This window comes from Pseudoduganella sp. GCM10020061 (assembly GCF_042683405.1).
GTDB lineage: Bacteria > Pseudomonadota > Gammaproteobacteria > Burkholderiales > Burkholderiaceae_D > Telluria.
In genome coordinates this window covers 168,221-278,644 of sequence record NZ_JBHUJS010000014.1, presented here as the reverse complement: position 1 = coordinate 278,644, position 110,424 = coordinate 168,221, and the positions used below count along the sequence as shown (strand labels likewise).

The 110,424-nt window shown below is 64.9% G+C and carries 107 protein-coding genes, 8 tRNA genes and 1 riboswitch (1 of these 116 running past the window's edge); of the genes, 42 read left to right on the top strand and 73 right to left on the bottom strand.

Going from position 1 to position 110,424, the window contains the following annotated elements:
• Nucleotides 1-265: 265 nt before the first annotated feature.
• Nucleotides 266-589, top strand: a complete 324-nt coding sequence (locus ACFSQR_RS17805) for a hypothetical protein (protein ID WP_377731359.1) — start codon at nucleotides 266-268, stop codon at nucleotides 587-589.
• 345 nt (nucleotides 590-934) lie between these two features.
• Here ACFSQR_RS17805 and ACFSQR_RS17800 read toward each other — a convergent pair whose 3' ends face one another.
• From ACFSQR_RS17800 to ACFSQR_RS17655, 30 genes are all read right to left on the bottom strand, one after another.
• Nucleotides 935-1,558 carry a GNAT family N-acetyltransferase gene (locus tag ACFSQR_RS17800; protein WP_377731358.1) on the bottom strand — a complete coding sequence of 208 codons (624 nt, stop codon included), beginning with the start codon at nucleotides 1,556-1,558 and terminating at the stop codon, nucleotides 935-937.
• 30 nt (nucleotides 1,559-1,588) lie between these two features.
• Nucleotides 1,589-1,662, bottom strand: a tRNA-Cys gene (locus tag ACFSQR_RS17795).
• A 49-nt stretch (nucleotides 1,663-1,711) separates the two neighbouring features.
• Nucleotides 1,712-1,787, bottom strand: a tRNA-Gly gene (locus ACFSQR_RS17790).
• A gap of 28 nt (nucleotides 1,788-1,815) precedes the next feature.
• Nucleotides 1,816-1,891: transfer RNA gene (locus ACFSQR_RS17785), tRNA-Gly, on the bottom strand.
• A gap of 33 nt (nucleotides 1,892-1,924) precedes the next feature.
• Nucleotides 1,925-2,000 (bottom strand) — tRNA-Gly (locus ACFSQR_RS17780).
• A gap of 43 nt (nucleotides 2,001-2,043) precedes the next feature.
• On the bottom strand, nucleotides 2,044-2,625 hold the full coding sequence (pgsA, locus tag ACFSQR_RS17775) for a CDP-diacylglycerol--glycerol-3-phosphate 3-phosphatidyltransferase (protein WP_377731357.1): 582 nt from the start codon (nucleotides 2,623-2,625) through the stop codon (nucleotides 2,044-2,046).
• 467 nt (nucleotides 2,626-3,092) lie between these two features.
• Nucleotides 3,093-4,952 carry an excinuclease ABC subunit UvrC gene (gene uvrC / locus ACFSQR_RS17770; RefSeq protein WP_377731356.1) on the bottom strand — a complete coding sequence of 620 codons (1,860 nt, stop codon included), beginning with the start codon at nucleotides 4,950-4,952 and terminating at the stop codon, nucleotides 3,093-3,095.
• Nucleotides 4,949-5,341 (bottom strand): holo-ACP synthase, encoded by a 393-nt coding sequence (gene acpS, locus ACFSQR_RS17765; protein ID WP_377731355.1) that lies wholly within the window; start codon nucleotides 5,339-5,341, stop codon nucleotides 4,949-4,951. Before acpS ends, uvrC begins: the two co-directional genes overlap by 4 nt.
• On the bottom strand, nucleotides 5,338-6,096 hold the full coding sequence (gene pdxJ / locus ACFSQR_RS17760) for a pyridoxine 5'-phosphate synthase (protein ID WP_377731354.1): 759 nt from the start codon (nucleotides 6,094-6,096) through the stop codon (nucleotides 5,338-5,340). Before pdxJ ends, acpS begins: the two co-directional genes overlap by 4 nt.
• 4 nt (nucleotides 6,097-6,100) lie before the next feature.
• Complete coding sequence (recO, locus tag ACFSQR_RS17755; RefSeq protein WP_377731353.1) at nucleotides 6,101-6,889, bottom strand: DNA repair protein RecO; 789 nt, start codon at nucleotides 6,887-6,889, stop codon at nucleotides 6,101-6,103.
• Nucleotide 6,890: 1 nt separating this feature from the next.
• Nucleotides 6,891-7,793: a GTPase Era gene (gene era, locus ACFSQR_RS17750; RefSeq protein ID WP_377731352.1), complete on the bottom strand. Its 903-nt coding sequence runs from the start codon at nucleotides 7,791-7,793 to the stop codon at nucleotides 6,891-6,893.
• Nucleotides 7,790-8,695 carry a ribonuclease III gene (rnc, locus tag ACFSQR_RS17745; protein ID WP_377731351.1) on the bottom strand — a complete coding sequence of 302 codons (906 nt, stop codon included), beginning with the start codon at nucleotides 8,693-8,695 and terminating at the stop codon, nucleotides 7,790-7,792. The genes era and rnc overlap by 4 nt, the downstream gene beginning before the upstream one ends.
• A gap of 18 nt (nucleotides 8,696-8,713) precedes the next feature.
• The gene (locus ACFSQR_RS17740; protein WP_377731349.1) at nucleotides 8,714-9,103 is read right to left on the bottom strand and encodes a DUF4845 domain-containing protein; all 390 of its coding nucleotides are present in this window, start codon (nucleotides 9,101-9,103) and stop codon (nucleotides 8,714-8,716) included.
• A 17-nt stretch (nucleotides 9,104-9,120) separates the two neighbouring features.
• Entirely contained in the window at nucleotides 9,121-9,978 is an 858-nt protein-coding gene (lepB, locus tag ACFSQR_RS17735; RefSeq protein ID WP_377731411.1) for a signal peptidase I, read from the bottom strand.
• Nucleotides 9,979-10,024: 46 nt separating this feature from the next.
• Nucleotides 10,025-11,818 carry a translation elongation factor 4 gene (gene lepA, locus ACFSQR_RS17730; RefSeq protein WP_377731347.1) on the bottom strand — a complete coding sequence of 598 codons (1,794 nt, stop codon included), beginning with the start codon at nucleotides 11,816-11,818 and terminating at the stop codon, nucleotides 10,025-10,027.
• A gap of 306 nt (nucleotides 11,819-12,124) precedes the next feature.
• A complete protein-coding gene (locus ACFSQR_RS17725; protein WP_377731410.1) occupies nucleotides 12,125-13,384 on the bottom strand; it encodes a PQQ-dependent sugar dehydrogenase in 1,260 nt (419 codons plus the stop codon).
• Nucleotides 13,385-13,413: 29 nt separating this feature from the next.
• Nucleotides 13,414-13,845: a DUF2231 domain-containing protein gene (locus ACFSQR_RS17720; RefSeq protein ID WP_377731346.1), complete on the bottom strand. Its 432-nt coding sequence runs from the start codon at nucleotides 13,843-13,845 to the stop codon at nucleotides 13,414-13,416.
• A gap of 97 nt (nucleotides 13,846-13,942) precedes the next feature.
• Nucleotides 13,943-14,218 carry a glutaredoxin family protein gene (locus tag ACFSQR_RS17715; RefSeq protein WP_377731345.1) on the bottom strand — a complete coding sequence of 92 codons (276 nt, stop codon included), beginning with the start codon at nucleotides 14,216-14,218 and terminating at the stop codon, nucleotides 13,943-13,945.
• Nucleotides 14,219-14,314: 96 nt separating this feature from the next.
• A complete protein-coding gene (locus tag ACFSQR_RS17710) occupies nucleotides 14,315-15,748 on the bottom strand; it encodes a DegQ family serine endoprotease (RefSeq protein ID WP_377731344.1) in 1,434 nt (477 codons plus the stop codon).
• Between the two features lie 108 nt (nucleotides 15,749-15,856).
• Nucleotides 15,857-16,150 (bottom strand): RseA family anti-sigma factor, encoded by a 294-nt coding sequence (locus tag ACFSQR_RS17705; RefSeq protein WP_377731343.1) that lies wholly within the window; start codon nucleotides 16,148-16,150, stop codon nucleotides 15,857-15,859.
• 36 nt (nucleotides 16,151-16,186) lie between these two features.
• Nucleotides 16,187-16,789, bottom strand: a complete 603-nt coding sequence (gene rpoE / locus ACFSQR_RS17700) for an RNA polymerase sigma factor RpoE (RefSeq protein WP_377731342.1) — start codon at nucleotides 16,787-16,789, stop codon at nucleotides 16,187-16,189.
• 27 nt (nucleotides 16,790-16,816) lie between these two features.
• Nucleotides 16,817-17,332 carry a protein YgfX gene (locus tag ACFSQR_RS17695; protein ID WP_377731341.1) on the bottom strand — a complete coding sequence of 172 codons (516 nt, stop codon included), beginning with the start codon at nucleotides 17,330-17,332 and terminating at the stop codon, nucleotides 16,817-16,819.
• 132 nt (nucleotides 17,333-17,464) lie between these two features.
• Nucleotides 17,465-18,712, bottom strand: coding sequence for a beta-ketoacyl-ACP synthase II (gene fabF, locus ACFSQR_RS17690; RefSeq protein ID WP_377731340.1), 1,248 nt, complete (start codon nucleotides 18,710-18,712; stop codon nucleotides 17,465-17,467).
• An 18-nt stretch (nucleotides 18,713-18,730) separates the two neighbouring features.
• Complete coding sequence (acpP, locus tag ACFSQR_RS17685; protein ID WP_020653257.1) at nucleotides 18,731-18,970, bottom strand: acyl carrier protein; 240 nt, start codon at nucleotides 18,968-18,970, stop codon at nucleotides 18,731-18,733.
• A 146-nt stretch (nucleotides 18,971-19,116) separates the two neighbouring features.
• Nucleotides 19,117-19,851, bottom strand: a complete 735-nt coding sequence (fabG, locus tag ACFSQR_RS17680; protein WP_377731339.1) for a 3-oxoacyl-ACP reductase FabG — start codon at nucleotides 19,849-19,851, stop codon at nucleotides 19,117-19,119.
• 11 nt (nucleotides 19,852-19,862) lie between these two features.
• Nucleotides 19,863-20,807, bottom strand: coding sequence for an ACP S-malonyltransferase (gene fabD, locus ACFSQR_RS17675; RefSeq protein ID WP_377731338.1), 945 nt, complete (start codon nucleotides 20,805-20,807; stop codon nucleotides 19,863-19,865).
• Nucleotides 20,808-20,926: 119 nt separating this feature from the next.
• A complete protein-coding gene (locus ACFSQR_RS17670; protein WP_377731337.1) occupies nucleotides 20,927-21,913 on the bottom strand; it encodes a beta-ketoacyl-ACP synthase III in 987 nt (328 codons plus the stop codon).
• 14 nt (nucleotides 21,914-21,927) lie between these two features.
• On the bottom strand, nucleotides 21,928-22,995 hold the full coding sequence (gene plsX, locus ACFSQR_RS17665; RefSeq protein WP_377731336.1) for a phosphate acyltransferase PlsX: 1,068 nt from the start codon (nucleotides 22,993-22,995) through the stop codon (nucleotides 21,928-21,930).
• Between the two features lie 136 nt (nucleotides 22,996-23,131).
• The gene (gene rpmF / locus ACFSQR_RS17660) at nucleotides 23,132-23,314 is read right to left on the bottom strand and encodes a 50S ribosomal protein L32 (protein ID WP_377731335.1); all 183 of its coding nucleotides are present in this window, start codon (nucleotides 23,312-23,314) and stop codon (nucleotides 23,132-23,134) included.
• A 168-nt stretch (nucleotides 23,315-23,482) separates the two neighbouring features.
• Entirely contained in the window at nucleotides 23,483-23,980 is a 498-nt protein-coding gene (locus ACFSQR_RS17655; protein WP_377731334.1) for a YceD family protein, read from the bottom strand.
• A gap of 116 nt (nucleotides 23,981-24,096) precedes the next feature.
• Here ACFSQR_RS17655 and ACFSQR_RS17650 point away from each other — a divergent pair, with 116 nt between their 5' ends.
• The gene (locus ACFSQR_RS17650; RefSeq protein WP_377731333.1) at nucleotides 24,097-24,690 is read left to right on the top strand and encodes a Maf-like protein; all 594 of its coding nucleotides are present in this window, start codon (nucleotides 24,097-24,099) and stop codon (nucleotides 24,688-24,690) included.
• Between the two features lie 9 nt (nucleotides 24,691-24,699).
• Nucleotides 24,700-25,437, top strand: coding sequence for an SAM-dependent methyltransferase (locus ACFSQR_RS17645; RefSeq protein WP_377731332.1), 738 nt, complete (start codon nucleotides 24,700-24,702; stop codon nucleotides 25,435-25,437).
• Nucleotides 25,438-25,614: 177 nt separating this feature from the next.
• Here the strand turns inward: ACFSQR_RS17645 and ACFSQR_RS17640 are convergent, their stop codons facing one another.
• From ACFSQR_RS17640 to aceA, 3 genes are all read right to left on the bottom strand, one after another.
• A complete protein-coding gene (locus ACFSQR_RS17640) occupies nucleotides 25,615-26,874 on the bottom strand; it encodes an EAL and HDOD domain-containing protein (RefSeq protein WP_377731331.1) in 1,260 nt (419 codons plus the stop codon).
• A gap of 83 nt (nucleotides 26,875-26,957) precedes the next feature.
• Nucleotides 26,958-28,148, bottom strand: coding sequence for a 23S rRNA (adenine(2030)-N(6))-methyltransferase RlmJ (rlmJ, locus tag ACFSQR_RS17635; protein ID WP_377731330.1), 1,191 nt, complete (start codon nucleotides 28,146-28,148; stop codon nucleotides 26,958-26,960).
• Between the two features lie 163 nt (nucleotides 28,149-28,311).
• Nucleotides 28,312-29,607, bottom strand: a complete 1,296-nt coding sequence (aceA, locus tag ACFSQR_RS17630; RefSeq protein ID WP_377731329.1) for an isocitrate lyase — start codon at nucleotides 29,605-29,607, stop codon at nucleotides 28,312-28,314.
• Between the two features lie 394 nt (nucleotides 29,608-30,001).
• Between aceA and ACFSQR_RS17625 the strand changes: the two genes are divergently transcribed.
• From ACFSQR_RS17625 to ACFSQR_RS17615, 3 genes are all read left to right on the top strand, one after another.
• Nucleotides 30,002-30,580 (top strand): PEP-CTERM sorting domain-containing protein, encoded by a 579-nt coding sequence (locus tag ACFSQR_RS17625; protein WP_377731328.1) that lies wholly within the window; start codon nucleotides 30,002-30,004, stop codon nucleotides 30,578-30,580.
• 318 nt (nucleotides 30,581-30,898) lie between these two features.
• Nucleotides 30,899-31,474, top strand: coding sequence for a PEP-CTERM sorting domain-containing protein (locus ACFSQR_RS17620; protein WP_377731327.1), 576 nt, complete (start codon nucleotides 30,899-30,901; stop codon nucleotides 31,472-31,474).
• Nucleotides 31,475-32,350: 876 nt separating this feature from the next.
• Nucleotides 32,351-32,926, top strand: a complete 576-nt coding sequence (locus ACFSQR_RS17615; RefSeq protein WP_377731326.1) for a PEP-CTERM sorting domain-containing protein — start codon at nucleotides 32,351-32,353, stop codon at nucleotides 32,924-32,926.
• On the opposite strand, the gene rraA is transcribed toward ACFSQR_RS17615, so the two are convergent.
• The 6 genes from rraA to ACFSQR_RS17585 form a co-directional block, all read right to left on the bottom strand.
• Nucleotides 32,927-33,421 (bottom strand): ribonuclease E activity regulator RraA, encoded by a 495-nt coding sequence (gene rraA / locus ACFSQR_RS17610; protein ID WP_377731325.1) that lies wholly within the window; start codon nucleotides 33,419-33,421, stop codon nucleotides 32,927-32,929. It abuts the gene before it with no gap.
• 134 nt (nucleotides 33,422-33,555) lie between these two features.
• Complete coding sequence (gene clpB, locus ACFSQR_RS17605; protein WP_377731324.1) at nucleotides 33,556-36,168, bottom strand: ATP-dependent chaperone ClpB; 2,613 nt, start codon at nucleotides 36,166-36,168, stop codon at nucleotides 33,556-33,558.
• A gap of 215 nt (nucleotides 36,169-36,383) precedes the next feature.
• The gene (gene crcB / locus ACFSQR_RS17600; protein WP_377731322.1) at nucleotides 36,384-36,794 is read right to left on the bottom strand and encodes a fluoride efflux transporter CrcB; all 411 of its coding nucleotides are present in this window, start codon (nucleotides 36,792-36,794) and stop codon (nucleotides 36,384-36,386) included.
• A complete protein-coding gene (locus tag ACFSQR_RS17595; RefSeq protein WP_377731321.1) occupies nucleotides 36,794-37,276 on the bottom strand; it encodes a molybdenum cofactor biosynthesis protein MoaE in 483 nt (160 codons plus the stop codon). Before ACFSQR_RS17595 ends, crcB begins: the two co-directional genes overlap by 1 nt.
• Complete coding sequence (locus tag ACFSQR_RS17590; protein ID WP_377731319.1) at nucleotides 37,273-39,744, bottom strand: DUF349 domain-containing protein; 2,472 nt, start codon at nucleotides 39,742-39,744, stop codon at nucleotides 37,273-37,275. The genes ACFSQR_RS17595 and ACFSQR_RS17590 overlap by 4 nt, the downstream gene beginning before the upstream one ends.
• 65 nt (nucleotides 39,745-39,809) lie before the next feature.
• Nucleotides 39,810-40,412 (bottom strand): hypothetical protein, encoded by a 603-nt coding sequence (locus ACFSQR_RS17585; protein WP_377731317.1) that lies wholly within the window; start codon nucleotides 40,410-40,412, stop codon nucleotides 39,810-39,812.
• A gap of 174 nt (nucleotides 40,413-40,586) precedes the next feature.
• Between ACFSQR_RS17585 and ACFSQR_RS17580 the strand changes: the two genes are divergently transcribed.
• Genes ACFSQR_RS17580 through ACFSQR_RS17570 form a run of 3 tightly spaced genes read left to right on the top strand, consistent with a single transcriptional unit; the run spans nucleotide 40,587 to nucleotide 43,643 of the window.
• Nucleotides 40,587-41,558: an HlyD family secretion protein gene (locus tag ACFSQR_RS17580; protein ID WP_377731316.1), complete on the top strand. Its 972-nt coding sequence runs from the start codon at nucleotides 40,587-40,589 to the stop codon at nucleotides 41,556-41,558.
• A complete protein-coding gene (locus ACFSQR_RS17575; RefSeq protein ID WP_377731315.1) occupies nucleotides 41,555-42,505 on the top strand; it encodes an ABC transporter ATP-binding protein in 951 nt (316 codons plus the stop codon). The genes ACFSQR_RS17580 and ACFSQR_RS17575 overlap by 4 nt, the downstream gene beginning before the upstream one ends.
• Before the next feature lies 1 nt (nucleotide 42,506).
• The gene (locus ACFSQR_RS17570; protein ID WP_377731313.1) at nucleotides 42,507-43,643 is read left to right on the top strand and encodes an ABC transporter permease; all 1,137 of its coding nucleotides are present in this window, start codon (nucleotides 42,507-42,509) and stop codon (nucleotides 43,641-43,643) included.
• 229 nt (nucleotides 43,644-43,872) lie between these two features.
• On the opposite strand, the gene ACFSQR_RS17565 is transcribed toward ACFSQR_RS17570, so the two are convergent.
• Nucleotides 43,873-45,078, bottom strand: coding sequence for a winged helix-turn-helix domain-containing protein (locus tag ACFSQR_RS17565; RefSeq protein WP_377731312.1), 1,206 nt, complete (start codon nucleotides 45,076-45,078; stop codon nucleotides 43,873-43,875).
• 108 nt (nucleotides 45,079-45,186) lie between these two features.
• Here ACFSQR_RS17565 and ACFSQR_RS17560 point away from each other — a divergent pair, with 108 nt between their 5' ends.
• From ACFSQR_RS17560 to dbpA, 7 genes are all read left to right on the top strand, one after another.
• A complete protein-coding gene (locus ACFSQR_RS17560; protein WP_377731311.1) occupies nucleotides 45,187-46,422 on the top strand; it encodes an exonuclease SbcCD subunit D C-terminal domain-containing protein in 1,236 nt (411 codons plus the stop codon).
• Complete coding sequence (locus ACFSQR_RS17555) at nucleotides 46,419-50,156, top strand: AAA family ATPase (RefSeq protein WP_377731310.1); 3,738 nt, start codon at nucleotides 46,419-46,421, stop codon at nucleotides 50,154-50,156. Before ACFSQR_RS17560 ends, ACFSQR_RS17555 begins: the two co-directional genes overlap by 4 nt.
• Before the next feature lie 54 nt (nucleotides 50,157-50,210).
• Nucleotides 50,211-50,426 (top strand): hypothetical protein, encoded by a 216-nt coding sequence (locus ACFSQR_RS17550; RefSeq protein WP_377731309.1) that lies wholly within the window; start codon nucleotides 50,211-50,213, stop codon nucleotides 50,424-50,426.
• A 13-nt stretch (nucleotides 50,427-50,439) separates the two neighbouring features.
• Entirely contained in the window at nucleotides 50,440-51,600 is a 1,161-nt protein-coding gene (locus ACFSQR_RS17545; RefSeq protein WP_377731308.1) for a methyltransferase, read from the top strand.
• A 56-nt stretch (nucleotides 51,601-51,656) separates the two neighbouring features.
• Nucleotides 51,657-51,733: transfer RNA gene (locus ACFSQR_RS17540), tRNA-Met, on the top strand.
• A 31-nt stretch (nucleotides 51,734-51,764) separates the two neighbouring features.
• The gene (locus ACFSQR_RS17535; protein ID WP_377731307.1) at nucleotides 51,765-51,998 is read left to right on the top strand and encodes a hypothetical protein; all 234 of its coding nucleotides are present in this window, start codon (nucleotides 51,765-51,767) and stop codon (nucleotides 51,996-51,998) included.
• A 70-nt stretch (nucleotides 51,999-52,068) separates the two neighbouring features.
• A complete protein-coding gene (gene dbpA / locus ACFSQR_RS17530) occupies nucleotides 52,069-53,481 on the top strand; it encodes an ATP-dependent RNA helicase DbpA (protein ID WP_377731305.1) in 1,413 nt (470 codons plus the stop codon).
• A 40-nt stretch (nucleotides 53,482-53,521) separates the two neighbouring features.
• On the opposite strand, the gene ACFSQR_RS17525 is transcribed toward dbpA, so the two are convergent.
• The 8 genes from ACFSQR_RS17525 to ACFSQR_RS17490 form a co-directional block, all read right to left on the bottom strand.
• Entirely contained in the window at nucleotides 53,522-55,108 is a 1,587-nt protein-coding gene (locus ACFSQR_RS17525) for an amidase (RefSeq protein ID WP_377731409.1), read from the bottom strand.
• Between the two features lie 183 nt (nucleotides 55,109-55,291).
• Nucleotides 55,292-55,867 carry an elongation factor P gene (locus ACFSQR_RS17520; RefSeq protein WP_377731304.1) on the bottom strand — a complete coding sequence of 192 codons (576 nt, stop codon included), beginning with the start codon at nucleotides 55,865-55,867 and terminating at the stop codon, nucleotides 55,292-55,294.
• A 69-nt stretch (nucleotides 55,868-55,936) separates the two neighbouring features.
• On the bottom strand, nucleotides 55,937-57,088 hold the full coding sequence (gene earP / locus ACFSQR_RS17515; protein WP_377731303.1) for an elongation factor P maturation arginine rhamnosyltransferase EarP: 1,152 nt from the start codon (nucleotides 57,086-57,088) through the stop codon (nucleotides 55,937-55,939).
• 131 nt (nucleotides 57,089-57,219) lie between these two features.
• Nucleotides 57,220-57,295 (bottom strand) — tRNA-Glu (locus tag ACFSQR_RS17510).
• Between the two features lie 59 nt (nucleotides 57,296-57,354).
• Nucleotides 57,355-57,430: transfer RNA gene (locus ACFSQR_RS17505), tRNA-Glu, on the bottom strand.
• 35 nt (nucleotides 57,431-57,465) lie between these two features.
• Nucleotides 57,466-57,541 (bottom strand) — tRNA-Ala (locus ACFSQR_RS17500).
• A 67-nt stretch (nucleotides 57,542-57,608) separates the two neighbouring features.
• Nucleotides 57,609-59,006, bottom strand: coding sequence for a glutamate--tRNA ligase (gltX, locus tag ACFSQR_RS17495; protein WP_377731302.1), 1,398 nt, complete (start codon nucleotides 59,004-59,006; stop codon nucleotides 57,609-57,611).
• 280 nt (nucleotides 59,007-59,286) lie between these two features.
• The gene (locus tag ACFSQR_RS17490) at nucleotides 59,287-60,168 is read right to left on the bottom strand and encodes a LysR family transcriptional regulator (RefSeq protein WP_377731301.1); all 882 of its coding nucleotides are present in this window, start codon (nucleotides 60,166-60,168) and stop codon (nucleotides 59,287-59,289) included.
• A gap of 91 nt (nucleotides 60,169-60,259) precedes the next feature.
• Here ACFSQR_RS17490 and ACFSQR_RS17485 point away from each other — a divergent pair, with 91 nt between their 5' ends.
• A complete protein-coding gene (locus ACFSQR_RS17485; protein WP_377731300.1) occupies nucleotides 60,260-61,204 on the top strand; it encodes a DMT family transporter in 945 nt (314 codons plus the stop codon).
• 44 nt (nucleotides 61,205-61,248) lie between these two features.
• On the opposite strand, the gene apbC is transcribed toward ACFSQR_RS17485, so the two are convergent.
• Nucleotides 61,249-62,334, bottom strand: a complete 1,086-nt coding sequence (gene apbC, locus ACFSQR_RS17480; RefSeq protein ID WP_377731299.1) for an iron-sulfur cluster carrier protein ApbC — start codon at nucleotides 62,332-62,334, stop codon at nucleotides 61,249-61,251.
• A 108-nt stretch (nucleotides 62,335-62,442) separates the two neighbouring features.
• Between apbC and metG the strand changes: the two genes are divergently transcribed.
• The 5 genes from metG (at nucleotide 62,443) to panC (ending at nucleotide 67,150) form a co-directional block, all read left to right on the top strand.
• Nucleotides 62,443-64,569 (top strand): methionine--tRNA ligase, encoded by a 2,127-nt coding sequence (metG, locus tag ACFSQR_RS17475; RefSeq protein WP_377731297.1) that lies wholly within the window; start codon nucleotides 62,443-62,445, stop codon nucleotides 64,567-64,569.
• A gap of 3 nt (nucleotides 64,570-64,572) precedes the next feature.
• Nucleotides 64,573-65,046, top strand: a complete 474-nt coding sequence (locus tag ACFSQR_RS17470) for a GNAT family N-acetyltransferase (RefSeq protein WP_377731296.1) — start codon at nucleotides 64,573-64,575, stop codon at nucleotides 65,044-65,046.
• Between the two features lie 114 nt (nucleotides 65,047-65,160).
• Nucleotides 65,161-65,370: a DUF3460 family protein gene (locus ACFSQR_RS17465; RefSeq protein ID WP_377731295.1), complete on the top strand. Its 210-nt coding sequence runs from the start codon at nucleotides 65,161-65,163 to the stop codon at nucleotides 65,368-65,370.
• Nucleotides 65,371-65,387: 17 nt separating this feature from the next.
• Nucleotides 65,388-66,269: a segregation and condensation protein A gene (locus ACFSQR_RS17460; protein WP_377731294.1), complete on the top strand. Its 882-nt coding sequence runs from the start codon at nucleotides 65,388-65,390 to the stop codon at nucleotides 66,267-66,269.
• Nucleotides 66,270-66,310: 41 nt separating this feature from the next.
• A complete protein-coding gene (panC, locus tag ACFSQR_RS17455) occupies nucleotides 66,311-67,150 on the top strand; it encodes a pantoate--beta-alanine ligase (protein ID WP_377731293.1) in 840 nt (279 codons plus the stop codon).
• Between the two features lie 90 nt (nucleotides 67,151-67,240).
• Here the strand turns inward: panC and ACFSQR_RS17450 are convergent, their stop codons facing one another.
• The 15 genes from ACFSQR_RS17450 to flhD form a co-directional block, all read right to left on the bottom strand.
• On the bottom strand, nucleotides 67,241-68,449 hold the full coding sequence (locus ACFSQR_RS17450) for an EAL and HDOD domain-containing protein (protein ID WP_377731292.1): 1,209 nt from the start codon (nucleotides 68,447-68,449) through the stop codon (nucleotides 67,241-67,243).
• A 24-nt stretch (nucleotides 68,450-68,473) separates the two neighbouring features.
• On the bottom strand, nucleotides 68,474-69,121 hold the full coding sequence (gene cheZ / locus ACFSQR_RS17445; protein ID WP_377731291.1) for a protein phosphatase CheZ: 648 nt from the start codon (nucleotides 69,119-69,121) through the stop codon (nucleotides 68,474-68,476).
• Nucleotides 69,121-69,513 (bottom strand): chemotaxis response regulator CheY, encoded by a 393-nt coding sequence (gene cheY, locus ACFSQR_RS17440; RefSeq protein WP_377731290.1) that lies wholly within the window; start codon nucleotides 69,511-69,513, stop codon nucleotides 69,121-69,123. The genes cheZ and cheY overlap by 1 nt, the downstream gene beginning before the upstream one ends.
• A 121-nt stretch (nucleotides 69,514-69,634) precedes the next feature.
• Nucleotides 69,635-70,699, bottom strand: coding sequence for a chemotaxis response regulator protein-glutamate methylesterase (locus ACFSQR_RS17435; RefSeq protein WP_377731288.1), 1,065 nt, complete (start codon nucleotides 70,697-70,699; stop codon nucleotides 69,635-69,637).
• A gap of 20 nt (nucleotides 70,700-70,719) precedes the next feature.
• Nucleotides 70,720-71,325, bottom strand: a complete 606-nt coding sequence (gene cheD, locus ACFSQR_RS17430) for a chemoreceptor glutamine deamidase CheD (protein WP_377731287.1) — start codon at nucleotides 71,323-71,325, stop codon at nucleotides 70,720-70,722.
• Entirely contained in the window at nucleotides 71,325-72,155 is an 831-nt protein-coding gene (locus tag ACFSQR_RS17425; RefSeq protein ID WP_377731286.1) for a CheR family methyltransferase, read from the bottom strand. The genes cheD and ACFSQR_RS17425 overlap by 1 nt, the downstream gene beginning before the upstream one ends.
• A gap of 110 nt (nucleotides 72,156-72,265) precedes the next feature.
• Nucleotides 72,266-72,760, bottom strand: a complete 495-nt coding sequence (locus ACFSQR_RS17420; RefSeq protein WP_377731285.1) for a chemotaxis protein CheW — start codon at nucleotides 72,758-72,760, stop codon at nucleotides 72,266-72,268.
• A 9-nt stretch (nucleotides 72,761-72,769) separates the two neighbouring features.
• Complete coding sequence (cheA, locus tag ACFSQR_RS17415; protein WP_377731284.1) at nucleotides 72,770-74,905, bottom strand: chemotaxis protein CheA; 2,136 nt, start codon at nucleotides 74,903-74,905, stop codon at nucleotides 72,770-72,772.
• Nucleotides 74,906-74,956: 51 nt separating this feature from the next.
• Entirely contained in the window at nucleotides 74,957-75,322 is a 366-nt protein-coding gene (locus ACFSQR_RS17410; RefSeq protein WP_377731283.1) for a response regulator, read from the bottom strand.
• A 57-nt stretch (nucleotides 75,323-75,379) separates the two neighbouring features.
• Nucleotides 75,380-75,931 (bottom strand): chemotaxis protein, encoded by a 552-nt coding sequence (locus tag ACFSQR_RS17405; protein ID WP_377731282.1) that lies wholly within the window; start codon nucleotides 75,929-75,931, stop codon nucleotides 75,380-75,382.
• Between the two features lie 26 nt (nucleotides 75,932-75,957).
• Nucleotides 75,958-76,908: a flagellar motor protein MotB gene (gene motB / locus ACFSQR_RS17400; RefSeq protein ID WP_377731281.1), complete on the bottom strand. Its 951-nt coding sequence runs from the start codon at nucleotides 76,906-76,908 to the stop codon at nucleotides 75,958-75,960.
• A gap of 45 nt (nucleotides 76,909-76,953) precedes the next feature.
• Entirely contained in the window at nucleotides 76,954-77,814 is an 861-nt protein-coding gene (motA, locus tag ACFSQR_RS17395; protein WP_377731280.1) for a flagellar motor stator protein MotA, read from the bottom strand.
• A 94-nt stretch (nucleotides 77,815-77,908) separates the two neighbouring features.
• Nucleotides 77,909-78,706 carry a class I SAM-dependent methyltransferase gene (locus ACFSQR_RS17390; protein WP_377731278.1) on the bottom strand — a complete coding sequence of 266 codons (798 nt, stop codon included), beginning with the start codon at nucleotides 78,704-78,706 and terminating at the stop codon, nucleotides 77,909-77,911.
• 96 nt (nucleotides 78,707-78,802) lie between these two features.
• Nucleotides 78,803-79,351, bottom strand: coding sequence for a flagellar transcriptional regulator FlhC (gene flhC / locus ACFSQR_RS17385; RefSeq protein WP_377731277.1), 549 nt, complete (start codon nucleotides 79,349-79,351; stop codon nucleotides 78,803-78,805).
• Between the two features lie 21 nt (nucleotides 79,352-79,372).
• Nucleotides 79,373-79,690 carry a flagellar transcriptional regulator FlhD gene (gene flhD / locus ACFSQR_RS17380; RefSeq protein ID WP_377731276.1) on the bottom strand — a complete coding sequence of 106 codons (318 nt, stop codon included), beginning with the start codon at nucleotides 79,688-79,690 and terminating at the stop codon, nucleotides 79,373-79,375.
• Between the two features lie 705 nt (nucleotides 79,691-80,395).
• On the opposite strand from flhD, the gene kynB reads away from it, so the two are divergent.
• From kynB to ACFSQR_RS17355, 5 genes are read left to right on the top strand one after another with little or no spacing between them, the layout of a single operon-like run.
• Nucleotides 80,396-81,034: an arylformamidase gene (gene kynB, locus ACFSQR_RS17375; protein ID WP_377731275.1), complete on the top strand. Its 639-nt coding sequence runs from the start codon at nucleotides 80,396-80,398 to the stop codon at nucleotides 81,032-81,034.
• Nucleotides 81,035-81,037: 3 nt separating this feature from the next.
• Nucleotides 81,038-82,273, top strand: coding sequence for a kynureninase (gene kynU, locus ACFSQR_RS17370; RefSeq protein ID WP_377731274.1), 1,236 nt, complete (start codon nucleotides 81,038-81,040; stop codon nucleotides 82,271-82,273).
• 16 nt (nucleotides 82,274-82,289) lie between these two features.
• Complete coding sequence (gene kynA, locus ACFSQR_RS17365; RefSeq protein ID WP_377731273.1) at nucleotides 82,290-83,132, top strand: tryptophan 2,3-dioxygenase; 843 nt, start codon at nucleotides 82,290-82,292, stop codon at nucleotides 83,130-83,132.
• A gap of 9 nt (nucleotides 83,133-83,141) precedes the next feature.
• A complete protein-coding gene (locus ACFSQR_RS17360; protein ID WP_377731272.1) occupies nucleotides 83,142-83,303 on the top strand; it encodes a hypothetical protein in 162 nt (53 codons plus the stop codon).
• A gap of 27 nt (nucleotides 83,304-83,330) precedes the next feature.
• The gene (locus ACFSQR_RS17355; protein WP_377731271.1) at nucleotides 83,331-83,981 is read left to right on the top strand and encodes a hypothetical protein; all 651 of its coding nucleotides are present in this window, start codon (nucleotides 83,331-83,333) and stop codon (nucleotides 83,979-83,981) included.
• A gap of 127 nt (nucleotides 83,982-84,108) precedes the next feature.
• On the opposite strand, the gene htpG is transcribed toward ACFSQR_RS17355, so the two are convergent.
• Entirely contained in the window at nucleotides 84,109-86,022 is a 1,914-nt protein-coding gene (gene htpG, locus ACFSQR_RS17350) for a molecular chaperone HtpG (protein WP_377731270.1), read from the bottom strand.
• Between the two features lie 67 nt (nucleotides 86,023-86,089).
• Nucleotides 86,090-87,526, bottom strand: coding sequence for a PLP-dependent aminotransferase family protein (locus ACFSQR_RS17345; RefSeq protein WP_377731269.1), 1,437 nt, complete (start codon nucleotides 87,524-87,526; stop codon nucleotides 86,090-86,092).
• A gap of 99 nt (nucleotides 87,527-87,625) precedes the next feature.
• Between ACFSQR_RS17345 and ACFSQR_RS17340 the strand changes: the two genes are divergently transcribed.
• From ACFSQR_RS17340 to ACFSQR_RS17330, 3 genes are all read left to right on the top strand, one after another.
• The gene (locus ACFSQR_RS17340; RefSeq protein WP_377731267.1) at nucleotides 87,626-88,588 is read left to right on the top strand and encodes a threonine dehydratase; all 963 of its coding nucleotides are present in this window, start codon (nucleotides 87,626-87,628) and stop codon (nucleotides 88,586-88,588) included.
• A 73-nt stretch (nucleotides 88,589-88,661) separates the two neighbouring features.
• Nucleotides 88,662-89,123 carry a RidA family protein gene (locus ACFSQR_RS17335; protein WP_377731266.1) on the top strand — a complete coding sequence of 154 codons (462 nt, stop codon included), beginning with the start codon at nucleotides 88,662-88,664 and terminating at the stop codon, nucleotides 89,121-89,123.
• Nucleotides 89,124-89,221: 98 nt separating this feature from the next.
• Nucleotides 89,222-90,415, top strand: coding sequence for a PLP-dependent aminotransferase family protein (locus ACFSQR_RS17330; protein WP_377731264.1), 1,194 nt, complete (start codon nucleotides 89,222-89,224; stop codon nucleotides 90,413-90,415).
• Between the two features lie 95 nt (nucleotides 90,416-90,510).
• On the opposite strand, the gene ACFSQR_RS17325 is transcribed toward ACFSQR_RS17330, so the two are convergent.
• Nucleotides 90,511-91,230, bottom strand: coding sequence for a hypothetical protein (locus tag ACFSQR_RS17325; RefSeq protein WP_377731262.1), 720 nt, complete (start codon nucleotides 91,228-91,230; stop codon nucleotides 90,511-90,513).
• Nucleotides 91,231-91,436: 206 nt separating this feature from the next.
• Between ACFSQR_RS17325 and dapC the strand changes: the two genes are divergently transcribed.
• The 3 genes from dapC to ACFSQR_RS17310 are packed head-to-tail and all read left to right on the top strand — an operon-like array spanning nucleotide 91,437 to nucleotide 94,652.
• The gene (gene dapC / locus ACFSQR_RS17320; protein ID WP_377731261.1) at nucleotides 91,437-92,648 is read left to right on the top strand and encodes a succinyldiaminopimelate transaminase; all 1,212 of its coding nucleotides are present in this window, start codon (nucleotides 91,437-91,439) and stop codon (nucleotides 92,646-92,648) included.
• A 6-nt stretch (nucleotides 92,649-92,654) separates the two neighbouring features.
• Nucleotides 92,655-93,482 carry a 2,3,4,5-tetrahydropyridine-2,6-dicarboxylate N-succinyltransferase gene (gene dapD / locus ACFSQR_RS17315; protein ID WP_377731260.1) on the top strand — a complete coding sequence of 276 codons (828 nt, stop codon included), beginning with the start codon at nucleotides 92,655-92,657 and terminating at the stop codon, nucleotides 93,480-93,482.
• A gap of 30 nt (nucleotides 93,483-93,512) precedes the next feature.
• Nucleotides 93,513-94,652 (top strand): PilT/PilU family type 4a pilus ATPase, encoded by a 1,140-nt coding sequence (locus tag ACFSQR_RS17310; protein WP_377731259.1) that lies wholly within the window; start codon nucleotides 93,513-93,515, stop codon nucleotides 94,650-94,652.
• Between the two features lie 195 nt (nucleotides 94,653-94,847).
• Here ACFSQR_RS17310 and ACFSQR_RS17305 read toward each other — a convergent pair whose 3' ends face one another.
• The 3 genes from ACFSQR_RS17305 to ACFSQR_RS17295 all read right to left on the bottom strand — a co-directional run bounded on the left by ACFSQR_RS17305 (nucleotide 94,848) and on the right by ACFSQR_RS17295 (nucleotide 97,450).
• Nucleotides 94,848-96,311 (bottom strand): S41 family peptidase, encoded by a 1,464-nt coding sequence (locus ACFSQR_RS17305; protein WP_377731258.1) that lies wholly within the window; start codon nucleotides 96,309-96,311, stop codon nucleotides 94,848-94,850.
• A gap of 65 nt (nucleotides 96,312-96,376) precedes the next feature.
• On the bottom strand, nucleotides 96,377-97,060 hold the full coding sequence (locus ACFSQR_RS17300) for a GNAT family N-acetyltransferase (RefSeq protein ID WP_377731256.1): 684 nt from the start codon (nucleotides 97,058-97,060) through the stop codon (nucleotides 96,377-96,379).
• 48 nt (nucleotides 97,061-97,108) lie between these two features.
• The gene (locus tag ACFSQR_RS17295; RefSeq protein WP_377731255.1) at nucleotides 97,109-97,450 is read right to left on the bottom strand and encodes a ribonuclease E inhibitor RraB; all 342 of its coding nucleotides are present in this window, start codon (nucleotides 97,448-97,450) and stop codon (nucleotides 97,109-97,111) included.
• 166 nt (nucleotides 97,451-97,616) lie between these two features.
• Here ACFSQR_RS17295 and ACFSQR_RS17290 point away from each other — a divergent pair, with 166 nt between their 5' ends.
• Genes ACFSQR_RS17290 through ACFSQR_RS17275 form a run of 4 tightly spaced genes read left to right on the top strand, consistent with a single transcriptional unit; the run spans nucleotide 97,617 to nucleotide 101,973 of the window.
• The gene (locus ACFSQR_RS17290) at nucleotides 97,617-97,967 is read left to right on the top strand and encodes an ArsC family reductase (protein ID WP_377731254.1); all 351 of its coding nucleotides are present in this window, start codon (nucleotides 97,617-97,619) and stop codon (nucleotides 97,965-97,967) included.
• Nucleotides 97,964-99,100 (top strand): succinyl-diaminopimelate desuccinylase, encoded by a 1,137-nt coding sequence (gene dapE / locus ACFSQR_RS17285; RefSeq protein WP_377731252.1) that lies wholly within the window; start codon nucleotides 97,964-97,966, stop codon nucleotides 99,098-99,100. The genes ACFSQR_RS17290 and dapE overlap by 4 nt, the downstream gene beginning before the upstream one ends.
• A 12-nt stretch (nucleotides 99,101-99,112) precedes the next feature.
• Nucleotides 99,113-100,003, top strand: coding sequence for a 50S ribosomal protein L3 N(5)-glutamine methyltransferase (prmB, locus tag ACFSQR_RS17280; protein WP_377731251.1), 891 nt, complete (start codon nucleotides 99,113-99,115; stop codon nucleotides 100,001-100,003).
• Complete coding sequence (locus ACFSQR_RS17275) at nucleotides 100,003-101,973, top strand: ATP-binding cassette domain-containing protein (protein ID WP_377731250.1); 1,971 nt, start codon at nucleotides 100,003-100,005, stop codon at nucleotides 101,971-101,973. Before prmB ends, ACFSQR_RS17275 begins: the two co-directional genes overlap by 1 nt.
• Here the strand turns inward: ACFSQR_RS17275 and ACFSQR_RS17270 are convergent.
• Nucleotides 101,970-102,455 carry a chemotaxis protein CheW gene (locus ACFSQR_RS17270; RefSeq protein WP_377731249.1) on the bottom strand — a complete coding sequence of 162 codons (486 nt, stop codon included), beginning with the start codon at nucleotides 102,453-102,455 and terminating at the stop codon, nucleotides 101,970-101,972. The two genes, ACFSQR_RS17275 and ACFSQR_RS17270, sit on opposite strands and share 4 nt — an antisense overlap.
• Nucleotides 102,456-102,603: 148 nt before the next feature.
• On the opposite strand from ACFSQR_RS17270, the gene ACFSQR_RS17265 reads away from it, so the two are divergent.
• Nucleotides 102,604-103,686 carry an HDOD domain-containing protein gene (locus ACFSQR_RS17265; protein ID WP_377731248.1) on the top strand — a complete coding sequence of 361 codons (1,083 nt, stop codon included), beginning with the start codon at nucleotides 102,604-102,606 and terminating at the stop codon, nucleotides 103,684-103,686.
• Nucleotides 103,687-103,819: 133 nt separating this feature from the next.
• On the opposite strand, the gene ACFSQR_RS17260 is transcribed toward ACFSQR_RS17265, so the two are convergent.
• Together ACFSQR_RS17260 and ACFSQR_RS17255 are read right to left on the bottom strand one after the other, a co-directional pair.
• A complete protein-coding gene (locus ACFSQR_RS17260; protein WP_377731408.1) occupies nucleotides 103,820-105,697 on the bottom strand; it encodes a flagellar assembly protein A in 1,878 nt (625 codons plus the stop codon).
• A 154-nt stretch (nucleotides 105,698-105,851) separates the two neighbouring features.
• Nucleotides 105,852-106,298, bottom strand: coding sequence for a hypothetical protein (locus ACFSQR_RS17255; protein WP_377731247.1), 447 nt, complete (start codon nucleotides 106,296-106,298; stop codon nucleotides 105,852-105,854).
• Between the two features lie 266 nt (nucleotides 106,299-106,564).
• On the opposite strand from ACFSQR_RS17255, the gene ompR reads away from it, so the two are divergent.
• From ompR to ACFSQR_RS17235, 4 genes are all read left to right on the top strand, one after another.
• Entirely contained in the window at nucleotides 106,565-107,266 is a 702-nt protein-coding gene (ompR, locus tag ACFSQR_RS17250) for a two-component system response regulator OmpR (protein ID WP_377731407.1), read from the top strand.
• Nucleotides 107,267-107,280: 14 nt separating this feature from the next.
• Nucleotides 107,281-108,627 carry an ATP-binding protein gene (locus ACFSQR_RS17245; RefSeq protein WP_377731246.1) on the top strand — a complete coding sequence of 449 codons (1,347 nt, stop codon included), beginning with the start codon at nucleotides 107,281-107,283 and terminating at the stop codon, nucleotides 108,625-108,627.
• Between the two features lie 19 nt (nucleotides 108,628-108,646).
• Nucleotides 108,647-109,603: a threo-3-hydroxy-L-aspartate ammonia-lyase gene (locus tag ACFSQR_RS17240; protein WP_377731245.1), complete on the top strand. Its 957-nt coding sequence runs from the start codon at nucleotides 108,647-108,649 to the stop codon at nucleotides 109,601-109,603.
• A gap of 159 nt (nucleotides 109,604-109,762) precedes the next feature.
• Nucleotides 109,763-110,302: an SRPBCC family protein gene (locus ACFSQR_RS17235; RefSeq protein ID WP_377731244.1), complete on the top strand. Its 540-nt coding sequence runs from the start codon at nucleotides 109,763-109,765 to the stop codon at nucleotides 110,300-110,302.
• Nucleotides 110,303-110,406: 104 nt separating this feature from the next.
• A riboswitch (TPP riboswitch) is annotated at nucleotides 110,407-110,424 on the top strand; it runs 82 nt beyond the window's last position.

Below are 110,424 nucleotides of genomic sequence, written 5' to 3'. Positions count from 1 at the left end.
TTCACCCTGATTTTTTACCCAGTTCATCCGCTCATCACCGGTACCGGGTTAAGTCCGACACCGCGACAACACACGCTCGCGCACACTGCCGACCAGCGTCGCGTGACCGTAGACCGGAAATGACGCGCGACATCGGCCGCGACTACGCGTAGTAGTGCCTGACACTACCCATGGTGCCAGGAGTCGAGCCCCCTCTGAATTTGATGTATCTAGCGAGTGTGACGTATTAGTCTGGAGCGGTGATACATCACTTTGGAGCGCTCAAATGAATATGCGGAACCTTAGCGGCATCAGCGTTTGCACAACCTACGTAATATGCATCGCAGCTTGGTGGGCGATTGTTATGCTCACACAGGTAGCGAGCACGTGTGATCTGGCTTTCTTGGTGATGTTGCCGTTTCTCATCCAGATCATCGTAGCGGACGTCATTGGTGTGTTTCCATGGGTGGACTCGCAAATTAGCGCAGGTAACGCTGCGGCAGTTTTCGGAACGATGCTCGCTGTCACCTTCTTCTTGCTCTACTGGATCGGCTGGTTTGTAGAAGCGTTGAATGAGACCCCTACAATTCCTGACCACGACGCTTGTTGAGGCCCCGCGCTCAAGCATTTGTGCCGGAAAATGGTCAACGAAAACCGAGATTCCCGATAAATCCGGCTAAACTGGGGCGACGCCGCAATTCATTCCTCAGGGTGCAACTGATGAAACCAAGACCTAAACTAAACAGCAAGATGAGACGGGGTCTCATCGCATTCTTTGTAGGATTGGGAGGCGGAGGTATAAATTTCTTAGGATGGGAGATCGGCTCCCGGAATACATCGATAGTGGGATTCGCGATCAGTGCAGTGGCAATTGCCTACGGGTTATATTGCGTTGCAACTACATTTACTGGAATTGTTACCCAACGATTGGATGAATGAGCGGTCAACGGCTTTGCTAAACCGCAGCCCATCCGCGTCTCATCACTAACGCGTCGATGGTAGCTCCATCGCTCCGAAAATATTGTCCGACTACCCCCACTTGGGCAAAACCGTTTGATCGATAGATCTGACGAGCGCCCTTCCAATCAGGGTGAACGATCAGGACTGCGCTGCACACCGCTGGAAACCGTTGTCGGATGTGCGCGAGCGATTCGGAAAAGAGGCGTTTCGCAAGGCCCATGCCTTGGCGTGCCGGATCGATCACCATGGACGAGATGTAGAGTTCCTGACCGTTCGGATCGTGCGTCGCGGACGCCGCGTGGTCGCGGGCGAAGCGCTCGCGCGGGACTTCCGTAGCATACGGCCAGAGTTCGGCGCAAAGATAGCCGGAGAGTTTGCCGGACGTATCGGCAAGGACCAGGCAGCCTTGCGGGAAGCTTGTGATACGGTCACGAAAAGTATCTTCCGTTTCCTGAATGGCGGCCGCAAAACCAGCGCGCTCGAGGCGCATGATTTCCGAGAGGTCGGCTATCGTGGCTGGGCGGAGGGTGAACTGTGTCATGAGGTAGCGACCGAGGCTGTGTTGACGTTCGGCTGGATCAAGATGCGACCGCGTGGGGACGTCGATGCTGGAAAACAAAAAGCCCGCATTTAGCGGGCTGACTTTGTTTGGAGGCGAGGGCCGGAATCGAACCGGCGTAAACGGCTTTGCAGGCCGCTGCATAACCATTTTGCTACCCCGCCGCGTGGGGAAGAATTCACGCTGCCACTGCTGCGTCAATTCTGCAATTCTTGGAGCGGGAGAAGAGTCTCGAACTCTCGACCTCAACCTTGGCAAGGTTGCGCTCTACCAACTGAGCTACTCCCGCATAGGAGTCTGTTCGTGCATTCTTAGAGTGGAGCGGGAGAAGAGTCTCGAACTCTCGACCTCAACCTTGGCAAGGTTGCGCTCTACCAACTGAGCTACTCCCGCACTGCAAAGAACGACGATTATAACATGCTGGACTGGAGCGGGAGAAGAGTCTCGAACTCTCGACCTCAACCTTGGCAAGGTTGCGCTCTACCAACTGAGCTACTCCCGCGTCGTCACAACAGGCAGGCATTATAGAGGTTCTAAATGATCTGTCAAGGAAACGAACCTGCTTTTTCTTTGATTAATGGCCATGCTTTTTTCAGGTAGTAGAACATCGACCACACGGTCAGCACGCCGGCAATCCAGATCAGTACTTCGCCCCATTCCTGCAGGTTGACGCCGAACAGCGGGTCATGGAACAGCAGCATCGGAATCGCGACCATTTGCGCGGCGGTCTTGATCTTGCCGATCTGGTGCACGGCCACCGATTTCGATGCGCCCAGCTGTGCCATCCATTCACGCAGCGCGGAAATGGTGATCTCGCGGCCGATGATGATGAAGGCGATGATGGCGTTGGCGCGGTCGAGTTGCACGAGCACCAGCAACGCGCCGGCGACCATCAGTTTGTCGGCGACGGGATCGAGGAAGGCGCCGAACGCGGAAGTCTCGTTCCAGCGGCGGGCCAGGAAGCCGTCCAGCCAGTCGGTGAGCGCGGCGATGATGAAGACGGCGGTGGCCGCAATGTTGCGGTCCTCCAGCGGCAGCCAGGCGGTGGGGAGGTAGAAGACGCCAACTACCAGGGGGATCAGGGCGACACGTAGCCAGGTCAGCAGAATCGGGATGTTGAGGGGCATGAAGCTGGGCTCTGTGGGTATCGTTTTTTTGTAGATGTCGTTCATGCAGGTGGTGCCGGCCAGGCGTTGCTCAGTATGGGGTCCTGCTCTCGCGGGAGTGACAGTTGTGCGGTATGCATGCTGTTGTTGCTAGTGTATCTCGACGGCAGGAAATAGACTAGCGATGTGGCAAAGGCGGAGCGGGGGTGGCTGCCGTTCTTGGTGGAGCGGGATAAAAAGCTGGGGACGGTCCCCGGGGGGGACAGTCCCCGTTCTTGGCGGAGCGAAGGAAGGCTGGGGACAGTCCCCGTTCTGGGCGGAGCGAAGGAAGGCTGGGGACAGTCCCGGAGGGACAGTCCCTGTTCTTGGCGGAGCGGGATAAAAAGCGGGGACGGTCCCCGGGGGGGACAGTCCCCATTCTTGGCGGAGCTGCGTAAAGATCGGGGGACGGTCCCCGGTGGGGACAGTCCCCTTCCACTTCTGGTGGCTTAGTGGAGCTGGCGGTAGATTTCTTCGGCCAGGGAGGTCGAGATGCCTTCCACCTGCATGAGGTCTTCGACGCTGGCGTTGATGACGCCGCGCAGGCCGCCAAAACGTGCCAACAGGCGCTGGCGGCGTTTGGCGCCGATGCCTTCGATTTCCTCCAGACGCGAGGCCTGGCGGGCCTTGGCGCGCTTGGCGCGCATGCCGGTGATGGCGAAACGGTGCGCTTCGTCGCGGATCAGGGCGACCAGCATCAGTGACGCGGATTCCTTGCCCAGCTCCAGCGGGGCGCGGCCGTCCGCGAAGATCAGGGTCTCGAGGCCAACGCGGCGCCCTTCCCCTTTCGCTACGCCGACGATGGTGCTGATGTCGAGGCCAAGCTCGGTGAACACCTGGCGCGCCATCTCCACCTGGCCCTTGCCGCCGTCGACAAGGACGATGTCAGGCATGATGCCGTCGCCGTTCGCGACCTTTTCGTAGCGGCGCGTGAGCACCTGACGCATGGCGGCGTAGTCGTCGCCCGGCGTGATGCCATTGATGTTGAAGCGGCGGTATTCGGAGTTCTGCATGGCGTGGTGATGGAACACCACGCACGATGCCTGCGTCGCTTCGCCCTGCGTGTGGCTGATGTCGAAGCATTCGATGCGCAGCTGGTCGATGTCTTCGATGTCCAGCCCCAGCGTTTCGACAAGCGCGCGCGTGCGCGACTGCTGCGAGCCCTGCTCGGACAACAGGCGCGCCAGCGAGATCTCGGCGCCCTTCTGCGCCAGCTCCAGCCACTGGCGGCGCTGGCCGCCCGGCTGGAACACGAGGTTGATGCGGTGGCCGCACTGTTCGGTCAGCGCGGCCATCAGCGCCGGCTGGTCGAAGTCGATATTCAGGATCAGGAAGTTCGGAATGAAGCTTTCGCTGTAGTGCTGCGCGAGGAACGCGGCCAGCACTTCCTCTTCGATCGAGCCCTCGGCTACGGTTTCCGCTTCCGCCACGTGGGTCGGGAAGTAGGCGCGGTCGCCCAGGTGGCGGCCGCCGCGCACCATGGCCAGGTTCACGCAGGCGCGGCCGCCCTGCACCACCACGGCGATGATGTCGAGGTCGGCGTCGTTGGTGCTCTCCATCGCCTGCTGGTGCAGGACCTTGGACAGGGACTGGATCTGGTTGCGCACCGCCGCTGCGCGTTCGAACTGGAGGTCGGCGGCGTAGGCGTGCATCTTCTGCTCCAGCTCCTGCAGCACTTCGGTCTGGCGGCCGCGCAGGAATTTTCCGGCGTTCGAGACGTCCAGCGCATAGGCTTCGTTCGTGATCAGGCCCACGCACGGCGCGCTGCAGCGGCCGATCTGGTGCAGCAGGCACGGGCGCGTGCGGTTGGCGTACACGCTGTCCTCGCAGGTGCGGATCATGAAGACCTTCTGCAGGATCTGGATCGATTCCTTGACCGCCCACGCGCTCGGGAACGGGCCGAAGAACTGGTTCTTCTTGTCGATCGATCCGCGGTAGTAGGCCATGCGCGGGAAGTCCTGGCCGGTGAGCTTGAGGTACGGGTAGGACTTATCGTCGCGGAACAGGATGTTGTAGCGCGGCTTGAGCTGCTTGATCAGGTTGTTCTCGAGGATCAGCGCTTCGGCCTCGCTGTTCGTCACGGTGGTCTCGAGCCGCGCGATGCGACTGACCATCATGGCGATGCGGGGGCTCGACAGGTTCTTCTGGAAGTAGCTGGAGACGCGCTTCTTGAGGTCGCGCGCCTTCCCGACATACAGGACGTTGTCGTTCTCGTCGAAATAGCGGTACACGCCTGGCAGGCCCGGGAGCTTGGCCACGGTGGCCAGCACCTGCGCGCGCAAATCAGGTTTTGTTACTTCTTCTGTCATGCTTCCTGGGTGACGATGACGAAGGAGACGCCGTAGTCGGCTTCGTCGGTGATCGATACTTGTGCGGAGAGTCTATTTTGCCGCATAAATTCATCGATTGCTCCGCTGCAGACGATTATTGGCTTACCGCTAACGTCATTCAGGATCTGGACGGAGCGCCAGGTCATCGGCATGCGCATGCCAAGGCCGACGGCCTTGGAAAATGCCTCCTTGGCCGAGAAGCGCGTGGCGAGAAAGCGCAGGCCGCGCAGCTCGTTCTTGGCGCGGCGGGCGCGGAATTTTTCCAGCTCCTGCGGGCCGAGGACCTTTTCGGCGAAGCGCTCGCTGCGGGCGAGCGCGGCTTCGACACGCGAGATCTGGACGATGTCGGTGCCGATCCCGTAAATCATTTTGCCCCCAGCCTCGCGGCGACCATGATGGCCTTCATTTCGCGCACGGCGTTTTCCCAGCCGGCGAAGATCGAATGCGCGACGATCGCGTGGCCGATGTTCAGCTCATGGATGTCGCGGATCGCGGCGATCGCCTGCACGTTCGTGTAATGCAGGCCGTGGCCCGCGTTGACCCGGAGGCCGCGCGCAGCGCCCACTGCCACGCCTTCGCGGATGCGCGCCAGCTCGCGCGCCTGGTCTTCGCCCTCCGCGTCCGCATAGCGACCGGTATGCAGCTCGATCACCGGCGCCCCCACGTCGGCGGCGGCGTTGATCTGCTGCGCATCGGCGTCGATGAACAGGCTCACGCGGATGCCTTCGCGCTGCAGCTGCTTGACCGCCGCTTCCACGTCCTTGTAGTGGCGCACCACATCGAGTCCACCTTCGGTGGTCACTTCCGCGCGCCTCTCGGGAACCAGGCACACGTCCTGCGGCTTGATGGAGCACGCAAAGTCGAGCATCTCCGGCGTGACGGCCGCTTCCAGGTTCATGCGCGTCACCAGCTGCGGGCGCAACGCAATCACGTCGGCGTCCCTGATGTGGCGGCGGTCTTCGCGCAGGTGCAGGGTGATGACGTCGGCGCCGGCCTGCTCGGCCAGCAGGGCCGCGCGGATCGGGTCGGGATAGGCGGTGCCGCGCGCATTGCGCAGCGTGGCCACGTGGTCGATGTTCACGCCCAGGTCGATCACCGGGCCGGCAGGCTGGAGGAAGCTCATGTTCTTATAGTTGCATCAGGTCGATCAAAATCTGGCGCGTGTTCAGCGGCGCGCCGCCCAGGTGGTAGGACAGCAAAAAACGCATCAGCTGCTTGCTCTGCTGCTGCGTGGTGCCATCGCTGTAATCTTCGTTTTCCATGTCGATCAGCGTCCTGCCCGCCACCGCCGGCCAGGTGTCGTCGGCGTGCGCGAGGCGCGGGCCGCGCTCGGGGTCCACCACGTACAGCTCGTCCGGTGTCACCGGTTCGCGCGTCACGGTATCCACGGTCAGCGGCGCGGCGACGCCGGTCTCCTTCAGCAGGGCCATCTCGAACTTGCGCAGGACGATCTGCGCCGGCTCGTGGTGCCCCAGCTCGTTGAGCGCGGCAACGTAGCGGTCGAACAGCGCCGGATGCGCGTCGTCGCGCGCCAGCAGCTTGACCAGCAGTTCGTTGAGGTAGAAGCCGCACAGCAGCGCGGTCTTTTCCAGCGGGAGCATGCCCCCTACCCACTCCGCGCTGATCATGGTGCGCAGCTCGGACTTGCCGCTCCAGCTGGTGGACAGCGGCTGGAAGGTCTGGAGCACCGCGCGCAGCGCGGAATGCGGGCGCTTGGCGCCTTTCGCCACCAGCGCCACGCGGCCGTACTCGCGCGTGAACACGTCGACGATCAGGCTGGTTTCCTTGTAGGGGTAGCTGTGCAGGACAAAGCCGGGCTGGCCGAGCACACGCGTCTCGCGGCTGGAGGAGCGCGGTCGCTTCGGAGCGGCCGCTGATGGCTGGAAGGCTACCGGGTCCGCGACGAAGGTGGCCACGCTATTCGTATCCGTACGCCCGCAGACCCACTTCGTTGTCGGCCCAGCCGGACTTCACCTTGACCCAGATTTCCAGGTACACGGGGCCGCCGAACAGCTTTTCCATGTCCAGGCGCGCCTGGGTGGAGACTTCCTTCAGGCGGGCGCCCTTGTTGCCGATGACCATGGACTTCTGCGTGTCCCGCTCGACCAGGATGGCGGCGAACACGCGGCGCAGGTTGCCCTCCTGCTCGAACTTCTCGATCAGGACGGTGCTGGTGTAAGGCAGCTCGTCGCCGACCAGGCGGAACAGCTTCTCGCGTACGATCTCGGCGGCCAGGAACTTCTCGCTGCGGTCGGTGATGTCGTCTTCGCCGAATACCGGCGGGTTCTCGGGCAGGAACTTCTTGATCTCGCCTTCCAGCGCATCGAGCTGGAAGCGCAGCTTGGCCGATACCGGCACGATCGCGGCAAAGTTGAACTTGCCGGCCACGTTCTGCGCGAACGGCATGAGCGTCGCCTTATCCTTGGCGCGGTCCGATTTATTGATGACCAGGACCACCGGCACGTTGGTCGGCAGCAGGTCCAGCACCTGCTGGTCCGCAGGGCCGAAGGTGCCCGCCTCCACGATGAACAGCACCACATCGGCGGCGGTCAGCGTGTTGGTGACGGTCTTGTTGAGCGTCTTGTTCAGCGCGTTCGAGTGGCGGGTCTGGAAGCCCGGGGTATCGACGTAGACGAACTGCGCGTCCTCGCGCGTCTGGATGCCGGTGATGCGGTGGCGCGTAGTCTGCGCCTTGCGCGAGGTGATCGACACCTTGGCGCCGATCAGCTGGTTCATCAGCGTGGATTTGCCCACGTTGGGGCGGCCGACGATGGCGATGTAGCCACAACGGAATGCTTCGGTTTGGGTTGTGGTGCTCATGCTAACTTCGTTTCAGCCTGCTTTGATTTGTCGGTGGCGGCGGCCGCTTTGTCGGCCTTCTCGCCCTTGTCGGCCTTGTCGGCCCTGTCAGCCTTATCCGCCTTGGCGGGCTTGTCGCCTGCGCCATTGGCGGTTGTCGCCTCGTCCGGCGACTGTACGGTGGCGATGCCCGCGAGCTTGAGCTGCGCGGCCCGTGGCCTTGATTTGCGGGACGAACCCGGGGATTTCAATAGCGACTGTTCCGCCACGTCGAGCGCCAGCTTGGCGGCGGCCTGTTCGCCGGCGCGGCGGCTGCCGCCGCGGCCGTACACCTGGATGCCGAGCTTGGGCACCAGGCATTCGATTTCGAATTCCTGGCTGTGCGCGGCGCCATGGGTGGCCACCACGTTGTAGGTCGGCAGCGAGATCTTTTTGCTTTGCAGGAATTCCTGCAGCAGGGTCTTGGCGTCCTTGCCCAGCGTGCGCGGGTCGACCGAGTCGAGGATCGGAATGTAGAACGCGCGGATGACGTCGCGCGCGGTGTCGAAGCCGGCGTCGAGGTAGATCGCGCCCAGCAGCGCTTCCAGGGTGTCGGCCAGGATCGATGGACGGCGGAAGCCGCCCGATTTCAGTTCGCCTTCGCCCAGGCGCAGGAACTGCGACAGTTCCAGCTTTTGCGCGATCTCGAACAGGGACTGCTGCTTGACCAGGTTGGCGCGCAGGCGCGACAGGTCGCCCTCGTCGATTTCCTTGAAGCGTTCGTACAGCACCGAGGCGACCACGCAGTTGAGGATCGAGTCGCCCAGGAATTCGAGCCGTTCGTTATGCAGGGCGCTGTGGCTGCGGTGCGTCAGGGCTTGCTGCAGCAGGGCAGCGTCCCGGAACGTGTAGCCTAAGCGCGTCTGCAATAACTGTAGATTCATTGTGGGTGTGTGCCCTTTTTACCGGGTCGCGGCGCTGTCCGGTACCACGCCGTCGGCGGCCGTGGTGCCCTGGAACTCCAGCAGCAGGCTGGCGTTGCCGACCAGCGGAATGACCTTGTCGTAGGCGAAGCTGATCTCGGTATCGCCAGTTTCCTTCGAAATCACGAGATCGGTCGCGCGGACGGCGGTAATGTCGTTGATTTCGCGCGCCTTGGAATAGGTGCGGTGCATTTCCGTGATCGAACCGCCCGCTTCCTTGGTGTCCGCGATCGCCTTCTTGATGTTGCTGTATTCCATGTAGGCGGGCAGGATCTTGGCCGCCAGGATGCCGGCGAAGCCAAGGATGGCCAGCACGACGATCAGGCCGACCAGCGAAATGCCGCGCTGCGAACGGAAGGAAGCTTGCATGTTATCCCTTTCAGACATTACTCGATACCGCCAATGCGGCGTGGATTGCTCAGGTTCATCCACACGACGACGGCCTTGCCGACAATGTTCTTGTCAGGGACGAAACCCCAGTAGCGGCTGTCCAGGCTGTTGTCGCGATTATCGCCCATCATAAAGTAATTGCCCTCAGGAACGATACAAGTAATTTTATCGTATGAGTATGTACAGTTCTGCTTGTTCGGGAACTCGTCGACCGGGGACTGCAGGCCGTTGGAGGCATGGTTCAGGATGCGGTGCGGCTTGCCGGCCAGGTGTTCCATGTACTGCTTGTGGTAGACGGACTGCTCGTCGTCCAGGTAGTCTTCCAGCGGCTCGTAGCGGATTTCCTTGCCGTTCACGGTCAAGCGCTTGTTTTCATAAGTAATTTTATCACCCGGCACACCGATGACCCGCTTGATGTAGTCCTGGCTCATGTCCTTCGGGTACTTGAACACCATCACGTCGCCGCGCTGAGGGCTGTTCAGCTCGATCACCTTCTTGTTGATGATCGGCAGGCGGATACCGTAGGTGAACTTGTTTACCAGGATGAAGTCGCCCACCAGCAGGGTCGGCACCATCGAGCTGGACGGGATCTTGAACGGCTCGAACAGGAAAGAGCGCAACACGAACACCAGCGCGATCACCGGGAAGAAGGAACCGGAGTACTCGATCCAGGTCGGCTGGCGCAGCATCGACGCTTCGATCGCGGCGCGGCTGGTATTGTCCACCTTGATGCCATCGGCTGCCATTTTGGCATTGCGGGCATCGAAAGCGGCCAGCGCCACATCGGCGGCCTTGCGGCGCTGTTTGGCCAGGTAGAACACGTCCACGCACCAGATCAGGCCCGTCACCACCATGGCGACGAACAGGATCAGCGCGAAATTCGTCAGGATTGTCTGCACGTTATTTTTCGTCCACTTGTAGGATTGCCAGGAATGCTTCCTGCGGGATCTCGACCGAGCCCACCTGCTTCATGCGCTTCTTGCCGGCCTTCTGCTTTTCCAGCAGCTTCTTCTTACGCGAGATGTCGCCGCCATAGCACTTGGCCAGGACGTTCTTGCGCAGCGCCTTGACGTTCTCGCGCGAGATGATGTTGGAGCCGATCGCGGCCTGGATCGCCACGTCGAACATCTGGCGCGGGATCAGCTCGCGCATCTTGGCCGCCACGGCACGGCCGCGGTACGGCGCGTTGGCGCGGTGGACGATGATCGCCAGCGCATCGACCTTCTCGCTGTTGATCAGCATGTCGACCTTGACCACGTCGGCCGCGCGGTACTCCTTGAACTCGTAGTCCATCGAGGCGTAGCCGCGCGAGGTGGACTTGAGCTTGTCGAAGAAGTCCAGCACGATCTCGGCCATCGGCATCTCGTACTGCAGCTTGACCTGGCGGCCGTGGTAGCTCATGTCCAGCTGGATGCCGCGCTTGGCGATACACAGCGTGATGACCGAGCCCACGTACTCCTGCGGCATGTACAGGTTCAGGTGCACGATCGGCTCGCGCACTTCCTCGATCTTGGACGGATCCGGCATCTTGGACGGGTTGTCCACGTTGATCACGGTGCCGTCGCGCATGGCCACCTCGTACACCACGGTCGGCGCGGTGGTGATCAGGTCCATGTCGAATTCGCGCTCCAGGCGCTCCTGCACGATTTCCATGTGCAGCAGGCCAAGGAAGCCGCAGCGGAAGCCGAAGCCCAGCGCCTGCGACACTTCCGGCTCGTACATCAGGGCCGCGTCGTTCAGCTTGAGCTTTTCCAGCGAGTCGCGCAGCGCGTCGTACTGGTTCGCTTCGACCGGGAACAGGCCGGCGAACACCTGCGGCTGCACTTCCTTGAAGCCGGGCAGCGGCGCAGCCGCGCCGTTCACCGCGCTGGTGATGGTGTCGCCCACCTTGGCGGCCTTCAGTTCCTTGATGCCGGCAATGACAAAGCCCACCTGGCCTGCCGACAGCTGCGGCAGCGATACCGAACGCGGGCTGAACACGCCCACGCTCTCGACCAGCTGCACCGAGTCGGTTGCCATCAGGCGGATTTTTTCCTTCTGCTTGAGGGTGCCGTTCACCACGCGCACCAGCATCACCACGCCCACGTAGTTGTCGAACCACGAGTCGATGATCAGGGCCTGCAGCGGCGCGTCCGGGTCGCCCTTCGGCGGCGGCACCTTGGCGATGATCGCCTCGAGCACGTCTTCCACGCCCATGCCGGTCTTGGCCGAGCAGTGCACGGCGTCGCCCGCTTCGATGCCGATCACGTCCTCGATCTCGGCGATCGCGTTGGGAGGATCGGCGTTCGGCAGGTCGATCTTGTTCAGGACCGGCACCACTTCCACGCCCAGGTCGAGCGCGGTGTAGCAGTTGGCCACGGTCTGCGCTTCCACGCCTTGCGACGCGTCGACCACCAGCAGCGCGCCTTCGCACGCCGACAGGGAGCGCGAGACTTCGTAGCTGAAGTCGACGTGGCCCGGGGTGTCGATCAGGTTCAGGTTATACGTTTCGCCATCGCGCGCCTTGTACTGCAGGGCCGCCGTCTGCGCCTTGATCGTGATGCCGCGCTCGCGTTCCAGGTCCATCGAATCGAGCACCTGCGCTTCCATCTCGCGGTCGGACAGGCCGCCGCACAGCTGGATGATACGGTCGGCCAGCGTCGATTTGCCGTGGTCGATGTGCGCGATGATGGAGAAATTGCGTATGTTCTTCATTAATTCAAAAGCCAAAATGGGATGGAGCGGCGCTCATTGCGCCGAGGTCGCCCGCGCGCGGCACCCAATAGAAAAAAAGCGCCCATGCGAGCGCCTTCAGCCAAGCGGGTACGACAATTGGTCTCGGACCTTCTCCGACCCCGGCATTTTACCGGATTTCAGGTCAGAAAGCCCGTCTGAGGAGCCTTGCCCCAGTGAAAACGCGGCATTTTAACAAAAAACCAAGCCCCGGCAGCCCCGGGATGGCCGCGGCGCCGCCCGGGGCATGGGGTTTGGAGGCGCCAGCGGCGGGGCGACAGCGCCAACTCAGCGGTTCGGCGTCACCCTCCACACGGTGTTGGAGAGGTCGTCGGCCACGATCAGCGCGCCGCGCGGGTCGACCGTCACGCCGACCGGACGCCCCCGGGTCTTGCCGTCCGCATCGCGGAAGCCGGTGACGAAGTCGATCGGCTGCCCGCTGGGCCGTCCATCCTTGAACGGAACATAGATCACCTTGTAGCCGACCGGTTCGGTGCGGTTCCAGCTGCCGTGCTCGCCCACGAAGGCTCCCTGGGCGAACGCGGGACCCATGGCGGGAAGGGAGAAGTCCAGGCCGAGCGCCGCGACGTGCGACCCCAGGCTGTAATCGGGCTTGATCGCGGCGGCGACCTTGTCCGGGTTCTGCGGCTTGACCCGGGTGTCGACGTTCTGCCCCCAGTAGCTGTAGGGCCAGCCATAGAATCCGCCTTCGCGTACCGAGGTCAGGTAGTCCGGCACCAGGTCCGGCCCCAGCTCGTCGCGTTCATTGACCACCGTCCACAGCTGGCCCGTGTCGCGATGGAAGGCCAGCGCCGTCGGGTTGCGCAGTCCCGTCGCATAGGGCTTATGCAGGCCGGTCTCGGCGTCGATCTGCCATACCATGGCCCGGTCGACCTCCGCCTCCATGCCGCGCTCGGTGATATTGCTGTTCGACCCGATGCCGACGTACAGGAAGCGCCCGTCCGGGCTGATGGCCAGCGCCTTGGTCCAGTGATGGTTGATGGCGGACGGCAGCTTGGCCACCGTGGCCGGCGCCCCGTTGGCTTTGGTCTGGCCGTCCTGGTAGTCGAAACGCACCAGCTCGTCCTGGTTCGCCACGTACAGCTTGTTGCCGGCGTACGCCAGGCCGTAGGGGGCGTTCAGGTTCTCGGCGAAGACCGTGGCCATTTCGTATTTGCCGTCGCCGTCGGCGTCGCGCAGCAGGGTCAGGCGGTTGCCGCCCTTGACCTTGGTATTGCCCTGCGCCTTGATGTAGCCAGCGATCACGTCCTTGGGCTTGAGCTTCGCGGCGCCGCCGCCGCGCCCTTCCGCCACCAGGATGTCGCCGTTGGGCAGGACCAGCGTTTGCCGCGGGATTTTCAGGCCGGTCGCGATCGCCGTGATCGTGTAACCCGCAGGCACGGTTGGTTTCTGGCTGCCCCACGGCGCCGGCTCGGCGATCGTCATGCTGGGCAGCACACCGCGTTGCGGTTCCGGCAGCGTGGGGTTCGGCCCCAGGGTTTGCGTGCCATTGCCCGCGTCGTCGCATGCGCTCAACACCAGCGCCATGCCCAGGACTGCCACAGTATTCCATCGTTTCATGGCGCCACCTCCCTGCGCGAACCCAGGCCGGCCCAGGCGCTGGCGATCGCCAGCACGGTCACGATCACGGAGAGGACCAGGCTGCTGGGCATGGAGGCCCATGCATCCCGCGCGTGCGCGAACGCGTTGAACAGTCCGAGCACCCAGGTTGCCACCAGCAGCAGCACATACATGACCGGGCGCCCTGCCTTGCGGTGGGCCCGGATGAGGTTGGCCAGCGCGAACAGCAGTGCAATTCCGCAGAACACCAGTGCGCCGGCGATCAGCCACGACGCGAAGTTGCTCCACTGGATCTGGTAGGTCTGGAAGTAGGCGATATCGCTCAGCAAGGCACCCAGGAACAGGGCGACGGCCCCGCCCATCATGACCGCGTGGAGCGGTCCGGGCGAATGGCGATAGATGGGACTGGCGGTGACGGGTGTGGACATGGCATGGCCCTGACGGTTGTTGTCTTGACCACATAGTATCGGTTCCATGCCGATGGTGACGCAGCGTTGGCATGGCCCCTGCCGGCCCTCCCGCGGGTTACGCCGCGTGGGGCGGCGGAATCCCTGCGCCGGCTTCCGCGAGATAGCGCGCCACCGCGTCGCGGTCGAGGAAATAGTGGCACAGCTCGGGCTGGTCGAGGCGTCCGTACAGCACGGGCACCAGCTCGTCGAAGCGCTCGACCAGGTTGTCGTCGGCATCCACGTCGATCACGTCGATGGTGAATTGCTGGCCGGGCGGCTGCATGGCGCGCAGGGCGTCGAGCATGTCGTCGCACAGGTGGCAGTAGCTGCGCGAGTAAAGCGTAAACTTCATAGATTCCTGGTTCTCGGCCGGCGTTATTGGCCGGCATGCTCAAGTCCGCGGACGGAACTGCCCGCTCAGCGGCCGCTGGGGACAGTCCCCTGTCGATCAGCGGGGTTTGATGACGACGTAGGTGGTGGTGTCGTCACGCCGCACCAGCAGGGCGACGTTCTTCTTGGGATCGAGCTTGCTGACCAGCGCATTGAACTGCTTCGCGCTGGTGACGGCGGTGCTGTTCACTTGCAGCACCACGTCGCCGCGGCGGATGCCCACCCGGGCCGCCGCGCCTTCGGCCGCGTTGACCAGCACCCCGCCCTCCACGCGCAGCTCCTTGTGCTGCTCGGCGGTGAGGTCGCTCACGTTCAGGCCCAGCTCGTTGGGCGCCTGCTTCGGCGCCGGCGCCTCGGGCGCGACCTTCGGCGCCTTGTCGTCCTGTAGCTCCACCACCGTCACGGGAATGTCCTGCTGCGCGCCCTTGCGCCATACCGTCACGATGGCCTTGCTGCCCACCGGCGTGTTGCCCACCTGGCGGCGCAGGTCGGACGAGCGCTCGATCGGGACGCCGTTGAACTTCAGGATGATGTCGCCCACCTTGATGCCCGCCTTGTCCGCGGGACCGTCCGGCTCCACCAGCGAGATCTCGACGCCGCGCGTGGTGCCCAGGCCGAGCGACTCGGCCACTTCCTTGCTCAGTTCACCCATCAGCACGCCGATGCGGCCGCGCGTGACCTTGCCGGTGGTGCGCAGCTGGTCGGCCACGCGCATCGCCTCGTCGATCGGCACGGCAAACGAGATGCCGTTGTAGCCGCCGGACAGCGTCGCGATCTGCGAGGTGATGCCGATGACGTCGCCGCGCAGGTTGATCAGCGGGCCGCCGGAGTTGCCCGGATTGACCGCCACGTCGCTCTGGATCATGGGCAGGTATTCGCCGGTTTCGCGCGACTTGGCCGAGATGATGCCGGCCGTGACCGTGTTATCGAGGTTGAACGGCGAGCCGATCGCGATCACCCATTCGCCCACGCGGATATTGCGCGAGTTGCCGACCTTCAGGCTGGGCAGGTCGCGGCCTTCCACCTTGAGCACGGCCACGTCCGAGCGCTCGTCCGCGCCCAGCACTTTGGCCTTGAACTCGCGGCGGTCGGTCATGGTGACGATCACGTCGTCCGCGCCGGCCACCACGTGCGCATTCGTCAGGATGTAGCCGTCGCTGGAGATGATGAAGCCGGAGCCGACGCCGCGGGCGATGTCTTCTTCCGGCCCGCGCCTTCCGCGCGGGACCTGGCCGCGCGGGACCGGTGCGCCGAAGAAGCGGCGCAGGAATTCCTGCATCTCTTCGTCGGTGTTGCCGGCCTGGCGCGCCTTCTCGGTGGTGCGGATGTTGACCACCGCCGGGCCGACCGCATCGATCAGGTCGGTGAAGTCCGGCAGGCCGGTGACGGCTGGCGGGTTCACGGGCGCCGCGGACAATGCCGCGGGCGAGGAAAGCGCGCCCGCACAAGCGAGGAGCGCTGCGATCAGGGTCTTGCAGCCAATCGTGTTCATAGGTCGTCGCAGAGAGTAGGAGCCGCCAAGGGGGACGTGTCGCAATGTTAAGCTAATTTGGCAAGCTTGTCGCGACACGGAGGACTTCCCTGCGGGGACCGCCCGCCCCTACGGACGCGGGAGCGCAGATGCGGGCGAAGGGGTTTGCGGTTCGGCGCTAAGGGAGGCGGGCGCGGCGCGGCCTTCGGCGTCGAGGCGCGCGGCCAGGCGTTCGCCGAACCCGCCGGACAGCGCCGCGCCGTCGGCCTGGCGCAGCGCGTCGCCGATCTGGTGGTACAGCGACCACGCCTGCTGGCCGTCGCGCCCCAGCAGCGCGGCGAACGCGAGCTCGAGGTCGGCGTCGGAAACCTCGCCGTCCACCAGCGCAGAGACCAGCTCCCTCATTTTTTTGTGTGTGTCCATTACTTCACTGCAGTATGTAACCGGAGGTTGCTTCAGCTATTTGCGCTTGTCAACCGTGCTTTCGACCAGCGGGCGCAATTTTTCGGCAATCGCCTCGCGCGCGCGGAAGATCCGGCTGCGCACGGTGCCGATCGGGCACGCCATGACTTCGGATATCTCTTCGTACGTCAGTCCTTCCAGTTCGCGCAGCACGATGGCGGTGCGCAGCTCCAGCGGCAGCGCGTCCATCGCCAGGTGCACGGTGATCGCTATCTGCTTGGACGCGAACATGGCCTCGGGAGTTTCAATGTCGCGCAGGCGTTCCGCTTCTTCCATCGCTTCCGCCTTGTCCACGTGCGGCCCGCCCGTGGCCGAGTTGCGGCGTCCCTGCGTGACCAGCATGTTCTTGGCGGTGTTGATGCCGATCCGGTACAGCCAGGTGTAGAACGCCGCGTCGCCCCGGAAATGGCGCAGCGCGCGATACGCCTTGATGAACGTTTCCTGCACCACGTCCTCGGCCTCGGCCTGGTCATGGATCAGCCGTGAAACCAGGCGCATCAGGCGACGCTGGTACTTGGCCACCAGCAGGTCGAATGCGGCGCGCTCGCCGTCCTGGGCCCGCCGCACGAGCAGCTGGTCGCCTTCGCGTTCTGTTGTCACTGCGTTCCCCACGCCGCGGCCGCGTGCTTACGGTCTTTGAGCTTGGCCGCCTGCAATAAGTTCAAAAGTTTTCGGTTCCCTCGCACCCGCGTCGCGCGCTGCAATTGCGCGCAGCGCCGCGGCAACACGGCGGAATTCTCCGCCGCGGATCGCATCCGGCAGGACGACGAGATGCCGGCGCCGCCCCTGCCCGTCCGCCAGCTCCAGCACCAGCAATCCCGGCAGGAAAGCGGAGCCGGACAGCAGGCGCACCGGGATCGGCTGTGGCGCGGAATCGTGCGTCTGCCATTGTTGTACCGTTACCGTGATGGCCCCGACTCCAGATACATCAATGCGCCGCGCCGTTGGACGCTGCGCTGCACCAACGAGGCACGCAATCGCGGCGCCCGCGTGAACGCACGGTAAGAATATGGGGAGATGAAAGGCGCCAAGCCAGGCCGTGGCGATGCCGGCGGCAAGCGCGGCATGCAGCGCGGCGAACGCGGCCAGTGCGGCGCGCACGGTGCGCGACGGGCCGAGTGTGACGGAGGTGGCGATGGACATGGCGAAGGTCCCGGCGGATCGATGTTGGACCTTGCGGGCGCGCCAAAGTTCAGCGGGACAGGACTGTCCTCTCCCGCCGGACATAAAAAAACCGGCCGCGAGGGCCGGTTATTTCTAGCGGAGCGACGGGGCTCAGACTTTGCCGAACACCAGCGTGCCGTTCGTTCCGCCGAAGCCGAACGAGTTCTTCACCGCGACGTCGATCTTCATTTCACGCGCCGTGTTGGCGCAGAAGTCCAGGTCGCAGTTCTCGTCCTGGTTGAAGATGTTGATCGTCGGTGGCGAAATCTGCTTGTGCACGGCGAGTACCGTGAACACCGATTCCAGGCCGCCGGCGCCACCCAGCAGGTGGCCGGTCATCGACTTGGTCGAGTTGACCACCAGCTTTTTGGCGTGGTCGCCAAACGTCTTCTTGATGCCCTGCACCTCGGCCACATCGCCCAGCGGCGTCGAGGTGCCGTGTGCGTTGATGTAGTCGACCTGGTCGGGATTGACGCCGGCGATATTCATTGCCGACACCATGCAACGGCTCGCGCCGCTGCCATCTTCCACCGGGGACGTCATGTGGTACGCGTCGCCGCTCATGCCGAAGCCGAGCACTTCCGCGTAGATCTTCGCGCCACGAGCCTTTGCGTGCTCGTATTCTTCGAGGATCATGACGCCGGCGCCCTCGCCCAGCACGAAGCCGTCGCGGTCGCGGTCCCATGGACGCGAAGCGGTTGCCGGATCGTCGTTGCGCGAGGACAGTGCGCGTGCAGAGGCGAAACCGCCCAGGCCCAACGGCGAAATGGTGGCTTCGGCGCCGCCGGCGACCATCACGTCCGCATCGCCGTACTCGATCAGGCGCGCTGCCGCGCCGATGCAATGCAGGCCGGTGGTGCAGGCGGTGACGATGGCCAGGTTAGGGCCGCGCATGCCGTACTTGATCGACAGGTTACCGGAGATCATGTTGATGATCGATGCCGGCACGAAGAACGGCGAGATACGGCGTGGGCCGCGCTTGTCGTAGTCTTCCTTGGTGTCTTCGATCAGCGGCAGGCCGCCGATGCCCGAACCGACGATCACGCCGATACGGTCGGCATTCTCTTCGGTGACTTCCAGGCCGGAATCCTGCACTGCCTGGATACCGGCGGCCATGCCGAAATGGATGAAGGTATCCATATGGCGGGCATCTTTACCCGGGATGTAGTCCTCGATGTTGAAGCCCTTGACCTCGCCCGCGAAACGGGTCGAGAAAGCGGATGCGTCAAACTTCGTGATGTTGGCAATGCCTGACGTGCCCGCCAGCGCCGCGCTCCACATGTCGGCAATGTTGTTGCCGATTGGCGAAACGCAGCCCAGGCCGGTAACGACGACACGGCGGTTGCGTGAACGGCTCAAGCGATTCTCCCGCAGACCTTAGGCCTTGACGTGCGCGGTCGCGTAGTCGATCGCCTGCTTCACGGTGGTGATCTTTTCCGCCTGCTCGTCAGGGATTTCCATTTCGAATTCGTCTTCCAGTGCCATCACCAGTTCAACGGTGTCCAGCGAATCTGCGCCGAGGTCGTCAACGAACGACGATTCGATTTTGATGTCTGCTTCTGCAACGCCCAGTTGCTCAGCGACGATTTTTTTAACGCGTTGTTCGATATCCGACATGTTAGGGCTCCATTATGTGTGTTACGGAAAGTGCGCGCATTTTATCAGGTTTGCGCGGAATAAAACTAATTTCGGCATTAGCGGCTAAGTGCGCCGAAAGCAATACTAATTTTCGACAACGTACTCTAATCGGTGCGATTCCACCGTTAGTTCATGTACATTCCGCCATTCACGTGCAGGGTCGTGCCGGTGATGTAGCCCGCATTCGGACCGGCCAGGAAGGCCACCGCATGCGCGATGTCGTCCGGGCTGCCCAGGCGCGCCAGCGGAATCTGCGTGAGCAGGCCGGCGTGCTGTTCTTCGGACAGCACCTTGGTCATGTCGGTGTCGATGAAGCCGGGCGCGACGCAGTTCACGGTGATGTTGCGGCTGCCGATCTCGCGTGCCAGCGCGCGGCTCATGCCCGCGACGCCCGCCTTGGCGGCTGCGTAGTTCATCTGGCCTGGGTTGCCCGACGAGCCCACCACCGACGTGATGTTAATGATACGCCCTTGTTTGGCCTTCATCATGCCGCGCAGGACGAGGCGGGACAGGCGGCCCACGGCGGTGAGGTTGGTCGCGATCACGCTGTCCCATTCCTCATCCTTCATGCGCATCGCCAGGTTGTCCTGGGTGATGCCCGCGTTGTTGACCAGGATCGACAGCGAACCGTAGGTCTTCTGCACGTCCGCGATCACCGCTTCGCACTGCGCAGGATCGGTCACGTTCAGCACGACGCCCTTGCCGGCATCGCCGAGGTATTCCGAGATCGCCGCAGCGCCCGCTTCGCTGGTCGCGGTGCCGACTACCTTGGCGCCCTGGCGTGCCAGTTCCTGCGCGATGGCCTTGCCGATGCCGCGCGACGCGCCAGTGACGAGCGCAACTTGATTGGTCAGGTTCATTCTGGTCCTTATTATTGGTTGAAGGTTGCGAGCACGCGCTCGAGCGAGGCCTGGTCGACCAGCGCTTCGCCCGCGAGGTTGCCGTCAATGCGCTTGGCCATGCCGATCAGCACCTTGCTTGGTGCGCATTCGATGACCTGGGTGACGCCTTCGGCGGCCATATTCTGCACCGTCTCGACCCAGCGCACCGAGCCGGCGGCCTGGCGCACCAGCGCATCCTTGATCGCGGCCGGATCGTTCAGGATAGCCACGTCGACGTTGTTGATCAAGGCGATCTGCGGTGCGGCGAACTCGATTTTGTCCATGTAGTCGCGCAGGCGGTCCGATGCCGGCTTGAGCAGCGAGGAGTGGAACGGCGCGGAGACGGCCAGCTTCATGGCGCGCTTGGCGCCCTTGGCCTTGGCGATCTCGCAGGCGCGGTCGATCGCGGCGGTGTGGCCGGCGATGACGGTCTGGGTCGGTTCGTTGAAGTTGACCGGCTCGATCACGGAGCCCGGCAGCTCGGCTGCGGTTTCGGCGCACACGGCGCGCACCTCGTCGGCGGAGATGCCCAGCACGACGGCCATGCCGCCCTGCCCGACCGGCACCGCTTCCTGCATCGCCTGGGCGCGGAAGCGCACCAGCGGCACCGCGTCCTTGAACGGGATCACGCCGGCCGCGACCAGCGCGGAGTATTCGCCGAGCGAGTGGCCTGCCACAAGGTCAGGCTGCTTGCCGCCGGCCGCGATCCAGGCGCGGTACACGGCCACGGCCGCGGTCAGCATCACGGGCTGGGTGTTGGTGGTGAGGTCGAGGTCTTCCTTCGGGCCTTCGGCGATCAGCTTGCCGATGTCGAAGCCGATGGCGTCGGAGGCTTCGGCCACGGTCTGCTCGACCACCGGGTTGCCGGCGAAGCCGTTCAGCATGCCGACGGCTTGCGAGCCCTGGCCAGGGAATACAAATGCGAATTTGCTCATATTTTTGGTGTCGGGGACTGTCCCTGCGGGACTATCCCCTGCCTTTGTTTTGAGGTGTTCGAAAAGAAGACTGGGGACTGTACTGCCGCCTTGGCGCGCAGGGACAGTCCCCAACGGCGCTACATGCGAGCCAGGACGGCGCCCCAGGTGAAGCCGCCGCCGACGCCTTCCATCATGACGTTCTGGCCCGGCTTGATGCGGCCGTCGCGCACGGCGGCGTCGAGCGCGAGCGGAATCGACGCGGCCGAGGTGTTGCCGTGCTGGTCGACGGTGACCACCATCTTCTCGGGCGGCAGCCCGAGCTTCTTGGCGGTGCTGTTCATGATGCGGATGTTGGCCTGGTGCGGGACCAGCCAGTCGATCTCCGACTTGTCCATGCGCGCGTGGTCGAGCGCTTCCATCGCGACCTGCTCGAGCACGGAAACGGCCAGCTTGAACACTGCCGGGCCGTCCATGTACAGGAAGCCGCTGCCCGCCACCGCGCCGCCGGCCAGGTTGCCCGGGATCGACAGGATGTCGGAGTGGCGGCCGTCCGCGTGCAGCTTGGTGGCCAGGATGCCCGGCTCTTCGGACGCGGTCAGCACGATCGCGCCGGCGCCGTCGCCGAACAGCACGCAGGTGGTGCGGTCTTCGAAATTGAGGATGCGCGAAAATACTTCGGCGCCGATCACCAGCACGTTGCGGTGCGCGCCCGACTTGATGAACGCATCCGCGACCGACACGGCGTACACGAAGCCGCTGCACACGGCCTGCACGTCGAAGGCCGCGCTGTTGTTGTGCATGCCGAGCTTGCGCTGGACGATGCAGGCGGTGCTCGGGAAGCTGCCGTGGAAGTCCGGGGTCGAGCTGGCCACGATGACCAGGTCGATTTCCTCCGCCGTGCGGCCGGCCATCTCGAGCGCCTTCCTGGCCGCTTCCACAGCGAGGTCGGACGAGTGCTGGTCGACGGCCGCGTAGTGGCGCGCGCTGATGCCGCTGCGCGAGACGATCCATTCGTCGGAGGTCTCGATGCCCTTGGCTGCCAGCTGCACTTCGAGGTCGTGGTTGGTGACACGCTGTGCAGGCAGATAGCTGCCGGTGCCGATAATCTTGCTGTACAGAGTCATGCTGGCCGTCCTGCTTAAGTTGTTGAGCCTGGCGTTTGGTTGCCCGGCGCCGAATCCGGGGCTGGCATCAGCTCAGCAATCATTGTTGCCAGCTGCGCCTGGACATTGTATTTGGCTGCATCAAATGAACGCTTGATCGCCCACTCATAGGCGAACGCGTCGGCCCCGCCATGGCTCTTGAACACCAGGCCACGCAGGCCCAGCAGGCCGGCGCCGTTGTAGCGCGAGGGATTGAGGCGGTTCGAAATGCGCTTGAGGGCGGATTTCGCGATCAGCGCACCGAGCATGGTCAGCGGATTGCGCTTGAGCTCGGTGGTCATCACATTCTTGACGAAGCGCGCCAGCCCTTCGACGGCTTTCAGGGTGACATTGCCGACAAATCCGTCGCAGACCACCAGGTCGGTGGTGCCCTTGAAGATGTCGTTGCCTTCCACGTTGCCGTAGAAATTCAGTTTACCCCGTGCGTGGTCTTCCTGCAGCAGTTTCGCGGTGGCCTTGACCACCTCGTTGCCCTTGATCTCTTCGGTGCCGACGTTGAGCAGGCCGATGGTCGGGCGTTCGATGCCTTCCATGGCCGAGACCATGACCGAGCCCATGATGGCGAACTGGTGCAGGTGGTGCGGTTCGCAGTCCACGTTGGCGCCCAGGTCGAGCATGTAGGTCGGGCCGTCCTTCTGGTTCGGCAGGATCGAGCAGATCGCCGGGCGGTCCACGCCGGCCATGGTCTTGAGCACATAGCGCGACACGGCCATCAGGGCGCCGGTGTTGCCGGCCGAGACGCAGGCGTCGGCGCGGCCGTCCTTGACCAGCTCGACCGCCACGCGCATCGAGGAGTCCTTCTTGCGGCGCAGGGCGACTTCGATCGGGTCGTCCATCTCCACCACTTCGGCCGCATGCACGACCGACAGCTGCGGATTCGACTCGGCCTTGCACTTGCGCAGCTCGGCGCGCACGTCGTCCTCGCGGCCAACCAGGATCAGCTCGGCGTCAGGATGGTGCTTGGCGAAGGAAATTGCAGCGGGAATGGTGACCGACGGGCCGTGATCTCCGCCCATGCAGTCGATTGAAATTTTGATTGTCATTTGATGATGCTAGCCACGCCGGAACCGGCAGGCAGGAGCCGCGCGTTTCACAAGCCGCGAACAAAGAAAAAGCGGCTCAACGCAAGGATCTTACGTTGTACCGCTTTCATCTTACCTTGGGAGGTCGGAACGTCGATTACTCGTCGTTCTTGGTCTTCAGGACCTTACGGCCACGGTAGAAACCGTTCGGGCTGATGTGGTGACGCAGGTGCGATTCGCCGGTGGTTGGCTCGACCGCGACGTTTGGCGCCACGAGGAAGTCGTGCGAACGGTGCATGCCGCGCTTGGATGGGGACTTCTTATTCTGCTGAACTGCCATGATGACTCCTAATACTTAAACTTAAGTTCTAAAATTCTAACACAATCGACTTGCAAATACATGCGCATCGAGTATCCCAGCGGCAAATAGTTTGCCGACATGTTTCACGCTGCCTTACCTATAACTACCTACTGTAATACTCGACACTACACGCGTTTGACACGTTCTTTACGGCTTGAGTCCCTTCAGGACATCAAACGGCGAGGGCTTCCCGGCTTTCAGCGCGTCCAGCGCGGCCGTATCGGGGCACACCTCGTGTTTCGGCGCCTGCGGCAGGGCCAGCAGGGCTTCATCTTCAATCAGGTCACGGATATCGCAGGTGCGGCTACCGACGATCACGTCGATGCTTTCGTCGTCAATGATCGATTCGATCTCGTCGGCTTCTGCGTCGTCCTTGCCGAGCATGAGCACGGTGGACGAATCAATCTTGTATTCAAACGGGGTCAGGCAGCGCTGGCATTCCAGCTGCACGGGACCGGCGACCAACAGGACGATCTGCGGAAAGCCGTGCGGCTTGCTCAGCGAACCTTCCAGCGACCAGGCGATCTCACCGCTCGCATCGGCACAATCGGCTGCGAGCCGCTTCATTTCTGCGACTGGCGTGACGCCTTCGCGGCGGCCGTTGGCTCGACAAAACTCGAAGGCGTCGATGACAAAAGCGCTCATTTGCAGAAACTTTCCCCGGAAAACCTGCGATAATAACAGGCTTATCGCTGTGAAGTCAAAGACTTAGCCGATATTTTAGAGTGTTTTTGCCGCGCCTGTTGCATTCGAACCGCCCCATGACAAACCCGCCACGCCTGATCCTCGCGTCCAGCTCCGCCTACCGGCGTGAACTGCTCTCGCGCCTGCAGTTGCCGTTCGACGCCATGGCGCCCGACATCGACGAGACGCCGCTGGCCGGCGAAGCGCCGGAGGCGACCGCGCTGCGCCTGTCGCTGGCCAAGGCGCAGGCCGTGGCGGCACTCGCGCCGGGCAGCCTGGTGATCGGGTCGGACCAGGTGGCGACGCTCGACGGGCAGCAGATTGGCAAGCCAGGCAACCACGAGAACGCGCTCGACCAGCTGCGCCTGATGCGCGGGCGGCGCGTGGTGTTCCATTCGGCGCTGTGCCTGTACGACGGGCGCCATTCTACCTACCAGCTGGAAAACGTGCAGACCTTCGTGACCTTCCGCGACCTGCCGGACGCGGAGCTGGACGCCTACCTGCGCATCGAGCAGCCCTACGACTGCGCGGGCAGCGCCAAGAACGAAGGGCTGGGGATTGCGATCCTGGAGCGCGTGGACAGCGTCGATCCCACCGCGCTGACCGGATTGCCCCTCATCGCACTGACCTCCATGCTGCGCCGCGCCGGCGTGGCATTTTTCAAAGAATAAGCACACCACATGAGCGGCACCCTTTTCCTGATTCCCAATACGCTCGGGCCGACCGAGATCCTCGCCAGCGTGATTCCTCCGCAGGTGCTGGAGATGACCGCGCGGCTCGACTACTTCGTCGCGGAGAACGCCAAGACGGCGCGCGCCTTCCTCAAGCAGGTGGCGCTGACGCATCCGCTGGCCAGGCCCCTGCAGCAGATCGAAATCGTGGAGCTGAACGTGAACACGCCGGCGCAGGCGCTGGCCGGCATGCTGGCGCCGCTGGAAGCGGGACGCGACGCAGGGCTGCTCTCGGAAGCGGGCGTGCCCGCGGTGGCCGATCCGGGCGCGGACCTGGTGCGGCTCGCGCACCAGCGCGGCGTGACCGTGCGGCCGCTGGTGGGGCCGTCGTCGCTGCTGCTGGCGGTCATGGCGAGCGGACTGAATGGCCAGAGCTTTGCGTTTAACGGCTACCTGCCGACCGATGCCACGCTGCGCACCAAGCGCATCCGCGAGCTCGAGCTGCGCTCCAGGCAGGAGAAGCAGACCCAGCTCCTGATCGAGACGCCGTACCGCAACGCCGCCATGCTGGAAGCGCTGGTGGCGGCATGCCAGCCGCAGACGCTGGTGTGCGTCGCCACCGACCTCTCGCTCGCCAGCGAATCCGTGCGCACCCAGCCGGCCGCCGCCTGGAAGAAGGAGCTCGCAGCCGGCAAGGCGCCCGACTTCCACAAGAAGCCCACCGTCTTCCTCTTCCTCGCCGCTTAGGTACCGGGGACTGTCCCTCGCAGGCGACTTCCCCCTGAAAATGGCGGAATCGGTCATGTTATGGCCGATTCCGCCACGTCGAGCGCGCGAGTCGGGCGGGATGGAATGGGGTGCGGGCTAAAAATCAGGGGGCGGTACCGCCCGCTCAGCGGCCGAAGGGACAGTCCCCGGCGGCGGCTAGGCGGCGAGCGCGAGCTCGTCACTCCAGGTGATGGCTTCGATTTCGATTTCGGTCAGGTCGGCCGGGGTCAGGCCCACCTTGCGCAGGAGCTGGCCAAATTCATCGGTGCGGAAATGGTCGATCTCGATGGTTTCGACGATGCGCAGCATGGTGCCGAGGTCGCCCTTGCGCTCGAGCAGCGCGTCGCGCACTTCGTCCGGCAGGTCGAGGTTGCCCAGCACTTCGGCAATCGACATCGAGAACATGGCATCCATCAGCGAGAGGATGCCGACCGTGAAGGCGGAAGCGATCGCAGCCTGGTCCTTCGGCCGCAGCCGCTCCATCATCAATTCCATGCGCTTGCCGCGCGCGGCCGCCGTCAACAACAGCGGCGAATGCAGGTCGACCGGCGCGCCCGGCTTGGAGTACAGCAGGATCTGCAGCCAGCGCCCCAGCTGGCGCGGGCCGAGCGTCTCGAGCGCCTGCGACAGCGATTCGATCTTGCCCCGGTGCTCCACCATCGGCGAATTCAGCAGCCGCAGCAGGTTGGCGCGGATCTGCGGCTCTTCGCCGGCCGAGGATTCGATTTCCTGCTTGTCCGCGTTCGATCCGATCAGTTCGATCAGGTGCAGCAGCGCCAGTTCGGACGGCGCGATCTTTTGCCCCGTCAGCACGGACGGCCGGGCGAAGTAGTAGCCCTGGAAGTAGTCAAAGCCGAGCCTCATGCACAGTTCGGCCTCTTCCGGCGTTTCCACTTTCTCGGCAAGGAGCTTCTGCCCTTCCCCGCGCAGCGACTTGACCAGCTGCGGCAGGCGTTCGCGGCCGGTCGCCTTGATGTCGACCTTGATCACATCGACCAGGCTCTTCAGCTGTCGCACGTCGCCCGCGTCGCACACCACGTCGTCGAGCGCGAAGCGGAAGCCGTTCTTCTTCAGTTCGACCACGCGATCGATCAGGCGCGGCGTGGCCTTGACCGTCTCCAGTATCTCGAGGATGACCTTGTCGGGCGGCAGGAAGCGGATGAAGTCGCTCATCAGGACAATTTCGTCCACGTTGAGGAACGCCAGCCGCCCGCCCAGCACATGCTGCATGCCGAGCTGCGAGGCGTGCGAAATCACCGCCGCCGTCGCCGCGGCCTGGTCGGTCACGTCGACGGCAGGCTCGTCCGCATGGCGAAACAGGAGCTCGTACGCGAACAGGTGCTGGTCGCGCCCCAGGATGGGCTGGCGCGCAAGGTAAAAGTGATCGGTGACACGCACGCTTGCGGTGTCAGCCAAGGCTAGTTCAGGGGGCATAGGTTCAGGCGTCTGCGTTTACGCCCTGACTATACTACAAAAAAGACATTGTTAATTTTCTTGCATCACTTGCGTGCTCGGCCTGCGCGCGGGGCCGGCGTGCCCTCTTTTGCTGCGCCGGCTGCCGCTGCGGGACGGGGCCGCTGGCTGCGCGCCGGGGCGCCGCCGGGACGGCCGGAACCGGCTTCGGCCGGACGTGCCGGCGCGCGGCCAGGACGGCCGGCAACGGTGTCGGCGCCGCGCGCGCGCGGTGCCGGCGCCGAGTCGGGCGCCTGGCCAGGGACGCGCAGGCTGCCCTTGCCGATCGGGTTGTTGCGGGGAGTGCGGACGGTCCCGTCAGGCATGATGCGGGCGCCGGCAGCGCCCGTGACCTGGGTGCCTTTTTCGATGACGAAGGTCGCGCCGGCATCGGTGCCGAGTACCTGCACCAGGTACGGCATCGTTTCGCGCAGGGTCGCCTCCAGCGTGTACGGCGGGTTCAGCACGAACATGCCGCTGCTGTGCAGGCCCACCCCGTCGGGGCCGGGCGTGCGCGTAGTCAGGGTCACGTTCAGCCATTCCTTGGCCGGCAGGCGCTTGAGCTTGTCGGCGAACTGGCGCGACTCCATGCGTTGCAGCAGCGGGTACCAGACGGCGTACACGCCTTGCGGGAAGCGGCCCAGCGCCAGCTCGAGCGCGTCCTTCACGTAGCGGTAGTCGTTCTTGTCTTCGTATGGCGGGTCGATCAGCACCAGGGCGCGGCGCGACGGCGGCGGCAGCAGCGGCTTAAGCGCCGCAAAGCCGTCGGAACGTTCGATCATCACGCGCTTGCCGCGCTGCGGCGGACGGATGCCCTGCTCGGCGGCGTGCGCCTGCAGCTTGCCGAAATTATCGGCAAGCAGGCGCACGTCGGCCGGGTGCATTTCGAACAGGCGCAGGCGGTCCTGGTCGCGGGCGACCTTGTCCGCGCAGAATGGGGAACCGGGGTAGTAGCGCATCTTGCCCGACGGGTTCATCGACTTGATCAGGTCGACGTATTCCTTGAGCGCCGGGGGCAGGTCCTTGCGGTCCCACAGCTTGCCGATGCCGGTGTCGTATTCGGCGGTCTTGGCCGCGAACTTGTCGTCCAGCGCGTAGACGCCGGCGCCGCTGTGCGTGTCGATGTAGGTGTAGGCGGCGTCCTTCTGATTCAGGTACTCGAGAAGCTGGATCAGCACGAAGTGCTTGAGGACGTCGGCGTGGTTACCAGCGTGGAAAGCGTGGCGGTAGCTGAACATGGGGTGGCCTATAAGTGCGAATAGCCGCCATTATAGGTTACGGGGGGCTGCCCCCAACGGCGACCGTCCCGAGCTTTTTGCGGGAGCAGCCTGATCGCACGCTGAAATGCAGGGGACGGTACTGCCCGCTCAGCGGCTTGCAGGTACAGTCCCCCTCCCCCGCTTACGCGACTTTTTTGTCGAAGAACTGCTCGTCTTCGGTGGAGCCGTGCAGCGCGGTCGTCGAGCTCTGGCCCTGCTGGATCGCCTGGGTCACGGAGTCGAAGTAGCCGGTGCCCACTTCGCGCTGGTGCTTGACCGCGGTGAAGCCTTTCTCGGCGGCGGCGAATTCGGCTTCCTGCAGCTCGACGAAGGCGGACATCTGGCGGCGCGCATAGCCATGCGCCAGGTTGAACATGCCGTAGTTGAGCGCGTGGAAGCCTGCGAGGGTAATGAACTGGAACTTGTAGCCCATGGCGCCCAGCTCCTTCTGGAAGCGGGCGATGGTGGCATCGTCCAGGTTCTTCTTCCAGTTGAACGACGGCGAGCAGTTATAAGCCAGCATTTTGCCGGGGAATTTGGCGTGCACCGCCTCGGCGAACGCCTTGGCGAAAGCGAGGTCGGGCTTGCCGGTCTCGCACCACACCAGGTCCGCATAGGGCGCATAGGCCAGCGCGCGCGAGATCGCCTGCTCCAGGCCCGGCTTGACGCGGTAGAAGCCTTCCACGGTGCGCTCGCCGGTTGCGAAGGCCTTGTCGTTCTCGTCCACATCGGAGGTGAGCAGGTCGGCCGCTTCGGCATCGGTGCGGGCGATCACCAGGGTCGGCGTGCCCATCACGTCGGCGGCCAGGCGCGCTGCGGTGAGCTTCTCGACCGCTTCGCGCGTGGGCACCAGCACCTTGCCGCCCATGTGGCCGCACTTCTTGACCGACGCGAGCTGGTCTTCGAAGTGCACGCCGGCGGCGCCCGCCTCGATCATCGCCTTCATCAGCTCGAAGGCGTTGAGGACGCCGCCAAAGCCCGCTTCCGCATCCGCCACGATTGGCGCGAAGTAATCGATGTCGTCCTTGCCTTCCGCCCACTGGATCTGGTCGGCGCGCTGGAAGGTGTTGTTGATACGGCGGACCACCAGCGGAACCGAGTTGGCCGGATACAGGGACTGGTCCGGATACATTTCGCCCGCGACGTTGGCGTCGCCGGCGACCTGCCAGCCGGACAGGTAGATGGCTTTCAGCCCTGCCTTCACCTGCTGCATGGCCTGGTTACCCGTGAGCGCGCCCAGCGCGTTGACAAAGGGTTCGTTGTTCAGCAGGTCCCACAGTTTTTCCGCGCCACGCTTCGCCAGCGTGTGCTCGATCTGGAGCGAGCCTCGCAGACGGACCACGTCCTCTGCCGAGTAATTGCGCACGACGCCTTTCCATCGCGGATTGTTTTCCCACTCCTGCTGCAGGGCTGCTACTTGCTGTTCACGGGTTGCCATGGTGCCTCTCCTGGTTGATCAAGTGATGTGAATTCCGTTAGCAAAATCATAGAACGAATTGTGCGCGGCACCATTGGTCTTATATAAGACACATGAGCAAAATATTATCCTTTAAAATCAACAGATTACCTTAATCATGCCATGATGTGAAATGATATATCTCAAAATGGAAGAGCGCGTCTGATTGCGCGAAGCCAAGATTTTGTAATGTGAGATATCAGTTCCGGATGGTGAAAGCGACCCTCCCTGGGCGCGAGGCTTGCGGCCGCGCAACCGTTTGTCAGGCTCGGCTATTGAGCCAAGCCCAAACATTGTTCCGGCGCGACTTTTCGTCCTCCGGCCGGTGCTACATTGGATGAGCAGTCTTATCAATCCATTAATACGGAGATCAGCCATGACTTCAAGCATCAAAAGGGCTTTAACGATGTGTGCCATTGCCGCCGCCAGCCTCGGCGCGTCATCCCTGGCACATGCGCAGTTGACCTATCAGGGAGTCACGTTCACTCCTTCGTTCTCGGGCAACGTGCTGACCATCGAGATCGATGCCGCGAATCCGACCGGCGACTGGTCGGATGCCACCGGGATCATCGCGCTGCAGGTCAAGGAAGTGGGAACGTGGACCAGCGTGACGTTCAGCGGGCCCGGGGCAGCATCGGGCTGGACCGTCCTCCCGAATGAACTCAACGCCAACGGATGCGATGGCGGTTCGTCCGGCATACAGCGCGCATGTGCCATCGGCGCCGAGGTCCCCCTCACCGACAACATGATCTTTACTTACACCTTTACGGGAGGCACCCAGGACTTCAGCAATCCGCACATTAAACTCATCTTCGTCGACGCCGAAGGGGAAAAGACCGGCAGCCTGCTGTCGATGAACGTGCCGGCGATCCCTGAGCCGAGCACCTACGCCATGCTGCTGGGCGGCCTGGGCCTCTTGGCAGGCGCACGCAGGTTCGCATCGAAGGCAGCCTGATAATGCGCCACGCCGGTTTCCCGTTACCGCATTCGTTAGTGGACGATGGGAAACGGGAAGCCGGATCGATAACTCAGCATTATCTCGGCAGGTATTGTTGAGATAATGTGGCGCTTGCATATATTCAACAACTCAGCAATACCTGCGATTGTTTCCTCATCTCGCGGTCGAATGAATTTTTATGGAACACTCGAGTCCGATAAAAATTTTAAGCGAGTCCTCATTTTCACGTAAATACAACATCTTCTCCGATATCGCGGTGCTAAATTTACTGCGCAGTCTGTCATTAAATTTATTACAAGGATTGGAGATCAAAACATGACTACAAATATGAATAGGGCAATCAAATGCGCAGTTGCAGCTGCCACCTTCGGTATTTCGGCGGCAGCAAGCGCCCAGCTCACCTACCAGGGCGTGACCTTCACCCCTTCATATTCAGGCAATGTCCTGACCATCGAGATTGATGCGGCAAATCCCACCGGCGACTGGGCGGATGCCACCGGCATGATCGCCCTGCAAGTCAAGGATATCGGAACCTGGACGAGTGTCTCGTTCAGCGGACCCGGTGCCGCGGCCGACTGGGACGTCGTCCCTAACGAACTGAACGCGAACGGCTGCGAAGGCGGAGACTCCGGCAACATGCGGGCTTGCGCAAGCGGAGACGTGGTCGCGCTCACGGACGACATGCTGTTTACCTATACCTTCACGGGAGGGACCCAGGACTTCAGCTATCCACAGCTCAAGGTGATCTTCGTGGATGCCCAGGGCGAAAAAACCGGCAGCCTGCTGTCGATGAACGTCCCGGCGATTCCTGAACCGAGCACCTACGCCATGTTGCTGGGCGGACTGGGTGTCCTTGCGCTGGCACGCCGGCACGCAAAGAAGACCAGCTGATCCCGAGGCCTGATCCACGTCCCGTGCCGCGCTGCCACAGCGCGGGATGAGGACAGGATGGGGAAACGAGGACAACGATGATTACAAGTTTCGATAGGGCAATCTCAACGTGCGCACAAGCAGCGGTCCGCCTGGTACCTCGCAGGTGGCCGGCGCACAGACCAAGGTTCCGGGCGTGGGGGGACACGCAGTCTTGTTCAGGCAAACTCCTGGGTCCGGAACTTCATGCGGCCAACTCGTCGGGAGACGGGTGAGCCGCAGACTATGCGGGCGCGCCACGATGCAGGCAGATCGCCATCGCCTCCGGCGCGCCTTCCGTTCGAAAGCGACATGGCGCTTTCATTTACTCAAACTGGGGGGACCCAGGAGTTCAGCACACCACATAACGGGGTGCATCGGGAGAGCGGGGATCGAAGGCAGCGCAGGCAGCCCGGGATTCCTGTCGGTACCGGAGCTTCATCAAGCACCTATGACATGCTACTGGACGGTCGTGGTCGCACGGCCACCGCCGGACCAGAACGTGAGGAAATCCTGACGCCGCGTCAGCCCAAGTGACCTTTTCCCCGAGCCAGGCTCCCGCAGACAACCGCGGCTCGGGGCTTCAGCCTTTGGCCACAATATTAATAATGAGCATTTAATTGCTCATCTTTATTCTTTTATTTTCCGAACCCCAATAAATCAATTTCCAAAACATAATAAATTACCGTTCGTTATCAATTAAATTTCCATACCGAATGTTTCTAAAATTATATTTTTAGTTTTTCGGTAATATTTGCATAAACGCGACATTTTTTCGATATTCCAGTGATAAATTTACTCAGCAGTTCCGGGTTAATTTCAATTACACAAGGAATGGAGAATAAAATGACTAACAGCATGAAAAGGGCTCTTTCGATCTGCGCACTCGCCGTGGCTTCCCTGGGCGCATCGTCCGCTGCAAATGCACAGGTGACTTTCCAGGGCGTGACCTTTACGCCATCCTGGTCGGGCAATGTACTGACGCTGGAGATCGATGCTGCGAACCCGACGGGAGACTGGTCGACCGCAGAGGCGTTAGGAGCTCTGCACATCAAGTCGATCGGCAGCTGGGATAGCGTCGTCATGTCCGGCCCCGGTTCGGCTGGCTCGTGGACCATCGTGAATAACGAATTGAACGCGAACGGATGCGTCGGCGGTGGCGGCGGCGGCAATCAAAGTGCCTGCGCATCGGGAAGCCTGATCCCGTTGACCGACGACATGGTGTTCCAGTTCACCTTTACCGGCGGCTCGCAGGATTTCAGCATGCCACACATCAAGGTGCAGATGTTCGAGATGGATGGCGAACGCAAGGTCGGCAGCCTGATGTCGCTCGACATTCCTGCCATTCCTGAGCCAAGCACCTACGCGATGCTGCTGGGCGGCCTGGGCCTGCTCGCCGTGGCACGCCGCAACGCAAAGAAAAACGCTGCCTGATCAGGCAATCTTGTGACGGGCGATCACTGTCCCGTCGCGGTCCGCATACAGCCAGTCACCGGGCTGTATGTGGAGGCCGGCGACGCACACGCGCGCGTTGCGCTCCCCTTCCCCCTTCTTTGAACTGCGCAGCGGGTGCGTCCCCAGCGCCAGCACGCCAACCTCGCGGGCGCCGATCTCCTCGCTGTCGCGCACGCAGCCGTACACCAGCACACCGGACCAGCCGTTATCCTGCGCCAGCGTGGCCAGGTTGCCGCCCACCAGCGCGCAGCGCATGCTGCCGCCGCCATCGACCACCAGCACGCTGCCATGGCCGGGCGCTTCCAGCGCCGAGCGCACGATGGCGTTGTCCTCGAAGACCTTGAGCGTCACGACGCGCCCGCAAAAGCGCGTACGTTTGCCGTAGTGGCGGAACACGGGTGGGAGGATGGCGAGCTCGCCGCTGGCCAGGAAGTGGGGGTGGTTGTCACAGAGATCGGCTGTGGCGAAGGGCATGGCGGGCTCCGGTGGGGGTTGCGGGACCGCCCCCGGAAGGACGGCCCCCTGGCGCTGCCGGGATGAGTGGGCAGCGTGACTGCTTCAGGCAAACAGCGGCGGACTGAACCCTCCGGGGACGGTCCGCTTTCCGCTTAAGCCTCGGCCGATGCCGGCTGCGCCGACTTGTCGAAGGCGATTTCGTTGCCGCGCACGTGTATGTGGATCGTGTCGCCCGGGCCGAAGCGGCCTTCGAGGATAGCGCGCGACAACGGGTTCTCGATCTGCTGCTGGATCGCGCGCTTGAGCGGCCGCGCGCCGTAGACAGGATCGTAGCCCGCTTCCGCGATCTTCTGCAGCGCCTCGTCGGAGATATCGAGCGCCATGTCCATGCGCGCCAGGCGCTCCTCCAGGTGGCGGATCTGGATCTTGGCGATCGCGCCGATGTTCCGCTCGTCCAGGCCGTGGAACACCACGATTTCGTCGATCCGGTTGATGAACTCGGGCCGGAAGTGTCCGCGCACCTCGGCCATCACGGCCAGCTTGACCACTGCCGGGTCGTCCGAATCCATCGACTGGATCTTGTGCGAACCGAGGTTGGAGGTCATCACGATCACCGTGTTCTTGAAGTCCACCGTGCGCCCCTGCCCGTCCGTCATGCGGCCGTCGTCGAGCACCTGCAGCAGCACGTTGAACACGTCCGGGTGCGCTTTTTCGATCTCGTCGAGCAGGATCACGCTGTACGGCTTGCGGCGCACCGCTTCGGTCAGGTAGCCGCCCTCGTCGTAGCCGACGTAGCCCGGCGGCGCGCCGATGAGGCGCGCGACGGAATGCTTCTCCATGAATTCGCTCATGTCGATGCGGATCAGCGACTCCTCGGTATCGAACAGGAATCCGGCCAGCGCCTTGCATAGCTCGGTCTTGCCCACGCCCGTCGGGCCCAGGAACATGAACGAGCCGTACGGCCGGTTCGGATCGGCCAGGCCGGCACGCGAGCGGCGGATCGCGTCGGACACGGCGACGATCGCCTCGTCCTGGCCGACCACCCGCTCGTGCAGCTTTTCCTCGATGTGCAGCAGCTTGTCGCGCTCGCCCTGCAGCATGCGCGAGACCGGGATGCCGGTCGCGCGCGACACCACTTCGGCGATTTCCTCCGAGCCGACCTGGGTGCGCAGCAGGTGCGGCCTGGCCGTTTCCTCTTCGCTTTCCGCATGGTGCTCGGCGGTCTTGAGCTGCGTCTCCAGCTCCGGCAGGCGGCCGTACTGGAGCTCGGAGACCTTCTGCCAGTTGGCCTGGCGCTTGGCTTCCTCGATCTCGAAGCGGATGCGCTCGATCTCTTCCTTGATGTGCGTGGTGCCCTGCACCTGCGCTTTCTCGGCCTTGAGGATCTCCTCGTAGTCGTTGTATTCGCGTTCGAGCTTGGCGATCTCCTCCTCGATCAGCTCGAGGCGCTTGCGCGACGCCTCGTCCTTCTCCTTGCGCACGGCCTCGCGCTCGATCTTGAGCTGGATAATGCGGCGCTCGAGCTTGTCCATGACTTCCGGCTTGGAATCGATCTCGATCTTGATCTTCGAGGCTGCCTCGTCGATCAGGTCGATCGCCTTGTCGGGCAGGAAGCGGTCGGTGATGTAGCGGTGCGACAGCTCGGCCGCGGCGATGATCGCGGCGTCGGTGATTTCCACCTTGTGGTGCAGCTCGTACTTGTCCTGCAGGCCGCGCAGGATCGCGATGGTCGCCTCCACCGAAGGCTCCTCCACCATGATCTTCTGGAAGCGGCGCTCGAGCGCAGCGTCCTTTTCGATGTATTTGCGGTACTCGTCGAGCGTGGTCGCGCCGATGCAGTGCAGCTCGCCGCGCGCCAGCGCCGGCTTGAGCATGTTCCCTGCGTCCATCGCGCCTTCGGCCTTGCCGGCGCCGACCATGGTGTGGATTTCGTCGATGAACACGATCGTCATGCCTTCGTCCAGCGCCAGTTCCTTCAGCACCGACTTGAGGCGCTCCTCGAACTCGCCGCGATACTTGGCGCCGGCCAGCAGGCCGGCCATGTCGAGCGACAGCACGCGCTTGCCCTTGAGCGAATCGGGCACCTCGCCATTAACAATGCGCTGGGCCAGGCCTTCCACGATCGCCGTCTTGCCCACGCCCGGCTCGCCGATCAGCACCGGGTTGTTCTTGGTGCGGCGCTGCAGGACCTGGATCGCGCGGCGGATCTCGTCGTCGCGGCCGATCACCGGGTCCAGCTTGCCCATGCGGGCGCGCTCGGTCAGGTCGAGCGTGTACTTCTTGAGGGCTTCGCGCTGGCCTTCCGCCTCGGGCGATGTGACCGGTTCGCCGCCGCGCACCGCGGTGATGGCCGCTTCGATCGACTTGCGCGACAGCCCGCTCTCGCGCGCCAGCCGGCCCGCCTCGGACTTGTCCTCGGTGAGCGCCAGCAGGATCATCTCGGTCGACACGAACTGGTCGCCGCGCTTTTGCGACTCGCGGTCCGCGAGGTTCAGCAGCGACATCAGGTCGCGGCTGACCTGGGTCTCGCCGCCGGTGCCGCCGACCTTGGGCAGCTTGTCCAGCGCGGTACGCAGCCCGTTGGCCAGGGCGCCTGCATTCACCCCGGCGCGCTGCAGCAGCGAACGCGCCGCGCCATCGTCCTGGTTCAGCATCGCCGTCAGCAGGTGCACCGGCTCGATGTACTGGTTTTCGTTTCCAACTGCCAGGCTCTGCGCGTCGGACAGCGCTTCCTGGAGCTTGGTCGTGAGTTTGTCTTGACGCATGGTGATGCCCCCTGGGATTTTAACTTGCCCTCTAGATATGGCTCCCGCCCGCGTTTTCAAGCCGGGAGACAGCAATTGTGCGCCCAACGATCACGCCATAGCGCCAGCTTGCCGCGTTGGGCCGCGGGCAATCTCATGAGGTCAGCCAATGCTGCTGGCGGGGCCGCCGGGCGTCCCGGGCTGTGCGTCCCGGGCTGTGCGGCGCGGCGCCGGGCTTAGCCCGACAAGGCGCGCCAGGTCGCGAATCCCGCCGCACATGCTGCCAGCGAGCCGAACAGGTGCAGGCCGACGTGCGCCAGCGCCCAGCCGTACTGGCCGCGCCCGAGCAGGAGCACCGATTCGCCGGAGAACGAGGAGAACGTGGTCAGCCCGCCCAGGAAGCCGGTGATGACCGCCAGGCGCCATGCCGGCGGCAACGCAGGGTGGTGGGCAAAGAATGCCAGCGCCAGCCCGGCCAGGTAACTGCCGGCCACGTTTGCCACCAGCGTGCCGGCCGGGATGTGCAAGTGCAGGCGCGCCAGCCACAGCGACAGGCCCCAGCGCAGCCAGGCGCCGATGGCAGCGCCCGCGCCTACCGCCAGCCAGTTGATGGCGCCCGCCGCACCCGCGCCCTGCCCTGCCGCCATCAGCCTGGCCTCCCGCCTGCCGCGCCGGTGGCGTCCCACTTGGCCAGCGCCGCATCGTCCGACACCCGGGCATCGACCCAGCGCGCGCCGGACGGAGTCTGTTCCTTTTTCCAGAATGGCGCTTCGGTCTTGAGATAGTCGATGATGAATTCGCAGGCGTCGAATGCTTCGCCGCGGTGGGCCGAGGCACATGCGACCAGTACGATCTGCTCGCACGGGCGCAGCGGCCCGACGCGGTGGATCACGAGCGCGGCGTACAGCGGCCAGCGTTCGCTGGCGCGCGCCGCGATGCTCTCGAGCGCCTGTTCGGTCATGCCAGGGTAGTGTTCCAGCTCCATCTCGCTCACGCTGGCGCCGTCGTTCATGTCGCGCACCGTGCCGATGAAGGTGACGATCGCGCCCACGCGCGGATTGCCTTCGCGCAGGCGCGCCAGTTCGGTGCCGGCGTCGAAGTCGGCTGCCTGCACCCGCACGTCGATCATTTGTGGTCCTTTACGATGCGTGGATACAGGTGTTCGATGCGCGCGGCGGTGCGCGCGTCGGACAGCGCGGGGAGCGCCAGCAGCGAGTGGAAGGACGCGCTGCCCGCGCCCGGCTTCTGCCCTGACTTCAGCGAGCTTTGCAGCACTTCTACCTGCAGGCGCAGGCGGTCGCGCGCGAACTCCGCGCCGCTGTCGATGCCCGCGCTGATTTCCAGCTTGAGCAGGTCGCGCAGCAGCGCGTCGCGGTTCGCCTGCAACTGGCGCGCGTAGGCTTCGCGGTCCGCGTCGAGCGCGCGGATGGCGGCGTCGAAGCGCGCGCCGAGGAGTCGTTCCAGGTCCTGGCGCAGCGGCGCCAGCGCAGCCCAGCGTTCCGTTAAACGGGCGGCATCGGCAGTACCGGCAACCAGCTGTTCTTCCAGCTCCTGCACCAGGCGCAGCTTGTCGCGCAGTGCGCCGGCCTGCGCAAGGGTGGCGGCGTGGCGCGCCACGTCCATCTTGTGCTGGAGCGCCGAGACGGCCGCGTGGTAGCGTTTTTCCAGGCGCTGCTCGACCGCGCGCGGCGCCGGGCCGGCCGCGTGCCAGTCGGCGGCGGCTTCGCGCAGCAGGCGGGCCGCGCCGTCGGCGTCGCTGGCCTGCTCCAGCCGTTCGCAGATCGCTTCTTTCGCGTGCTGGTGCGCGCGCCGTTCGACGTCGGCGGCATGGGCGCTTTCCTTGCGGCGTGCGAACACCTCGTCGCACGCGCCGCGGAATTTCTGCCACAGCGCCTGCTCCATCTTGCGTTCGAGCGGCAGCGCCCGTGCGGCCTGCTGCCACTGCTCCTGCGCCTGCTTCATCTTATCGAGCGCGTGGCGGTCCTGCGGGTTCAGTGCGCGCACCTGCTCGATCAGGCGTTCGCGCTGTTCGCGTTCCTGCTCGCGCCGTTCGGCCAGCGGCGCCGACAGCTGCTGCATCGCGCGCGAGAACTCCGCGTCCAGTCGCTTCTTGTCCTTGCGGTCGATCGGACCGAGATGGGACCACGCCAGTTCCAGCCGGTGCACCGTCGATGCGAGGTGCTTCCAGTCCGGCGCCTGCCCCTGCGCGAACGCTTCCGCTTCGCGCACCGCTTCGTCCAACAGCGCCTGGCCCTTGGCCGCGCTGGCGTGGCGCTCGTCCGCCAGGTGCTTGAAGTGGGCGGCGGCAGGCGCGTAGGCCGCGCTGCAGGCCGCATCGAAACGCTCCCACAGGCTGCGCGGCGCGGCGCCGGACACCGCATCCAGCTTCTTCCAGCTTTCGCGCAGGCCGCCGACCTTCTGGGCCAGCTCGCCCATTGGCAGTTTCTGCTGCTGCAGTTCTTCCGCGCTGCGCACCAGCTGCTCGCGCGAGACGTTGCCGCCCCAGCGCGCCCAGTCCGACAGGCGTTTCAGTTCCGAGCGCGCGTGCGCCAGCCGCTCGGCCTGCGCCGCGCTCAGCTTGATGCCGCGGGTTTCCTTCATTGCCTTATCGAGGTCGCTCGCGACATGCAGTGCGCCCGATGCCAGCGCCGCATCGAGCGCATCCATCTTGTCGAGGAACGCGCGGTCGGGCGGCGGCAGCGCGGGCTTGGCGGGCTTGTGCTTGCGGGCTTCCTGAGCGGGACCAGGCTGCGCGGCGGCTTCGGGCTGTGCCGGCTCCACAGGAGCGGCGGACAAATCGTGCGCCGCTTCGGCGCCGGCGGGTGCTGCGGGCGCCTCGGCAGGCGCCGCGGCCGTGGCGGCCGCCTGCGCTGGCGCGGCCGGAGCCGGAGTCGGTGCCGGCGCCGTGCGCGCCTGCTGGATCGCCGCCTGCGCTTCCGCCTGCAGCTGGCGTGGCAGCGCGGCCGACTCGCCGTCCGACAGCGCGGCATCGAGCGCATCGGCCGCTTGCGCCAGCTGGTCCGGGGCGGCGCGTTCCGCGGCCAGCTTGCGCAGCGCGGCCAGCTTGTCGATCACGCTGCGCTGCTGCGCCACTTGCGCCTCCAGGCGCCGGCCCAGCGTCGCGCGCACTTCGTCGAACTGCGGCGCAAGCGGTGGCGCGGAGATGACCGACCAGCGCCGGTCGAGTTCCGCGACCTGGTTGGGCGTGAGATTGTCGGCGCCGGCCAGCTGGCGCGCCAGCGTCAGGCATTCTTCGCCGCGCTGCATCTCGGCCTGGTGATGGCGGATCGTATCGAGCCGGAAGTGCATCAGCTTGGCCACCCGGCGGTCGCTGTTGCGGATCGCGTTATACACGCGCTCGAGGTGTTCGGGAGAGTAGACGCGCTCGGCAGCGGCCAGGCGCAGTTCGGAATAATCGCAGCGCAGGATGAAGTCGGCGATCGCGGCCTCGTCCGACCCCAGCGCGGCCAGCTCCGCAGCCATGGCGCCGCGCGCGGCATCGCCGGGCGACGCCATCGCGGGCTTCACGGCGGGATCCGGAACGGGCACAGGTGCACCTGCATTTTCGCCCGGGCGCTTGAACAGGAATTCGAACATGACGCGCTATCAATCATTCAAAGACACCATCATAGCAAGAATCGCACCGGTTCAATTCGACGCGCCTAGCTTGCCATGCCGCGCACCAGGTTGTTGTCGACGCGCATTGGAGGCGGGACTGGGGTGATGCTGCCGCGCGGACGCGTGCGCAGCGTGGCGCGGGGCTTGACCGACCTGGATTCGGCGGCGATCAGCTGGTGCGCGATATCGAACCAGGTTTCGACAGGGAGCGCCGTGCGCGCGACCGGGAACAGCTCGCGCTCCTCGCGTTCGAGGCGGGTCAACAGGGAGGAACAGAACTTGTCGGCCGTGTCGCAGAAGCTGGCGACGGCCGACTTGCCTTCGATGGCGCCGTCGCGGGCGCGGGCGAACAGCCAGTTCATGGCCTGGGCGGCAGTGCGGCGCAGCTGGTCGAGCTCGGCCAGCAGCCGGTCGGCCACATGGGTCAGCTTGCGTACCGCGGGAATCAGGACCAGCTCCACCTTGCGGTGGTCGAAGGCGTCATACAGGCGCTGCATGGCCAGGCAGGCGAAATCGACCTGGCCGCTGGAAAGGGAAGGTTCAGGAGCGAACGTGGAACGGATCAGGGTGTGGAACGCATTCAGGCTGGCGCGCACACTGGCGTGCTCAACCGACATCGCAACAAGTGAATAAGTAGCTGTAAGCATGCATTCTCCTGGGCAACAAACTAAGAGTCATAAGTAGTCCAGTGTAGAGTTCCCCATTCCCTGCACGTTTGATTTTCCTCAAATTCGTCCATATCGATGAACCGGATCGGGGAACCTTCCCCGGGGCCCGATTGTGCTAGGGTGAAGGCACATCGTCTCCCTTTCGCCACAGCGATGAAGGCACCGTTTGCCTGCCTCGCCCCGCTGCTGAGCGCCCTTGCGCTGGCCGGGTGCCGCGGCCCCCCGCCCGACTTCTTCCCCGGCTATGCGGAAGCCGATTACGTGCGCCTGTCCAGCCCGATCGGGGGCGTGCTGGCGCGCAGCCACGTCGAGCGCGGCGCGCTGGTCGCCGCGGGGGCGCCCCTGTTCGTGCTGGAACAGGACAACGAACGGGCTGCCAGGCTGGAAGCCGAAGCCCGGGTCGCGCGGGCGCGCGCCGTACTGGCCAACCTGGAAAAAGGAAGCCGCGCCGAAGAACTGGCCGTGCTCGACGCGCAGCTTGCGCAGGCCGAGAGCGCGCTGCGCCTGTCCGAGGCGGACCTGGCGCGCCAGTCCGCCCTCGTGGCGCGCCGGTTCATTTCCGCCGCCCAGTTGGACCAGGCGCGCAGCGCCGCCGCGCGCGACCGCGAACGCGTGCGCGAAATGCGCGCCCGCCGCAAGGTCGCCCGGCTCGGCGCCCGCAGCGACGAACTGGCTGCGGCGCGCCAGGAAGTGCAGGCAGCGCTGGCCCAGCTGCGCCAGTCCGAATGGCGGCTCGCCCAAAAGAGCGTGGCCTCCCCGCTCGCAGCGCGCGTGGCCGACGTGCTATACCGCGAGGGCGAGATGGTCGAACCGGGCGCCCCCGTAGTCAGCCTGCTCGCGCCGCAATACATGCGCGCGCGCTTCTTCGTCCCCCAGAGCGCGCTGGGCAGCCTGCGCATCGGCCAGCGCGTGCGGCTGCGCTGCGACGGCTGCCCGCGCGAAGTCCCAGCCGCCATCACTTATATAGCGGCGGAGGCCGAATACACGGCGCCGCTGATCTACAGCCAGGAAAACCGCAGCACCCTGGTCTTCATGGTCGAAGGGCGGCCGCTGTCGGCAGCGGACGCCGCCCTGCTGCATCCTGGGCAGCCGCTCGAAGTACGCGTCGCGGACGGCGCGCGATGAGCGCGCCGGTCGCCATCGACGTGCGGGGCCTGACCAAACGCTACGGCGCGCGCACGGTCGTGCGCTCGGTCGACCTGCAGGTCGCGCGCGGCGCCATCTACGGCTTCCTCGGCCCGAACGGGAGCGGCAAGACCACCACCATCCGCATGCTGTGCGGCCTGCTCACGCCGGACGAAGGCGAAGGGCACTGCCTCGGCTTCGACCTGCGCACGCAGGCGCGCCGGATCAAGCGGGAAGTCGGCTACATGCCGCAGCGCTTCGGCCTGTACGACGACCTCAGCATCGAAGAGAACCTCGACTTTGTCGCTGCCGTGTACCAGGTGCCCGGGCGACGCGACCGGGTCGACCGCGCACTCGCCCAGCTGGGACTGGCCCAGCGCCGTGGCCAGCTTGCCGGGACACTCTCGGGTGGCTGGAAGCAGCGGCTCGCGCTGGCCGCCTGCCTCCTGCACGACCCGCAGCTGCTGCTGCTGGACGAACCCACCGCCGGCGTCGACCCGTCCGCGCGGCGCATGTTCTGGGACCACCTGCACATCCTGGCTGCCCACGGCATGACGGTCCTTGTCTCGACTCACTACATGGACGAAGCGGAGCGCTGCCACGCCCTCGCCTTCATCTCGCAGGGCCGGCTGCTCGCGCGTGGCACGGCGGCTGAACTGGTGTCGCACGCGGGCCTGTCCGTGCGCGAAGCGGGCGGCTCGCCGCTGGCGCTGGCGGCGCTGGCCGAGGCCATCGGCAGCGCGCCCGGCCTGCGCGGCGTGGCGGCGTTTGGCGCGAACCTGCGCATCCTGGCGCAATCGGATGCCGAGCTCGATGCCGCGCTGGCCCCGGTGCAGGGCCTGATCGCGCGCGAAGGCATCCGCATCGCGCGCGCCGAGCCGGGCCTGGAAGACGCCTTCATCGCCCTGACCGACGACGGCGGGGGCGCGCCGCAGGACGGGAGCTGACATGCGCGCACGGGAATCCTGGGGACGCTTTGCCGCGATCCTGGTGAAGGAATTCCGCCAGGTGCGGCGCGACCGGCTCACATTCGCGATGATGATCGCCATCCCCATCATCCAGCTGGTGCTGTTCGGGTACGCGATCAACACCGACCCGCGCCGCCTGCCGCTCGCCGTCGTCGCCGCCGACCACAGCCCCTTCTCGCGCAGCCTGGTCGCGGGCATGGAGAACTCGCGCTACTTCAGCGTGACGCACCGGCCGGCCAGCGAGGGCGAAGGCGACCGGCTGCTGGACGAAGGGCGCGTCCAGTTCATGCTCGTGATCCCGGCGGACTTCAGCCGCCGGCTGGTGCGCGGAGAGCGGCCCTCCTTGCTGCTCGCCGCCGACGCGACCGATCCCTCCGCGGCCGGCAACGCCCTGGCCGCGGTGGCCGGCATCGCGCGCCAGGCGCTCGAGCGCAACGCCACCGGCACGCTGGCGCGGCTGCGCAGCGGCCCGCCCGCGTTCGACGTGCGGGTCCAGCGCCGCTACAACCCCGAGGGCCTGTCGCGCTACAACATCGTCCCCGGCCTGCTCGGCGTCATCCTGACCATGACCATGGTGATGATGACATCGCTGGCCGTCACCCGCGAATACGAACGCGGCACCATGGAGAACCTGCTTGCGACGCCGGTGCGGCCGATCGAAGTCATGGTGGGCAAGATCGTCCCGTACATCCTGATCGGCTACGTCCAGGTCAGCGTCATCCTGGTTGCCGCCCACTTCCTGTTTGCCGTACCGATGGTGGGCAGCTTCCTGCTGCTATCGCTCGTCCTGAGCGTCTTCATCGCCACCAACCTCGCGGTCGGCTTCATGTTCTCCACCGTCGCGCGCAACCAGATGCAGGCCATGCAGCTCACCTACTTCTACTTCCTGCCCTCGGTCCTCCTGTCCGGCTTCATGTTCCCGTTCCGCGGCATGCCCGGCTGGGCGCAATCGATCGGCGAACTACTCCCGCTGACCCACTTCCTGCGCGCCGTGCGCGGCATCCTCCTGAAGGGAAACACCCTGGTGCACATCGTCCCGCACCTCTGGCCCCTGCTCCTGTTCCTGCTCGTCGCTGGCGCCGTCGCCCTCAAGCGCTACCGCCAGACCCTGGACTAGCCCCCGATAAGAAAATGCCGACGCCCCGCTCCAACTTCCCACGGGGTCTGGCACCACTTCCCCTTGGGGTCAGGCACCGGTTTCGGAATGGACGGACAGCGCGTTCGGACTTTTCCTCATCATTTCACCGGGGTAGGACGATGCCGACACGAACCTTCAGCATATTGCTGCTAGCGCTTTTCCTAAGGTGGGTATCGGAATATTCGTCAAAAGGTGCCTGACCCCGGGCTCAGGGCAGTGCGGTGCGGAGGGGCGCGGCGAAGGGGTCGGTTGCGGTGATGTCGACGGCGGGACAGCCGTGCCAGGTGGCGAGCCGGCGCACTGCACCGCCGATGTCGTTCGCGAAGGCGTCGCTGATACGGACGCCAGGCTCCAGGACGACAGATTTGAGTTCGAAGCGTCCGTCGCGCCGGTGGGCCTTGGCGTCGATGCGGCCGACAAGGGCGCCGCGACGCAGGACTGGCAGTGTGAAATAGCCGTACTTGCGCTTGGCGGCCGGCGTGTAGCACTCGAGCCGGTAATCGAAGCCGAACAGCTCCTGTGCGCGCCGGCGGTCCCAGACAATCGGGTCGAATGGCGACAGGATGCTGGTCAGGGTCGGGGCGAGCCGGCCGTCGATTGCGTCTTGCAGCAGGCCGGCGTGGTCCGGGTGGACGTAGACGGGGTCGTCCCAGCCCGCGACGCGCGCGCGCAGCAGTGCGCCCGTTGCGACCAGCGCTTCGGGATTCACGCGCGGCGGCCTGGTGCGGTAGTAGTCGGGAATCCACGACGCCTTGCACACGCCCAGCGCTTTCACGGTCTGAAGTGCAAAGCGCCGCATGACTTCTTCCATCGGCAGGTCGGTTTCGTGCCGGCGCGGATGCACTCGGTCCGCCAGGTCGTACACGCGATGGAAGTTGTGGCGCCGCGCGATCATCAATTCCCCTGCGGTAAACAGGACTTCGAGCGAACGCTTCTCCGGCTTCCACTCCCACCATCCGCCCGCCTTGCCGTCGGTGCGCGCGAAATCGGAGGATCGCACCGGGCCGTTGGCGCGGATGTGGTCGAGCAGCGCACCGACTTCGGCGCTGCGCTCGCGCATCCAGGTGGCGGAGTACTTCCACCCCATCGCCTCCGGATCGCGCATGCGATGCCGGAACAGCGGGTAGTCTTCGATCGGGATAAAGCACGCCTCGTGCGCCCAGTACTCGAACAGGCTGCCGCCAGCCAGCAGCTGGTCGAGCCACTCCGTGTCATACGCGCCGAGCCGGCTCCACAACACGAGGTAGGGACTGCGCGCGACCACACTGATGGTGTCGATCTGCAGGACTCCCATGCGGCGGATGGCGTCCAGGACGTCGTCCCGGGTGGCGCTCTTGCGGCGCGGGTTGAGCATGCCTTGCGCGGCGAGGTGCAGCGCGCGCGCGGCAGCGGGCGTGAGTGTCGGTTCGGTCATCCCGCTATTGTAATTATGAAAAGCAGTGTGCGTGCGATGCCGACGGCGTCAATTCGCGACGGGGCGGCTCTGCTATAGTACCGCCTCACCGCATCTCAGTGGCTCCCCATGCGCATCCTGCACACCTCCGACTGGCACCTTGGCCAGGCCCTGCATCACTACGACCGCTCGTACGAACACCAGTGCTTCCTCGACTGGCTGGTCGACCAGGTGGTGGAGCAGGACGCGGATGCCCTGCTGGTCGCGGGAGACGTATTCGATAACGCCAATCCCCCCGCCTCCGCGCAAAAGCAGCTCTACCAGTTCCTGCAGCGCCTGCACACGCGCGCGCCCAGGCTCGACGTGGTCATCATCGCCGGCAACCACGATTCGCCGGCGCGGCTGGAGGCGCCCGGCCCGCTGCTGGAGCTGCACAACGCGCGCGTCGTCGGCGCCCCCGTGCGCACGGCCGGCGGCGAGATCGACATCGAACGCATGCTGGTGCCGCTGCACGACCGCACCGGCGCCGTGGCTGCATGGTGCATCGCGATCCCGTTCCTGCGTCCGGGCGATGTCCCGCGCGCCGACACCGGCGCGGAGGGCGATCCCTACCTGAACGGCATCGCCCTGCTCTACCGCCAGGCCTTCGATCTGGCGATGCAGCGCCGCACAAGCGGCCAGGCGATCGTGGCGATGGGCCACTGCCACATGCTGGAGGGCCAAAGCTCGGTGGACTCCGAGCGCCGCATCGTCATCGGCGGCACCGAGGCGCTGCCGGCGACCATCTTCGATCCGTGCGTGGCCTATGCGGCGCTCGGCCACCTGCACCTGGCGCAGCGCGTCGGGCGGCAGGAGCACCTGCGCTATTCCGGCAGTCCGCTGCCGATGTCGTTCTCCGAAGTGAACTACCAGCACCAGGTCCTGCGCGTGGACCTGGAGGGGCCAAAGGCGGTCGCGGTGGACGCGCTCCCCGTGCCGCGCTGCGTCCAGCTCCTGCGCGTGCCCGAGCATCCCGCTCCCGTGGAGGAAGCGCTCGCCGCGCTGGAAGCCTTGGCGCTGGATGACTGCGAGCCGCACCGCCAGCCCTACCTCGAAGTGCGCGTGCTGCTGGAGCGCCCCGAGCCCGGCCTGCGCGCGCGCATCGAGGCGGCCATCAAGGGCAAGCCGGTGCGCCTGGCGAAGATCGAACCGGTACGCAAGGCCACAGTTGCGGGCGCCGCCGGCCCCGCCATGTCGCTCGACGAGCTGGCGCAGCTGCAGCCGGACGATATCTTCCGCCGCCTGTACCAGGACCGCTTCGGGGAAGCCGCGCCCCCAGACCAGCTCTCGGCCTTCCACGAGTTGATGGGCGAGGCGGCGCCATGAAGATCCTGCGCATCGCGGGCGCCAACCTGGCGTCGCTGGGCGAACCCTTCGAGGTGAATTTCGAGAGCGAGCCGCTGGCCTCCGCCGGCGTGTTCGCGATCGGCGGGCCGACCGGCGCGGGCAAGAGCACCTTGCTCGATGCCCTCTGCCTGGCGCTCTACGATGCGACGCCGCGCCTGGCAAAAGCCGGACGCAGCGCCGGCACGCTGCCGGATGTGGGCGAGGAGACGGTCTCGCCCTACGATCCGCGCACGCTGCTGCGCCGCGGCGCCGCGGAGGGCCACGCCGAAGTGGATTTCGTCGGCAGCGACAATGCCCGCTACCGCGCACGCTGGAGCGTGCGCCGCGCGCGCACCAAGGCCACAGGAGCACTGCAAAAGTCGGCACTGTCGCTGCACCGGATGGCTGACGGGGTGGCGCTGGGCGGCACCAAGACCGAGGTGGCGCAGGAGATCGTGGCCCGCATCGGCCTGTCGTTCGAACAGTTCACGCGCGCGGTCCTGCTGGCGCAAAACGAATTCTCTGCGTTCCTCAAGACCGACGAGAGCGAACGCGGCGAGCTTCTGGAAACGCTGACCGGTACCGAGGTCTATACCGCGCTGTCGCGGCGCGCATTCGACCGCTACAAGGAAGAACAGGCCAGGCTGCAGCAGCTGTCCTCGCGCCTTGCCGATGGCATGCCGATGGACGCCGGCCAGCGCGCGCAGGTCGAGCAGGATGCGCTGGCTGCCGAAACCGCGCTGGAGTCCGCGCGCGCGGCGCGCGACGGGGCGGAAGCGGCATGGCGGTGGCAGCAGGACGACGCGCGCCTGGCTGCCGGCGTCACGCAGGCGGAGCAGGCGCTGGACGCCGCCCGTGCGGAACAGGCCGGGGCGGCCGCGCGCCGCCGCAAGCTCGCGACCATCGACGCGGCGCAGCCTGCGCGCCAGCTGGCGGCGGACGTGGCGCGCCTGCGCGACGAGAGCGCGGCGGTCGCCCAGGCCACCTTGGACGCCAGCGCGCAGCTCGAACGGTCGCAACTGGCGGCACGCGAGGCGCATGCCAGCGTGGAAACCGCGATGGGCGAGCTTGAAGCGGCCGAACACGCACAGCGGGAAGCAGCTGCGCACCTGATCGAGGCCAGGGCGCTCGATGCGCGCATCGGCGCGCTCACTCCGGGCCACGCCGCCGCGCGCCAGGCGGCGCAGGATGCGGGCGAATCGGCCATACGCGCGCAAGCGGCGCTGGACGCACTGGCTGCGGAGCGCGCCGCGCTCGCGGGGATCCGCGACAAGTCCGCCCAATGGCTGGACGGCCGGCGCGCCATCGAGCCGCTGGCCGCGCACTGGACACGCTGGCAAAAGATGTTGGCCGACGCCGCGCGCGCGTCCGGCCAGCTCGCGCAACTTTCCGGCGCGCGCGATGCAGCCGCGGCCCAGGCAGCGTCCGCGGAACTCGCGGCCCGGCAGGCCCGGGAAACACTGGACGCGGCCGCGCAGCGGGCGCTCGAAGTCGACGCAGCCCGTGCCGCCGCCATCGACGCGGCCGCAAGGTTCGACTTTGACGCCATGCGCAGCAAACGGCAGGAAATCGACCGCCAGCGCGCGGCCCTGGCGGCGGCGGAACATCGCTGGCGGCAGCTTGCCGCGGCCACGTCGTCGCTCGCCGACGCGCGCGAGCGGCGCCAGCAAGCGCTCGCGTCCAGGGACGCGGCGGCGGCGGCGCGCGCACAGGAAGAAGTGGCGGCGCCCGCGCTGCACGCGGCGCTCGCGCAGGCGGAAGCGTCCCATGCGGCCGCCAAGGCAGCCTGCGCAGACAGCGTGGAGCGCCTGCGCAGCACGCTGGAGGACGGCAAGCCCTGCCCGGTCTGCGGATCCGAAGCGCATCCGTGGCATCACCAGGATGACGTCCTCAAGGCGATGCTGCACAGTTTGGAAGCCCAGGTGACGCAATGCCGCGCCGCCGTGCGCGAGCATGTCGCGCGCGACGCGTCGCTTGCCTCCACCATCGCCCACTGCGCGGAACAGGTGGCAACGTTCGAGCGCCAGATCGCGGAGCTTGACGAAGCCCAAGCACTGGCAGCGCGGGCATGGACGGACGATCCGCACAGCGCGCACGGCGAGGTGGATGCGGGCTGGTTCGTGCAGCAGGCGGACGCGGCCCGGTCAGCAGCAGAGGAACTGGAACGTACCGAAGGCGCGGCCCGCGAAGCGCTGGCAGCACGCGAACGCGCGCAGCAGGCATGCGACGCCGCAGTGGCCGCACGCGGCGCGGCGCAGGAAGCGGCAAGCGCCGCACAGGCCGCGCATGACCGCGCAGCCGCGGCGCGCGACACCGCCGAGGAGCGCCATCGCCACGCCGCCGCCGCGCTGGACGCGCTGCTCGAAGACCTCGACCACGCATTCGAGCGGACCGAGTGGCGCGATGAATGGCATGCCGAGCCCGCGGCCTTCCTTCAATCTTGCGAGCAAGCGGTCGCGGGCTGGATGGAGCAGTCGCGCGCGCTGGCGGAGGCCCGCGACAAGCTCGCGGCACTCGAGGCCGGCCACGCGGCCGCCATCGAACGCCACAGCGCGGCCCATGCAGCACTGGAAGCTGCGCGCAGCGCGCTTGCGCAGGCGGACGCGCAGCTCGCACGCCTGCGCACCGATCGTGAAGCGCTGTTCGGAGGCCGCGCGGCGGACGAGGTCGAGCGCGGGCTGGCCGCCAGTGTGGCGCAGAGGCGCGAAGCACTGGCGGCGCGCCAGCTCGGCAGCCAGCAGGCGTCGCACGCGGAAGTGCGTGCCCGCGAAGCGCTCGAGCACGCGCGCGCTCGCGGCCAGTCAAATGCGGAAGCGCTGGGACAGGCAGTTGCGTGCCTGGACGCGTGGATCACGCAATTCGATGCTGCCGCGCGCGAGCTGGATCAGATCCCTGACGCCGAGGCGCTGCGCCTGCTGCTCGCCACCGATCCGGAGTGGATCGACGGCGAACGTGCCGCACTGGCGCGGCTGGACGCAGGCGCGGCCTCGGCGGCAACGGTCCTGGCCGAGCGCCGCGAGCAGCACGCACGCCACCGCGCTTCGCCGCTAGCGACGGACGCCGCCCCGGGATTGCTGGCAGACGCGCTGGCGCAGGCCCGTGCCCGCTGGGACGCCGCAAACCACACGCTGGTGTCGCTGCGCCTGCAGCTGACACAGGACGACGCGCGCCGCGAGAGCGCGCAGACCATCATGGGCCAGGTCGCGCAGCAGCAGGAAGTCGAGCGGCGCTGGGCGCGCATGAATGACCTGATCGGTTCGTCGGACGGCAAGAAGTTCCGCAACTACGCGCAGCAGTTCACGCTGGACGTGCTGCTCGGGTACGCGAACAGCCACCTGTCGCACCTCGCCAAGCGCTACCGCCTCGAGCGCGTGCCCACCGCCGGCGGGCCTTCGCTCGGCCTGCTGGTGCGCGACCAGGACATGGGCGGCGAAGTCCGCTCCGTCAATTCGCTGTCCGGCGGCGAGTCCTTCCTGGTCTCGCTCGCGCTCGCGCTAGGCCTGGCGTCGCTGTCGTCCAACCGCGTGCGGGTCGAGTCGCTGTTCATCGACGAGGGCTTCGGCAGCCTCGATAGCGAGACCTTGCGTGTAGCGATGGACGCCCTCGACAGCCTGCAGGCGATGGGCCGCAAGGTCGGCGTCATCTCGCATGTGCAGGAAATGGCCGAGCGGATTTCCGCGCGCATCCTCGTGCAGCCTGGCGGGGCCGGCCTCAGCACGGTGACGGTGCCGTAAGGGCGCCTTCCCCAAATGGTAGAATCCCCGCTTTTCCACGCATCCTCCAGCACCATGAACAAACCTGCCCGCTTCCTGACCTTCAAGTGCGAAAAGTGCGCCAAGCCAGTCAAGGTCCACCTGCAGAAGGTATCGGCCTGCTCGCACATCCAGCCCTACCAGGGCATGTGCAGCTGCGGTGAGCTCAAGCTGCACGCGACCGGCAGCCCGGATGCCGTCGCGTCCTACCTCGCCTCCGGCGGCGACAACTGGTCGCACCATCATCACTGATACCGGGACTGCCATGCATGCCACCGACACGAACGCCCCCGCCCTGATCCACTGGACCGAAGGCGGCGAAGCGCGCAGCGCGCGCTGGCGTTCCGAGAGCGGCATGCCGCCGCCCAAACGCGTGGTCATCGCGGACGACAAGACCCCGGCCGACACGGCCTACAGGCTGGCCTGCGAAGGCACTGCCCTGCTGTGGCGCGGCGACTTCCAGAATGCGCGCCAGCTGCTGCAGGCGCTCGCGCGCCGCGCCGACCACAAGGGCGGCCACGGCAAGCGCAAGCCAGCCAAGGTCCCGGCCAGCATCACCGAAGCGTTCCACCTGCACCGCCAGGCGCAGTCGCAGCGTGCCCGCACGCTGGCGATGCTGCTGATCCCTTTCGAGGGCGACTATTCCATCCCGCTGCGCCGCGCGCCCGACGTGGCCCAGGCATGCAACGAGGCCTACGGCCGCGGCGGCGAACCTTTCGTCGCGTCGCTGCGCGAGCTGCTCGGCGTGATCGGCGCGCACGAATGGCGCAAGAACGGCGTCGAGATCGCGGCGCTGGACGACCGCATCCACCCCTGGTACGGCGTGTTCTCGCCGATCCGCGGCGAGTACATCGACCTCGTGGCGCAGGCGCCCATCCCGCGCGGGACCCGCCGCGCGTTCGACATCGGCACCGGCACTGGCGTGTTGTCGGCAGTGCTGGCGCGGCGCGGCATCGAACATGTCGTCGGCACCGACCAGGACGATCGCGCCCTGTCCTGCGCCCGCGAGAACATCGCGCGCCTGGGCCTTACCGGCCGCGTCGAGATCGTGCGCGCGGACCTGTTCCCGGAAGGCCGCGCCCAGCTCATCGTGTGCAACCCGCCTTGGCTGCCGGGCCGCCCCAGCTCCGCGATCGAATACGCGATCTACGATCCGGACAGCCGCATGCTCAAGGGCTTCCTCAACGGCCTCGCCGCGCACCTGGAACCGGGCGGCGAAGGCTGGCTGATCCTCTCGGACTTCGCCGAACATCTCGGCCTGCGCACCCGCGCCGAGCTGACCGCCATGTTCGATGCGGCAGGCCTGGAAGTGGCGGGCCGCCACGACGTGCGTCCCGTGCATCCCCGTTCCAGCGACGCCACCGACCCGCTGCACGCCGCCCGTTCGGCCGAAATCACCTCGCTCTGGCGCCTCGTTCCACGTTAATTGTGCCGCGCGTATTGCGCATGCCACTTGCAATCGGTACAATGCGCCCACTCAGACGCGGGGTGGAGCAGTCTGGCAGCTCGTCGGGCTCATAACCCGAAGGTCACAGGTTCAAATCCTGTCCCCGCAACCAAATGCCATAAAACGCGCGACGCTTTCCGATCATGAAAGATAAAAAAGATAACGCGACGTTTGAGCTGCCCGGTCTCGGAGCAGCGTGGTTTGCTCCGCCCTCACCCAAGGATTCGGCCACCGAATCGCGCCCCCGCGTCCGCCGCCCTGCCCTCAAGCAGGAGCAATTGACACTGCTCGACGAGACCGACGCGACCGGACTGCCTGTGTGGCGCCGCGACGAAGGCCTCGACCTGACCGGCCTGCCCGTCTGGGCAAGCAACTGATTCCCGCTTTCGAGCACGATCCAGCCCGGCTTTGCTAGACTGGGCCCATTCCATTTTTTCGTTCGCCCCCATGACGCAGCCTGCCGCCTTCTCCACCCTTCCGCTCGACCGCGCCTTCCTCGACAACCTGGATTCGCTCGGTTACAAGGCGATGACCGATATCCAGGCCGCGTCCCTGCCGTCGGTGCTGGAGGGCCGCGACCTGATCGCGCAGGCCAAGACCGGCAGCGGCAAGACCGCGGCATTCGGCATCGGCCTGCTCAACCGGATCAAGCCGGCGTGGTTCGCGGTGCAGGGACTGGTGCTGTGCCCGACGCGCGAACTGGCCGACCAGGTCGCGAACGAACTGCGCCGCCTGGCCCGGTCCCAGCCCAACGTCAAGATCCTGACCCTGACCGGCGGCGTGGCGATGCGCCCGCAGATTGCATCGCTCGAGCATGGCGCCCATATCGTGGTCGGCACGCCGGGCCGCATCCGCGACCACCTGTTCCGCCAGACCCTGCGCCTCGATAACGTCCAGACGCTGGTGCTCGACGAGGCCGACCGCATGACGGACATGGGCTTCTACGACGACATCGCGCAGATCGCGCAGGACTGCCCGCGCCAGCGCCAGACCTTGCTGTTCTCGGCCACCTACCCGGACGACATCCGCCAGGCGACCGCGCCGTTCCTGCGCGACCCGGTCGAGGTGAAGGTCGAGGCGCAGCACGACAACACGCGCATCGACCAGCGCTTCTACGAGATCGGTTTCGACGAACGCGACGAGGCGGTGGTGCGGCTGCTCAAGCACTTCCGCCCCGTCTCTGCGCTGGCCTTCTGCAACACCAAGGTGCGCTGCCGCGAAGTGGCCGAGAACCTGCGCGCGCAAGGCATCTCCGCCCTGGCGCTGTATGGCGAACTGGAACAGCGCGAGCGCGACGAGATCCTGGTCCTGTTCGCCAACCGCAGCTGCTCGGTGCTGGTAGCGACCGACGTGGCGGCGCGCGGGCTGGACATCTCCAGCCTGGACGCGGTCATCAACGTCGACATCTCCAAGGACACTGAAGTGCACATCCACCGCATCGGCCGCACCGGCCGCGCCGGCGGCACCGGCCTGGCGCTGTCGCTGGCGGCGCCGAACGAAAAGAAGTGGGTCAAGCTGATCGAGGAATACCAGAACGCGCCGGTCGAATGGCACGACCTGAAGGAACTGGACGAAGGCGACCCGCATGTGGAGCCGGCGCCAATGGTCACCATCTGCATCATGGGCGGCAAGCGGCACAAGCTGCGTCCGGGCGACGTGCTGGGCGCACTGACGGGCGACGCGGGCCTCACCAAGGAGCAGGTCGGCAAGATCAACGTGATGGAGTTCGCGACCTATGTCGCGATCGACCGGCATGTGGCTGACCAGGCGTTCGCGCGGCTGGCGAAGGGCAACCCGATGGGGCCGGACTTCGGCGCCATCAAGGGCCGCAACTTCAAGATGAAATTCGTCGAGGTCTGAGCCTCCGGGACTATCCCCGGAGGCGACCGACCCCTGATCCTTAAGCGGGTTTGACCGACGGCAGGAACTGCGGCGCCCTGCGATGCAGGGTCGCCTGCTCATACGCGTACGCCATCCCGATCAGCGCGGCCTCGCTGTAAGCGCCACCCACGAACGAAATCCCCACCGGCAGACCATGCACATAGCCCGCCGGTACCGTCACGTGCGGATACCCGGCCACCGCCGCCGGCGACGAGAAGCTGCCGCCGTAATGGTCGCCGTTGATGAAGTCCGTCAGCCACGCCACGCCGCCCGTCGGCGCCACCAGCGCATCGAGCTTGTGCTCCTTCATGACCTTGTCGATGCCTTCGCGGCGCGAATAGCGGTGGTTGTTGGCCAGCGCCTTCTTGTACTCGTCCTCCGACAGGCTGCCCTTCTTGTTCGACGCGATCAGGTGCTCCTGCCCGAACAGACTTAGTTCCTTGTCGCGGTGCTGCTCGTTGAACGCGATGACATCGGCCATCGACTTGATGCGCGCGTGCGGCGCGTAGCCTTTCAGATAGTCCGCCAGGCCCGGCTTGAACTCGTACAGCAGCACGGCCATCTCGCTCTCGTCGTACTTGTTCGTGTTGGGCACCTTCACATCCACCAGCACCGCGCCCTGCGCCTTCAGCACGGCCAGCTGCTTCTCGATCTGCGCGTCAACCGCCGGATTGCGTCCGAAGAAGTCGCGCGCCACACCCAGGCGCTTGCCCCGCAGCGCGCCCTTGTCGAGCGCGCGCGCATAGTCCGACGCCTTGCCGGCGCTGCCCCTGGTTGCGGGATCGGCGTCGTCCACGCCGGCCATGGCGGCCAGCAGATAGGCTGCATCGGACACCGTGCGGGTCATCGGGCCGGCCGTGTCCTGCGACGCCGAGATCGGGATGATGCCGCTGCGGCTGACCAGTCCCACGGTCGGCTTGATGCCCACCAGGCCGCACGTCGACGCCGGCGACACGATCGAGCCGTCGGTTTCGGTGCCGACCGTCAGCGTGGCCAGGCCGGCGGCCATCGCGGCGCCGGAGCCGGAGCTCGATCCGCTGGTGTTGCGGTCCAGCGCATACGGGTTGCGTGTCAGCCCGCCGCGCGCGCTCCAGCCGCTGGTCGAATGCGAGGAGCGCATATTGGCCCATTCCGACAGGTTGGTCTTGCCGAGAATGACCGCGCCGACGCGGCGCAGCTGGGCGGCGACGAACGAATCGCGCGTGGCGCGCACGCCATCCAGCGCCAGCGAACCGGCCGTGGTGCACATCGCGTCGCCGGTAGCGAGGTTGTCCTTCAGGAGCACCGGGATACCGTGCAGCGGGCCGCGCACCTTGCCTGCGGCCCGTTCACGGTCGAGGTCCGCAGCAATCTTCAGCGCGTCCGGATTGATTTCGATGATGGAGTTAATGCGGGGACCGGCCTTATCGATGGCCTGGATGCGGGCGAGGTAGCCTGCGGCGAGCGAATGCGCACTCAGTTTGCCGCCTGCCATCAGCGCCTGCAGCTCGCTCACCCCCAGGTCGAGCGAAGCGTCCGTAGCGGCTGCGGTGGAGGAAGCGGCGGCGCCCGATACTGCGAGCGCGCTGGCACCCAGCCCGATCTTGACGAAATCCCTGCGATCCATCATGTCTCCTTGTTGTTGAATAGACATAGAATAGCAGCGACCCGCAAAAATGGGGACAGACCCCATTTTCGAAATGGGGACAGACCCCATTTCCGCCTTCCCGCCATGCCGAAAATGGGGTCTGTCCCCATTTTTAAAAAAAAACGCTGCCAGCGGCAGCGTTCTTTGTGAAGCGTCGGGCGATTAGGCGCGAACGACTTTCTTGTACTCGTTGGTACGGGTGTCGATTTCGATGACGTCGTCGGTCGACACGAACAGCGGCACCTGGACGGTGTGACGCTTCGACTCGATGGCGTTTTCGATCTTGGCTTCTTTCAGGACGTTGCCCGAAGTGTTGCCCTTGACTGCCGGCTCCGAGTACACGACCTGGCGTGCGATCACGGTTGGCAGTTCCACGGAGATTGCCTTGCCGTCGTAGAAGACAGCTTCGCATTCCATACCGTCTTTCAGGTAGTTCAGCGCGTCGCCGAGGTTTTCTTCTTCGATTTCGTACTGGTTGTACTCTTCGTCCATGAAGACGTACAGCGGGTCGGCGAAGTACGAGTAGGTCACCGGCTTCTTGTCCAGAACGACGACGTCGAACTTGTCGTCACCGCGGAAAACGTTTTCCAGCGGTGCGTTCGTCAGAAGATTCTTCATCTTCCACTTGTAGGTAAAGCCCGTGCGGCTCGAGCCGTTGACGTCGGAACGCAGCACGATGAAAGGCTTGGCATCGACCATGATGATGTTGCCAACACGAATTTCTTTTGCGGGTTTCATATTAAGGAGAGTGAACTTAAAAAGGGTTTGCAGTAACCGAGCATCATACCATGTTCTTCCGTGGAACGCCTACCGGTGCGACCGCGCGAACTGAAGAATATTGCCCGTAAAATCGCCTAGATTAAGCATTTGCCCAGTCCATTCCTCCGCCCTGCGCGAAATAAGAGACAGATCGGCATGCAGTAATGGCCATTGCGCCGCGAGGCCAGCGTCTTCCAGCGCGCCATTCCATCCGAGGGAAAATGCAAACAGGCTTTCGATATCGGGCGAATAGCGGTGCAGGAAGGCGCGCAGTTTTTTATGGTGCAGGTTTTCGTCCTGATGATAGATATGCCAGACAAATGGCTTGCCGGCCCATTGCGCGCGCACGAACGAATCCTCGCCGCGCACGAAATTCAGGTCGCAGGACCACAGCAGTTTGTCGTAATCCGGCTGCGCAACAAAAGGAACGATGCGCACGGTCAGCGCGCCGCGGGTAGCGACCGCGCCCGCCTGCGGTTCGCCACCGATGAAGGCGCGGGCCGCGTCGGCCACCACGCCCTCCGGCACCAGGCACGTGACGGGCACCGGACCTTGCTGCCATGCCTCGAACAGTTCCGTGACCGGTGCGTGCTGGTAGCAGAACAGCGACACTTTGAGGCCGGCCTGCTCGGACGGCGTCACGCCGAGCCCCGCCAGGAACGCCGCCGCGGCGCCCGGATCGGACACGAAGCGGCGGCGCTCGTCGAGCAGCGACGCTTCGCGCAGCAGCCCACCGGTCTTGCTGGTAAAGCCGGGGAAGAAGAAGTACTTCGTCAGCGGCAGTTGCGGATGCGAAGACGGCAGCGTGTGGCAGCCCTCCACCCATTCCTCGGCGGTGAGTCCTTCGAGGTTGAACCACACGGGCTTTGGATCGCACTGCGCCATCGCCTTGATGTAGCCGGGCGGGATGTCGACGGCGAAGAATTCGATGACGATGTCGGCGATATCGGATGGCGCGAACTCGCCATCCTGGCTTGTCCAATGGCGGACGGTTACTCCTGCGATGTGCTGGATACTGGCGTCCACATCGACATCCGGGCGGATGCGCTTGAACGTGCGCAGGTCATCGACCCACAAGGTGACGCCAATGCCATGTTCCTGCTGCAGTTGCAGCGCGAAGCGCCAGCAGATGCCGATGTCGCCGAAGTTGTCGACGACCTTGCAGAACAGGGCGAGGGTTTTCAGGTCGCGCAGGGACATCCGGACGGGCCTCTCTTGCCAACTCAGTATGGATCCCCGCATCCGCGGGGATGACGTGCCAAAGTTACCGCAGAAATGAAAAACCGGAGCACCTATCCGCGTGTACTGCGGTGGTCTGCTCCGGTCTTAACTGGCGTCCCCACGGGGATTCGAACCCCGGTACTCACCGTGAAAGGGTGATGTCCTAGGCCTCTAGACGATGGGGACAGAAATCTGCCCTGGATGCCTGCGCATCCGGCCTATGCTACGTGTTGTGTGTGCCGAGTTGGCGTCCCCACGGGGATTCGAACCCCGGTACTCACCGTGAAAGGGTGATGTCCTAGGCCTCTAGACGATGGGGACCCGGACTACAACATTTACTACCTTCTTCGCAGACTTGGTGGAGGTAAGCGGGATCGAACCGCTGACCTCTTGCATGCCATGCAAGCGCTCTCCCAGCTGAGCTATACCCCCGTTAGCGCGAAGAAGCAGTATTATAGGGGACGCCTTGCTTCTTGCCAAGGGCATCCCCTAAAAATTTTCAAAGAAATTTCTTTACGCGTGCAACAACGGTGTCGCGGCCAAACAGTTCGAGCACGGCGTCGATCGCAGGCGTCTGCAACTGGCCGGTGACGAACAGGCGCAGCGGCATCGCGATCTGCGGCATCTTCAATCCGTGCGCGGCCAGCACTTCCTTGATCATGGCGCTGATTGCAGCCTTGTTCCATTCCACCGTCTGCAGGCGCTCCGCAAACTGCGCGAGTGCAGGCTTGACCGCATCGGTCACATGCTGCTCCAGCAATGCCGGATCCGGCTTCGGCTCACGGTAGAACAGCATGGCGGCATCGGCGATCTCATTGATGGTGTTGGCGCGCTCCTTCATCAGCGCGATTACCGACGCCAGCGGCGGCGCACCGTCGAACACGGCGCCGTCGCGCTGCAGCTGCGGCATGGCCAGCTGCGCCAGGCGCTCGTTGTCGGCCTGCTTGATATAGTGGTTGTTCACCCACGCCAGCTTGTCGAAGTTGAACTGCGCAGGCGACGCGGTCAGGTTCGACAGGTCGAACCATTCGCAGAACTGCTCCATCGAGAAGATCTCGTCGTCGCCGTGGCTCCAGCCAAGGCGGGCCAGGTAGTTCAGCATCGCTTCCGGCAGGTAGCCTTCATCCGCATAGTTAACCACGCTGACGGCGCCATGGCGCTTGGACAGCTTCGAACCGTCCGAACCCAGGATCATCGGCAGGTGGCCGTACTCCGGCAGCGGCGCGCCGATCGCGCGCAGGATGTTGATCTGGCGCGGCGTGTTGTTCACGTGGTCGTCGCCGCGCAGCACGTGGGTGATCTTCATGTCCCAGTCGTCGACCGCCACACAGAAGTTGTAGGTCGGGGTGCCGTCCGGGCGCGCGATGACCAGGTCGTCCAGCTCCTTGTTGGAGATGGTGATCTGGCCCTTGACCACGTCGTTCCAGGTCACGTCGCCGTCGAGCGGGTTCTTGAAGCGCACCACGGGCTTGCGGCCTTCCGGCACTGGCGGCAGGACCTTGCCCTCTTCCGGACGCCAGGTGCCGTCGTAGCGCGGCTTCTCGCCGGCCGCGCGCATGCGCTCGCGCATCGCTTCGACTTCTTCGGGCGACGAGTAGCAGTGATAGGCTGTGCCGGCCTCCAGCATCTGCGCCACCACTTCGCGGTAGCGGTCCATGCGCTGCATCTGGTAGAACGGGCCTTCATCGTGTTCCAGGCCGAGCCACTTCATGCCGTCCAGGATCGCCTGCACCGCTTCGGGCGTCGAGCGTTCGACGTCGGTGTCCTCGATGCGCAGGATGAACGTGCCGCCGAAGTGGCGGGCGTATGCCCACGAATACAGCGCGGTGCGCGCGCCGCCAAGGTGGAGATAGCCGGTTGGGCTGGGAGCGAATCGGGTACGGACAGGCGTGGTCATTGAGAGTAGACAGCGAAGAAACGAAAGCCGCTATTTTAACCGGATGTAGGGGGACTGTCCCTCGGGACCGTCCCCAGCTTTTTGGCTGGAGTTGTCGGAATCGGCCAGAAATTAGGCGAATCCGCCAAAAAATGCGGGGGACGGCACTACCGCCCCTGGCGCCTATGGGACCGTCCCCAGCATTTTGGTTGGAGTTGGCGGAATCGGCCAGAAATTAGGCGAATCCGCCAAAAAATGCGGGGGACGGCACTACCGCCCTGGCGCCTGCGGGGATAGTCCCCTAACGGCGGGCGACCTGGCGCGCGGTGTCGACGAACGCCTGCACCGCCGGCGCAGCCCGCGACAGGTCGCGCATGCCAAGCCCCACGCGCCGCCGGATCGCCGGCCGGAACGCCACCGTCTTCAGCCGGGGATAGGCGCAATCCAGGTCGCCCGGCAGCGCCAGCTCCGGCATCACCGCCACCCCGTCGCCCGCCTGCACCATCCCGAGGATCGTCATGACCTGCGAAATGCGGTAGCGCACCCGCAGCGTCAGCCCCGCCTTGACGAAGGCCGGCTCCACCAGCGCGCCGCATCCGGTATCGGACATAATGAATGGCAGCGCGTGCAGGTCGGACGCCGTCACCGTTGACTTGTCCGCCAACGGATGCGCGGCCGGCACGATTGCCACCATCTCGTCCTCCACCAGCGGCACCGTATCGAAGCTCTCGTTCGGCAGCACCACAAAGCCGATGTCGACCCGGCGGTCCTGGATCCACTGCTTTACCTCGTTGTCCGACCCCTCGTCGATCTGCACTTCCACCCCGGGGTACTTTGCGCGAAACGCATGCAGGATCGCGGGCAGCAGCTTGAGCGAGGACGTCGGCCCGAACGAACCGATGCGCACCAGGCCCTGGCGCAGGCCGCGCGCGGCCGCCACTTCCTGCTGCATCGCTTCCGCCAGCCCGAGGATCTCGCGGGCGCGCGTCAGCAGGCGCTTGCCCACTTCCGTGACCTCGACGGACGACTGATGGCGCACGATCAGCGGCACGCCAAGCTCCTTTTCGAGCGACTTGACCGCGTGCGAGACGGCGGACTGGCTGATCCCGAGTCGCAGCGCAGCTGCGGTAAATCCCTGGAGCTCGGCGACGAGGGAGAAAATTTCAAGCTGGGTGAAGGTCATCGGTGGCCCATGAGCGTTTGCTCATTTTTCTATGAGTGGCGATTAGCAATAATATATGATCATTACAACCCGGCCGCAACCCCTCCAGACCATGAAAACCTCCGCACCCGACGCTGCCATCGTCCCGCCCCCACTGCCCTCCTCGGCACCCGCCACACTGACTCCGGTGTACCTCAAGCTCGCCGGCGTCGCGTTCCTGTGGGGCGGCACCTTCATCGCCGGGCGCACGCTGGCGGCCGAGATGCCGGCGCTGGTCGCCGCCGCGGCCCGTTTCGCGGTGGCCGCAGTACTGCTCCTGCTGCTCGCATGGCGCATGGAAGGCGGCCTGCCGCGCCTGTCGCGCCAGCAGATGTTCGCCACGGCGGCGCTCGGACTCACCGGCATCTTCCTGTACAACCTGTGCTTCTTCGGCGCGCTCGGCCAGATCCCGGCAGGACGCGCGGCGCTGTTCGTCGCGCTGAACCCGATCGTGACGGCGCTGGCTGCGGCCGTGATCCTGCGCGAGCGCCTCACCTCGCGCAAATGGGCAGGGATCGCGCTGGCATTCGTTGGCGCCGCCATCGTCATCACACGCGGCGACCTGGCCGGCGCGGCGCAGGACATCAGCCAGTCGCTGGGCGCGGGAGAACTGCTGATGCTGGGAGGCGTGGTCAGCTGGGCGGCCTACACGCTGATCGGGCGGCGCGCGCTGACCAACCTGTCGCCTATCGCGGCCACGACCTATGCGGCGCTGTGGGGACTGCTGTTCCTGTCGATGGGCGCCGTTGGGCAGCTTGGCGATGTGGACTGGTCGAATGTGCCGGTCACGGCGTGGGCGTCGGTGGTGTACCTCGGCGCATTCGGCACGGTGATCGGGTTCGTCTGGTACTACGAGGGTGTAAAGGCGATCGGCCCCTCGCGCGCGTCGGTATTCAATAACCTGGTGCCGGTATTCGGGGTGGTGCTCGCTGCAGCGCTGCTGGGCGAGGCGATCCTGGTGTCGATGGTGGTGGGTGGCGCGCTGGTTGTCGCCGGCGTCACCCTCACCAACCGCTAACGGCGGGTCGGGGACTGTACCATTCAAGGACAGTCCCCCAGTCCTCAATCGTTCTTGACGACGATGTTGGGGAACTTGCTGCTCATGTCCTTCGCCTTCTCGGCGATCTTGATGGCGACCTTGCGCGCGATCTCTTTATAGACCTGTGCGACGGCGCCGTCCGGATCGGCCACCACGGTCGGCCGGCCGGAGTCGGTCTGCTCGCGGATCGCCAGGGTCAGGGGCAGCCTGCCCAGGAAGTCGACGTTGAAGTCTTTCGTCATCTTCTCGCCGCCGCCTTCGCCGAAGATCGCTTCGGTATGCCCGCAGTTGGAGCAGATGTGGGTGCTCATGTTCTCCACCACGCCCAGGATCGGGATGCCGACCTTCTCGAACATCTTCAGGCCCTTGCGCGCATCCAGCAGCGCGATGTCCTGCGGCGTCGTCACGATCACGGCGCCCGTGACAGGCACCTTCTGCGACAGCGTCAGCTGGATGTCGCCGGTCCCCGGCGGCATGTCGACGATCAGGTAGTCCAGGTCGCGCCAGTTGGTCTGCTCCAGCAGCTGCTGCAGCGCCTGCGTGACCATCGGGCCGCGCCACACCATCGGTTCGTCCGGATCGATCAGGAAGCCGATCGACGACACCTGCACGCCGTAGTTCTCGAGCGGCTCCATGGTCTTGCCGTCCTTCGACTCCGGACGGCCGGCAATCCCCAGCATCATCGGCTGCGACGGGCCGTAGATGTCGGCATCGAGCACGCCGACTTGCGCGCCCTCCGCCGCCAGCGCGAGCGCCAGGTTGACGGCGGTGGTCGATTTGCCCACGCCGCCCTTGCCCGAGGCGACGGCGATGATGTTCTTCACGGTCGGAAGCAGCTTGATCCCGCGCTGTACGGTGTGCGCGGTGATCTTCGAATGCACGTTGGCAGTGGCCGAACCTGCGCCGGCAGCCTTTACGGCGCCTTCGGCCGCCGCGCGGATCGCAGCGAACTGGCTTTTGGCCGGGTAGCCCAGCTCCACGTCGAAGGTCACGCTGTCGCCTTCGACCTTGACGTTTTTGATGGTCTTGCTGGAGACAAGGTCCTTGCCCGTGTTCGGATCGATGACCGCGGAAAGGGCTGCCTTGACTGCGTCCTGATTGATGCTCATGCGTTTCTCCATTGGTGAGATGGCAAGTCTATAGCAAAACACTTACTGTCACCCTGATAAATCCACTGGTAAAATGGTCTTTTCACCGTTCACCAACCCTTCAAGACCATGACCCGCAAGCTGTTCGTCACCACCGCCCTACCTTACGCAAACGCTGCTTTCCACATTGGCCACATGATGGAGTACATCCAGGCCGACATCTGGGTGCGCTACCAGCGAATGCAGGGCGCGGAGGTGCACTTCGTCTGCGCCGACGACGCGCACGGCACGCCGATCATGATCGCCGCCGAAAAGGAAGGCATCACGCCGCAGGAATTCGTCGCGCGCATCGCGGCCGGCCGCCAGCAGTACCTGGACGGCTTCCACATCGCCTTCGACAACTGGCACTCGACCGATTCGCCTGAAAACGTCGAACTCTCGCAGGGCATCTACCGCCGCCTGCGCGATGCGGGCCTGATCGTCACCAAGACCGTGGACCGCTTCTTCGATCCGGTCAAGGGCATGTTCCTGGCCGACCGCAACATCAAGGGCGAGTGCCCGAAGTGCGGCGCCAAGGACCAGTATGGCGACAACTGCGAAGTGTGCGGCGCGGCCTACCAGCCGACCGAACTGGTGAACCCGTTCTCCGTATTTACCGGCTCGACCCCGATCCTCAAGCCCTCGGAGCAGTACTTCTTCAAGCTGTCCGATCCGCGCTGCTTCACCTTCCTGAAGGAGTGGCTGAACACGCCGGGCCGCCTGCAGTCCGAGATGGTCAACAAGGTGTCCGAGTGGCTGGGCGAATCCGGCGAAAAGCTGGCCGACTGGGACATCTCGCGCGACGCGCCCTACTTCGGCATCCCGATCCCTGACGCGCCGGGCAAATTCTTCTACGTGTGGCTGGATGCGCCGGTCGGCTACCTGGCCTCGCTCAAGAACTACTGCGCCAAGTCGGGCATGGACTTCGACGCGCTGCTGAACGACCCGGCCACCGAGCAGGTGCACTTCATCGGCAAGGACATCGTCTCCTTCCACCTGCTGTTCTGGCCTGCGATGCTGAACTTCTCGAACCACCCGATCATCGACAAGCTCAAGGTCAACGTGCACGGCCACCTGACCGTGAACAACGAGAAGATGTCCAAGTCGCGCGGCACCGGCATCTCGCCCCTGCGCTACCTGGACCTGAAGATGAATCCGGAGTGGCTGCGCTACTACATCGCGTTCAAGCTCAACTCCAAGGTCGAGGACCTGGACTTCAACGGCGACGATTTCGTCGCGCGCGTGAACTCGGACCTGGTCGGCAAATACGTCAACATCGCCAGCCGCTGCGCCGGCTTCATCGCCAAGAAGTTCGGCGGCAAGCTGGCCGATTCTCTGTCGCCGACTGCGCAGGAATGGATCCGCAAGGCGCTGACCGTGGATGGCGCCGAGCGCCAGGCCAGCATCGCCGCGCACTTCGATGCGCGCGAGTACGGCAAGGCCCTGCGCGAGATTATGGAGATCGCGGACATCACCAACCAGTACGTCGACGAGAACAAGCCATGGATCCTGGCCAAGGATGAGAGCAAGGTCGCGGAACTGCACGAAGTGTGCACCACCGCCCTGATCCTGTTCCGCCAAATCACCATCATGCTCGCGCCGGTGCTGCCGGAAGTCGCGCGCCGCGTGGCCACGTTCCTGAACGACGCCACGCTGTCCTGGAGCGCCACCAAGGGCTCCGCCGTGTACGAAACCATGCTGGGCCGCGAGATCGGCGAATACGCCCACCTGATGACCCGCGTGGACGCCAAGATGGTCGAGAACCTGTTCGACAAGCCCGTCCTGGCAGCACCGGCGCCTGCGGCAGCTCCCGCCGCCACACCAGCAGCGGCCGCAGCTCCTTCGCAGCCAACTACCGGCATCGAGGAACTGGCGCCCGAGATCAAGATCGACGACTTCTCCAAGGTCGACCTGCGCATCGCGAAGATCGTCAACTGCGAACACGTGGAAGGCTCGGACAAGCTGCTGCGCCTGACGTTGGACGTGGGCGAAGGGCGCATGCGCAACGTCTTCTCCGGCATTAAGTCGGCATACCAGCCGGAACAGCTGGTCGGCAAGCTGACCGTGCTGGTCGCGAACCTGGCCCCGCGCAAGATGAAGTTCGGCGTCTCCGAAGGCATGGTGCTGTGCGCGTCGGCCGCCGACGAAAAAACCAATCCAGGCCTGTACGTGCTGGAACCGTGGCCGGGCGCGCAGCCGGGCATGCGCATCCGTTAAGCCATGGGGATAGTCGTCCGGGCCGCGTCTGACGACGATGCCCAGCTGATCGCGGACCTGACACGCGCCAGCTGGGCAGGCAAGATCGTCGAGACTTCATCCGGCCACAACGAAACCGCCGAGCAGGTCGCCTCCGATCTGCGCCACGGCGGCGCCTTCATCCTCCTGAGTGACGGCGAGCCGGTCGGCTCCGTGCGCTGGCTGCCGCTGGACCTCGACCCGGACGTGTGGGAAATCGTGCGCATGGGCGTGCTGCCGGGCTACCGCGGCGCCAACCTGTCGCAGCATCTGCTGGAAGCTGTCATCCACGCCGCCTACGACCGCAGCGCCACCGAACTGCGCCTGGCGATCCGCGGCGACCAGCCCATGCTGATCGACTTCTACGCCGCGATGCAATTCGAACTGGCCGACGAGCTCGAGCACTCCCACGCCGGCGACGCCGAACCCTCCCCCCGCGTCATGCGCCGCCACCTCTAAAAAATGGGGACAGACCCCATTTCGAAAATGGGGTCTGTCCCCATTTTGGGGGATTTCCCCAGCATTGGCTGGTCAAGGTAAAATAGCGCCGACTTTCCTCCAACCCATCGAATCATGAAATTCTTGAAACAACACTCCCTGTACGAGTCGGACCACTCCCTGTTCATCAAGAAGCTGAAGGAACAGAATCCGCAGATCGAAGAAGATCAGCGCCGTGGCCGCGCCATGCTGTGGGATAAAGCCCCGCTGACGCTGGACGAGCAGCAGCGCCGCGCCGACTCGCGCGTCAAGCAGCAGCCTTACGTGTACCAGACCAAGGTCTGATACCGCGGGCCACACACATGTTGCCTACAGAGTCGGCGGCGGTCGTCCTGGCCGATCCGGTCGCCGAACTCGACGCGCTGGCCGGCGCCGCTGAAGCTGGCGCCGCGCCCGGCGAACCTGCTGTCGCCTTCGCGAAGCTGTACGGCGAGCCGCTCACGCGGCTGCCGCAGGACCTGTACATCCCGCCCGACGCGCTCGAGATTTTCCTCGAGACGTTCGAAGGGCCGCTCGACCTGCTGCTGTACCTGATCCGCAAGCAGAACTTCAACATCCTCGATATCCCGCTCGCGCAAGTCACGCTCCAGTACCTCAAGTACGTCGAGCAGATCCGCCTGCACAATCTCGAACTGGCCGCCGAATACCTGCTGATGGCGGCGATGCTCATCGAGATCAAGTCGCGCATGCTGCTGCCGCAAAAGCAGGCCGCCAGCGACGACGAGGCGGACGACCCGCGCGCCGAACTGGTGCGCCGCCTGCTCGAATACGAGCAGATCAAACTGGCCGCCTACGACCTGAACGCGATCCCGCAGGTGGACCGCGACTTCACCCGCACCGAGATTTTCATCGAGCAAAGCCTCACCCCGGTGTGGCCGGACGTCGATGTGGACGACCTGCAGCGCGCCTGGGCCGACGTGATCCGGCGCGCCAAACTGGTGCAGCACCACAAGATCAGCCGCCAGGAGCTGTCCGTGCGCGAGCACATGTCCGCCATCCTGCGCCAGCTGCAATCGTCGCGCTTCGTCGAGTTCTCCGACCTGTTCGACCGCGGCGCCAGCGTGCCGGTGGTGGTCGTACACTTTGTCGCGATGCTCGAGCTCGCGAAGGAAACGCTGATCGAAATTACCCAGGCCGAACCATTCGCGCCAATTTACGTACGCCTCGCGTACTCGCCGGACTGACAAAGTCCGCGCCTCCCGATTCAAGCAGAAAGACCAATAATATGAAGATCGTCACTACCATTGAAGAATTGCGCGACCAGCTTAGCGGCCAGCTGCGCACGGCATTCGTGCCGACCATGGGCAACCTCCACGAGGGCCACCTGTCGCTGATGCGCCTCGCACGCAAGCACGGCGATCCTGTGGTGGCGTCGATCTTCGTCAACCGCCTGCAGTTCGGGCCGAACGAGGACTTCGAGAAGTATCCGCGCACCTTCCACGCCGACGTGGAAAAGCTGGAGAAGGAAGGCGTGTACGTGCTGTTCGCGCCGACCGAGAAGGACCTGTATCCGGAACCGCAGGAATACCGCGTGCAGCCGCCGGCGGGCCTGGGCAATACGCTCGAAGGCGAATTCCGCCCGGGCTTCTTTTCCGGCGTGACCACCGTGGTGCTCAAGCTGTTCTCGTGCGTGCAGCCGCGCGTGGCGGTGTTCGGCAAGAAGGACTACCAGCAGCTCATGATCGTGCGGAACATGGCGCGCCAGTTCGCGATTCCGACCCAGATCATCGCTGCCGAAACCTGGCGCGCGGACGACGGGCTGGCGCTCTCCTCGCGCAACATGTACCTGTCTGCGGACGAGCGCGCGGAAGCGCCGCGCCTGTACCAGGCGCTCAACTACGTGGCCGACGAGATGCGCGCGGGGCACACGGACGTGTTCTCGCTGGAGCGCGCGGCGATGGACATGCTGGCGCAGCGCGGCTGGAAGCCCGACTACATCTCGATCCGCAAGCGCGTCGACCTGCAGCCGCCGACCGGCGGCGACCTGGCCCAGGGCGAGCCGCTGGTGGTCCTGGCCGCGGCGAAGCTCGGCACTACGCGCCTCATCGACAACCTCGAGATCTGATGTAGAAAAGGGGACCGTCCCGACAGGACGATCCCCCTTCTGCGCTGCCATCGTCATTCCCGCGAACGCGGCGAAGACGGCAGGAGCGGTTTACATGCTGAGGTTCTGGGCCCAGGCAAGCGCGGACAGGTGCGCCTTGTTGACGTCGGCCGGGCTGATGCCCAGCGAGTGCGCCAGCGATTCCACCAGCGCGCTATTCAGTTCGCACGCTTCGGCCAGCGCAAGATAAGGTCCGTACATGCCGCCGCGCGTGAGCAGCGCGCGCACCACTTCATCCGGCAGCTGGATGGTGTCCAGCACTTCCTTCATCGGCAATCCCAGCAGGCGGTCCAGCAGCGAGAACATGCCGGTCACGAACAGGTTCTCGCCTTCGCCGCGCGCCAGCGCCTTCTGTCCCAGCAGCTCGGCCAGGCGGCCGCGCACCACGGCGGTCTCCATCAGCACCGGGGAGTAGCCGCTGGTGGACGCGGTGGCCAGCAGCAGCGTGAGCCAGCGGTACATCGGCGAATAGCCCAGCATGGTGATGGCCTGGCGCAGCGACTGGATCTCGCGCCCGGAACCGAAACCGGCCGAGTTGATGAAGCGCAGGAGCTTGTACGACAGCGCCGGGTCGCGCTTGAGCACATTTTCGATCTTGGGAATGTCTTCGTTCTGCTGCACCATCTGCATCAGCTGCAGGATGATGGTCTGCGCCGGATTCATGCCCTTGACCGGGGAGCCCGGGCGCGGGGTCAGGTGCAGCTTGCCCACGAACGCGTCCAGGCCGAGCGCGGCGCAGGCGTCGAAGTCGGCCCAGGTGGTGACCGGACGGCCCACCATGCGCACGCCGGTCTGCTTGAGCGAGGCGTAGGTGCGCGCCTGCGCGGCCACGTCGGCGCCGGCAAAGCGCACTTCCACGTAAGAGACGCTGTGCGCGAGGTTGCGGCCCAGGTGCGCCAGGTCGCCGTCGCGCACCGAGATGCCGACGCCGCCCGCGCGCAGACCCTGCGCCGCGGCGCGGGTATCGGGATTGGCGAGGTCGGAGGCTTCCAGCGTCAGTACGGTCTTCTCGGGCGGCAGGTCGTGCAGCGCGTCGAGCGACAGCATGGCCGGCACCGCGTCCAGGAACAGGATCTTGTCGCGCAGGAGCCAGCCATTCTCCTCGTGATGCACGTGCGCGGCGACGAAGGCGACCAGCGATTCCAGGTCCGGGCCGGTGATGACCTGGCCTTTGTGCTTCTGCCAGCTCAGTTCATAGCCGAGCACCCGTTGCTTCGGATCGAGCAGGGGCTCGCGGACGAGGAAATTTGTTTCGTGCATGGGAAGGTGCGGCGCCGGCCAGTATCAGAAGCCGAGCGAGTCGAGCAGGTCGTCGACCTGGCCCTGGTTCGCGACCACGTCGTTATTGCCTTCGGGGTTGATCTGCGGTCCGTTCAGCAGGCTGTTGTCGAACTCGCGCTTCACTTCGGCGGGCGCGAAATCGACCAGCATCTGCACCAGCTGCTGTTCAAGGTTCTGGGCGATGGTGGTCACGCGCGAGATCACCTGGCCGGTCAGGTCCTGGAAATCCTGCGCCATCATGATGTCCATCAGGTAGCGGCGGGTGGCGGCGGTGCCGGCCTGCGCTTCGCCCAGCCGGGCGATGGTCTGCTCGGCGAGCTCGCGGGCGGGGCCCTGCAGCGTGCCGGCATCGAGCATGGCCTGCCAGGACGAGGACAGCGCGCCTGCGTCGGCGGCGATCTTGTCCTGCAGCGGGCTGGCCGCGTCGGTGGCGTTGAGCACGCGCTGCGCGGCCTGCTCGCTCATCTTGGCGACGTACGAGAGCCGGTCGCGCGCATCGGGGATGTCGCTGGCGGCTTTTTCAATCAGTTTGTCCAGGCCCAGGCCGCGCAGGTTTTCGTGCAGCGCGCGCGTCATGTGGCCGATGCGGGCAAGCACCTCCTGGTTCGTGCCCTCAGGCGCCAATTGGGCGGCGCCGGCAAGCTGGGACATCAGTTCGCTCCCAGCTTCTCGAAGATCTTGTTCAGCTTTTCGTCCAGCGTGGCGGCCGTGAATGGCTTGACCACGTAGCCGTTGGCGCCGGCTTGCGCGGCGGCGATGATGTTTTCCTTCTTGGCTTCCGCGGTCACCATCAGCACCGGCAGCTTGGCCAGCTGTGGATCGGCACGGATGTTCTGCAGCATGGTCAGGCCGTCCATATTCGGCATGTTCCAGTCGGAGACAACGAAGTCGAACGGTTCGCTGCGCAGCTTGGCCAGCGCCATCACGCCGTCTTCAGCCTCGTCGACGTTGGCATATCCCAGCTCCTTCAACAGATTCCGGACAATGCGGCGCATCGTCGAGAAATCGTCTACTACTAAAAAACGCATCTTTGGGTCTGCCATGAAGGACTCCGTGTTTCTCTATTCTGGTTGGTTGGTATCAGCCATGCTGAAGCAGGAAGCATAGCATTTTTTTGTTGCCTCTAAGCATAAAAGTAGGCGATTCGGCTCTGCTTTGCATGGATCAGACACGCAGCGAGCGGCTGCTGTTGGCGGCCAGATGGCCCAGCACCATGCCCGGCAATGCGGACAGCGAACCTACTTCGTGGGTGGCGCCGAGCGCGATCGCTTCGCGCGGCATGCCGAACACCACGCAGGAAGCCTCGTCCTGGGCAAAATTATACGCCCCTGCCGTCTTCATCTCCAACATGCCCTGGGCGCCGTCCTTGCCCATGCCCGTCAGGATCACGCCGACCGCGTTCTTGCCCGCCGCGCGCGCGGCCGATCGGAACAGCACGTCGACCGACGGGCGGTGGCGGTTGACGGGGTCGGTTTGTTCGACGCGGGTGACGTAGTTCGCGCCCGAGCGGGCCAGCAGCAGGTGCGAATGGCCGGGCGCGACCAGCGCATGGCCCGGCAGCACGCGCTCGTCGCCCTGCGCCTCGCGCACCGAGATCTTGCAGAGCGAGTCGAGACGGCGCGCGAACGAGCTGGTGAAGCCTTCCGGCATGTGCTGGGCGATCAGGATGCCCGGGCAGTCGGACGGCATCTGCATCAGGAATTCGCGGATCGCCTCGGTGCCGCCGGTGGATGCGCCGATGATGATCAGCTTCTCGGACGAGGTGAGCGGGTTGCGCAGCTGCGGCAGCGGCGCCGACGGCGCGCCCTGCCCGGCCGCCAGGCGCTTGATGCGCGCGCGGGCCGCGCCCCGGATCTTGTCCGAGATCAGTTCGGCGTACTCGCGCATGCCGGTCTGGATCGAGATTTTCGGCTTGGTGACGAAATCGACCGCACCCAGTTCCAGCGCGCGCATGGTGATTTCGGAACCGCGTTCGGTCAGCGAGGAGACCATCACCACCGGCATCGGGCGCAGGCGCATCAGGCGCTCCAGGAAGTCCAGGCCGTCCATCTTCGGCATCTCGACGTCCAGGGTCAGCACGTCCGGGTTGGTCTGCTTGATCAGTTCGCGCGCCACCAGCGGGTCGGGCGCGACGCCGACCACTTCCATGTCCGGCTGGCTGGAGATAATTTCCGTCATCACGCTGCGTATCAGCGCCGAATCGTCGACGATCAACACTTTGATTTTCATGGTCATTGCCTTTTTTATTCTCAGAACAGGTCGATTTCGCCGGCGACCGGTTCGACCTTGAGGCGGCTGGCGTAATCGAGTTCGCGTTTTGCCACGGTATCGTTCTGGGTCTGCATCAGCTTTTTCACCAGCACCTTGCCGGTGCGCGGGAAGAAATACACCTTGCGCGGGTAGATGTCGTTCAGGTCTTCGGCCACCACGCGGATCTGCTCCGTCTTCAGGTAGTTCATCACGAAGGCCGCATTGCGTTCGCCCACGTTCATCGCGGTAAAGCCGCGCAGCACCGCGCCGCCGCCGAACACCTTCGCTTCCAGGTTCTCGCGGCGCGCGCCGGCCTTGAGCAGTTCGTTGATCAGGACCTCCATCGCGAAGGTCCCGTAGCGCATCGAGGCCGACACCGGGCTGGCCGGATCGCCGCCGTCGGGCAGCATGAAGTGGTTCATCCCGCCCAGGCCCGTGACGCGGTCGCGGATGCAGGCGGCCACGCAGGAGCCGAGCACGGTCACGATCAGCATGTCCTGGCCGGTGTAATAGAACTCGCCCGGCAGGATCTTGGCCGCATCGCAATCGAAGGTGCGGTCGTAGTAGACGTTGGTGGCGAACTGCCGCTCAGTGTTCCCGTTCATCAGGCCCCCGCCAGTTCATACACCGTCTTGCCGCGCAGGCGCAGCGCCTCGGACACGTACAGGAAGTTTTCGGAGTGCCCCGCGAACAATAACGCGTGCGGCTTCATCAGCGGCACGAAACGCGCCAGGATCTTGCGCTGCGTCGCCTTGTCGAAGTAGATCATCACGTTGCGGCAGAAGATCGCGTCGAACTGCCCGCCCACGCTCCAGCTGTCCGACAGCAGGTTCAGGGGGCGGAAGCTGATCAGCTTTTGCAGCTCCGGGCGCACGCGCACGAAGCCGGCCTGCGCGCCCTTCCCGCGCAGGAAGAACTGGCGCAGCCGCTCCTGGTCCATCTTGCCGATCCGCTCGATCGGGTACACGCCGCGTTCGGCGGTGGCCAGCACGTTGGTGTCGATGTCGGTGGCGATCACCTGGACCGGCGGGGTCATCGAACCGAAGGCCTCGCACAGCGTCATCGCGATCGAATAGGCTTCCTCGCCGGTGGAGCTGGCGGCGCACCAGACCGTGATCGGTTGCTCGCGCAGGCCGCGCACATGCTCGGCCAGCAGCGGGAAATGGTGCGCTTCGCGGAAGAACGAGGTCAGGTTGGTGGTCAGCGCATTGGTGAAGGACTCCCACTCGTCCTGCATGCGGCCTGCTTCGAGGTCGTCGAGGTAGCGCGAGAAGGAACCGATGCCGGTCGCGCGCAGGCGCCGCGCCAGGCGGCTGTACACCATCTCCTGCTTGCTGGCGGCCAGCGAGATGCCGGCGCGCTGGTAGATCAGGGCGCGCACGCGTTCGAAATCACTATGCGTGAAGTTGAACTCTTTCGTTGTTTCGGGTTTCATCGCGGTACTTAAAGCTTCAGGTGTTTCGGTGTTCGATACCGCATGCGCGATTCAGACTAAGGAAAAATGGGGACAGACCCCATTTTCGAAATGGGGTCTGTCCCCATTTTTTATGCGGCGAGCTTTTCGAGCAGGCCCATGTCCGGCGAGGACATCAGGCGGTCGATGTCGATCAGGATCAGCATGCGCTCGTCGATGGTGCCGAGGCCCATCAGGACCTGCGCGTCGAACGAGGATCCCATCTCCGGCGCCGGGCGGATCTGCTCGCGCGTGAGCGTGGTCACGTCGGAGACGCTGTCCACCACCATGCCGACCACGCGGCCACCCACATTCAGGATGATCACGACGGTGAACTGGTCGTACACGGGCGTGCCGAGCTGGAATTTGATGCGCATGTCCACCACCGGGATGATGATGCCGCGCAGGTTGATCACGCCCTTGATGAACTCGGGCGCGCTGGCGATGCGGGTCACGGCTTCGTAGCCGCGGATTTCCTGCACCTTGAGGATGTCGATGCCGTACTCCTCGTCGCCGAGCGTAAAGGCCAGGAATTCGCGCGCGCCTTCGGCGTCGAGCCGGCTGGTTTCCTGCACTGGGTTGGACATGGTGGGCTCCTAGGAAAAAATGGATTCGTCGGTGAGCTGGCGCGAGGAACGGATCAGCGCCGAGACGTCGAGGATCAGGGAGACGCCGCCATCGCCAAGGATGGTGGCGCCGGAAATGCCGGTGACCTTGCGGTAGTTCGATTCGAGGTTCTTGACCACGACCTGCTGCTGGCCCACCAGTTCATCCACGAACAGGCCGGCCTTCTTGCCGTCCGATTCGATAATGACCACGATGCCCTGCGAGGGGTCGGTGTGGCGCGGGACGATGTCGAACATCTGGTGCAGCGGCACCAGCGGCAGGTAGTCGCCGCGCACCTTGAGCACGCGGCCCTTGCCGGCGATCTCGCGGATGTCGTCCGCCGCCGGCTGCAGCGATTCGGACACGAAACCGAGCGGCAGGATGTAGATCTCCTCGCCGCAGCGGATCGACATGCCGTCCAGGATCGCCAGCGTGAGCGGCAGCGAGATCGAGATGGTGGTGCCGAAGCCCTTGGCCGAGCGGATGTCGATGGTCCCGGAGAGCGCTTCGATATTGCGCTTGACGACGTCCATGCCGACGCCGCGGCCCGACACGTCAGTGACGATGTCGGCGGTCGAGAAGCCCGGCGCGAAGATCAGCTGCCAGACCTCGGCGTCGCTCATGCTGTCGGAGACGGCCAGGCCGTTCTCGGCCGCCTTGGCCAGGATGCGCTCGCGGTTCAGGCCACCGCCGTCGTCCGAGACTTCGATGACGATATTGCCGCCCGAGTGGCCGGCCGACAGGAACAGGCGCCCGGTCTCGGTCTTGCCGGCCGCGCGGCGCGCTTCCGGCATCTCGATGCCATGGTCGATGCTGTTGCGGACCAGGTGCGTGAGCGGATCGACGATGCGCTCGATCAGGCCCTTGTCCAGTTCCGTGGCGGCGCCGTGGGTGATGAAGTCGACCTTCTTGCCCAGCTTGCCGGCCAGGTCGCGCACCATGCGCGGGAAGCGCGAGAACACGAAGTCCATCGGCAGCATGCGGATCGACATCACCGCTTCCTGCAGGTCGCGCGTGTTGCGGGTCAGCTGGCTGACCGAGGACAGCAGGCGCTCGTGCAGCATCGGGTCGAGCGTGCTGCTGCGCTGCTCGATCATCGCCTGTGTGATCACCAGTTCGCCGACCAGGTTGATCAGCTGGTCGACCTTTTCGATCGACACGCGGATCGACGAGGACTCGGCCGCCGGTCCCGGCGTGCCCTTCTCTTCCTTCTTTGCCTTTTTCTCGACCGCTTCCTCGGCGGCCGGCGCGGCTTCCGCCTTGATGCCGGCGGCGGCGCGGATGTCTTCCAGCGGCTGGAAGAAGCCATAGCCCTGGTTGTGCTCCTGCGCGGCGCGCGGCGCGGCGGCTGCCGGCGCCGGGTCGTCCATGTCGAAGAAGCCGTAGCCCAGTTCCTGCTCGGCCATGGCGCGCTCGGCCTGCTCCGCCTTGCGCTGCTCCTCGGTGTATGGCGCTTCCTGGACCTTGAGGTCGTCCGGATTGAAGATGAACGAGCAGATCGCGATCAGGTCGTCGGCGGTTTCCAGCGTGGTGACGGTGAGCGCATGGCGTCCGCCCGGCAGCGGCGAGACCGCAACGCGGCCCAGCAGGCCCATCTCGGCGGTGAGCGCGTCGATGTCGCGCTGGGCCGCGGGCGGCACTTCGATGCGGTAGCGGCGCGCGCCCTCCAGCTCGGGGTGGGCGTTCGACTGCTTGGCCAGCGAGAATGCGGGCGCCGGGCGCGACACCTGCGGCACCGGGTCCTCGGACAGGTGCTGCAGCATCATGCGCACGTCGCCGACGGCGTCCTTGTCCACGTGGGCGCCGTTGCGGTGCCCGTCCAGCTGCATCTTGAGCGAGTCCTTGGCCGCCAGGAAGGCATCCACATGCTCCTTGGTCAGCGCCATCTCGCCCTTGCGGATGCGGTCCAGCAGCGACTCGAGGACGTGGGTCACCTCGGTCATGTCGTTCAGGCCGAACGTCGAGGCCCCGCCCTTCACCGAATGGGCGGTGCGGAAGACCGCGTTCAGGTCCTCCGGGTCGGGCGATGCGACGTCCACGGCCAGCAGCAGCCGCTCCATTTCAGCCAGCAGTTCCTCGGCTTCGTCGAAGAAGACCTGGAAAAACTGGCTAATGTCGATGGTCATGATGAAACTCCGTGTATTCGGCGGTGCTGCAATGCAGGCATCAATGCCGCATTAGCCGATGACTTTCTTGACCACTTCGATCAGTCGTTGCGGGTCGAACGGCTTGACCAGCCAGCCGTTGGCGCCGGCGGCGCGGCCCTTGGATTTCATCTCGTCGGACGATTCGGTCGTGAGCATCAGGATGGGCACCTTGGCGTAGTCGTCCAGCGCGCGCAGTTCGCGGATCAGCGCCAGGCCGTCCATGCGCGGCATGTTCTGGTCGGTCAGGACCAGGTCGACCACCTGCTGCTTCGCCTTGTCCAGGCCATCCTGGCCGTCGACCGCTTCCACCACCTGGTAGCCGGCCGCCTTCAGGGAGAACGCCACCATCTGGCGCAGCGAACTGGAGTCGTCTACCGCGAGAATTGTTTTTGCCATGTCTGCTCCTGATTCTTGTGTTTTGTTTGTCGTGAAGGACTGCGCCGCGCGCGCCTCTCAGAATAATTCGATGTCGCCGCTTTCCAGGTGCTGCTGGCTGACCGACTTGCGCAGCACGCTGCGCAGCTCGAGCGACTGGATCGCGAGCGCCATGCTGACCTTGCCCAGCAGCTCCGAGATCTGCTCGGGATCGCTCTCCGGGTTCATGTGGGCGCCGTGCGCGCCCAGCGTGGCGAGGAACTCGCGCAGGCCGGTCACGCGCTTGAGCGTACGGTCGAGCAGCTGGCTGGTCATGTCCTGGAACTGCATGCTGGTGATCGCCGCGTTCACGTGCACGCCCACCTGGCCGGACATCGCTTCCAGCCCGGCTGCCTGCTGCGGATCGGGCTTGCCGCCTGCCAGCAGCAGGTTGATCGTGTCCTGCTGCGCGCCGACCGCCGCGTTGATCGCGATGAAGTTCGCGGTCAGCTTCTCGATCGCTTCCTCGAGCAGCAGCTCGGTCTGGATCAGGTCCGCTTCCACCTCCGTGAGGTGGCGCTTGCCGTGGTCGGACACGCCCGACAGCAGCCGCTTCACATGCGAGCCCAGGATCTTCTTACGCCTTGTCATCCATCCCCTCCATCCTCTTCACCTGCCTACTGCACTGCCGGCGCCACTGCGCCAGCCGGCGGCACTGTCGCGGAAGCTTCTTCCGGCGCGGTCGGCGCCGCGACCTCCAGCCTGCCGCTTTCGCGCGCCACCGCTTCTTCCGTCTTCTTGTTCATGACGATGATGCTGATGCGCCGGTTGATCGGGTTGAACGGATCCTTGTCATCCAGGTTCACCGCCGAGGCCAGGCCCACCACGCGCATCAGTTTGTTCTCGTCCATGCCGGCCGCCACCAGCTCGCGCCGGCTGGCGTTGGCGCGGTCCGCCGACAGCTCCCAATTGGTGTAGCCGGCGTTGGCCGGATACGGCGTCAGGTCGGTATGGCCCGAAATGCCGATCTTGTTGGGCACGTCGTTCAGCACCGAGCCGATCGCGATCAGGATGTCGCGCGTGTAGTCCTGCAGCCGGGCCGAGGCCAGCGCGAACATCGGGCGCTTCTGCTCGTCCACGATCTGGATGCGCAGTCCTTCGCTGGTGATGTCGAGCAGCAGCTGGTTCTTGAACTTGCGCAGCTGCGGGTTGGCCTCGATGGTCTGTTCGATGCGGGCCTTGAGCTGGTCCAGCCGCGCCCGTTCCGCGCGCTCAAGCTGCATCTTCGCCGCGCGCAAGTCGTAGGTCTTGCGTTCCGGCAAAGTTTCGCCTTTCTTGACCTGGCCGTCCTTGCGCGACAGGTCGGTGCCGCCGCCCTGGATCACGGACGAGGAGTCGCCGCTGCCCGAGCCGCCCGACATGGCCACTTTGAGGGGGGTCTTGAAGTATTCCGAGATGCCATTCAGGTCGCCCTTGGTGGTCGAGCCGAGCAGCCACATCAACAGGAAGAAGGCCATCATCGCGGTCACGAAGTCGGCGTACGCGATCTTCCAGGCGCCACCGTGGTGGCCGCCGCTGACCTTCTTGATCCGTTTGACGATAATCGGTCGTAAACCGTCATCGGCCATAAGCACTCCGCATAGCAAGCATGATGTTCACAGGATAAGTCGCGCTTACTTTGCCTTCGACTTCTTGATGTGCTCTTCGAGCTCCATGAAGCTCGGGCGCTCGGTCGAGTACAGCACCTTGCGGCCGAATTCCACCGCCAGCGCCGGCGCGTAGCCGTTCAGGCTGGCCAGCAGGGTGACCTTGATGCACTGGTACATCTTGGCCTCTTCCTCGACCTTTTGCTCCAAGACCGAGGATAGCGGCGTGACGAATGCATAGGCCAGCAGGATGCCCAGGAAGGTACCGACCAGCGCTTTCGCGATCAGGATGCCCAACTCGGCCGGCGGGATACCCACCGATTCCATCGTGTGCACAACCCCCATCACCGCCGCGACGATACCGAAGGCAGGCAGGCCATCGCCAACCTTGGCGATCACATGCGCCGGCACCAGCGCTTCATGATGGTGCGTCTCGATCTCGTTGTCCATCAGGTTTTCGATCTGGAAGGCATCCATGTTTCCGGACACCATCAGGCGCAGGTAGTCGGTGATGAACTCGACCACGTGCGGATCGGCCAGCACGGCCGGGTACTTGGAGAACAGGGGGGATTCTGCCGGCGCCTCGATGTCGCCTTCAATCGACATCAGGCCTTCCTTGCGGACCTTGGAGAGCACGTCGAACAGCAGCGCCATCAGTTCCATGTAGAGCGCGCGGGTGAACACCGAGCCCTTGAATGCCTTCGGCAGTGCGGACATCGTGGCCTTGATGGCCTTGGCGTTGTTACCGACGAAGAAGGCGCCCACGGCGGCGCCACCGATCATCAGCAATTCAAGCGGCTGGAACAGCGCAGCAAGGTGACCGCCGGTCAGTACGAATCCGCCGAAGACGGATGCACAAACGATCACATATCCAATCAGTACTAACAAAGCGTGCTGCTCCCATTGTTAAAGTAAATTCCTACCGGTAACTACGATAGCGTGAAGCATGTAACCGGGCAAGTAATAATGGCCTTGGTGTCGCCTAAAAGTCCCACATGTAAAGACGGGGGCCACCCGGTTTGACATTTACCGTTCGCGTGGGCGGATGGCCGGGAATATCGAACTCATAACTTGCCAGGATCGCGCCCGGCCGCATCTCGGAACTGGCCTTCTCCCAAAGCGCCGGCATGGCGGCCGGGGACAAGTAGGCAAATACGGCGTCGTAGTCGGAAAACTTGAGGGCGGCGTAGTCGCCGCGCACGAAACGGGCCCGCGTGCCGGCGGCGCGCAGGCGGCTGACCAGCCAGGGCAGCGGTGCCAGCTCGATGCCGGTAACGCTCCAGTCCGGGTAGCGGCGCGCCAGGTCGAGGGTGAAGCCGCCGAGTCCGCTGCCGATGTCGATCACCTTCAGCGGACGGCCGGCCGGAACTGCGTCGGCGAACGCCCTCCAGACCGCGCTGCCCGAGGGATAGTACGGGACCCTGGTGCGGAAGGTCGACCAATAGCTGATCAGCATGACAAGGAACACAGCCAGGTAGATCCATGCCGGGACGGCGAAGGACCGGGCCGCCAGCAGGAGGACCGGGAATACAAACTGGATCGGCAGCCACCATACGGGCAGGCGCGCACGCCAGGAGATCGCCGCGGCCAGCGCGCCCTGCACCAGCGCGGCTGTGGCAAACCCGGGCGCCAGGCCGGCCCGGGCGGCGCCATACACTATGAATAAGGTGGGAATGAACACGCCGGCCTGGATCAGCGCGGCGCGAACCGCCGGAAGGGCAAGCCAGCTCATAGGGATGTGGGCGTTAACGCCGTCATCCCGGCGCAGGCCGGGATCCATACTGAGTCGGTCGGCAGGAATGAAGTCGCCATGGGGAGATACAGCATGGATCCCGGCTTGCGCCGGGATGACGGTGGGGGATTCGGGAATGGGCGGTCAGGCGGCGAGCAGCGCGGCGGCGTCTTTGGCCTTGCGGGTCTTGCCGGCGCGCGAAGGCATGTGGCACAGGCCGCACAGGTAGCCCTGGTTCAGGTCCATGGTATCGACCACGAACTTGCCCTGGCATTTGTCGCAGCAGGCGGTGCTCAGCATGTCGCTCTGGAAGAAGCGCACCAGCGTCCATGCGCGGGTCAGCGACAGCACCGGCTCTTCGCCCGCTTCCGGCGGCATTTGTTCGAGGTACAGCTTGTACGCCTTCATCACGGCCTGGATGCCGGTCGCTCCGGCGTGCTCCACCAGGAACTTGTGGATGTTAATGAACAGCGAGGAATGGATGTTCGGCTGCCAGGTCAGGAACCAGTCGGTCGAGAACGGGAGCATGCCCTTTGGAGGGGAGACGCCGCGCAGCTCCTTGTACAGCTTGAGCAGGCGCTCGCGCGACAGCGACACTTCGGTTTCCAGCAGTTGCAGGCGGGCACCCAGCTTGATCAGTTCGATGGCCAGCTGGATTTCCTGTGCTTCCGAGACGACGCTTTTCTTGCTCATGTTTCCGCTCCTGGGGGATGCTTAGGCGATTTCTTCGACAGCCTGGCCGGCCATCAGGATGGCGGCGTGCGACTGGGCCAGCGCACGGTCCTTGCTGTGGCTGGTCAGCATGGACAGGATGGCGGTGTCGTCGAAGCGGAAGCGGGCCAGCATCATGTTGCCGGAAGCGAGCTTGAGGATCTGGGCATTGCTCATGCTTTCGATCAGGTCGGCGATCTCGGCGGAGATGCCCAGGCGGAAAATGGCGGTGACCTTGTCTGCGCGGATCATTTGCTGAGCCAGCATCAGGTAGCTGAGGTTGGCGTCGCGAATCTCAGCCATCATGTCGTTTGCAGTCATTTTGCCTCTCCTGTTAGTCACACCTGGCGATTATGTTTGCGTTGCCAGTGAGAAGCATTGTGACCGTGGAGAAACTTTGCGGGAATAGGGGAAGGTCTGTATTTTGAGTCCGGAAATAGCGGACGCGACCCGTCGGCGTTTGTCCTACAAACACGCGCGGATCGACCTATTCTCCCTATGAAGACAGGGGTACGGAAGATGGTGGCCGAAGCCCAGATTGTGGTCCCTTACGACTGTTGCGCTAGAACAACCATACGTCGTTTACGTCAACACTTCGTCCAACTTTAGGGTGCGGCGGGAATTTTTTTTGCTCTTGGCATCCGCCGTCGATAGGGTTTTCGGCAGCGCTTTGGAAAACTTTAGGGTTGTTTGCAAAAATTTTTAAAAATTTTTCGAACCACCCTGAACGCGCATTACTGCCCTATCGAAGACGGTAACGGCAGCGGTTATGAGAACTTTAGGGTCTCGCGCGAAAAAATTTGAAATATTTTTCATCATGTTACAAACCGTACAAACGACCACGATTCCTGTAACAACTGGCCCGATCTGCGCGCAATGGTGCCGATCCTGCGATATCGTGACTCATTCAACAACATTCGGGCCGATCCGCGCGGATCTGCATGTATTTGTTGCCAACTGGTCAATTTATTAGCCATCGGGACACAAATGCTTGTAAACTTCCGCATCCAATCCTGAGAACGCCCCATGCCTGCTGACACCATCTGGGACATCAGCCCGCTGATCTCCGCCGCCATTCCCGTTTGGCCGGGCGACACGCCTTTCGACGCCGCGCCGACCTGGGAAATCAAGGATGGCTGCCCGGTCCACGTCAGCAAGATGACGATGACCACCCACCTGGGCGCGCACACCGACGCCCCCAGCCACTACGACAGCGCCGGCAAGACCATCGACCAGGTCAGCCTGCAGACCTATATTGGCCCGTGCCGCGTGATCCACTGCATCGGCGCCGCGCGCGTCGAGGCCGCGCACCTGGAAGGCAAGCTCGATGGCACCCCGCCGCGCGTGATCGTTCGCACCTATGCCAGCGCGCCGCGCGACTGGGACGCGGGGTTCGCGCCGATCGCGCCGGAAGCCATCGCCCTCCTCGCACGCCACGGCGTGACGCTAATTGGCACCGACACCGCCTCGCTCGACCCCCAAGATTCCAAGACGCTGGACGCCCACCACACGGTGCGCACGCACGGCATGGCGATCCTCGAAGGCGTGGTCCTCGACGACGTCGCGGAAGGCGACTACGAACTGGTCGCCCTCCCCCTCAAACTGGCCGGCATGGATGCCAGCCCGGTGCGCGCGATCCTGCGCCGCCAGAACAAGGAGAATTGATTGATGACCCGCGAAGACTGCGTGGCGCGCGACGAGCGCGACCCGCTTGGCCTGCTCCGCAACGCGTTCGACCTGCCGGAAGGCGTGATCTACCTGGACGGTAACTCGCTGGGCGCGCGCCCGAAAGCAGCGCTGGCGCGGGCCACCGACGTGGTGGCGCAGGAATGGGGCCGCGACCTGATCAAGAGCTGGAATACCGCCGGCTGGTTCGACATGCCGCGCCGCCTGGGCGACATGCTGGCGCCACTGATCGGCGCCGCCGCCGGCGAAGTCGTCGTCACCGACACCACCTCGCTCAATCTGTTCAAGGCACTGGCCGCCGCCGTCAAGCTGCAGGCGTCCAGCGCGCGCCGCGTGATCGTCACCGAGCGCAGCAACTTCCCGACCGATATCTACATGGCGCAGGGCCTCGCGTCCTGGCTCGAGCGCGGCTACACCGTGCGGCTGGTCGACAGTGTCGACGAGATTCCCGCAGCGGTCGACCAGGACTGCGCCGTGCTGATGCTCACCCACGTGAACTACCGCACCGGCTACCAGCACGACATGGCCGCACTGTCGGCGCATGCGCGCGCCCAGGGCGCGCTCACCGTCTGGGACCTGGCACATTCCGCCGGCGCCGTGCCGGTCGACCTGCACGCGGCGGGCGCCGACTTCGCCGTCGGCTGCACCTATAAATACCTGAACGGCGGCCCCGGCGCGCCGGCCTTCATCTGGGTGCCGCAGCGGCACCAGGCCGCGTTCGTCCATCCGCTGTCCGGCTGGTGGGGCCACGCCGCGCCGTTCGACATGGCGCCCGACTTCGCGCCCTGCTCCGGCATCGGCCGCGCCCTGTGCGGCACGCAGCCGGTGGTGTCGCTGGCGATGGTCGAGTGCGGACTCGATATCTTCGCGCGCACCAGCATGCAGGACATCCGCGCCAAGTCGCTCGAACTGACCGACCTGTTCATCGAGCTGGTCGAATCGCGCTGCGACGGCCATCCTTTGGAACTGGTCACGCCACGCGAACACGCCAGGCGCGGCAGCCACGTGAGCTTCACGCACCCGCACGGCTACGCCGTCATGCAGGCATTGATCGAACGCGGCGTGATCGGCGACTACCGCGAGCCGGCCATCATGCGCTTCGGCTTCACGCCGCTGTACACGGGCTACGCCGACGTCTGGGACGCGGTCGCCATCCTCAAGGATATCCTTGACGGACAGGCCTACGACATCAACACGCGCCGCGGCGCGGTCACCTGAGAACACGAGGAACACCATGTCCGATACCAAAGACAAGGACGCCAAATCCTGGCACGGCGCCCGCATGGACTTCAGCAAGACCATGAGCTACGGCGACTACCTGGGCCTGGACAAGATCCTGAATGCGCAGCACCCGCTCTCGCCGAACCACAACGAGATGCTGTTCATCATCCAGCACCAGACCAGCGAATTGTGGCTCAAGCTGATGCTGCACGAGCTGCACGCAGTGCGCGAGAACCTGCGCAGCGACAGCCTGGAACCGGCCTTCAAGATGCTCGCGCGCGTGGCCCGCATCATGGACCAGCTGGTGCATGCGTGGGACGTGCTGGCGACCATGACGCCGCCGGAATACACTGCCATCCGCCCCTACCTCGGCGCCTCATCCGGCTTCCAGTCGCACCAGTACCGCGAGCTCGAATTCGTCCTCGGGAACAAAAACTCAGCCCTGCTGGCGGTGCATCAGTCCACCGCCGCGCACGAAGTGCTCGAGCGCGAGCTGCACACGCCGTCGGTGTACGACGAGTCGGTGATGCTGCTGGCGCGCAGCGGCTTCGACATCGACCGCGACCGCATCGAACGCGACTGGACCACGCCGACAGTATCGAACGCCTCGGTCAAGGAAGCATGGCTGGGCGTGTACCGCGATCCCGAGCTGCACTGGGCGCTGTACGAGCTGGCGGAAAAGCTGGTGGACCTGGAGACCGCCTTCCGCTTCTGGCGCTTCCGCCACGTCTCGACGGTCGAGCGCATCATCGGCTTCAAGACTGGCACCGGCGGCACCGCGGGCGTGAGCTACCTGCGCAAGATGCTCGACGTGGTGCTGTTCCCCGAGCTGTTCGAGCTGCGCACCGAGCTATAAGGACACCCCATGTGGACCATCATCATCCTCGTCCTGTTCGTCGTCGCGGGGGTCGCCGCGCTGGCGCTGGCGCTGCGCGCGAAGCCGGCCCAGCGCAATAACAGCGCGCGGAACGACAACGATTCGGCGCCCGCGACACCTGATGGTGGCGGCGACGGCAACGCAGACTGACCTGCTCCATCGACAGGAGAATGGCAAGTGAAAGAATGGATCGCGGCCTGCGCACTCGGCCTGGTCACCCATAGCGCCACAGCCAGCGCTGTAGTGCCTGCCGAATTCGGCATCGGGCCGTGGCGGATCGGCATGACGAGCGCTCAGGTGCTGTCGTTCGCGGATTTTGGTCCCTACAGGAGCGATCCCGAGAACAGCGGTATCGAGACGGCGAACGGTCTTTTCGGAGGCAAACGCTCCACCGTTTCCTTTGCCTTCGACAAGGGAGCATTGAGCACGATCCAGGTCTGGAAATACGAGGGCAGCGAACCCGCAGCCGCGAAAGAAGCGATCCTGGATGTATACAGATTGTTCGTACAGCGCTTCGGCGGCGCCACCGTTGATGGCGTCGATGTCGACGGCAAGGCGGAGCTTTCCGAAGGTGCGCTCAAGGCCGTACTGGATTCAACGATCGATGGAACGATCAAGGCAGCCGCGGACATGCGCAAGCAGAATCCGGGAACGATGGTGGCAGCGACGTTCGATATGCGGCCAGTGAAGCAACCGGCCGGCAGCCGCCTTCAGCTGCGGTGGCGCTATACGAGCAAATACAACTCCCTGTACGTGGTCCTCTACCAGGATCGCGCGAACGCCCCGCTACGCAAAATGGAATCCGCGTTCGAGGTTTCGGCAGAGTGAGGCGGAACAAAAACGCCGGCTTGCAAGCCGGCGTTTTTTTGCTCCAGGCTGCGTATGAACGCTGGCTAAAGAGCGGGGGACGGTACTGCCCGCTTAGCGGCCTCCGGGGACAGTCCCCTTTCTCCGCTTACTTCGAGAGCAGGAGCTCGTTGATGCGCTTGACGAAGGCTGCCGGATCCGTGAGGGAGCCGCCTTCGGCCAGCAGCGCCTGGTCGAACAGGATGTGCGACCAGTCCGCGAACTGCGCGCTGTCCGCGTTTTCGTACTTCAGGCGCGTGACCAGCGGGTGGTTCGGGTTGATCTCGAGGATCGGCTTCGATTCCGGCGCATTCTGGCCGGCGGCCTTGAGCATGCGCACCAGGTGGCCCGACAGCTCGTGCTCGTCGGCGACCAGGCAGGCCGGCGAATCGGTCAGGCGGAACGTGACGCGCACGTCCTTGGCCTTGTCGCCCAGCGTGGCCTTCATCTTCTCGACCAGTTCCTTGTAGTCCGACTCGGTCTGCTCGTGCTCCTTCTTCTCGGCTTCGTCTTCCAGCTTGCCGAGGTCCAGGCCGCCTTTGGCGATCGAGACCAGCTCCTTGCCTTCGAACTCGGTCAGGAACGACAGCATCCACTCGTCCACGCGGTCCGTCATCAAGAGCACTTCCACGCCCTTCTTGCGGAAGATCTCCAGGTGCGGGCTGCTCTTGGCTGCATTGAAGGTGTCGCCGGTGACGTAGTAGATCTTGTCCTGGCCTTCCTTCATGCGGCCGATGTAGTCGGCCAGCGAGACGGTCTGCTCGGCGCTGTCGTGATGCGTCGACGAGAAGCGCAGCAGCTTAGCGATGCGGTCCTTGTTGGTCGCGTCCTCGCCGATGCCTTCCTTGAGCACCTGGCCGAATTCGGTCCAGAACGTGGCGTACTTGTCCTTCATGGCCTGGTCTTCCGACGTCGCCATGTCTTCCAGCATGCTCAGGATGCGCTTGGTCGAGCCTTCGCGGATCACGCGCACGTCGCGCGACTCCTGCAGGATCTCGCGCGAGACGTTCAGCGGCAGGTCGTTCGAGTCGATCACGCCCTTGATGAAGCGCAGGTAGGTCGGCATCAGCTGCTCGGCGTCGTCCATGATGAACACGCGCTTGACGTACAGCTTGATGCCGCCGCGCTTGTTGCGGTCCCACAGGTCGAACGGCGCGTGCGCCGGCACGTACAGCAGCTGGGTGTATTCGCTGCGGCCTTCCACGCGGTTGTGGGTATAGGTCAGCGGCGCCTGGAAGTCGTGTGAGACGTGCTTGTAGAACTCCTCGTACTGCTCCGGGGTGATGTCGGACTTGGAGCGGGCCCACAGCGCGCTGGCCTGGTTGACGGTCTCAAACTCGTCCTTGAGCACCGTTTCGTTCTTCTCGGCGTCCCACTCCTCCTTCTGCATCACGATCGGCAGGGAGATGTGGTCGGAGTATTTACGGATGATCGACTTCAGCTTCCACGACGACAGCAGCTCGTCCTCGCCTTCGCGCAGGTGCAGGATGATGTCGGTGCCGCGGCTGGCCTTCTCGATCTGCTCGACGCTGTAGTCGCCCTCGCCGGTCGATTCCCAGCGCACCGCGTCGGACGCGAACAGGCCTGCGCGGCGGGTTTCGACGGTGATCTTGTCGGCCACGATAAAGCCGGAATAGAAGCCCACGCCGAACTGGCCGATCAGGGCCGCGTCGGCCTTCTGGTCGCCCGACAGGCGGCCGAAGAACTCCTTGGTGCCCGACTTGGCGATGGTGCCCAGGTGCGAAATCACCTCGTCGCGGCTCATGCCGATGCCGTTATCGGAAATGGTGATGGTGCGCGCCGCCTTGTCGAACGAGACGCGGATCTTCAGCTCGTGGTCGTCGCCGTACAGGGCGTCGTTGTTGATCGCCTCGAAGCGCAGCTTGTCGGCCGCGTCGGACGCGTTGGAAATCAGCTCGCGAAGGAAAATCTCCTTGTTGGAGTACAGGGAGTGGATCATCAGGTGAAGCAGCTGTTTTACTTCTGCCTGGAAGCCAAGGGTCTCTTTTTCGGCGACTGCCATGTTATTCCTCGTTGGTTCAAGTGGGTTGGATTACGACTTTCGCAAGGTGGGGCCTGTTTTCGGCATTTCAAGAGCCCGGCCGCGTCTCCTGGGCGCGCTCCAGGAAATCCCACGCGGCCCGGTCCAGCGCAGCCACGTTCAGGCGCATGCGGGTAGACGGCTGCCGGGCCGGCGAAAACAGCGCGCCAGGCGCCATCAAGATCCCTTGCGCGTGGGCCGACAATGCCAGCTCGCCGGTGTCGCGGCCGGCGTCCACCCACAGGAACATCCCGGCCGATGGCGCGCCCTCCGGCAGCAGGCCGCAGCGCTCCGCCATGCGCACGGTGCGCGTCCGGACCGCGTCGAGGCGGGTGCGCAGCCTGTCCGCGTGCTTGCGGTACAGGCCTTCGGACAGGATCTTGTAGATCACGCGCTCGCCTACTTCGCTGGTGGTCAGCGTGGCCAGCAGCTTGCGCTCCGCCAGCCGGCGCGCATGCTCTTCCGAGGCTGCGATGAAGCCGACCCGCAGGTTCGCCGACAGCGTCTTGGAAAAACCGCCCAGGTAGATCACCCGCTGCAACTGGTCCAGCGCAGCCAGCCGGGTCACCTGCTGGCCCGGCGCAAGCAGGTCGCAGTAGACATCGTCCTCGACCACGGTAATCCCATGTTCGCCGGCGATGCGCAGCAGCTGGAACGCCTTCGCCGCCGACATCGAGGTGGAAGTGGGGTTATGCAGTACCGAGTTCACGATGTACAGCCGCGGCTTGTGCCGGGTCGCCAGCTGCTCCAGCTGGCCGATATCGGGACCGTCGGCCAGGCGCGGCACGCCCACCACGTTCAGCCCCATCGAGGCAAACGCGGCGAATGCCATGAACCATCCCGGGTCGTCCACTAACACGGTGTCGCCCGGCCGGGTGAATTCGCGCGCCACCAGGTCGAGCGCTTGCGTTACCCCGACCGTGGTGACCAGCTGCGAGGGATTCGCCGCGATCTCCAGCTCCTCCAGCTTGAGCTGCAGTTGCTGGCGCAGGGGCAGGAATCCCTGCGGGACGCCGTAGCTGAGCAGGACGCTGCCGTGCTGGCGGCTGACCGCGCGTAGCGCATGCGACAGCAGCGGCGCGTCCAGCCAGTCCTGCGGCAACAGCCCGGTGCCCGGCTTGGTATGGTGCGACTGGCTGAACATGTTCCGCACCAGCCAGGAGACATCGAGCGGCGGCCGCAGCACGCCGCCATCGGCGGACGGCGCCGGGCCCTGGGCGGTGCCTGGACGGGCACGGACGAAGAAGCCCGCGCCGCGACGCGATTCCAGGTAGCCGTGCGCCACCAGGCGGTCGTAGCTGGCCACCGTGGTGAAGGTCGAGATGCCGTGGGCTGCGGCGAACTGGCGGATCGAAGGCAGGCGCGCGCCGGGGCGCAGCACGCGCTCGTCGATGCGCGCGGAAAGCGCGCGCACGATCTGTTCGACCAGCGGCTCGCCGTCGCGCGACAGCGGGGCCGCCAGCAGCCGGTGCGGTGTATTGGTCATATCACCATCACAGTGCGAAAAGTGTGGAGGAAAGTGTATTGGTGCTGTACTGGTCAGTTGGGTAGGATACAACCTTATTCGACAACTGATCAATCCGCCATGTACCTGCCCACCATCGAACAACTCGACTCCGCCGCGAGGATTGTCTACGGCGCCATGCTTCCGACCCCACAGCATGCGTGGCCGCTGCTGGAGGCCGAACTGGGCACCCGTACCTGGCTCAAGCACGAGAACCACACCCCGCTCTCCGCCTTCAAGGTGCGCGGCGGCCTGGTGTACATGGATGCGCTGGCCAAGCGCGAACCGGGCCTGCGCGGCGTGATTGCGGCGACGCGCGGCAATCACGGGCAGTCGGTGGCGTACGCCGCCCGCCGCAACGGCCTGCAGGCCACCATCGTGGTCCCGCACGGGAACAGCAGCGAGAAGAATGCTGCGATGCGCGCGCTGGGCGCCACGCTCATCGAACACGGCGCCGAGTTCCAGGAGAGCCGCGAACATGCGGTCGCGCTGGCGGCGCGGGACGGCCTGCACATGGTCCCGTCCTATCACCCTGACCTGGTCGCGGGCGTCGCGACCGGATGGCTCGAGCTGTTCCGCGCCTGCCCGGAAATCGACCTGGTGCTGGTGCCGATTGGCCAGGGCTCCGGCATCTGCGGGGCGATCGCCGCCCGCCATGCGCTCGGGCTGAAGATGGAGATCATCGGCGTGGTGTCGAGCCACGCGCCGGCCTACCAGCTGTCGCTGGCCCGCCGCGCCGCGGTCGAAGCGCCAGTCACCACGCAGCTCGCCGACGGCCTGGCCTGCCGTGCGCCGGACGCGCAGTCGCTGGCGACGGTACTGGAATGCGTCGACGAGATCATCGCGGTGACCGACGACGAGGTGGCGGCAGCAATGCGCCTCCTGTTCAAGGCCACGCACAACGTGGCCGAAGGCGCCGGCGCGGCGGCGCTGGCGGGGGCGCTGCAGCTGCGCTCCTCGGGTCGGCTTGCGGGACGCACCCTCGGACTACCGCTCACCGGCGGGAACGTCGATAGTGAGCAATTTAGCAAGATCCTGAGGTAAGGGGACTGTCGCGACGGGACTCTCCCCCATGTACAATAGCGGTCTGTCACCTTTTCACTGCACTGGAAACTTCATGTCCGCACAAGACAAACTCCAAGAACTCGGCATCACCCTCGCCGCTCCTGCCACCCCGGCCGCTGCCTACGTCATGTACGTGCAGACCGGGAACCTGGTGTTCATCTCCGGCCACATCGCCAAGAAGCCTGACGGCACCCCGTGGGTGGGCCAGCTGGGCAAGAACATCGCGCTGGAAGAAGGCCAGGCGGCCGCACGCAGCGTCGCCATCGACCTGATGGGCACCCTGAAGGAAGCCTGCGGCGGCGACCTGGGTCGCGTCAAGCGCATCGTCAAGGTCATGAGCCTGGTGAACTCCACCCCTGATTTCACCGACCAGCACCTGGTCACCAACGGCGCCTCCGAGCTGCTGGGCGAAGTGTTCGGCGACGCCGGAAAGCACGCGCGCTCCGCGTTCGGCGTGGCGCAGCTGCCGCGCGGCACCTGCGTCGAAATCGAAATGATCGTCGAAGTCGCCTGATTGCTTTTTCGGGCGCGGCTCACCCGGCTGCGCCTTTTTCAGAGCCGCCACAAGCGCGCTTGCACGGGCCGCAAGCCCAAACACTTTGCGAGACCAGCATGAAAATTGAAAATCCAAACCCGATCCAGTGGCATTTCTCGGAACGCGCGCAGCAGCTGCAAAGCTCCTTCATCCGCGAGATCCTGAAGATCACGCAGCGTCCGGAGATCATCTCCTTCGCCGGCGGCCTGCCTTCGCCTGCGACCTTCCCTGTCGAGCGCATGAAGGAAGCCTATGACCGCGTGCTGACCAACACCGGCAAGATCGCCCTGCAATACGGCCCGACCGACGGCTACGCGCCACTGCGCGAATGGATCGCCAATTCGCTGTCTACCGAAGGCGGCAAGATCGTGCCGGAGCAGATCCTGATGACGTCCGGCTCGCAGCAGGCGCTCGACCTGCTGGGCAAGGTGCTGGTCGACGAAGGTTCGCGCGTGCTGGTCGAAACCCCGTCGTACCTGGGCGCGCTGCAGGCGTTCTCGGTGTACCGCCCGGAATTCAAGTCGGTCGACACCGACGATGACGGCCTGGTGCCGTCGTCGATCGACGCTGTCGCCGAAGGCGCGCGCATGCTGTACGCACTGCCGAACTTCCAGAACCCGACCGGCCGCAGCCTGTCGGTCGAGCGCCGCGTCGAGCTGGTCGAGACGTGCGCCCGCCACGGCCTGCCGCTGATCGAGGACGATCCGTACGGTTCCCTGAGCTACAAGGGTGCGCCGATGCCGAAGATGGTGGCGATGAACCCGGACGGCGTGATCTACATGGGCTCCTTCTCCAAGGTCCTGACCCCTGGCATCCGCCTGGGCTACGTGTGCGCCCCGCTGCCGCTGGTGCGCCGCCTCGAGCTGGCCAAACAGGCCGCCGACCTGCACACCGCGCAGCTGACCCAGATGGTCGTGCACGACGTGGTCAAGGACGGCTTCCTGGACGAGCACATTCCGACCATCCGCACCCTGTACGGCAACCAGTGCCAGGTCATGCTGGACGCGATGGCCGAGCATTTCCCGTCCGGCGTCACCTGGACCAAGCCGGAAGGCGGCATGTTCATCTGGGTCACCCTGCCAAAGCACATCGACGCGATGAAGCTGCTGGACCTGTCGCTGGCCGCCAAGGTCGCCTTCGTGCCGGGCTCGCCGTTCTACGCGAACGAGCCGGAGACCAACACGATGCGCCTGTCCTTCGTGACCGTGCCGCCAGAGCGCATCCGCGAAGGCATCGCCATCCTCGGCAAGCTGATCGCCGGCATGATGTAATGTAAAGGGGACCGTCCCCGCAGGGGGACCGTCCCCAGCCTTGTGATCGCACCATTCGCGCGGTGCCAGTCTCTGCCGTCAACGACCGGAATCGGCTACCTACATGAGGAATCGGCCGCGAGTGGCACATCCTTGAGAGCCTGCTGCAAGCGTGTAACGGGTATCGCGTAACGCGGACGCACGCTGTCAGCGGTGACGCGGAAGAACGATGCGTATTGTCCCGCCAAGTCGTTGTAGTCCTCGCGTGCGATTGACAGGTCCGAGGCGAATTCGCTTTGGTCGATTTCCTGCATCAGCGAAGCGGTCCAGCAAGGAAGCCAAGGAATCGGGCGCCCCTGAACGACCAGGTGGTACTGCCCGTCACGGCTCCTGGCAACAGGCCAGGACCTGTAGCGCAACATTTCCAATGCCGTGCCATTCGAATTGAGCAGCATTAGCTTTGCGGGTTCGGCGCCGCCGACTTTCATCGCGCCCCAATGGCTGCCAGTCACTGCATAAAACTCGTCGCCAACTTCCGCTCCGGACACGTGCTGAAGCACGCGCGCCTTGAACCAGGTGGGCGGAGGGTTCAGGCAAATGACGACCTGCGTAGCGTCAACGGCGTTGGCTTGTGGTTTGGGGCAATCGTAGCCCTTCAGGTAATCGGTGGCGACCAATTCCGCGACCACCAATGTCAACCTCCCCGCCCCCTCGTCAAACTTGGCGTAGGTGGTAGGTACTTCTCTCGCGAACGGCGACGCCGCCCCCGCCGCTTGACATGGTCCTACGGCAAAGATCATGGCTATCAGGATCGATGGTGCGAAGACGTGGAACATGGGACTCCGGTAGAGACGCTGCGGTTGGTGAATTGTCAACGCCGATTATGGCTTACCCCGTTTGGTGAAAATGCGCGGATTACCACAATCATCATTATCCTGGCGCGATACGACGGTGCGCGCTTTGGCTTGGCGCAGCCGCTCCGATCAAAGGGGGGCGCAGCGGCGCTATAATGCAAGACGCTTACGAATCTAACAACGCTGCCGTGAATCCGAATCTCGACAAGCTGCACCCGTATCCCTTCGAACGCCTGCGCCAGCTGTTTTCCGGCGTCGTTCCCAATCCGTCGTGCCGCCCGATCAGTCTTGGCATCGGCGAGCCCAAACATGCGACGCCCGCGTTCATCGAACGCGCGCTCGCCCACAGCCTGGCCGGCCTGGCCAACTATCCCAGCACGATCGGCACCGACCAGCTGCGCAGCGCCATCAGCGGCTGGCTGCAACGCCGCTACAGCATCCCGCCGCCGGATGCTGCCACGCAGGTCCTGCCCGTGAATGGCTCGCGCGAAGCGCTCTTCGCGATCGCACAGGCCGTAATCGACAGCTCCAACGCGCCAATCGTCGTGTGCCCGAACCCGTTCTACCAGATCTATGAAGGCGCGGCCCTCCTGGCCGGCGCCGAGCCGTATTACGTCAACTCGATCCCGGCCCGCAATTTCGCCTGCGACTACGCCAGCGTGCCGGACGAGGTGTGGGCGCGCACCCAGCTGATGTACGTGTGCTCGCCGGGCAATCCGACCGGCGCCACCGTCTCGCTGGAGGACTGGCGCCAGCTGTTCGAGCTGTCCGACCGCCACGGCTTCGTGCTCGCGTCCGACGAGTGCTACTCCGAGATCTACCACGACAGCGAGCCGCCGCTCGGCGCGCTGGAGGCGGCCCACAGGCTGGGACGCCACGACTACCGCAACCTGGTGGTGTTCTCCAGCCTGTCCAAGCGCTCCAACGTGCCGGGCATGCGCTCGGGCTTCGTCGCGGGCGACGCCGCAATCCTCAAGAAGTACCTGCTGTACCGCACCTACTCGGGCGGCGCGATGTCGCCGCCAGTGCAGGCCGCGTCCATCGCAGCCTGGAGCGACGAGGCCCACGTGCACGGCAACCGGGCCAAGTACCGCGAGAAGTTCGCGCTCATCACGCCGCTGCTGAAGGCCGTGATGGACGTGGAGCTGCCGGACGCCGGCTTCTACCTGTGGGCCGACATCTCGCGCACCGGCCTGTCGGACGAAGAATTCGCCCGCCGTTTGTACGCGGAATATAATGTAACGGTCCTGCCCGGCAGCTACCTCGCGCGCGATGCGCACGGCGTGAACCCTGGTGCACACCGCATTCGCATGGCGCTCGTCGCCGAGGTGGATGAAGGACTGGAGGCGGCGCAACGCATCGTCCAGTTCTGCCAGCGCCTCAAACAAGACAACACCTGAAAAGACATGACCCAACAACTGCAGAACATCATCGACACCGCCTGGGAACAGCGCGCCGAAATCAACCCGTCCAACGCCAGCGCCGAAGTGCGCGATGCGGTCGCCCACGTGATCGCGGGCCTGGACAACGGCACCTTGCGCGTCGCTGAAAAGACCGGCGCCGACTGGGTGGTCAACCAGTGGATCAAGAAGGCCGTGCTGCTGTCGTTCCGCCTCGAGAACAACAGCGTGATGCCGTGCGACGGCACCATGCAGTTCTACGACAAGGTCCCGACCAAGTTCGCCAGCTACACCGCCGACGATTTCGCCAAGGGCGGCTTCCGCGTGGTGCCGCCGGCCGTCGCGCGCCGCGGCAGCTTCATCGGCAAGAACGTGGTGCTGATGCCGTCGTACGTGAACATCGGCGCCTACGTCGATGAAGGCGCGATGGTCGACACCTGGGCCACCGTGGGTTCGTGCGCGCAGATCGGCAAGAACGTGCACCTGTCCGGCGGCGTGGGCATCGGCGGCGTGCTGGAACCGATGCAGGCCAACCCGACCATCATCGAGGACAACTGCTTCATCGGCGCGCGTTCGGAGATCGTCGAAGGCGTGATCGTGGAAGAGAACTCGGTGATCTCGATGGGCGTGTACATCGGCCAGTCCACCAAGATCTACAACCGCGAAACCGGCGAGGTGACCTATGGCCGCGTGCCTGCGGGCTCGGTGGTGGTGTCGGGCAGCCTGCCGTCGGCCGACGGCAAGTACAGCCTGTACTGCGCCGTGATCGTCAAGCGCGTGGATGCGCAGACGCGCGCCAAGACCGGCATCAACGAACTGCTGCGCGGTATCTAAAACAAACAATAGGGACGAGGGAGACACACCATGGCAATGGAGCGCCTGTTTCAGCTGATGAAGGAAAAGAACGCATCGGACATGTTCTTTGCGGTGAATTCCCCCGTCCATATCAAGATCAACGGAAACCTCATCCCGATCAACCAGCAGAAGCTGGAACCGGAAAACATCCGTGCGCTGCTGGCCGAGATCTGCTCGGACGACGAAATGCAGGAACTGCAGCGCGAGCATGAGCTGAACATGGCGATCTCGGTACCAAACCTGGGCCGCTATCGCCTGTCGGCCTTCGTGCAGCGCGGCTCGATCTCGGCGGTGTTCCGCTTCGTGCCTGTCGATATCCCGCCGCTCGCGGAGCTGGACCTGCCGCCGGTGCTGTCGGAACTGATCATGGAAAAGCGCGGCCTGCTGCTGCTGGTCGGCGCGACCGGGTCCGGCAAGTCGACCACCATCGCCTCGATGCTGGACCACCGCAACGAGCAGCGTCCCGGCCACATCCTGACACTGGAAGACCCGGTCGAATACCTCTTCAAGAACAAGAAGTCGATCGTCAACCAGCGCGAGATCGGCAGCGACGCCAAGAACTTCCACACGGCGCTCAAGAACGCGATGCGCCAGGCGCCGGACTGCATCCTGATCGGCGAGATCCGCGATCAGGAAACCATGGCGGCGGCGCTGGCCTACGCGCAGTCGGGCCACCTGGTGCTGGCCACCCTGCACGCGAACAACAGCTACAACGCGCTGAACCGCATCATCAGCTTCTACCCGATCGAGAACCGCCCGGCCCTGCTGCAGGACCTGTCGGCGGCGGTCAAGGCGATCGTCTCGCAGCGCCTGGTGCGCGCGGCAGCGGGCGGCCGCCGCCACGCTGCGGTCGAGGTGCTCGTCAACACCCGCTACATCGCGGACCTGATCGAGAAGGGCGAGATCGGCCAGATCAAGGAAGCGATGGAAAAGAGCCTGTCGCCGGGCTCGCAGTCGTTCGAAGGCGCCCTGTTCAAGCTGGTCAAGGATGGCCGCATCACGCAGGAAGAAGCGCTCGCGAATGCCGACTCGGCCACCAACCTGCTCTGGCTCCTCAACAACGGCCCGGAAAGCGGCGCCGCGCAAGAAGAAGCCGACAAAGAAAAGGCCCCCGAGACCTCCTTCACCGAATTCACGCTCAACACCTGATACCGGAAATGGGGACAGACCCCATTTCCATAATGGGGACAGACCCCATTTTCAGTTTCTCAAGAGATACCCGAAATGGGGTCTGTCCCCATTTCGGCGTTATGTCCCCATTTCGGGTCTTCAGCGAATAATGGGGACAGACCCCATTTTCAGTTTCTCAAGAGATACCCGAAATGGGGTCTGTCCCCATTTGGGTTAGCGCAGCGCCGCTACCCAGGCTTTGAGCGGGTCCGTGTCGGCGAGCGAGCCGGGGTAGAGCTTGTGCGGCTGGTACGGGCCGTAGTCGCCCAGGCCGACCGCCACCTTCTGGAGGGTCGAGAAGGTCCGCATCCCGGACGGCAGCATCACTTCGTACACTTCCATGTAGCGCGTCGACATGTCGGTCGCTTCGCCCACGTGCAGCGCGCCGAGCTGGCGGAAGGCGTTGGTCGCCAAGAGGCAGGAGCTGAAGCAGCGGCTGTCCGTCACGATGACCAGCCGCCCCTGCATGGCTGGCGCCGGCAGTGAAGCGGGGACCTTTCCCTGGTCCACCGTGCGCACCGATGCCGCGCACGCCGGCAAGGCAGGCGAGAAGTTGCGGCCCTCGGTCATCGCCTTCGTCATGTCGTCCGCCACTTGCGCGTAATACGCGGCGCTGTCGTTGTCCTTGCGCGCACGCGCCGCGTCGCGTGCTGCGGTCACCGTCTTGCGGTTCTGCTCCGACACCCGCCAGTAGGAGCCACGGCAGCCGTCGGCGGAGATGTCGAGCGCATCGACGCGCGCCCTGCCGTGCAGGATCCGCGCGATCTCGCTGGAATAGATGGAATTCCCTCCCGTATTGCCGCGCATGTCGATGACGACCATCGGCGCGCTGCGCAGCGCTTCCGCCTGTTCGCTCACCGCCTTGACGACATCGGCCGCCGCGTTGCCAAGCGTGCCGAGCGCGATCCAGTAGCCGCCGTCGAACTTCGACACGCCCATGCCCGCCGCCGCGCGCGGGATGATCCTGGCAGCCCGCTCGGACAAGCCGGTCTGCAGCACCTGCCTGAACTCCAGTTGCACCTGCTCGGTCGCGCCGGCGACGGTGCGGAAGGTACACGCGGACGGCGCCTTGATGAAGGGGTTGGCGTCGTCAAGCAGCAGCCCGGGCGCGCGCTTGCTCAATTCGGCCTCGATCTCGGGCGGCCCGCCGAACAGGCCGATGCGGGTCTTCGCCCAGCGGTCGAATTCTTCGCCATCGCAGGCGAGGATCTCGGCATCGCGTAAGCCTGCCCCGCCCTGCTTGCGTTCATCCAGTCCCACGTACCATTTGCCGCCGCGCCGCACCGGCATGATGCCCGGCCACTTGCGCACTGCCCAGGAGACGTGCGGCGCGGTCCAGATGTGGCCGTCCCGGAATTCAGCGGCGAGGCCGTTCATCAGCGCGTTGTAGGCGCCGAAACTGTCGACCTTCGGCAGGCGTTCTTCGACGTGCCGCCGCGCCAGCGCAAGCCGCGCGAGGAACTGCGTGTCACCCAACTCCTGCGTGGCCCCCGGGTGATTTTCCTCGATGAGCTTGAGGGCGGCGGCCGAATCCGCTGCGGCGATCGCACGCCACGCCTGGGCGACCGGTGCCTGCTCGGCCAGCGCGAATGCCGGGACTAGCGCGAGCACGCCGCCGGCCAACCATTTTCCAACCATTTCCGCCCTCCACAATCGATGGGTCAAATGGCCGATTCTATGTGAGGAGGGCAGCGAAGAATGTCTTAAATTGTCACTCGCGCGACGACGCGGACAGGCGTTTCGCACCAGTCGCGGAAGCCCATCCTGAGGTACAGGCCGTGCGCCGTGGCGTTGGTGGACATCACGTGCAGGAACGGGGTTTCGCCACGCTCCAGCATGCGCCGCACCAGCTTGAGCGTGAGCCTGCGCGCCAGGCCACGGCCCTGGTAGTCGGGATGGGTGCACACACCGCTGATCTCGCGCAGGCCGGGTGCGCACATGCGCTCTCCCGCCATCGCCATCAGCCTGTCACCGTCGAAATAGCCGAAGTAGTCGCCCAGCTCGATCGTGCGCGGGCCGAACGGCCCGGGACGCATCATGGTCGCCAGCTCCAGCGCGCGCCCGGCATGCGCGGCGGTCAGCGGCACCGCGTCGGGCGCCTCGTCCTCCGCCGGCGCCGGCGCATCCCAGACCATCCGGTACATCGTCGATTCGAACGCCACGCTCCAGCCCTGCGGCGCAGCGCCGGTCCAGCCGTCGCAGTAGAACTGGTCGCCTGGCTGGCAGAACGCCGCGAGCGCGTCGAAGTCGGGCTGCAGCTTGTCCGGGAAGCCGACAATCGGCGAAAAGCCTTCGGCATAGCGGCGCGCGGCATCGCTGCCGGACGAGAAACGCAGGTGCGGTCCGTTCAGCGAGTTCCAGAAAATGTTATCGAGTGGGTGCGTCATCGTGGCCGAGTGTAGGGCCGTGGGGCGCCGCAGGCAACCTGCCGGCACTCAATCGTCTTGCGAAAAACATCCCCAGCCGTCATTGCGCCCGCCCAGCGGTTCGGCAACCTGCCGCAGGCGCTCCTCGAACGCGGTGATTGCGGCATGATCGGGCGCCATGTGGTTCACCACCACGACATCCCAGGGGCAGTCCTCGTCCACTTCGCTGTGATCGACGGTGACGGGATAGGCCGGGCTGAAGGCCGCGGCGAAACGCTGCGCGCGCTCTTCGTCCGGGAACACCAGCGTGAAGTCGATATTGCGCGGCACCGACAGGTCGTCGCCCTGCTCGGCCATCTGGCGCAGCACGTCGCCATTTTCGTCGTCTGGAAAGTCAGGAATGTGGGCCATGCGAGTCCTCGGTAAGTGATCTGTGGGCAGTGTAGGCGCGAATTGGCAGTTCGGCAACATTCTGGTCTTGGCGGCCTGAGGCCGTAAGCGGGCTGCGCACAGGGCGACGCGGCCATATCGAACGTATAATGTCGGCCTGCCCTCCCACCCTTTTGCCCGTTCCCGTATGAAACTATTCGGCATTCCCAACTGCGATACCGTCAAGAAGGCCCGCACCTGGCTGGCGGACCAGCAGCTTCCTTTCGATTTCCACGACTTCAAGAAGCAGGGGCTGGACCGCGATACGGTCGCCGGCTGGCTCGCGCAGCAGGACTGGGAAGTGCTGGTCAACCGCAAGGGCACGACGTGGCGCGGCCTGCCGGACGAGCGCAAGGCCGCCGTGACCGACAAGGCCAGCGCGCTCGAGCTGATGCTGGAATACCCGTCGGTGGTGAAACGCCCGGTCCTGCTCGACGCGCAACAGCAGGTGCACGTCGGCTTCTCCGACGACAAATACCGCGGGATCTTCAAGGTATGAAGGCACCGTCGCGCACCCTCGCCCTGACCGAGGAACTGATCTCGCTGTCCTCGATCACGCCGGACGACGGCGGCTGCCAGCGCCGCATCATCGAGCTGCTCGAGCCGCTCGGCTTCACCTGCGAGACAGTGGTATCGAACGGCGTCACCAACCTGTGGGCACGCAAGGGCACGCACGCGCCGGTGCTGGTGTTCGCCGGCCACACGGACGTGGTGCCGACCGGCCCCGCCGCGAAATGGACCTCGGACCCGTTCAAGCCGGAGATCCGCGAGGGCAAGCTGTACGGCCGCGGCGCGTCCGACATGAAGACCTCACTGGCCGCCATGGTGGTCGCGGTCGAAGAGTTCATCGAGGCCAACCCGGGCCACAAGGGGTCGATCGCGTTCCTCGTCACCAGCGATGAGGAAGGCGACGCGGTCGACGGCACCGCGGTCGTCGTGGAGCAGCTCAAGGAGCGCGAGGAGTCGCTGGACTATTGCATCGTGGGCGAGCCCACCTCCGCCCACATCCTCGGCGACACGATCAAGAACGGCCGCCGCGGCTCGCTGTCCGGACACCTCGTCATCAAGGGCATCCAGGGCCACATCGCCTACCCGCAGCTGGCGCGCAACCCGATCCACCAGGCCGCGCCGGCGCTGGCCGAACTGGCGGCCGAGCACTGGGACGAAGGCAACGAGTACTACGCGCCGACCTCCTTCCAGATCTCGAACATCAAGGCCGGCACCGGCGCCAACAACGTGATCCCGGGCGAGCTGTGCATCGACTTTAACTTCCGCTTCTCGACCGCCAGCACCGCGGACGGCCTGGAAGCGCGCGTGCACGCGATCCTGGACCACCACAACCTCGAATACGACCTGCAGTGGACCCTGTCCGGCCGCCCGTTCCTGACGCCGAAAGGCACACTGTCCGACGCGGTCTGCCAGGCCATCTGCGACGAAACCGGCGTACACACGGAACTGTCCACCACGGGCGGGACTTCCGACGGCCGCTTTATCGCGGAGATCTGCCCGCAGGTGATAGAATTCGGGCCGCCCAACGCCAGCATCCACAAGATCGACGAACACATCGAAGTGCGCTTCATCGATCCGCTCAAGAACATCTACCGCCGTACGCTGGAAAAACTGCTTTCCTGACCGGGGACCATCATGCACAACACGCCATTCACCACCGTTCGCGACATCCTTCGCTACGCCGTCACCCGCTTCAATACCGAAGGCCTGGCGTTCGGCCACGGCAGCGCCGATGCGCTCGACGAGGCGGCCTACCTGATCCTGCATACGCTCAAGCTCCCGCTCGACAAGCTGGAGCCATTCCTGGACGCGCGCCTGCTGCCCAACGAGGTCGACAAGCTGGTCGCCATCATCGAGCGGCGCGCCAAGGACCGCGTGCCGGCGGCCTACATCACCAACGAAGCGTGGCTCGGTTCGTACAACTTCTACGTCGACGAGCGCGTGCTGGTGCCGCGCTCCTTCATCGCGGAGCTGATTCCCGAGCAGTTCTCGCCGTGGGTGCAGGATCCCGATACGGTGTCTAACATCCTTGAGCTGTGCACCGGCTCCGGCTGCCTCGCGATCCTGCTGGCCGATTCGTTCCAGGCCGCGGTGGTCGATGCGGTCGACATCTCGCGCGACGCGCTGGCGGTGGCCGAGCGCAACGTGCGCGAATACCAGCTCGAAGGCCGCATCAACCTGATCGAGTCCGACCTGTACGAGCATGTCCCGTTCAAGAAGTACGACCTGATCGTGACCAATCCGCCGTACGTGAACTCGACCTCGATGTCGCGCCTGCCCAAGGAGTACCTGCACGAGCCGCAAATCGGCCTGGACGGCGGCAAGGACGGCATGGACCTGGTCCGCAAGATCATCGCCGGCGCCGCCGAGCGCCTGACCCCGGACGGCCTCCTGATCGTCGAAATCGGCAACGAGCGCGAGTTCGCCGAAGCCGCCTTTGGCGACATGGGCCTGACCTGGGTCACCACCAGCGCAGGAGACGACATGGTCTTCCTGCTCACCGCCGAACAACTGCAAACCGTTTAATGATCAAGTTTTCCAACGTCAGCCTGATGCGCGGCACCAAGCCGCTGCTCGAATCGGTTGACCTGACGCTGAACCCCGGCGACAAAATCGGCCTCATTGGCGCCAACGGCGCCGGCAAATCCAGCCTGTTCGCCATGCTGCGCAACGAGCTGCATTCGGACCAGGGGTCGATCGACTTCCCTGCCCGCTGGCGCATGGCCTATGTGGCGCAGGAGACGCCGCCGCTGGACCGCGCGGCGCTCGACTACGCCATCGACGGCGACGTGAACCTGCGCCGCCTGCAGGCCGAACTGGAGCGCCTGGAAGGCGAGCCGCACGACGACGCCAACGGCATCGCGCTGGGCGAGGTGCACAGCGCGCTGGCCGACGCCGACGCCTACACGGTGCAGTCGCGCGGCGAACAGCTGCTGCTGGGCCTGGGCTTCACGCTCGACCAGATGAAGCAGCCGGTGGCCAGCTTCTCCGGCGGCTGGCGCATGCGCCTGAACCTGGCGCAGGCGCTGATGTGCCCATCGGACCTGCTGCTGCTGGACGAACCGACCAACCACCTGGACCTGGATGCGATCATCTGGCTGGAGGACTGGCTCAAGCGCTACGAAGGCACGCTGATCATCATTTCGCACGACCGCGATTTCCTCGACGAGATCGTCAACGTGATCGTGCACATCGACGAGCGCAAGCTGAAGCGCTACGCCGGAAACTACAGCGCGTTCGAGCGCCAGCGCGCCGCGCAGATGGTGCTGCAGGCCGGCATGATCGAGAAGCAGCAGCGCGCCCGCGCCCACCTCGAGTCGTACATCAACCGCTTCAAGGCCAAGGCCTCCAAGGCGCGCCAGGCGCAGAGCCGCATCAAGCAGCTGGCCAAGATGGAGGAGCTGGCGCCGCTGCGCGCGGCCGCCGAGTTCTCGTTCGAGTTTCGCGAGCCGCTCTCGGCGCCGAACCCGCTGCTGGTGCTGGAAGATGTCGATTGCGGCTACCACACCGAGGAAGGCGACAAGGTCATCGTCAACCGCGTGAACTTCTCGCTGCAATCCGAGCAGCGCATCGGCCTGCTGGGCGTGAATGGCGCCGGCAAGTCCACGCTGATCAAGACCATCGCCGGCGAACTGAAGCCGCTGGCAGGCGAAGCGACCGTGGGCAAGGGCCTCGTGATCGGCTACTTCGCCCAGCACCAGGTCGAGATGCTGCGCCACGACGAGTCGCCCCTGTGGCACCTCGCCAAGATCGCGCCGACCGTGCGCGAGCAGGAGCTGCGCAACTTCCTGGGCGGCTTCAACTTCCCGGGCGATATGGTCACCAGCCCGATCCGCCCGTTCTCGGGCGGCGAGAAGGCACGCCTGGCGCTGGCCCTGATCGTGTGGCAGCGCCCCAACCTGCTGCTGCTGGACGAGCCGACCAACCACCTGGACCTGGAAACGCGCGAGGCGCTCACCATGGCGCTGGCGCAGTTCGACGGCACGCTGGTCGTGGTGTCCCACGACCGCCACCTGCTGCGTGCGACCACCGACCAGTTCATCATCGTCGCCGACGGCAAGCTGATGCCGTTCGACGGCGACCTGGACGACTACAAGGACTGGCTGTTCCAGACCAAGCTTGGCAAGGGCACGAACGTGCTGCCCGCTGCGGGCAAGGAGAACAAGGCTGCGTATCCGGCATCCTCGCCGGTCGCGCCGCCGCCGGCGATCGACCGCCGCGACCAGAAGCGCCAGGAGGCGGAGCAGCGCCAGCGCATGGCCGCGATCCGCAAGCCGCTGGAATCGAAGATCAAAAAGCTGGAAGAGCAGATCGCCAGGCTGAATGCGAAAAAGTCCGAGGTCGACGCGCAACTGGCCGACGAAGCGATTTACGATGTGTCCAACAAGGACAAGCTCAAATCGCTGCTGAACGACCAGGCCTACGTCAGCAAGGATATCGTCCAGCTCGAGGAGGAGTGGCTGGCGCTGCAGGAGCAGCTGGAAGCGGCCGCTTAAGCCGTGTGCTGGCGCGGGCCGGCCGACCTGCGCTTGATGGCCATCAGCTTGTCGATGTCCACCAGGACCAGGCGCCGGCCTTCCGCTTCGCCCAGCCCCATCAGGTAGTCCGCGTTGTGCGAAGCGCCGGGCATGGGACTGATCTGGTCCTGGCGCAGCTGCACCACGCCGGTCACGCCGTCCACCACCATACCCATCACGCAGTTGTTCAATTCGAGGATGATCACGTCGGTGGCCGGATCGGGCGGCGCCGGCACGCCCTCCATCGCCGCGCGCATGTCGACGATGGGCATGATCACGCCGCGCGACACCGCCACGCCGTTCAGCACCTCACCGCCGCTGGCCACGCGTTCCAGCGACTTGAGCATGCGCAGTTCCTGCACCTTGTTGAACTCGAGCCCGTACTCAAGCCCACCCAGCGAAAAGCTCAGGAACTCCATGGTGCTCGTGCTCGCGGGCTTCTTCGATACGCTCGTATCCATAAGATGGGTTCCTTGACTAGGTGCCCCATCCTACTCTTGCGGCGCAGGCCTATTGTTGACTGCAATCAATCTAATTCCCCGCTTGCAATGACTTCTGGTTTCATTACAATGGGAATGCTGCAGAAAATATAACAATTAAGGAACTGCAATGTATCAATGGCTGCAACGCCTGTTCACGGGCGGCCCCGCTTCGCGCACGGAACGCGAGCTCCATGACATCGCGCCCGGCACCACTTGGGTGCCTCTACCGCAACATGCGGATCCCGAGCCACCGCCAGTCACACTGGCCGTCCCGGATGGGCCCGTCGGCAGCGGCAGCGCCATTCCGTTCGAGCAGTCCGACCATCTCAATCGCCTCTGGAACAGCTGGGCCTTCGGCACCAACGGCGAAGCAGTGCTGGACACCAGCCCGGTCGAGGAAGCTGCGCTCGACGCGGTGCGGACGGTGGTCAACTCGCAGCAGTCGGGCGCGGCGATGGTGCGGCGCATGCCGGGGCTGATCCCGCAGCTGCTGCAAAGCCTGCGCAGCGACAACTTCTCCGGAGCGCAGCTCTCGCGCACGATTTCGGGCGACGTGGTGCTGGTCGCGGCCGTGATCCGGCTGGCCAACAGCTCGATGCACGGGACCGGCAAGACCATCAATAGCGTGGAGCATGCGGTGATGGTAATCGGGCAGGAAGGCCTGCGCCAGCTGATCACCAGCGTCGCGTTTCGGCCGATCATCGACATGAACTCGGGCTACTACACGCGCTTGCTGGCGCCGCGGATCTGGGAACGCTCGGAGCGCTGCGCCAACGCCAACCGCACGCTCGCGCCCGAAAATGGGGTCGAGCCGTTCGAGGCCTTCCTGGCGGCGCTGGTGCAGAACACGGGGCTCATCGTCGCCTTGCGCCTGATGGACCAGGCGGCCAGGGACGACCGCACGCTGGGCTCGGAGATGTTTTGCGCCCAGCTGGCGACGCTGGCGCGCAGGCTGTCGTGCAGCATCGCGCAGGAGTGGCACTTCCCACAGTCGGTAACGCATGCAATCCGCGAACAGGGCAGCGTCGCCAAGGGCGCCGTGATGTCGCCGCTGGGTCGGCTGATGGCGCTGTCCGACTACATGGGCAAGGCGCGCATGCTGGTCGAGAACGGCGTCATCGAAGAAGGCGACCCGGACGTGTTCGAACGCCTGCCGATGGCTGCCGGGCGCTGCTACGAGGCGCTCGCCGCCATGCCCGCCGACGCCTGACCGGCTGCCGGGGACTTCCCTGCAAGGGACTGTTCCCCCCGCACTTCAGCCTGCGCAGCCTTACCGTCATTCCTGGCGGATTTCGCCATAAATGGGCCGATTCCGCCACAGCGATGAAGCGGGACAGTCCCTTTTATTCGGAGGGAGCGACCGTGCTCCAGTGGACGGAGCCGGTGCTGCCGGAGGCAATACGCTCGCCCAACTGCTGCCCGCCGCGCAAGCGCGCCTTGATCTCTTTGACGGGGAGGTGGTAGACGCTGCTGCCGTCCGGATTGAAACGCATGGTGCGCACCATGACGTCGCCCCGCAGTTCGCCAATCTCGACGCTGCTGGCGCCGGAGCTGGCGTTCTTCTGCTCGACAAGCTGGGCGATCAGGTCGGCGCCCGCCTTGCCCTCGGACTGCGCGGACTTCACTTCCAGCGACAGCTTGCCGATCGCCTTGAGCTGCGGCCCGACCGCGAGCGCCATCTTCTGGAACTGCGGCACCTGATCGGCGGTGAGGGTGATTTCCTTCTTGCGGATCTTCGATGCGAGCATGACGTACTTGCGCACGTCGGGCTCGTTCTGCAGGGTGTCCAGTTCGGCCTGGCGCGACGCGGCCACCATGTGGAACAGTTCGACGCGCTCCTGAAGCTGGGCGATCACGTCGTTGATCCTGGCGTCGTCCGGCACCAGCGCGTACACCAGCATCTCGATCTGCCGGCGAGGCCCTGCTGTCCCGATGGTGACGCTGCGCGCCGCCACCGCGCAGCCTTCGGCCTGCCCCACGGTCAGCACGTCCGCCATGATCTCGCAGTTGACGGCATGCTCGACCGAGACGCGGGTGCCCGAGATGACGCAGTTCTCCGCGCGGCCCAGCGTGACTTCGCCGTGCGCCGCCTGCACGATGGCGCTGGAGGCGACGCCCTTGACGTGGATGTTGCCGCGCGCGTTGCTGGCGCTGCCGCCCACCAGGTTGTTGTTGAGGGTGACTGTGCCGCCACGCGACACCACGTTGCCGAAGACGTCCGCGTGCACGGTGATGTTCTCGCCCTCGACGACGCGCTTCTCCTGGATCTCGCCGAATTCCTCGTAGTCGCCGGTCAGCTGCAGGTTGCCGGTGGTGCGCGTGCTCACGCCCTCGTAGCTGACGATCTTGGCTCCTACCGACAGCTGGCCGGTGCCGGTGTCGACGTTGAGGAAGCCCGCGACGGTCGATACCAGGAACTCGCCCTCGGCGGTGTGCTCGATGCGCATGCCCGGGCCGGCCAGCGCCTGCAGGTCGACGTCGGCGGGGATCGCAGGCTCCAGCGGGAAGCCGGCGAGGTCGATGCCGGCCACGCCCAGCTTGCGCGGCACCTTGTGCAGCAGGCGCACGTTCTCCTTGATCTGCGGGAAGCGGTTCTGGAACGACATCAGGTCCAGCTTGCCGTTGGCCAGCTGGCGCGGCGCGTCGTTGCGGTGGATGTCGTCGGAGACTTCGTTGATGACCGCGTCCTGCCCCGGCGTTGCCGGCAGCGCGCGTGCGACGGTCACGCGGTCCTGCTTGCCCGATACGATGGCGGCGCGCACGGCGGCGACATCGATGCCGAAGCGGATCCCCTTCGACCACATGTCGGCGATGAACTCATCGAGCGTGAGCTGGGCCGGGACCGGGCTGGCAAAGGGGTCGTCGGCGTCCTCGATGAACACCGGTTCGAAGTAGTATTCGGCGGTGCCGGATTCGATCTTGACCGCACGGTAGAGCGCGCGCCGCACGGGATCGAAGGGAACGATCTTGTCGGCAAAGCGCACCGCGCTCTCGTCGGCCGGCAAGGCGGGGCCAATCCCGAACAGCAGCCGGATGAAGAGCGCGTAGTTCAGGCCGGCGAAGCAGTTCCCCGCAGCGAACACGCCGTCGACGGCGGACTGGAATGTGCGGCCGGACACGGCGGCCTCGGCGTACACGCCGTCCGCACGGGAGATGATGCCATGCTCGACCCCATCCGCAGGCGCAAGCCCGGCGGACAGCTCGACGCCGCTGTCAACCATTTCTGTCACTGCCTCGCTCCAGACCCTAGCAACATTGCTGCCGTAGCAACAATACTTAAATATAATTATTTTCCAAGCGTATCATGATGTCGGTTGGAAAATAACCATTGGTCGAAAAAAAGGCAGCCGAAGCTGCCTTTGTTGCGATCCTGTCTTACCGGCGCCCGCGCGGGCGCGCGTAGATATCCTGGTTGGCCTCGTTGATCTGGCGGCGCAGTTCGCTGCGTTCGTCGGCGGTCATGCGGCCATGGCGGCGCTGCCCTTCCTGCTGCTCCTGCTGCTCCTGCTGCGCCTGGAGGATGCGGCGCTGCTGCTCTTCGTACGCGCGCTGCTCACGCTGCATCTCCTGGCGCGCCTGCTCCTGGCGGTGCATTTCCTGGCGCTGCATCTCGCGCTGCAGGTCGCGCTGCGCCTCACGCTGCTGCACCTCGCGCTGCGGCTGCGGGCGCTCTGGGCGCGGCTGCGGCGTTTCCTGCGCCTGCGCGCCGGATGCGGCCATGACGCAGGCGAGGACCAGGCCCGAGCCCAGCGCGAACAGGCTGCGCGCTGCCGCCGCCGTGCGGGCATGGACAACCTGGGAGATGTGGGACGCGTTCTGCATGTGTTTCTCTTTTCCGATGCCTTGTAAACAGATAAGCTTGATTCAACCGTAACGGCAGTGTATGGCCAAACTTTGCAGGTGGTAAGACCGATTGGGTAAAGTTTGTAACACTTTGTAATGACTTCCGCGCGAGGTGTATTCCAGCCCGATAAGACGTTACCATAGCGACATCAATCTGACAAATTTGACAGGCAATGAACACCCAAAATACACAAAACACTGGTGGCGAAGCAACGACCGGGAACGCCGGCCACGGCGCCAAGATCATGGTGGTCGACGACGACGTACGCCTGCGCGATTTGTTGCGCCGCTATCTCACGGAACAAGGCTTCACCGTGGTCACGGCCGAAAGCGCCCCGGCTATGAACAAGCTGTGGCTGCGCGAGCGCTACGACCTGCTGGTGCTGGACCTGATGCTGCCGGGCGAGGATGGCCTGTCGATTTGCCGCCGCCTGCGCGGGGCCGGCGACCAGACTCCGATCATCATGCTCACCGCCAAGGGCGAGGACGTCGACCGCATCGTCGGCCTGGAGATGGGCGCCGACGACTACCTGCCCAAGCCGTTCAATCCGCGCGAACTGGTGGCGCGCATCGGCGCTGTCCTGCGCCGCAAGGGTCCGGACGAAATCCCGGGCGCTCCTTCGGAAACCCCGCAGACCTTCGAGTTCGGCCAGTTCGTGCTGGACCTGGGCACGCGCACGCTCAAGAAGAATGGCGAGACCGTTCCCCTGACCACCGGCGAATTCTCGGTGCTCAAGGTGTTCGCCCGCCATGCACGCCAGCCGCTGTCGCGCGAGAAGCTGATGGAACTGGCGCGCGGCCGCGAATACGAGGTGTTCGACCGCAGCCTGGACGTGCAGATTTCGCGCCTGCGCAAACTGATCGAACCGGATCCTTCCAGCCCGCTGTACATCCAGACCGTCTGGGGCCTGGGCTACGTATTCATCCCTGAAGGCCAGCCGCGATAGTGCGGGATCCGGGAATGCCAAAGCGCCTGGCCTGGATCAGGAGTGGCCTGTTCTGGCGCACCTTCCTGCTGCTTGGAATCCTGACCACCCTGTCCATGGCTTCATGGGTGGGGATGATCAGCTACGTCCAGCGCGGACCGCAGGCGCAGCAGCTGGCCGCGCAGGTGATCTCGGTGGTCACCATCACCAAGGCCGCCCTCACCCACTCGGCGCCCGAGTTGCGCCGCGAGCTGCTGTTCGAGCTGGTGGCCAACGAGGGCATCCGCATCTTCACGCTGGAGGTGACCGACGAGGTGGACCCGCCGCCGGACAACCCGCTGATGGAAGACATCGAGGCCATCGTCAAGGCCAAGCTGGGATCGGACACGCGCTTTTCCGCCCGCGTCAACGGATCGGCGGGCTTCTGGGTCAGCTTTAACATCGACGACGACAAGTACTGGCTGATGCTCGAACGCGAGCGCATCCAGGGCCTGACCGGCGTGCAGTGGCTGGGCTGGGCCAGCGTGGTCGGCCTGCTGTCGCTGGTGGGCGCGGCGCTGATCTCGAGCCTCATCAACCTGCCGCTGGCGCGCCTGACGGAAGCCGCGCGCAGCATCGCGCGCGGGCGCCGTCCGGACCCGCTGCCGGAAGAAGGACCGACCGAGATCATCGAGGCGAACCGCAGCTTCAACCAGATGGTGGACGATTTGCAGCGGGTGGAATCGGACCGCGCGGTCATCCTGGCCGGCATCTCGCACGACCTGCGCACGCCGCTCGCGCGCATGGGGCTGGAGGTGGAGATGGCGTCGCTGTCGCCGGAAGCGCGCGAAGGCATGCAGTCCGATATCGCGCAGATGGATGCGATCATCGGCCAGTTCCTCGATTACGCCAAGCCGACCGAGGCGTCGAGCTTCGTGCCGGTGGACCTGACCGCGATGCTGGAAGAAGTGGGCCGTGAAGCGGCGCGCATCCCGTCCATGCGCGTCCATTGCGATATCGCGGAAGACATCCATGTGATGGGCAATGCCACCGACCTGCGGCGCGTCTTCAACAACCTGGTGGAAAACGCGCGCCGTTACGGCCACACGCCCGGCACGGACTTTACCGAGCTCGATATCCGCTGCCATGCGCACGGCCTTGGCCCGATGCGGCGTGTGATCATTGAGATTGGCGACCACGGCGCCGGCGTGCCCGCGGAGGCGATCGAACAGCTGCTCAAGCCGTTCACGCGCATGGATACCGCGCGCGGACAGGCCAACGGCGCAGGGCTCGGCCTGGCCATTGTGGAAAGGGTCATCTCGCGGCACAATGCGGAGCTGCATGTCCGCAATCGCGAGGGCGGCGGCCTGCTGGTGCGCATCATCATGCTGCCGGCCGCCTGACAATCAAAGAGGATTCCACATGACCGAACCTGGCTACCACGACGTGGAGCTGGCCGCGCGCCGCATCGAAGGCGTAGCGCACCGCACTCCCGTGCTCACCTCACGCACCGCCGACAGCCAGGCGGGCGCGCAGCTGTTCTTCAAGTGCGAGAACTACCAGCGCATGGGCGCTTTCAAGTTCCGCGGCGCGTATAACGCCATCGCGCAGTTCACCGAAGAGCAGCGCCGCGCGGGGGTGCTCACCTTCTCGTCCGGGAACCACGCGCAGGCGATCGCGCTGTCGGCACGGCTGGCGGGCATCCGCTCGGCCATCATCATGCCGCTCGACGCGCCGGCGATGAAGATGCGCGCCACGCGCGAATACGGCGGCGAAGTCATCACCTACGACCGCTATACCGAAGACCGCGAAGAAATCGCCCGGCGCCTCGCCGCCGAGCGCGGCATGACGCTGATCCCGCCGTACGACCATCCGCACGTGATCGCTGGCCAGGGCACGGCGGCCAGGGAGCTGTTCGAAGACACTGGGCCGCTCGACGTGCTGCTGGTGCCGCTGGGCGGCGGCGGCCTGCTCGCGGGCAGCGCGCTGTCGGCGCGCGCACTGTCGCCGGACTGCCGCGTGATCGGCGTGGAACCTGAAGCGGGCAACGACGGGCAGCAATCGCTGCGTCGTGGCGAGATCGTCACCATCGCCGCGCCCAAGACCATCGCCGATGGGGCGGCGACCACGCACCTCGGCCAGCACAACTTCAATGTGATCCGCAGGCTGGTCGACGACATCGTCACGGTGCCGGACGAGCAGCTGGTGCAGACCATGCGCTTCTTCGCAGAACGGATGAAGATGGTGGTGGAGCCGACCGGCTGCCTTGCGGCGGCGGCGGCCATGCTGGGCGCCGTGCCGGTCGAGGGCAAGCGCGTCGGCGTCGTCATCAGTGGCGGCAACGTCGACCTGGCCAGCTTCGCCCGCTTCGTCTCGTAGCACCGTCACCACCAATGTCATCCCGGCGCAGGCCGGGATCCATACTGAGCCGGCTTTCCCTTGGCAAACTCAGCATGGGCTCCCGCGCACCCGAACGGCATTGAACCAAATCGTCCAGCCAGGCTCTAAGCTTTCAAGTCAGTTTCACCGGAGACAAAAATGTTAAAGACTGTCGGTGTCGTCCTGCTCGCAGCAATTGCCCTCATCCTCGGCCTGGCCGCTGCCAAGCCCGATACGTTCACGGTCACCCGCCACATCGAGATCCAGGCACCGCCGGAAACCATCCACCCGCTGGTGGCTGACTTCCGCAACTGGACCTCATGGTCGCCGTGGGAAGGCCTGGACCCAACGATGCGGCGCACCTACAGCGGCGCGGAGTCGGGTGTCGGCTCCGTGTACGCGTGGGACGGCAACGACCAGGTGGGCGCAGGCCGCATGGAAATCGTCGGCATGTCGCCCCCGCGCGACATCGCCATCCAGCTCGATTTCGTGCGCCCGTTCGAATCGGCCAACCAGACCCGCTTCATGTTCGAGCCGCGCGGCGACAGCACCAAGGTCATCTGGCAGATGAGCGGCCCGATGCCATTCATTTCCAAGATCATGAGCGTGTTCGTCAGCATGGACAGCATGATCGGTCCCGACTTCGAAAAAGGCCTCGCCAGGATCAAGGCGCTGGCCGAAAACCGCACCACGCGCTAGCCGGCCAGGGGACTGCCTGCCAACTCAGCGGCTGCGGGACTGTCTCCGGACTTCCCGCCGCGAGATGACAAACTTCCACTACACCAGCCGCTTGGTGTATCATGCGCGTTCGCTAGGGGTCC

What these genes read in the sequence shown, in the direction of transcription:
- ACFSQR_RS17695 (WP_377731341.1), bottom strand. Translation starts at nt 17,332, where the DNA reads ATGTCCATCGCCACCTCCGTCACACTCGGCCCGTCGCGCACCGTGCGC.
- ACFSQR_RS17465 (WP_377731295.1), top strand. Translation starts at nt 65,161, where the DNA reads ATGAAATTCTTGAAACAACACTCCCTGTACGAGTCGGACCACTCCCTG.
- htpG (WP_377731270.1), bottom strand. Translation starts at nt 86,022, where the DNA reads ATGGCAGTCGCCGAAAAAGAGACCCTTGGCTTCCAGGCAGAAGTAAAA.
- ACFSQR_RS17425 (WP_377731286.1), bottom strand. Translation starts at nt 72,155, where the DNA reads ATGAAACCCGAAACAACGAAAGAGTTCAACTTCACGCATAGTGATTTC.
- cheA (WP_377731284.1), bottom strand. Translation starts at nt 74,905, where the DNA reads ATGACCATCGACATTAGCCAGTTTTTCCAGGTCTTCTTCGACGAAGCC.
- ACFSQR_RS17590 (WP_377731319.1), bottom strand. Translation starts at nt 39,744, where the DNA reads ATGTTCGAATTCCTGTTCAAGCGCCCGGGCGAAAATGCAGGTGCACCT.
- ACFSQR_RS17550 (WP_377731309.1), top strand. Translation starts at nt 50,211, where the DNA reads ATGAACAAACCTGCCCGCTTCCTGACCTTCAAGTGCGAAAAGTGCGCC.
- ACFSQR_RS17245 (WP_377731246.1), top strand. Translation starts at nt 107,281, where the DNA reads ATGCCAAAGCGCCTGGCCTGGATCAGGAGTGGCCTGTTCTGGCGCACC.
- ACFSQR_RS17545 (WP_377731308.1), top strand. Translation starts at nt 50,440, where the DNA reads ATGCATGCCACCGACACGAACGCCCCCGCCCTGATCCACTGGACCGAA.
- panC (WP_377731293.1), top strand. Translation starts at nt 66,311, where the DNA reads ATGAAGATCGTCACTACCATTGAAGAATTGCGCGACCAGCTTAGCGGC.
- fabD (WP_377731338.1), bottom strand. Translation starts at nt 20,807, where the DNA reads ATGAGCAAATTCGCATTTGTATTCCCTGGCCAGGGCTCGCAAGCCGTC.
- ACFSQR_RS17645 (WP_377731332.1), top strand. Translation starts at nt 24,700, where the DNA reads ATGAGCGGCACCCTTTTCCTGATTCCCAATACGCTCGGGCCGACCGAG.
- ACFSQR_RS17520 (WP_377731304.1), bottom strand. Translation starts at nt 55,867, where the DNA reads ATGAAACCCGCAAAAGAAATTCGTGTTGGCAACATCATCATGGTCGAT.
- clpB (WP_377731324.1), bottom strand. Translation starts at nt 36,168, where the DNA reads ATGCGTCAAGACAAACTCACGACCAAGCTCCAGGAAGCGCTGTCCGAC.
- ACFSQR_RS17260 (WP_377731408.1), bottom strand. Translation starts at nt 105,697, where the DNA reads ATGGTTGACAGCGGCGTCGAGCTGTCCGCCGGGCTTGCGCCTGCGGAT.
- ACFSQR_RS17310 (WP_377731259.1), top strand. Translation starts at nt 93,513, where the DNA reads ATGGCAATGGAGCGCCTGTTTCAGCTGATGAAGGAAAAGAACGCATCG.
- ACFSQR_RS17490 (WP_377731301.1), bottom strand. Translation starts at nt 60,168, where the DNA reads ATGACCTTCACCCAGCTTGAAATTTTCTCCCTCGTCGCCGAGCTCCAG.
- ACFSQR_RS17330 (WP_377731264.1), top strand. Translation starts at nt 89,222, where the DNA reads ATGAAAATTGAAAATCCAAACCCGATCCAGTGGCATTTCTCGGAACGC.
- ACFSQR_RS17470 (WP_377731296.1), top strand. Translation starts at nt 64,573, where the DNA reads ATGGGGATAGTCGTCCGGGCCGCGTCTGACGACGATGCCCAGCTGATC.
- ACFSQR_RS17655 (WP_377731334.1), bottom strand. Translation starts at nt 23,980, where the DNA reads ATGAGCGCTTTTGTCATCGACGCCTTCGAGTTTTGTCGAGCCAACGGC.
- ACFSQR_RS17270 (WP_377731249.1), bottom strand. Translation starts at nt 102,455, where the DNA reads ATGGATACGAGCGTATCGAAGAAGCCCGCGAGCACGAGCACCATGGAG.
- crcB (WP_377731322.1), bottom strand. Translation starts at nt 36,794, where the DNA reads ATGGCGGCAGGGCAGGGCGCGGGTGCGGCGGGCGCCATCAACTGGCTG.
- ACFSQR_RS17525 (WP_377731409.1), bottom strand. Translation starts at nt 55,108, where the DNA reads ATGGATCGCAGGGATTTCGTCAAGATCGGGCTGGGTGCCAGCGCGCTC.
- apbC (WP_377731299.1), bottom strand. Translation starts at nt 62,334, where the DNA reads ATGAGCATCAATCAGGACGCAGTCAAGGCAGCCCTTTCCGCGGTCATC.
- ACFSQR_RS17295 (WP_377731255.1), bottom strand. Translation starts at nt 97,450, where the DNA reads ATGGCCCACATTCCTGACTTTCCAGACGACGAAAATGGCGACGTGCTG.
- ompR (WP_377731407.1), top strand. Translation starts at nt 106,565, where the DNA reads ATGGTGGTCGACGACGACGTACGCCTGCGCGATTTGTTGCGCCGCTAT.
- flhC (WP_377731277.1), bottom strand. Translation starts at nt 79,351, where the DNA reads ATGAGCAAGAAAAGCGTCGTCTCGGAAGCACAGGAAATCCAGCTGGCC.
- ACFSQR_RS17535 (WP_377731307.1), top strand. Translation starts at nt 51,765, where the DNA reads ATGAAAGATAAAAAAGATAACGCGACGTTTGAGCTGCCCGGTCTCGGA.
- cheZ (WP_377731291.1), bottom strand. Translation starts at nt 69,121, where the DNA reads ATGTCCCAGCTTGCCGGCGCCGCCCAATTGGCGCCTGAGGGCACGAAC.
- rlmJ (WP_377731330.1), bottom strand. Translation starts at nt 28,148, where the DNA reads ATGTTCAGCTACCGCCACGCTTTCCACGCTGGTAACCACGCCGACGTC.
- aceA (WP_377731329.1), bottom strand. Translation starts at nt 29,607, where the DNA reads ATGGCAACCCGTGAACAGCAAGTAGCAGCCCTGCAGCAGGAGTGGGAA.
- kynA (WP_377731273.1), top strand. Translation starts at nt 82,290, where the DNA reads ATGTCCGATACCAAAGACAAGGACGCCAAATCCTGGCACGGCGCCCGC.
- acpP (WP_020653257.1), bottom strand. Translation starts at nt 18,970, where the DNA reads ATGTCGGATATCGAACAACGCGTTAAAAAAATCGTCGCTGAGCAACTG.
- dapD (WP_377731260.1), top strand. Translation starts at nt 92,655, where the DNA reads ATGACCCAACAACTGCAGAACATCATCGACACCGCCTGGGAACAGCGC.
- rnc (WP_377731351.1), bottom strand. Translation starts at nt 8,695, where the DNA reads ATGAATCTACAGTTATTGCAGACGCGCTTAGGCTACACGTTCCGGGAC.
- ACFSQR_RS17740 (WP_377731349.1), bottom strand. Translation starts at nt 9,103, where the DNA reads ATGCAAGCTTCCTTCCGTTCGCAGCGCGGCATTTCGCTGGTCGGCCTG.
- ACFSQR_RS17450 (WP_377731292.1), bottom strand. Translation starts at nt 68,449, where the DNA reads ATGCACGAAACAAATTTCCTCGTCCGCGAGCCCCTGCTCGATCCGAAG.
- kynU (WP_377731274.1), top strand. Translation starts at nt 81,038, where the DNA reads ATGACCCGCGAAGACTGCGTGGCGCGCGACGAGCGCGACCCGCTTGGC.
- ACFSQR_RS17670 (WP_377731337.1), bottom strand. Translation starts at nt 21,913, where the DNA reads ATGACTCTGTACAGCAAGATTATCGGCACCGGCAGCTATCTGCCTGCA.
- dapE (WP_377731252.1), top strand. Translation starts at nt 97,964, where the DNA reads ATGAAGGCACCGTCGCGCACCCTCGCCCTGACCGAGGAACTGATCTCG.
- metG (WP_377731297.1), top strand. Translation starts at nt 62,443, where the DNA reads ATGACCCGCAAGCTGTTCGTCACCACCGCCCTACCTTACGCAAACGCT.
- acpS (WP_377731355.1), bottom strand. Translation starts at nt 5,341, where the DNA reads ATGATTTACGGGATCGGCACCGACATCGTCCAGATCTCGCGTGTCGAA.
- ACFSQR_RS17715 (WP_377731345.1), bottom strand. Translation starts at nt 14,218, where the DNA reads ATGAAGTTTACGCTTTACTCGCGCAGCTACTGCCACCTGTGCGACGAC.
- ACFSQR_RS17560 (WP_377731311.1), top strand. Translation starts at nt 45,187, where the DNA reads ATGCGCATCCTGCACACCTCCGACTGGCACCTTGGCCAGGCCCTGCAT.
- flhD (WP_377731276.1), bottom strand. Translation starts at nt 79,690, where the DNA reads ATGACTGCAAACGACATGATGGCTGAGATTCGCGACGCCAACCTCAGC.
- earP (WP_377731303.1), bottom strand. Translation starts at nt 57,088, where the DNA reads ATGTCCCTGCGCGACCTGAAAACCCTCGCCCTGTTCTGCAAGGTCGTC.
- ACFSQR_RS17340 (WP_377731267.1), top strand. Translation starts at nt 87,626, where the DNA reads ATGTACCTGCCCACCATCGAACAACTCGACTCCGCCGCGAGGATTGTC.
- rraA (WP_377731325.1), bottom strand. Translation starts at nt 33,421, where the DNA reads ATGCCCTTCGCCACAGCCGATCTCTGTGACAACCACCCCCACTTCCTG.
- ACFSQR_RS17725 (WP_377731410.1), bottom strand. Translation starts at nt 13,384, where the DNA reads ATGGCGCTGGTGTTGAGCGCATGCGACGACGCGGGCAATGGCACGCAA.
- motB (WP_377731281.1), bottom strand. Translation starts at nt 76,908, where the DNA reads ATGGCCGATGACGGTTTACGACCGATTATCGTCAAACGGATCAAGAAG.
- ACFSQR_RS17300 (WP_377731256.1), bottom strand. Translation starts at nt 97,060, where the DNA reads ATGACGCACCCACTCGATAACATTTTCTGGAACTCGCTGAACGGACCG.
- ACFSQR_RS17650 (WP_377731333.1), top strand. Translation starts at nt 24,097, where the DNA reads ATGACAAACCCGCCACGCCTGATCCTCGCGTCCAGCTCCGCCTACCGG.
- ACFSQR_RS17265 (WP_377731248.1), top strand. Translation starts at nt 102,604, where the DNA reads ATGTATCAATGGCTGCAACGCCTGTTCACGGGCGGCCCCGCTTCGCGC.
- ACFSQR_RS17325 (WP_377731262.1), bottom strand. Translation starts at nt 91,230, where the DNA reads ATGTTCCACGTCTTCGCACCATCGATCCTGATAGCCATGATCTTTGCC.
- ACFSQR_RS17485 (WP_377731300.1), top strand. Translation starts at nt 60,260, where the DNA reads ATGAAAACCTCCGCACCCGACGCTGCCATCGTCCCGCCCCCACTGCCC.
- rpmF (WP_377731335.1), bottom strand. Translation starts at nt 23,314, where the DNA reads ATGGCAGTTCAGCAGAATAAGAAGTCCCCATCCAAGCGCGGCATGCAC.
- ACFSQR_RS17555 (WP_377731310.1), top strand. Translation starts at nt 46,419, where the DNA reads ATGAAGATCCTGCGCATCGCGGGCGCCAACCTGGCGTCGCTGGGCGAA.
- ACFSQR_RS17360 (WP_377731272.1), top strand. Translation starts at nt 83,142, where the DNA reads ATGTGGACCATCATCATCCTCGTCCTGTTCGTCGTCGCGGGGGTCGCC.
- ACFSQR_RS17460 (WP_377731294.1), top strand. Translation starts at nt 65,388, where the DNA reads ATGTTGCCTACAGAGTCGGCGGCGGTCGTCCTGGCCGATCCGGTCGCC.
- ACFSQR_RS17580 (WP_377731316.1), top strand. Translation starts at nt 40,587, where the DNA reads ATGAAGGCACCGTTTGCCTGCCTCGCCCCGCTGCTGAGCGCCCTTGCG.
- fabG (WP_377731339.1), bottom strand. Translation starts at nt 19,851, where the DNA reads ATGAACCTGACCAATCAAGTTGCGCTCGTCACTGGCGCGTCGCGCGGC.
- ACFSQR_RS17235 (WP_377731244.1), top strand. Translation starts at nt 109,763, where the DNA reads ATGTTAAAGACTGTCGGTGTCGTCCTGCTCGCAGCAATTGCCCTCATC.
- ACFSQR_RS17290 (WP_377731254.1), top strand. Translation starts at nt 97,617, where the DNA reads ATGAAACTATTCGGCATTCCCAACTGCGATACCGTCAAGAAGGCCCGC.
- ACFSQR_RS17305 (WP_377731258.1), bottom strand. Translation starts at nt 96,311, where the DNA reads ATGGTTGGAAAATGGTTGGCCGGCGGCGTGCTCGCGCTAGTCCCGGCA.
- cheD (WP_377731287.1), bottom strand. Translation starts at nt 71,325, where the DNA reads ATGAACGGGAACACTGAGCGGCAGTTCGCCACCAACGTCTACTACGAC.
- pdxJ (WP_377731354.1), bottom strand. Translation starts at nt 6,096, where the DNA reads ATGAGCTTCCTCCAGCCTGCCGGCCCGGTGATCGACCTGGGCGTGAAC.
- ACFSQR_RS17585 (WP_377731317.1), bottom strand. Translation starts at nt 40,412, where the DNA reads ATGCTTACAGCTACTTATTCACTTGTTGCGATGTCGGTTGAGCACGCC.
- ACFSQR_RS17720 (WP_377731346.1), bottom strand. Translation starts at nt 13,845, where the DNA reads ATGTCCACACCCGTCACCGCCAGTCCCATCTATCGCCATTCGCCCGGA.
- ACFSQR_RS17615 (WP_377731326.1), top strand. Translation starts at nt 32,351, where the DNA reads ATGAAAAGGGCTCTTTCGATCTGCGCACTCGCCGTGGCTTCCCTGGGC.
- ACFSQR_RS17255 (WP_377731247.1), bottom strand. Translation starts at nt 106,298, where the DNA reads ATGCAGAACGCGTCCCACATCTCCCAGGTTGTCCATGCCCGCACGGCG.
- ACFSQR_RS17575 (WP_377731315.1), top strand. Translation starts at nt 41,555, where the DNA reads ATGAGCGCGCCGGTCGCCATCGACGTGCGGGGCCTGACCAAACGCTAC.
- kynB (WP_377731275.1), top strand. Translation starts at nt 80,396, where the DNA reads ATGCCTGCTGACACCATCTGGGACATCAGCCCGCTGATCTCCGCCGCC.
- ACFSQR_RS17570 (WP_377731313.1), top strand. Translation starts at nt 42,507, where the DNA reads ATGCGCGCACGGGAATCCTGGGGACGCTTTGCCGCGATCCTGGTGAAG.
- ACFSQR_RS17275 (WP_377731250.1), top strand. Translation starts at nt 100,003, where the DNA reads ATGATCAAGTTTTCCAACGTCAGCCTGATGCGCGGCACCAAGCCGCTG.
- plsX (WP_377731336.1), bottom strand. Translation starts at nt 22,995, where the DNA reads ATGACAATCAAAATTTCAATCGACTGCATGGGCGGAGATCACGGCCCG.
- era (WP_377731352.1), bottom strand. Translation starts at nt 7,793, where the DNA reads ATGAGCACCACAACCCAAACCGAAGCATTCCGTTGTGGCTACATCGCC.
- ACFSQR_RS17410 (WP_377731283.1), bottom strand. Translation starts at nt 75,322, where the DNA reads ATGGCAAAAACAATTCTCGCGGTAGACGACTCCAGTTCGCTGCGCCAG.
- ACFSQR_RS17405 (WP_377731282.1), bottom strand. Translation starts at nt 75,931, where the DNA reads ATGACAAGGCGTAAGAAGATCCTGGGCTCGCATGTGAAGCGGCTGCTG.
- lepB (WP_377731411.1), bottom strand. Translation starts at nt 9,978, where the DNA reads ATGGTGGTGACGGGCCTGATCTGGTGCGTGGACGTGTTCTACCTGGCC.
- ACFSQR_RS17345 (WP_377731269.1), bottom strand. Translation starts at nt 87,526, where the DNA reads ATGACCAATACACCGCACCGGCTGCTGGCGGCCCCGCTGTCGCGCGAC.
- lepA (WP_377731347.1), bottom strand. Translation starts at nt 11,818, where the DNA reads ATGAAGAACATACGCAATTTCTCCATCATCGCGCACATCGACCACGGC.
- ACFSQR_RS17805 (WP_377731359.1), top strand. Translation starts at nt 266, where the DNA reads ATGAATATGCGGAACCTTAGCGGCATCAGCGTTTGCACAACCTACGTA.
- ACFSQR_RS17705 (WP_377731343.1), bottom strand. Translation starts at nt 16,150, where the DNA reads ATGGACACACACAAAAAAATGAGGGAGCTGGTCTCTGCGCTGGTGGAC.
- uvrC (WP_377731356.1), bottom strand. Translation starts at nt 4,952, where the DNA reads ATGACAGAAGAAGTAACAAAACCTGATTTGCGCGCGCAGGTGCTGGCC.
- ACFSQR_RS17565 (WP_377731312.1), bottom strand. Translation starts at nt 45,078, where the DNA reads ATGACCGAACCGACACTCACGCCCGCTGCCGCGCGCGCGCTGCACCTC.
- ACFSQR_RS17620 (WP_377731327.1), top strand. Translation starts at nt 30,899, where the DNA reads ATGACTACAAATATGAATAGGGCAATCAAATGCGCAGTTGCAGCTGCC.
- ACFSQR_RS17335 (WP_377731266.1), top strand. Translation starts at nt 88,662, where the DNA reads ATGTCCGCACAAGACAAACTCCAAGAACTCGGCATCACCCTCGCCGCT.
- ACFSQR_RS17420 (WP_377731285.1), bottom strand. Translation starts at nt 72,760, where the DNA reads ATGTCCAACCCAGTGCAGGAAACCAGCCGGCTCGACGCCGAAGGCGCG.
- cheY (WP_377731290.1), bottom strand. Translation starts at nt 69,513, where the DNA reads ATGGCAGACCCAAAGATGCGTTTTTTAGTAGTAGACGATTTCTCGACG.
- ACFSQR_RS17710 (WP_377731344.1), bottom strand. Translation starts at nt 15,748, where the DNA reads ATGAACACGATTGGCTGCAAGACCCTGATCGCAGCGCTCCTCGCTTGT.
- ACFSQR_RS17390 (WP_377731278.1), bottom strand. Translation starts at nt 78,706, where the DNA reads ATGGATCCCGGCCTGCGCCGGGATGACGGCGTTAACGCCCACATCCCT.
- ACFSQR_RS17435 (WP_377731288.1), bottom strand. Translation starts at nt 70,699, where the DNA reads ATGAAAATCAAAGTGTTGATCGTCGACGATTCGGCGCTGATACGCAGC.
- prmB (WP_377731251.1), top strand. Translation starts at nt 99,113, where the DNA reads ATGCACAACACGCCATTCACCACCGTTCGCGACATCCTTCGCTACGCC.
- ACFSQR_RS17625 (WP_377731328.1), top strand. Translation starts at nt 30,002, where the DNA reads ATGACTTCAAGCATCAAAAGGGCTTTAACGATGTGTGCCATTGCCGCC.
- ACFSQR_RS17595 (WP_377731321.1), bottom strand. Translation starts at nt 37,276, where the DNA reads ATGATCGACGTGCGGGTGCAGGCAGCCGACTTCGACGCCGGCACCGAA.
- pgsA (WP_377731357.1), bottom strand. Translation starts at nt 2,625, where the DNA reads ATGCCCCTCAACATCCCGATTCTGCTGACCTGGCTACGTGTCGCCCTG.
- ACFSQR_RS17240 (WP_377731245.1), top strand. Translation starts at nt 108,647, where the DNA reads ATGACCGAACCTGGCTACCACGACGTGGAGCTGGCCGCGCGCCGCATC.
- gltX (WP_377731302.1), bottom strand. Translation starts at nt 59,006, where the DNA reads ATGACCACGCCTGTCCGTACCCGATTCGCTCCCAGCCCAACCGGCTAT.
- dbpA (WP_377731305.1), top strand. Translation starts at nt 52,069, where the DNA reads ATGACGCAGCCTGCCGCCTTCTCCACCCTTCCGCTCGACCGCGCCTTC.